The organism is Paenibacillus sp. JJ-100 (assembly GCF_948329825.1).
Lineage (GTDB): Bacteria > Bacillota > Bacilli > Paenibacillales > Paenibacillaceae > Paenibacillus.
Genome location: NZ_CAOJCM010000003.1, coordinates 576715 through 665225 on the forward strand (window position 1 = coordinate 576715; position 88511 = coordinate 665225).

71 protein-coding genes (1 of these 71 running past the window's edge) are annotated in these 88511 nt (G+C 44.1%); 63 read left to right on the forward strand and 8 right to left on the reverse strand.

Annotated elements, in window-relative coordinates:
• From PQG66_RS15590 to PQG66_RS25330, 12 genes are all read left to right on the forward strand, one after another.
• Window positions 1–87, forward strand: the 3' portion of a protein-coding gene (locus PQG66_RS15590) for a hypothetical protein (RefSeq protein WP_272038640.1). The gene continues 255 nt to the left of window position 1, outside the view; the window shows 87 of its 342 coding nt (coding positions 256–342); its start codon lies off the left edge, out of view; it ends in the stop codon at window positions 85–87.
• 514 nt (window positions 88–601) lie between these two features.
• Complete coding sequence (locus PQG66_RS15595; protein ID WP_272038641.1) at window positions 602–3592, forward strand: S-layer homology domain-containing protein; 2991 nt, start codon at window positions 602–604, stop codon at window positions 3590–3592.
• Between the two features lie 138 nt (window positions 3593–3730).
• Complete coding sequence (locus tag PQG66_RS15600; RefSeq protein WP_272038642.1) at window positions 3731–6322, forward strand: hypothetical protein; 2592 nt, start codon at window positions 3731–3733, stop codon at window positions 6320–6322.
• A gap of 81 nt (window positions 6323–6403) precedes the next feature.
• Window positions 6404–7000: a hypothetical protein gene (locus PQG66_RS15605; RefSeq protein ID WP_272038643.1), complete on the forward strand. Its 597-nt coding sequence runs from the start codon at window positions 6404–6406 to the stop codon at window positions 6998–7000.
• Window positions 7001–7146: 146 nt separating this feature from the next.
• Complete coding sequence (locus PQG66_RS15610; RefSeq protein WP_272038644.1) at window positions 7147–7422, forward strand: alpha/beta-type small acid-soluble spore protein; 276 nt, start codon at window positions 7147–7149, stop codon at window positions 7420–7422.
• A 260-nt stretch (window positions 7423–7682) separates the two neighbouring features.
• Window positions 7683–8885 carry a methionine adenosyltransferase gene (gene metK, locus PQG66_RS15615; protein WP_272038645.1) on the forward strand — a complete coding sequence of 401 codons (1203 nt, stop codon included), beginning with the start codon at window positions 7683–7685 and terminating at the stop codon, window positions 8883–8885.
• Window positions 8886–9058: 173 nt separating this feature from the next.
• Complete coding sequence (locus PQG66_RS15620; RefSeq protein WP_272038646.1) at window positions 9059–12883, forward strand: Ig-like domain-containing protein; 3825 nt, start codon at window positions 9059–9061, stop codon at window positions 12881–12883.
• A gap of 284 nt (window positions 12884–13167) precedes the next feature.
• Window positions 13168–15891 carry a stalk domain-containing protein gene (locus tag PQG66_RS15625; RefSeq protein WP_272038647.1) on the forward strand — a complete coding sequence of 908 codons (2724 nt, stop codon included), beginning with the start codon at window positions 13168–13170 and terminating at the stop codon, window positions 15889–15891.
• Between the two features lie 47 nt (window positions 15892–15938).
• Complete coding sequence (locus tag PQG66_RS15630; protein ID WP_272038648.1) at window positions 15939–17099, forward strand: sensor histidine kinase; 1161 nt, start codon at window positions 15939–15941, stop codon at window positions 17097–17099.
• A gap of 4 nt (window positions 17100–17103) precedes the next feature.
• Window positions 17104–17826, forward strand: a complete 723-nt coding sequence (locus PQG66_RS15635; RefSeq protein ID WP_272038649.1) for a response regulator transcription factor — start codon at window positions 17104–17106, stop codon at window positions 17824–17826.
• Window positions 17827–18045: 219 nt separating this feature from the next.
• A complete protein-coding gene (locus tag PQG66_RS15640; protein WP_272038650.1) occupies window positions 18046–18438 on the forward strand; it encodes a hypothetical protein in 393 nt (130 codons plus the stop codon).
• A gap of 1339 nt (window positions 18439–19777) precedes the next feature.
• A complete protein-coding gene (locus PQG66_RS25330) occupies window positions 19778–21031 on the forward strand; it encodes a helicase-related protein (RefSeq protein ID WP_334220784.1) in 1254 nt (417 codons plus the stop codon).
• Between the two features lie 455 nt (window positions 21032–21486).
• Here PQG66_RS25330 and PQG66_RS15650 read toward each other — a convergent pair whose 3' ends face one another.
• Window positions 21487–21675 (reverse strand): hypothetical protein, encoded by a 189-nt coding sequence (locus PQG66_RS15650; RefSeq protein ID WP_272038652.1) that lies wholly within the window; start codon window positions 21673–21675, stop codon window positions 21487–21489.
• Window positions 21676–21686: 11 nt separating this feature from the next.
• On the opposite strand from PQG66_RS15650, the gene PQG66_RS15655 reads away from it, so the two are divergent.
• The 29 genes from PQG66_RS15655 to PQG66_RS15795 all read left to right on the forward strand — a co-directional run bounded on the left by PQG66_RS15655 (window position 21687) and on the right by PQG66_RS15795 (window position 51763).
• Window positions 21687–22172 carry a ComF family protein gene (locus tag PQG66_RS15655; protein ID WP_272038653.1) on the forward strand — a complete coding sequence of 162 codons (486 nt, stop codon included), beginning with the start codon at window positions 21687–21689 and terminating at the stop codon, window positions 22170–22172.
• A 212-nt stretch (window positions 22173–22384) separates the two neighbouring features.
• Entirely contained in the window at window positions 22385–22792 is a 408-nt protein-coding gene (locus tag PQG66_RS15660; protein WP_272038654.1) for a TIGR03826 family flagellar region protein, read from the forward strand.
• 114 nt (window positions 22793–22906) lie between these two features.
• A complete protein-coding gene (flgM, locus tag PQG66_RS15665; RefSeq protein ID WP_272038655.1) occupies window positions 22907–23200 on the forward strand; it encodes a flagellar biosynthesis anti-sigma factor FlgM in 294 nt (97 codons plus the stop codon).
• Window positions 23200–23700 carry a flagellar protein FlgN gene (locus tag PQG66_RS15670; protein WP_272038656.1) on the forward strand — a complete coding sequence of 167 codons (501 nt, stop codon included), beginning with the start codon at window positions 23200–23202 and terminating at the stop codon, window positions 23698–23700. Before flgM ends, PQG66_RS15670 begins: the two co-directional genes overlap by 1 nt.
• A gap of 16 nt (window positions 23701–23716) precedes the next feature.
• On the forward strand, window positions 23717–25291 hold the full coding sequence (gene flgK, locus PQG66_RS15675; protein ID WP_272038657.1) for a flagellar hook-associated protein FlgK: 1575 nt from the start codon (window positions 23717–23719) through the stop codon (window positions 25289–25291).
• A gap of 12 nt (window positions 25292–25303) precedes the next feature.
• Complete coding sequence (gene flgL, locus PQG66_RS15680) at window positions 25304–26197, forward strand: flagellar hook-associated protein FlgL (RefSeq protein ID WP_272038658.1); 894 nt, start codon at window positions 25304–25306, stop codon at window positions 26195–26197.
• A gap of 9 nt (window positions 26198–26206) precedes the next feature.
• Window positions 26207–26779 carry a DUF6470 family protein gene (locus PQG66_RS15685; RefSeq protein ID WP_272038659.1) on the forward strand — a complete coding sequence of 191 codons (573 nt, stop codon included), beginning with the start codon at window positions 26207–26209 and terminating at the stop codon, window positions 26777–26779.
• 94 nt (window positions 26780–26873) lie between these two features.
• Window positions 26874–27311: a flagellar assembly protein FliW gene (gene fliW / locus PQG66_RS15690; protein ID WP_272038660.1), complete on the forward strand. Its 438-nt coding sequence runs from the start codon at window positions 26874–26876 to the stop codon at window positions 27309–27311.
• A 1-nt stretch (window position 27312) separates the two neighbouring features.
• On the forward strand, window positions 27313–27552 hold the full coding sequence (gene csrA, locus PQG66_RS15695; RefSeq protein ID WP_272038661.1) for a carbon storage regulator CsrA: 240 nt from the start codon (window positions 27313–27315) through the stop codon (window positions 27550–27552).
• Between the two features lie 168 nt (window positions 27553–27720).
• Complete coding sequence (locus tag PQG66_RS15700; RefSeq protein ID WP_272038662.1) at window positions 27721–28539, forward strand: flagellin N-terminal helical domain-containing protein; 819 nt, start codon at window positions 27721–27723, stop codon at window positions 28537–28539.
• Between the two features lie 74 nt (window positions 28540–28613).
• Entirely contained in the window at window positions 28614–28946 is a 333-nt protein-coding gene (locus PQG66_RS15705; protein WP_272038663.1) for a flagellar protein FlaG, read from the forward strand.
• 18 nt (window positions 28947–28964) lie between these two features.
• Window positions 28965–30464, forward strand: coding sequence for a flagellar filament capping protein FliD (fliD, locus tag PQG66_RS15710; RefSeq protein WP_272038664.1), 1500 nt, complete (start codon window positions 28965–28967; stop codon window positions 30462–30464).
• A gap of 58 nt (window positions 30465–30522) precedes the next feature.
• Complete coding sequence (locus PQG66_RS15715; protein ID WP_272038665.1) at window positions 30523–30909, forward strand: flagellar export chaperone FliS; 387 nt, start codon at window positions 30523–30525, stop codon at window positions 30907–30909.
• Window positions 30893–31231: a hypothetical protein gene (locus PQG66_RS15720; RefSeq protein ID WP_272038666.1), complete on the forward strand. Its 339-nt coding sequence runs from the start codon at window positions 30893–30895 to the stop codon at window positions 31229–31231. The genes PQG66_RS15715 and PQG66_RS15720 overlap by 17 nt, the downstream gene beginning before the upstream one ends.
• Before the next feature lie 14 nt (window positions 31232–31245).
• The gene (locus PQG66_RS15725) at window positions 31246–34419 is read left to right on the forward strand and encodes an IPT/TIG domain-containing protein (protein WP_272038667.1); all 3174 of its coding nucleotides are present in this window, start codon (window positions 31246–31248) and stop codon (window positions 34417–34419) included.
• A gap of 76 nt (window positions 34420–34495) precedes the next feature.
• Window positions 34496–35581, forward strand: a complete 1086-nt coding sequence (locus PQG66_RS15730) for a glycosyltransferase family 2 protein (protein ID WP_272038668.1) — start codon at window positions 34496–34498, stop codon at window positions 35579–35581.
• Between the two features lie 21 nt (window positions 35582–35602).
• Entirely contained in the window at window positions 35603–37498 is a 1896-nt protein-coding gene (locus PQG66_RS15735) for a glycosyltransferase (RefSeq protein WP_272038669.1), read from the forward strand.
• A 62-nt stretch (window positions 37499–37560) separates the two neighbouring features.
• A complete protein-coding gene (rfbF, locus tag PQG66_RS15740) occupies window positions 37561–38349 on the forward strand; it encodes a glucose-1-phosphate cytidylyltransferase (protein ID WP_272038670.1) in 789 nt (262 codons plus the stop codon).
• A 39-nt stretch (window positions 38350–38388) separates the two neighbouring features.
• On the forward strand, window positions 38389–39051 hold the full coding sequence (locus PQG66_RS15745) for a hypothetical protein (RefSeq protein WP_272038671.1): 663 nt from the start codon (window positions 38389–38391) through the stop codon (window positions 39049–39051).
• Between the two features lie 20 nt (window positions 39052–39071).
• Entirely contained in the window at window positions 39072–39995 is a 924-nt protein-coding gene (locus PQG66_RS15750) for an NAD-dependent epimerase/dehydratase family protein (protein WP_272038672.1), read from the forward strand.
• Window positions 39985–41052: a class I SAM-dependent methyltransferase gene (locus tag PQG66_RS15755; RefSeq protein ID WP_272038673.1), complete on the forward strand. Its 1068-nt coding sequence runs from the start codon at window positions 39985–39987 to the stop codon at window positions 41050–41052. Before PQG66_RS15750 ends, PQG66_RS15755 begins: the two co-directional genes overlap by 11 nt.
• Window positions 41053–41107: 55 nt before the next feature.
• Window positions 41108–41635, forward strand: a complete 528-nt coding sequence (gene rfbC, locus PQG66_RS15760; RefSeq protein WP_272038674.1) for a dTDP-4-dehydrorhamnose 3,5-epimerase — start codon at window positions 41108–41110, stop codon at window positions 41633–41635.
• 14 nt (window positions 41636–41649) lie between these two features.
• Entirely contained in the window at window positions 41650–43461 is a 1812-nt protein-coding gene (locus PQG66_RS15765; RefSeq protein ID WP_272038675.1) for a glycosyltransferase family 2 protein, read from the forward strand.
• A 33-nt stretch (window positions 43462–43494) separates the two neighbouring features.
• Window positions 43495–44580: a CDP-glucose 4,6-dehydratase gene (gene rfbG / locus PQG66_RS15770; protein ID WP_272038676.1), complete on the forward strand. Its 1086-nt coding sequence runs from the start codon at window positions 43495–43497 to the stop codon at window positions 44578–44580.
• A gap of 244 nt (window positions 44581–44824) precedes the next feature.
• Complete coding sequence (locus PQG66_RS15775) at window positions 44825–45022, forward strand: cold shock domain-containing protein (protein ID WP_024631599.1); 198 nt, start codon at window positions 44825–44827, stop codon at window positions 45020–45022.
• Window positions 45023–45440: 418 nt separating this feature from the next.
• On the forward strand, window positions 45441–46004 hold the full coding sequence (hpf, locus tag PQG66_RS15780; RefSeq protein ID WP_272038677.1) for a ribosome hibernation-promoting factor, HPF/YfiA family: 564 nt from the start codon (window positions 45441–45443) through the stop codon (window positions 46002–46004).
• An 817-nt stretch (window positions 46005–46821) separates the two neighbouring features.
• Window positions 46822–49326, forward strand: a complete 2505-nt coding sequence (gene secA, locus PQG66_RS15785; protein WP_272038678.1) for a preprotein translocase subunit SecA — start codon at window positions 46822–46824, stop codon at window positions 49324–49326.
• 288 nt (window positions 49327–49614) lie between these two features.
• Window positions 49615–50728, forward strand: a protein-coding gene (gene prfB / locus PQG66_RS15790; RefSeq protein ID WP_272038679.1) for a peptide chain release factor 2 whose coding sequence is annotated in 2 segments (ribosomal slippage) — window positions 49615–49686 and window positions 49688–50728 — 1113 coding nt in all. Because the reading frame shifts where the segments join, the coding sequence is not laid out codon by codon here.
• A gap of 126 nt (window positions 50729–50854) precedes the next feature.
• Window positions 50855–51763: a YitT family protein gene (locus PQG66_RS15795; RefSeq protein WP_272038680.1), complete on the forward strand. Its 909-nt coding sequence runs from the start codon at window positions 50855–50857 to the stop codon at window positions 51761–51763.
• A gap of 221 nt (window positions 51764–51984) precedes the next feature.
• Here the strand turns inward: PQG66_RS15795 and cls are convergent, their stop codons facing one another.
• Window positions 51985–53433 (reverse strand): cardiolipin synthase, encoded by a 1449-nt coding sequence (gene cls, locus PQG66_RS15800; RefSeq protein WP_272038681.1) that lies wholly within the window; start codon window positions 53431–53433, stop codon window positions 51985–51987.
• A gap of 397 nt (window positions 53434–53830) precedes the next feature.
• Here cls and argC point away from each other — a divergent pair, with 397 nt between their 5' ends.
• The 7 genes from argC (at window position 53831) to argH (ending at window position 62817) form a co-directional block, all read left to right on the forward strand.
• Window positions 53831–54880 (forward strand): N-acetyl-gamma-glutamyl-phosphate reductase, encoded by a 1050-nt coding sequence (gene argC / locus PQG66_RS15805; RefSeq protein ID WP_272038682.1) that lies wholly within the window; start codon window positions 53831–53833, stop codon window positions 54878–54880.
• 146 nt (window positions 54881–55026) lie between these two features.
• On the forward strand, window positions 55027–56265 hold the full coding sequence (gene argJ, locus PQG66_RS15810; protein ID WP_442955104.1) for a bifunctional ornithine acetyltransferase/N-acetylglutamate synthase: 1239 nt from the start codon (window positions 55027–55029) through the stop codon (window positions 56263–56265).
• 346 nt (window positions 56266–56611) lie between these two features.
• The gene (gene argB, locus PQG66_RS15815; protein ID WP_272038683.1) at window positions 56612–57451 is read left to right on the forward strand and encodes an acetylglutamate kinase; all 840 of its coding nucleotides are present in this window, start codon (window positions 56612–56614) and stop codon (window positions 57449–57451) included.
• A 62-nt stretch (window positions 57452–57513) separates the two neighbouring features.
• A complete protein-coding gene (locus tag PQG66_RS15820) occupies window positions 57514–58767 on the forward strand; it encodes an aspartate aminotransferase family protein (protein WP_272038684.1) in 1254 nt (417 codons plus the stop codon).
• Between the two features lie 224 nt (window positions 58768–58991).
• Entirely contained in the window at window positions 58992–59957 is a 966-nt protein-coding gene (gene argF, locus PQG66_RS15825) for an ornithine carbamoyltransferase (protein ID WP_272038685.1), read from the forward strand.
• Between the two features lie 110 nt (window positions 59958–60067).
• Window positions 60068–61303: an argininosuccinate synthase gene (locus tag PQG66_RS15830; RefSeq protein WP_272038686.1), complete on the forward strand. Its 1236-nt coding sequence runs from the start codon at window positions 60068–60070 to the stop codon at window positions 61301–61303.
• Between the two features lie 110 nt (window positions 61304–61413).
• Complete coding sequence (gene argH / locus PQG66_RS15835) at window positions 61414–62817, forward strand: argininosuccinate lyase (RefSeq protein WP_272038687.1); 1404 nt, start codon at window positions 61414–61416, stop codon at window positions 62815–62817.
• 121 nt (window positions 62818–62938) lie between these two features.
• Here the strand turns inward: argH and PQG66_RS15840 are convergent, their stop codons facing one another.
• On the reverse strand, window positions 62939–63727 hold the full coding sequence (locus PQG66_RS15840) for an alpha/beta hydrolase (RefSeq protein WP_272038688.1): 789 nt from the start codon (window positions 63725–63727) through the stop codon (window positions 62939–62941).
• 253 nt (window positions 63728–63980) lie between these two features.
• Here PQG66_RS15840 and PQG66_RS15845 point away from each other — a divergent pair, with 253 nt between their 5' ends.
• From PQG66_RS15845 to PQG66_RS15855, 3 genes are all read left to right on the forward strand, one after another.
• Window positions 63981–64604: a YhbD family protein gene (locus PQG66_RS15845; RefSeq protein ID WP_272038689.1), complete on the forward strand. Its 624-nt coding sequence runs from the start codon at window positions 63981–63983 to the stop codon at window positions 64602–64604.
• 14 nt (window positions 64605–64618) lie between these two features.
• Window positions 64619–65446 (forward strand): polymer-forming cytoskeletal protein, encoded by an 828-nt coding sequence (locus PQG66_RS15850; protein WP_272038690.1) that lies wholly within the window; start codon window positions 64619–64621, stop codon window positions 65444–65446.
• Window positions 65447–65642: 196 nt separating this feature from the next.
• Window positions 65643–67205 (forward strand): MDR family MFS transporter, encoded by a 1563-nt coding sequence (locus tag PQG66_RS15855; RefSeq protein WP_272038691.1) that lies wholly within the window; start codon window positions 65643–65645, stop codon window positions 67203–67205.
• 179 nt (window positions 67206–67384) lie between these two features.
• On the opposite strand, the gene PQG66_RS15860 is transcribed toward PQG66_RS15855, so the two are convergent.
• Window positions 67385–68818 carry a VanW family protein gene (locus tag PQG66_RS15860; protein ID WP_272038692.1) on the reverse strand — a complete coding sequence of 478 codons (1434 nt, stop codon included), beginning with the start codon at window positions 68816–68818 and terminating at the stop codon, window positions 67385–67387.
• 254 nt (window positions 68819–69072) lie between these two features.
• On the opposite strand from PQG66_RS15860, the gene ftsE reads away from it, so the two are divergent.
• The 5 genes from ftsE (at window position 69073) to PQG66_RS15885 (ending at window position 75107) form a co-directional block, all read left to right on the forward strand.
• Window positions 69073–69759: a cell division ATP-binding protein FtsE gene (gene ftsE, locus PQG66_RS15865; protein WP_056693908.1), complete on the forward strand. Its 687-nt coding sequence runs from the start codon at window positions 69073–69075 to the stop codon at window positions 69757–69759.
• Window positions 69749–70666, forward strand: a complete 918-nt coding sequence (gene ftsX / locus PQG66_RS15870; RefSeq protein ID WP_272038693.1) for a permease-like cell division protein FtsX — start codon at window positions 69749–69751, stop codon at window positions 70664–70666. Before ftsE ends, ftsX begins: the two co-directional genes overlap by 11 nt.
• A gap of 144 nt (window positions 70667–70810) precedes the next feature.
• Window positions 70811–72091: a murein hydrolase activator EnvC family protein gene (locus tag PQG66_RS15875; RefSeq protein WP_272038694.1), complete on the forward strand. Its 1281-nt coding sequence runs from the start codon at window positions 70811–70813 to the stop codon at window positions 72089–72091.
• A gap of 150 nt (window positions 72092–72241) precedes the next feature.
• Window positions 72242–73714 (forward strand): S41 family peptidase, encoded by a 1473-nt coding sequence (locus PQG66_RS15880; RefSeq protein ID WP_272038745.1) that lies wholly within the window; start codon window positions 72242–72244, stop codon window positions 73712–73714.
• 64 nt (window positions 73715–73778) lie between these two features.
• On the forward strand, window positions 73779–75107 hold the full coding sequence (locus PQG66_RS15885; protein WP_272038695.1) for a PDZ domain-containing protein: 1329 nt from the start codon (window positions 73779–73781) through the stop codon (window positions 75105–75107).
• A gap of 57 nt (window positions 75108–75164) precedes the next feature.
• Here PQG66_RS15885 and PQG66_RS15890 read toward each other — a convergent pair whose 3' ends face one another.
• Both PQG66_RS15890 and PQG66_RS15895 read right to left on the reverse strand, forming a co-directional pair.
• Window positions 75165–75854 carry a response regulator transcription factor gene (locus PQG66_RS15890; protein ID WP_272038696.1) on the reverse strand — a complete coding sequence of 230 codons (690 nt, stop codon included), beginning with the start codon at window positions 75852–75854 and terminating at the stop codon, window positions 75165–75167.
• Between the two features lie 21 nt (window positions 75855–75875).
• Window positions 75876–77093: a sensor histidine kinase gene (locus PQG66_RS15895; RefSeq protein ID WP_272038697.1), complete on the reverse strand. Its 1218-nt coding sequence runs from the start codon at window positions 77091–77093 to the stop codon at window positions 75876–75878.
• Window positions 77094–77313: 220 nt separating this feature from the next.
• On the opposite strand from PQG66_RS15895, the gene PQG66_RS15900 reads away from it, so the two are divergent.
• The 3 genes from PQG66_RS15900 to PQG66_RS15910 are packed head-to-tail and all read left to right on the forward strand — an operon-like array spanning window position 77314 to window position 80574.
• Window positions 77314–78249, forward strand: coding sequence for an ABC transporter ATP-binding protein (locus PQG66_RS15900; protein WP_272038698.1), 936 nt, complete (start codon window positions 77314–77316; stop codon window positions 78247–78249).
• An 11-nt stretch (window positions 78250–78260) separates the two neighbouring features.
• Entirely contained in the window at window positions 78261–79448 is a 1188-nt protein-coding gene (locus PQG66_RS15905; RefSeq protein ID WP_272038699.1) for an ABC transporter permease, read from the forward strand.
• Window positions 79441–80574 carry an ABC transporter permease gene (locus PQG66_RS15910; RefSeq protein WP_272038700.1) on the forward strand — a complete coding sequence of 378 codons (1134 nt, stop codon included), beginning with the start codon at window positions 79441–79443 and terminating at the stop codon, window positions 80572–80574. Before PQG66_RS15905 ends, PQG66_RS15910 begins: the two co-directional genes overlap by 8 nt.
• A 166-nt stretch (window positions 80575–80740) precedes the next feature.
• Here the strand turns inward: PQG66_RS15910 and PQG66_RS15915 are convergent, their stop codons facing one another.
• Both PQG66_RS15915 and PQG66_RS15920 read right to left on the reverse strand, forming a co-directional pair.
• Window positions 80741–81580, reverse strand: a complete 840-nt coding sequence (locus PQG66_RS15915; protein ID WP_272038701.1) for a flagellar motor protein MotB — start codon at window positions 81578–81580, stop codon at window positions 80741–80743.
• On the reverse strand, window positions 81564–82364 hold the full coding sequence (locus tag PQG66_RS15920) for a flagellar motor protein (RefSeq protein ID WP_272038702.1): 801 nt from the start codon (window positions 82362–82364) through the stop codon (window positions 81564–81566). Before PQG66_RS15920 ends, PQG66_RS15915 begins: the two co-directional genes overlap by 17 nt.
• A 169-nt stretch (window positions 82365–82533) precedes the next feature.
• Between PQG66_RS15920 and uvrB the strand changes: the two genes are divergently transcribed.
• The 4 genes from uvrB (at window position 82534) to PQG66_RS15940 (ending at window position 88309) form a co-directional block, all read left to right on the forward strand.
• A complete protein-coding gene (gene uvrB, locus PQG66_RS15925; protein WP_272038703.1) occupies window positions 82534–84525 on the forward strand; it encodes an excinuclease ABC subunit UvrB in 1992 nt (663 codons plus the stop codon).
• A 213-nt stretch (window positions 84526–84738) separates the two neighbouring features.
• On the forward strand, window positions 84739–87597 hold the full coding sequence (uvrA, locus tag PQG66_RS15930) for an excinuclease ABC subunit UvrA (protein WP_272038704.1): 2859 nt from the start codon (window positions 84739–84741) through the stop codon (window positions 87595–87597).
• A 228-nt stretch (window positions 87598–87825) separates the two neighbouring features.
• A complete protein-coding gene (locus PQG66_RS15935; protein ID WP_272038705.1) occupies window positions 87826–87954 on the forward strand; it encodes a hypothetical protein in 129 nt (42 codons plus the stop codon).
• A 145-nt stretch (window positions 87955–88099) separates the two neighbouring features.
• Complete coding sequence (locus PQG66_RS15940) at window positions 88100–88309, forward strand: hypothetical protein (RefSeq protein WP_272038706.1); 210 nt, start codon at window positions 88100–88102, stop codon at window positions 88307–88309.
• Window positions 88310–88511 lie beyond the last annotated feature (202 nt).

Consider the following 88511-nt stretch of genomic DNA (forward strand, 5'->3'; position numbering starts at 1 on the left):
TTGGCGATTGATGATATGTATCTGAAATTGAATTCTGATCCGAATATGCGTGCACAGATTATCGAACTTGCGATGAAAATTCGCTAGGACAAGTATAAGCGCAATGAAAAGCATCCTCCTAAAAGGGGTGCTTTTTATTTTTATTTTAGAAGATTTTGTCGCTTCATGTGCCTCGAGTGAGGGTATTAATAAAAGTTGAAACACAATTCAAATCCAAACTTGATTCTTGAAAAATGCTGTTATATCAAGTCTTAGATATGCCTTTAATGGTATCAGAACCCGCAATGTATCAACACAAAAATAAATTCAAAACTTTTTTTGCGTAATGCGCAACTTTTTGAAATCTACTGCGTTTAAGATGTAGAGTCAAAAACATTGGGGAACTTACCAAGAATGACCTCGTGAAGAATCTTGTCTATTTATTAGAAAAAATTGCTTTACGACTTGAGAGACCCATTGTATAATACGTAGGTAGGATTAGGAAACTACTCTATTTACGTGTGATCCGATTTTTTCAGACGGTTACAAGTTTCTGTGATATGCTCACAGACATCATTTATATTAACTTGCTCAGAACTCTGGAAAGGGGGTGCAACAATATATGAGGAACACGAGCGACCCTATTAAAGAAAATTCAAATGTTATGAACACCCAAGGAGGAGAAAAAAAGGTTATGAAGAAAATTTTATCCGTAGCATTGTCTACAGCAATGGCATTCTCAATGTTTGCTTCTGTAGCATTCGGTGACACTGCAGTTTCACCACAACAACAGTTTGATGCATTGAAAGCTAAAGGTATCTTCAACGGCTATCCAGATGGAACAGCTGGTCTGAACAAAGAGATGACTCGCGGCGAGTTCGCTAAAGTTATCACTAAATTGTTGGGTCTTAAAGAAATCACTGGTGTGTTTTCTTACAAAGACAAAAACTACAATGCTAAAAACTGGGCTGCTCCTTACATCGAAGCAGTAACTGCTGCGGGCATTATGGAAGGTAAAAACGTTGAAAAGAAAATTTTCGACTTCAACGGTAAAGTTACAGTAGCTGAAATGGCTACAATCCTGACTCGTGCACTTGAACTGGAAATCCCTGCTGAAACTAACAACAGTGCTCCAGCATGGGCTAAAGGTTATGTGCAAGCAGCAATCAACGCTGGTTTGGTTGACGCTAACACTAACTTCACAGCTAACGCTTCCCGTGAATTGCTTGTAGGCGCTGCTTACGCAATTGACCAAGAGCAAAGCTTGAAAGTTTCTTCTTACGAAGTAACTGAAGCTGGTAAAGTTGTTACTTTCAAAATGAGCGATGGCGAGTCCGTTAAAGTGACTTTGGATAAAGCTCTGGAAGCTAACAAAGAAACTGAAGTTAAATTCACTTACAAAGAGAAAAACTTCACTGAAAAAGTTACTTATAAAACAACTGTAGCTCAAGCTGTAGCTTCTGTATCTGCTACAAACTTGAAAGAAATCACAGTTAAGTTTGATGGTACTGTAGATCCTAACTCTGCTGAAAGCACTAATAACTATGTTGTTAGCGGATTGACTTTCAAAAGCGCTACATTGTCCGATGACAAAACTACTGTAACTTTGTTGGTAGCTGAAGGTAACACTTCTTTGACTAACCAAAGATCTACTACTCTTCAAATCAACAATGTTAAAAACGCTGATGCAACAAAAACTTTCACACAAAAAGTAGAGTTTACTCCACTTGATGTTGCAGTTCCAGAAGTAAAAGAAGTTCAAGCTTTGGGAACAAAAGCTTTCAAAGTAGTTTTCAGTGAGCCAGTTAAACCTGAAACTGTTAACGCTACTTCTTTCCGTGTGGATAACAACGTAATTGCAGCTTCTGTAAAATACGCTTATCCTAACGTTGCAATCGTAACTACTGATCTGACTGCTGGTGAGCACACATTGCGTGTGAGCGGCGTACAAGATTACTCCGGTCTGGCAATCGTTCCAGTGGAAAGCAAATTTACAGCAACTGAAGATACAGCTGCTCCTAAAGTAGTTGGCGTTAAATCCAACGACTTGAAAGAAATCACTGTAGAATTTGATGAGACTGTGAAAAGTGTAGCAAGTGCATATGCTAACACTTCAGGCAACACTGCACAATCCATTGAAATCAATGACACTAAAGTTACTTTGAAATTCAACAATCCGTTGAATGTATCTGAGAACACAGTTTACTTGACTGCAGTATCTGACTACAGCAATAACTCTGCTAACGTTGATACAAAAGTAACTCCAACATTGGATACAGTTCGTCCTACAGTTGTTGATACTAAGTTCAAAATGGAAAACGGTAACTACATTGCTGAAATTCAATTCAGCAAATCTTTGAAAGTGTCTTCTGCACAAGACGCTGAGAACTATGTTCTTAAAGATGCAGAAGGTAAAGTGGTAACTGAGTCTGGACTGACTTCTAAAGGTCACCCAGTAATTACACCAGTTTATACTGAAAACACTAAAACTGTTAAAGTTAACCTGGGAAGTAGCTTGAAATCTGATGCTACTTATACATTGACAGTATCCGGTGTTGTTGATACTGCAACTATCGGTAATGTATTGTTGCCTTACACTGCGACATTGAACGCTAACACTGCTCAAAACGGTAGTGTGACACGTGTATGGTCCGATGTGACTAACGGTGTTCGTTACGTTTACGTTCAATTCAACAAAACTTTGGCTACTTCCGGTGACGGTAATGCTCTGGATGCAGCTAAATATATGATTACAAATGTTGATAACAATGGTGCTCCAACTGGAACTCCATATCAAATTGCTAAAGAAAACAATGACATCACATTGATTTCTACAAACACTGTTAGAATCGCTGTTACAAATGACGTTGCGATCACTGACTGGACTAAAGCTAAAGTTTCTGCAAGCTACATCAAAGATTCCGAAGGTAAATACTTCAATACTGGTAATTACACTGTAGGATCTAACGTTGGTTCTTCCGAAGTAATTGCGACAACTGACGATGTATATGCTACAAGCCGTAACGAAGTAAAAGTTAAATTCAACACTGCGTTGTCTAACGTTAACTTGGGAGACTTCAAACTGAACGGAACTATTAGCCCAACAAGCTACACATTGGCTGATTCTAACAAAACTCTTGTTCTGAAGTTCGCTGACAACACAATCGCTAATGATGTTAACGGTTATACTTTGACTGCTACTAACCCTAGCACTCAAGATAGCTTCGGTAACAAATTGAGAGCATTTACTGCAACTGTAAAAGACGGTATTGCTCCAACAGTAACTTTGAAAGATATCGTTAGAACTGGTAACACTGTTACATTTACAGTATATGCTTCTGAAAATCTTGAACTAGATAACAACTACGGTCCTGCTTACATCCAAGGATTGTTCAGTGTTGATGCAGGTAGCGGCGTAACTGCAACAATTGCTGGTGCTACTCTCGACCAAGATAAGAGAACTATCACTGTTACTGCAACTGTAGCTGGTAACACAGCTGGTAAAGTAGCTACTGTTAAATTCGACGGTGCTAAAAACAAAGCAGCAAAAGCTATTAACGATGAAAACGGCAACGCACTGGGTGAGTTCTCATTCGGTAAAGAGCTGCAATAAGCATTTTTCCAAAACAGCCTTGCATCTTTTTGATGCAGGGCTGTTTTTTTATGTATGGGTGGTTTCTTCTTACAAAGCTTCGAAAAGTAACCTCTTTGAAACTTTCTGGATATATTACTCGTCTATAATATATATATCATGGAAATCTATGTATGGAGGTCTCGAGTGAAGAATAAATGGACGAGATTCATTATAGTTGGTACTTTGTTGGGAATGACACAAGTGGTTTGGGGGAATCATCTAGACACTGCTCAAGCTGCAACTTCAAAACCCTCATCACAAATTAAGACAACACTGAAAACCTTATCTAACTTACCTGTTGTAAAATTAACAAGCAAAAGCAGTGTGAAATTAACAGATGTGAATCTGTTAAAACAGGATGAAGGCAAGTTGCTGACCTATACCTTAACATATACTAACAATGATCAGAGAAGTTTGCAGTTGGTTGATTATTGGACGAAGGTACGCAGTAAGGGCGGAACAGTGTATACATCCAAGTTATTGGCGCAGGATGCGGAGAAAAAAAGTGTTGCTGGGGGCTCCTCACTTTCAGTTACCTATGTTACAACCGTAGGGAAAAATGTGGAGTTAAGTAGTCTTAATTTTGAAATTGTGAAGTGGGATTTTAGTAAAGCTAATTATGAGAGTATTTTAGGGAAAATTAACATTCCGGCTTCATATAATGTAGCTACCCCTGTAAATAAGCCTAAAAAGGTTCGTATTAATGGTGTTCCTGTTAACGTGAAAGTTCAAAGTCTTCAGACATTCTCTGCTTCTGACAAGTCAGATTATGCGAGCATCAAGATTAATTTGCATAACGTTGGCTACAAAGGTTTGGAGAATGCCGGAGTGAAGTGGGTACTTGTTACAAAGGGCGGAAGCAGTTATCCTCTGAATATAAATGCCAACGATTCAACATACAGCTTACAACCTCAGGAATCTAAAAGCATTAATTATATAACAACGGTACCTAAGAAGGTGAAGTTGGATGGGGCTGAACTTATTATGGTCCAGGAAAATGAGACAGAGAAATCCGTTATTCCTTTGGCGACCATGCAGTTACCGAAATCATCTTCGATGAAGAACACGGAGATCAAGGCAGGAAAAGTTCATACCATTACACTTGATGACAACAAGGGTAAAATGGCAACAAACGTAGAAGAAGTTAGTGTAAGTCAAACCCATGGTGTTAATTATTATTCTGTTAACTTTAAGATCAAGAATGTTGGTTCACGAGAGGTAACGGTGCCGAAGTACGAATTTTCGGTACAAAACAACAAAGGTAAAGATTTTCCGCTTGTCACGAAAGCTCTGGATACTCTCAAACTCAAGCCCGATGAGGAGCGTTTGATTCGTTTGACGTTTAGTCTTCCATATGATGAAGCCGAAGGAACCATGAAATTGGTAATGAATACACCAAAAGTGGAAGGCGCCGAAGATAAAGAGATTAAATTCTCATATCCGGCGGGAACCTATATTTTGCCTAAAGCTAGTTCGATGCAACAGTCTGTAGGTGCGGAAAGTACGCTTCAACTTCAGAATGGAAAATTAAGTGTCACTTGGGAAACCATTCAGCGCTTGCCTTGGGATAATGCGGATGTATTATCTGCAAGAGTAACTTTGCGTAACATCTCGACGAATACGATTAAACTTCCGGAGCTCAAGGGGATGTTATCTGTAGATTCCGCTGATATTCCAGATACGCAGCTTCTTATGAGCGAAAGCTCGGCGTTGCTTGGACCAGGTATGTCTGTTGATCTACATTTGTTAACCACTCTACCAACTAGCCTGGATGTAGCTCAATTACAGGTGGCTCTAAATGAAGTCGTGGGAGAAAGTTCCTCTGAGTTAATCCGACTTACTCATATTGGACAATTACCGGCTATCCCTCGAGTTAAGCTAGGGGATAACTATGCGATTAATAATTCTGGCCGCAAATCTGAGGTGAAAGTAAAACGTACCCTCGTGTATCCTGGAACTTCATCGGATATTGTATATACAGAGCTTGAAGTTAAAAACGCAGAAGATCGTCAAATTGATCTAGCAAAATTGACCGGATATTACGAAACCAAAACAGGCGAGTATTACAAGACAACGGTCAAGCAAATTGACTATCCGGCTGGACCTGGTAACTCTGCCCTCGTTACGATGTGGTCCAAGATTCCTAGAAGCATTGTGGTATCTGACATGTCATTACTCGTAGGGCAAACGGTTGGAGGTCAGAGTACGGAGAAAGAAACAACAACGTCGGGTAAAGGCTATGTTGATGCCGTATCATTTGAGTTGAAGCCTGATCAGGAATCTCCACTGGATAAGATCAAGAATTTTAATATATATCCTTACACAGTTGAAACGAAAGACTTCAAAGCTGTGCTAAGTGGCGGTTCTACAGTAAATGTATCCTGGAAATATGATGTATCAAGAAATAATGACTTGAATCTACCAGAAAATGAGCACAAGTTGATTTTGCAGATCATTGAGCCAACAGGTAAAGTATTCAATAAAGAGATTGTGTTAGATAAAGATTTAAAAGAAGGAAACAACCAAACCCTCAGTTGGACTTTAGATGATATCGTGTTTAACGATAGACGCAGTGGAGCATATACAGTTGCTTTATATGACGAATTCCAAGGACAAAGAATCAAAATTGCAACACAAGCTATGGGATTTGTACCCGCTGTAGGAAATCTACCAGAAAGTGTTCCGAATCCCCCTGAAGAATCGTTGTAGAATCTATCTATTAAAGTTATCATAAGAAGTAGGTAACTAAGGATTAGGTACTTCTAAGAGTTAAGGGGGAATAGAACACAAATGAAACCGTATAAGAAAGTATCTCTGGCCGCGCTGACAATCGGTGTTGGTGTATGGATAGGGTCAGTATACAATGATACAGCAATTGGTGCAGGAACCATCCAACCTGGAACAGCAGATGATCCAGTCGTGACGAAGAGTTATGTGGATCAGCAAATTCAGCAGGCTTTGGGCGGCAAGCTTCCATCAGGAAACAGTAATACCGGCAATGGTACAAACAGTTCCTCTGTGAATACAACAAGTCCTTCAACAGGCAATGGATCAACAGCAACGGGCAATGCCGGGGCAAACACAGAACTGCCACCGCTGGCAACGGGTGCTACTAATAATGTGGAGATTGTCACCGTTAAGCCCGGGCAGCAGCTGCTCGGTAAATCTGGCGCAGAGTTCATTGTACGTAGCGGCAAAGCCGTGATCGTCAGTGAGGGTAAGAATGGTGTAGCCGATCTGACGGACGGGGTTGACCTTACGAATGGACAGGCAGCGCCGAGCAATCATTTGCTCTCTTTTCCAAGAGATGGACGGGGCATTACGGTTCTGGATGGTAACAAATACAGTCTCACCGTGATGGTGCGTGGTGGATATACGTTGAAATAGGTTGTGCAATGGAATGAGTAATTATTCATTTATTATCTTTTTGATGTTCAGATTAACCAGTTTTAACAAACATTAATACGGCTAGCCGGATATGTTCCTGCTCACTCTATACATGTGGACAACCAATAAACGGAGGTGCAGGAACGATGGCTAGAAATAATCGAAAAGTCGTACCGGAAAGTCGTCAAATGCTGGATCAGATGAAGTATGAAATTGCTGCCGAATTTGGTCTGAATGTAGGTTACGGTAGCCGTGGAGGTCTGACAGGTGCAGATACCGAATTCGGATCTGAACTTGGCGAGATAAGTGATCACTCTTATGGACAGTATAAAGGGTGGGGACATCTCACTTCCCGGGAAAATGGATCGGTGGGTGGAGAGATTACCAGACGTCTCATTCGCCAGGCAGAAAACCAATTGTAGCACTCATACGTTAGATGCTCTTGAATTGACACCACTTGACAAATACGATAAGATGGCACTTGAGGTATGCAACCTTTTCCACTAGGGAAAGGTTGATTTTTTGTTGAGGCAATTACCTGAAAAATCCTTGTCTTTCGTCGTTAATGCGGAGCAGTATCCTTCATTTTACTGTAAAGCTTCTTCGAGGGTAAAGTGAACGAATCGCCGTTATGTTTTGTTCGGGCAATCGCCATACTATAGTTATGGGAGGTTGAAACTTCATGTCTGTTAAAGGCCGACATCTTTTTACATCGGAGTCTGTAACTGAAGGACATCCGGATAAAATCTGCGATCAGATCTCGGACGCTGTATTGGATGCTTTTCTTGCGAACGATCCAAACGCCCGCGTAGCGTGCGAAGTTTCGGTAGCAACAGGTCTTGTACTTGTTATTGGTGAGATCAGCTCCGCGTCTGAATATGTGGACATTCCTGCTATCGTTCGAAATACGGTGAAGGAAATCGGGTACACACGTGCCAAATACGGTTTCGATTATAATACATGTGCGGTTCTGACATCGCTCAACGAGCAGTCCGCTGATATTGCACAAGGTGTGAACGCTGCACTTGAGCATCGTGATCCAGAGCAAATGGCACGTGAAACAGAGAACATTGGTGCAGGTGACCAAGGTCTGATGTTTGGTTTTGCTACGAATGAAACACCAGAATTTATGCCATTGCCAATCGCTTTGTCTCATCGTATCGCTCGCCGTTTGGCTGAGGTGCGTAAGAATGGTACACTTGATTACCTGCGTCCAGATGGGAAAACACAAGTGACCATCGAATACGACGGTGACAAGGCAGTTCGTGTCGATACAATCGTGGTGTCTACACAGCATGCCGAAGAGACGACATTGGAACAGATTCAAAAAGACATCAAAGAGCATGTTATCCTGCCTGTCGTTCCATCTGAGCTGCTGGATGAACAGACCAAATATTTCATCAACCCGACCGGCCGTTTTGTTATTGGCGGACCTCAAGGGGATGCAGGGCTCACAGGACGCAAAATCATCGTAGATACATATGGTGGTTATGCTCGTCACGGTGGCGGTGCGTTCTCAGGTAAAGATCCGACAAAAGTAGACCGCTCTGCAGCTTACGCGGCTCGTTATGTAGCGAAGAACCTGATTGCTGCGGGTCTGGCTGACAAAGTGGAAATCCAGTTGGCCTACGCAATTGGTGTAGCGAATCCGGTATCTATTAATGTGGATACATACGGAACAGGCAAAGTCAGCGAAGAGAAGTTGGTGGAGCTTGTGCGTAATAACTTCGATCTTCGTCCGGCTGGCATTATTCGTATGCTGGATCTGCGCCGACCGATTTATAAACAAACGGCTGCTTACGGTCATTTTGGTCGTACAGACCTTGATGTTCCTTGGGAACAAGTGGACAAAGCAGAATTGCTGAAATCACAGGCAGGTCTATAATATTTTTCGAAAAACAATAAAACTCTTGGTTCCGTTCAGGAATCAAGGGTTTTTCTTATTTACTTTATGGAATATATGCCCAAATGACTAACAGATATTCCTTCAGATACCGAAATACATAATGAGGTCTGTATATCAGGCACAAGAAGTTATCGGAATAAGGGGGAACGTAAGTGAAGATCAGAGAAATAGCCCGTAAGAGCATGTTGGGAATATTGATTATACTTTTGACTGCTCAAGGCTGGTTAACCGGCTGGAATGGCGAGCAGTCACGCTCCTATGCAGCGAATGAATTATCTGCCTTAGGTATTAAGGATACCGTACCGGCAGTGAAAGCGATGAACGTAGATAGTTCAGCTCCACTTATGATTGATTTTGAAAAACCGGTCAAGAAGGCAGATTCTACTGAGAGCATGATTATAGTGAAACGGTTGAATGATAATACTGTTGTGGATTTTGTTCCCGTCTCCAGTGGTCAAGTCGCTATTGATCCGCAGCTACCTATTAATAATCCTCCTACACCAGGCGGTGGTGCAGGCACAGGTACAAGTACTACTCCTGTCAGTGGATATCGTGTAAACATTACGCTTAACAAGGTTCTTCCAGGAGCTACATATTACGTTGAAATCGACAATACATCATTTGTATACAGTGATGATAATACGGTTTTTAAAGGGTTGACTAATAAAGAGTGGACGTTCAGCACACAAGGTTTGGGCTCTACGACAATGGTCAGCAAGGTTCCTGAAAATGCTACGATTATGAAACCATCAACGAACATCGTGATGACGTTTAACAAGCCTGTAACAGCAGGCCAAGGCACGATGATCATCTATCAAGACCGAGTTGGCGGAACGGTATTTGAACAGATTCCGATTGATGCTGGGGCACCTCGCGTGGCGGGTCTAGGGACAAGTACAATTACCATTGATCCGGCCAAGGATTGGAACAGTAACACTACATATTATGTGGTTATGCCTGAAGGTTACCTGCGGGATATGAATCAGAACGATATCAGTGGCATCAGCGGGAATGTTTGGGGATTCAACATTATTTCTGATCCTACTGCACTTACAGTCTCCTCACTCTCCCCTGCAAATGGAACAACCAATGCTTCTGTATCTGGGAGTTTGAGTGTAACCTTTAGCAAAGAATTGGACCCAGCTTATTTTAAGGAGCCTGTTCTCAAGAAATCAAATGGTACGATCGTTTCTACGAGAACATCTTTTAGTGCAAACAGCAGACAGCTTACGATTACTCCGACAAGCGAGTTGGAGAGTAACATGGAATATATCGTAGACTTGCCAGCTAATGCGTATCGAGATCGAGACGGCAATGTTTTTACAGGATTGAACGGTTCGACATCATGGAAGTTCAGAACGATTAGTAAAGATACCACTGCTCCAGTGTTGAAAAATGCAAAAATGCATAGTAATAATACGATTCGTTTGACTTACGATAAGTGGTTGTCTAGCATTAATCCACATAGCAGCACATATGCCGTAACGGTAAATGGAGAGAAGCGAAATGTCAGTTATACCTACATTTCGGGTGATAGTGTATATGTTGTCCTAGATACAGGTGTAGCTGTAGGACAGATTGTACGTATTGGTTATACACCGGGGACAAGCAACCGGGTGACAGATCAGTCAAACAATGCAGCCGCACCGTTTGGTGCACGTGACGTAGACAACGGTTTGGACTCTGTTATGTCCAAGCCACGGGAGGGCAATGTGTACTATAGCACGATCACATTGTATTATCCTGAAACGGTATACGTTGCTTCAAGTGAGGCGATAAGCCAGTTCAATGTAACCGCAGATGAAGCTAGCGTAGGCGTGAGTAGTATATCTGCGAACAGCAGCTCGGTTGTAACTCTAAATTTGAGCCGTTCGATTACGGATGGCGAGGTTGTTCGTGTCTCATATACTCCAGGCTCATGGCCTGTGAAAGACAGCCGTGGACAGGCTCTTGCCGGATTCAGTGGTTTCTATGTCCGGAATACAATTGACACCAAACCACCTGAATTCAAGTCTGCAGAGGTGAGCGGAAACAAGTTATGGATGCAGTATAATGAGCCGCTTCATTCAAGCAATAAGCCTCAAAATAGTCAGTACTCCGTTCTTGTTGACGGTAAGCCTGTGTTTGTAACTCAATCTGAAATTGACGATAATCTCGTGACATTAACACTTGCTTCAGCGGTCAGAGATACACAGAACGTAACGTTATCTTATGTTCCTGGTACATTGCGGTTGACCGATCTTAATAGCAACCCTGCGGGATATCTTAACATGACGCCAGTAGCGTATACCTATGGCAATGGCAAAATCCTGTCTGCTGTAATCCAGGGAGATACGATCCAGATTCAATTTCGGGAGGCGATCCAACCTGAGACAGCATTAACACTAGCTCAGTTTAGTGTAATGCTTAGTAATGGTAATACGAGGTTATTGTCAGCATCTGCTTCTGGATCTGTGGTGACCTTGAAATTGGATCAGTCATTGAGTATGGGGATGGGTAATGTGAGTCCTACAGGCACGATTAGTTACACGCCTGGACCTGTGCCAATACGAGATGCATCAAACACAGTCGTGCCAGCGTTTGGACCACTTACTTTGCAGCAGACGAATACCAGTTTGCCTGTGAACAATCAGACAGGAGGACGTCCGTCTTGGCTAAATGAATTGGATGCATCGAATTACGGCTATTCACTTCTTGTCATGAACAACAGCACAGCATCTTCGGCTTCTGCAGTGTCACACTACAATCGCTCGACTCGTCAATTTAATGTCGATGGAGCGAAGCTTAGACAGGCTTTTGAATATGCATCTACATCTGGTAAGCTAAATCAACCTGTCGTGTTTGAAGTTCCTGCCAGTGAACCTTCGGCATATGTTGGATTTCCACTGACAGCACTGACAGAAGTAGCTGCGAATTACCGTAGTGGTACCATTGGAGTGAGATACGGGGACCGTCTATGGACCGTAGAACTATTTAAGCTTGATTTGGCTTCTATGAGTCGAAATGTGGGTGCATTTGCAAATTCAACAGGATTAACTCCAATGAATGAAAGTAATCTATCCCAAGCGATTGTACCTTCGTTGTACGTGCAATTAGAAACTGTGCCGTTGTCTGACTCGGGTACGATGGAAGGCTTGATCGCCAGAGCAGGTGCTCAGAAGCTAGCGAATTATACAAACGTTTACGTATTTGCAAGTAAAGGTCCTTCAGAACAACAAATTGAACAGCAACTCAAGAGTGAACTGTCTATGCAGGTCTCGGCCAATACTCCAAGAGAGACTTCAAGCATGGTTTCACAAGATCTGACAACGTTCCAACTGTCCTATGTACCAAGTTCTTTCAAGAGTACACCAGGTGGAGTGATCATCCAAGGAAGGTTGAATGGGAATCAATCAGTTGTCCCTCTAACTCATGGAGTCAGTTATCAGGATACCGCATCGCATTGGGCAAATGATGTCATTAAAGAATTGTCCGCGAAGTGGATTATCGGCACGCCAAACGGTTCCTACTATCGTCCTGATGAGAATATCTCTCGTGCGGAGTTTGCCGAATTGGTAGCTAGAGGGCTCGGTTTAAAAGCAGAGACACAAGCGGTCAGCCGCTTCCGGGATGTTCGGGGTGGAAGTATCACAAGTGCTTATATTGCTGCAGCAGCCGAAGCTGGAATTATTACGGGGAATACAGACGGAACGTTTAAGCCTGATCGAGCGATCACACGCGAACAAATGGCCATTATGATGATTCGTGCCATGAATTACGGCGGACAAACGTTATCCCTGCAATCCTCGGCCAATACAACGCTATCCAAGTTTAAAGATCATAAAAAGATTCAATCGAAGGATTCTGTAGCTAAAGCGGTACAAGCCGGAATCATTCAAGGAATGACGAGTAATACCTTTGCACCACAGGGCAATGCAACCCGTGCACAAGCAGCCGTGATGCTAAAGCGGGTTTTGGATAAGCTAGGTTATCTATAAGAGACGTTATTCAGATGTATTGCGGCACTCAGACTGGCGCTTCAAGAATATATATTTCTTGGAGCGTCTCTTTTTTTTTGCATACTCAATGAATATAGAAATATAACTTTCTATCTGTTGAAAGAGCGAATTTAGCGCTTATTCTTGGCTTTGGGCGTAACTTTTTTCACAAAAAACAGTCTATTAATAGAAGAGTATACTAGAGATCGATATATCTACTGCTACTTGGTAGTATAGGTGCGATGTCTAAGATTGATATACAAGATGGGAGAGACGTTTCGAACATGCTGGGGAAACAAAGGAAACAGCTGGAAGACGTTAAGAACGGCACGGCCAAGAAATGGGCAATTGTAACACTGGCAGGGGTGATATGGATTGCGCCAGTAATGAGTGCAGGTGGACAAATGTGGTCGGGTACTTCCTGGCAATCTGTAGCAGCTGCAGCGTCAACGAATACAACCAAGCTGAGTGAAGAAATTTTAACTTCAGGCGCGAAGCTGATGAAATACAGATATACGACGACACGTTCAGGGTCGAAGGTGAACGTGCTCGCAGATGTTGTACAGGTGGATCTGCAAAATCCGCACGTGAAACTGGACGTGATGACGGGTAAAGGCAATAAATTAAACAGCAAACAAAGCACTAGCGGTATGGCGAAAGAGAACGGTGCAGTTGCAGCGGTGAATGGGGATTACTTTAATGTGTCTGGGGAACTGTCACCGATTGGAGGCCAAGTCTCTAACGGTGTATTGGTATCCACGCCGTCCGAACTAAAGGGCATGTATGCTCTCACTGTAACGAAAGATGGCAAGCCTATGATTGACGAATATTCGTTTAATGGGACAGTGAAAGCAGAGGATGGTTCAACGTTTGCTCTGCGTGGGATGAATAAGGAGGACTATACGGTTGAAACGGGTTCTGGTCCGTACAGTCATGCCAACTCTATGTATATTTATACATCTGCTTGGACTTCACCGAAACGTCCGAACGATCCTTCTACCACACCGACGGAGGTACTCGTACAGAATGGCGTGATTACACAAATATCGGATAAAAAAGCACTAAATATGACTGTGCCAGAAGATGGCTACATCCTGCGTGCACATGGGACAGCGGCAACTTGGATCATGAGCCATCTGTCTGTTGGACAGACAGTGGAAGCAGATTACAAGCTGGTCGCCAAAACGACGGGACAGGCTGTTGACCCGAAAAGTCTGCAGATGATGATTGGGGGACATACCATTCTGGTGAATGGAGGTAAAGCAGCGTCCTTTTCGCGTAACATTGCTTCTTCCGGCATCGGAGGTGTTCGTGCCCGAACAGCAGTAGGATATTCTCAGGATGGACGTTATGTGTACATTATTGCAGCGGAGAAGAACAGTAACAGCAGTGGGATGTCGCTGACCGAGTTGCAGTCGTTCATGGCAAGTGTAGGGGTATGGAAAGGTATGAATCTGGACGGTGGCGGATCAACCACGATGGTTACGCGCCCGCTAGCGGAACAGTCGGCAAGTCTGACATTTAATACCGAGTATGGCACGGAACAACGTCAGGTCGTCAATGCACTCGGTGTGTTCTCGACAGCTCCTGAAGGCAAACTGAAAGGGTTTAAGGTAAGCGGTAGCCAAACGTTGCTTGCAGGTCAGGAAGGCAAATATTCAGCTAAAGGATATGACACCTACTACAACCCGATTGCTACGGGAAATATTCCTTTGACCTGGAAGTCAAGCAATAACGGAATTGTCAGTGTTACTAACGGAACGGTTAAAGGTGTGAAACCAGGTACAGCAACATTGACGGCGACGAGTAATGGAGCTTCCTCTTCGATTAAAGTTACGGTCCTTGGCGGTAGTAGTCTCGCCTCTTTGACTGCAGGTTCCGGCCTGGGTTCACTCCAGGCGGGTACAACTGTGTCGATTCCGGTAACTGCAACAACGAAAGATGGACAAAGTGTGACCGTACCAGCAGATTCTCTAACATGGGAATTTATCGGATTCAAAGGGAAAGTGAAAGGTGACCAGTTGACAGTATCATCTGTCGATGAAGGAGCGAAGGTTGGTTATGCAATCGGCCGTTACGACGGTTTTAGCACCGTTGTTGTACTTTCTGCGGCAGCAAGCGAAACCATCTGGGAGAATTTTGAGAATGTGAACTATCCGATTAACTTCACGACGAATGCAGCAGGCGTAACAGGCTCTGCGGCAGTTGTAGCAGGTTCGGGTGAAAAAGCTGGTTCCAAGGTACTGGAACTCAGTTATGATATGACCGGGGGAACTGGTAAAATGTACGCCTATGCTCAACTGAACGGTTCAACGGGCAAAGACGTATCTGCGGCTGCAACCTCAATGTCTATGGATGTGATGGGTGACAAAAGCTTGAACTGGCTGCGGGGAGAATTCACGGATGCCAAAGGTAAAACGGTATATGCAGATCTTGCCAAAGCTATTGACTGGAGCGGATGGAAGAAGATAAATGTGGATCTGAATGGTCTGAACATCGCTTATCCGGCCAAACTGAAGCGTGTGTATGTAGTTAACGTGGAAGAGGGACAAGATGAGCGTGCGATGACGGGGAAGGTTGCTTTTGACAACATCGCCTTCACAATGCCTTCCAAATCCAGTGAAGTTGGGTTGCCTACAGGTACAGCTTCACTCGTGCTTGGGAAAAAGTCGATAACAGTAAATGGTAAGAGTAAGACGATTGATGCAGCACCGGTCATTAAAAATGGAACAACGTATATTCCCATCAAACATGTACTGGATGTCTTTGGCGGACAGGCGAAGTGGGACAGCAAAAATCAGAGAATTACCGTGATTCGCGGTAGCAAGCTGATCGATCTGGTGGTAGGTCAGAAAGAATTTGTTCTGAATGGTAAAAGACAGAGCGCAACAGTTGCACCTTACGTAAGTGGGGGTAGGACTTTAGTCCCTATAAGACTCGTTTCCGAGCAACTTGGGCTGACTGTAAAATGGGAACAGAACACGAAGACCGTTACCATCTCATCGTGATATGGTATGATATATACCGGAAACGATAGAAATGGAGTCGAACAAACGTGGATTTACAAGCCGATGCCATAGACCGCGTCATAAAAAACGCCATACAAGTCATGGAAAACAGCAAATATCAAATGTTCGAAATCATGGACTCCACTCGGGAAGAGCTGAAGACGCTCAACGAGGAGTTGAAGTCGGTGCTGAAGGAAGCGGCGGAAACGATCGAGAAAGTAGATCAATTGGAACTGAATTACCGCCGTTCCCGAATCCGGCTCACAGAAGTGAGCCGCGACTTTGTCCGTTATTCGGAGCATGATATCAAACAGGCATATGAGAAAGCGACACAACTGCAACTGGATCTTATGATTTATCGGGAGAAGGAAATGTATTTGAAGGCCCGCCGGGATGATCTGCAGAAACGTGCCAAAAATGTGGAGGCTTCTGTCGAGCGTGCTGAGACTATTGGTTCGCAGATGGGCGTTGTGCTAGAATATTTGTCAGGTGAACTAGGTCAGGTGACTCGGATTATCGAGTCTGCCAAGAATCGACAAATGATTGGTTTGAAAATAATTTTGGCCCAGGAGGAAGAGCGAAAACGCATTGCCCGCGAGATTCACGATGGGCCTGCGCAGATGCTTGCCAATCTAGTGCTTAGGACGGAAATTGTAGAAAGAATGCTCGTGAAGCAGGATTTCAAGATGGTCCAAGCCGAAATAGTAGACTTGAAAGGGCAGGTTCGTTCAAGTCTTGAAGAAATGAGAAAAGTTATTTTCAATCTGCGTCCTATGGCACTAGATGATCTGGGATTGATTCCAACGCTTCGGAAGTATGTGCAGGATTTTGAAGTAAAAACAAAAATCCGGTCGCTTTTTGAAACTAGGGGCAAAGAACATCGTCTCTCTTCTGCAATGGAGGCTGCGATCTATCGTCTCGTGCAGGAAGGTCTGTCTAATGCTGCCAAGCATGCTTATCCCACGTATGTTGTAGTAGAAATTACATACCAGGCTCAGCTCGTCAAAATTGTGGTTCAGGACAATGGGCTTGGGTTCAAACCGGAGCTTCTTGCGAAGAAAAGCAAGGATCATAATCACTTCGGTCTGATCGGGATGAGAGAACGGGTTGAGCTGTTAGAAGGAAGAATGGAGATTGAATCCGCAGAGAATCAGGGAACCAAAATAGTTATTCATATCCCGACAAACGTGGATAAGGGAAAGGAGTAGTAGGATGGAAAACCGTGATACTGGAAAAACATCAATAAAAGTCCTTCTAGCTGATGATCATCAGCTATTCCGAGAAGGGTTGAAACGCATTTTAAATATGGAGGACGATATTGAGGTCATCGGGGAATGTGGCGATGGGATTCAGGTTCTCGAATTCTGTAACCAGGATAAACCGGATATCGTACTGATGGACATTAACATGCCAGTAGAGAATGGCGTAGAAGCTACGGAGAAACTGCGCGAGCTGTTTCCCGATGTGAAAGTTATTATTTTGTCTATCCATGATGATGAAAGCTATGTATTTGAAACGCTACGTAAAGGCGCAAACGGATATTTGCTGAAGGATATGGAAGCTGAGTCTCTGATTAACGCGATTCGTTCTGTCCATGAGGGGCATGCATTTATCCATCCAAAAGTAACAGGCAAATTGATCATGCAGCTTCGTCGTATGACGTATCTTAACGAGACAGGCGCGATGAGTGAGAGTGCTTCGAAGGAAGCTGGCGTCAAATTTGTAGCCGGCGATAATAACCCGCTGACACGACGTGAAGCCGAGGTATTGCGTTTGATGGCTGAGGGTAAAAGCAACAAGATGATCGGTGAATTTTTGTTCATCAGTGAAAAAACAGTTAAAAACCATGTCAGCAGTATCCTGCAGAAGATGGAAGTGGATGACCGTACACAGGCTGTTATCAATTCCATCAAATACGGCTGGGTTACGCTATAGTAGCGATTCGTATTTACTCGCATCCTTTCCGCATATATGGATTGGTTTGCGGGTTGATATCCTTTATCACTGTAAATAATAAAAGTGCGGAGTTGTGTTGAAACATTGGCTTAAGTAGGGGCCAGCTGGTTGTAACCCTTCGGAATACGCAGCATATACTGCTGTATACAGGGATGTTCGCCATGGGTGAGCATGACCTTCCGAGGAGGTGCAGTTGCCATGGTTGCTCATTTGACTATGATTCTGCTTATATACTTCCTGGCGGCAATGGCCGTTCATGTTATGCACCAGCGCCATACTTCCCGCCCGGAGTCCAGAGGCTTCGAGCAGATTCTGCTCATTCCTTCTAATCAGGCAGGACGGATTGAGGGTATAATTCGAGCACTTTATTTGGAGTTATTATATCGTGGTAAGAGCTTTACATTAACAGTGGTCACCGAACACCAAGAGTCAGAAACGATTACGATTATCGAAAAGATGATGCAAAGGCAAGGCTTGGAGCTGTCTTATCTGAGAACGACGCCGGCAGAACTTGATCATGCCGTGCAGACGAATAACAGCTATCGCCTGATTGATCTGCGCAAGTCCAGTGATGAGAAAGATTACAGCTGAATGCTGTAGTCTTTTTTTGTAATTGTAGCCAAATTTGCCTTTAAGTTGCATATGGGTTTTATTGCAATCCACAGTTAGAGACTAAGTTTCTCGCTTAGGATGATGCTGGTGCAAGCATTTTGAACTCAGGAATCTTAACTTAGAATTATAGACTGAGGAAACTGGAAAAAGTTCCGCTGATTTGAAGGATAAATTCAAAGTGTTTAAGAGAGTAGGCAAGTAAGCTATCTGAGAGTAACTTAAAAATGAGTAGCGGACAGATTGTCTATACATTCTTCAAAGGATAATTATAGTGTTGATATAAAGATTAATATTGGTTCAAGGAACTCGGGATGACGATGTGTCTAAGGATTTATAGATAATCCGTTTTGGAGAAAAAGAAGATTTATGAAGAATTAATCTTGTTGTGAAGTGAAATCATGGGTATACTTTGGGTAGTACAATAGTTGTGAATCAAAGAATGGACATGAAGCACATGCTCCGGTGAAAACGCCGGTTAGCATGTGCTTTTTTTGCATTTCTGAATAGGAACAGGGCAGGAGGGATTCAGTTGCAGGTTGCGTTGTATGTTTGCCGGATCGGTGCGGCGTGGAGGATGGAGATTTCTCTCGACATTCAAGTAGATGTAGTGTGGTGGCTAGAACACGTAAGCGGACAGCGTGTGAGCCAGTGGCTGGTATTAAGTATGCAGCTTCCTTTGAGTCAAGCTTCGTGGTTAGTGGATCAGTTCTTGTCAGTTCGTGCTATGAATCAGTGGCGAATTGAGGAATGGCAGAGATATTTCGGTACTAAGCTAGATTTCTATAATGAGGCGTCGGGTGAGACAGAGGCAAGGAACGAACAGGAGGGTGTCAAGCGTTGGGGTGAAAGTGAGATGGGGAGAGGAAACGGGCAAAAGGGGATAAGGACAGATAATCTGACAGAGAAAGAAAATGAGAAAAGACTAGAGAAACGGACAGAGAAGAGGGCTGGTGGGAAATTAGAGAAAAAAATCAAGATTGAGCATGAGACTGTTGCTGCACAGGCAGTTACGATTGGCGGGATGCCCCAAGCGTATCCCGCCGAGCATTGGGCTCAGCTGGAGCAGTGCGCAGCTCTGCTGGCTGAGCGAATGCGCGGCCGCCAACTACTGGCGGCCGAGGTCGAGGCGCTGCTGGCGGCGGAGCCTGCCATGCCGCCAGGGGGCTGGCGCGCGGCTGCGCAGCTCGCGTGCTTGCGAGGGCGGCTGCAGATCACAGCCGCCCTCGAAGGGCCTGCCACGCGCCATCGGCTCGCGTGGCTTGGCCGCGCGCGAAGCGCGCCCCGCTGCCACCGCTGTGGCAGCGAAGCCAGGCAGCGCGTGCCCTGCGCTGCCTGCGGGCTAGCGGCGTGCGCCTACTGCGAGGCATGCCTCGCGCTAGGGCGCAGCCGTGCTTGTGCGCTGCTGCTACGCAGTGCAGCGCAAGGGGCCGTGCCCGCACGCGGCGAAGCACTGCGTGGCACGGCCCTGGTCCCCACCGGAAGCGGGCTCGCCCGGTGGGGACTAAGCGCAGCGCAGAGCGCGGCAGCCGCCGCGGCTCTCGCGTTTTTGGCCCGGCCGCACGCAGGCGGTGGGCCGGGGCGATTCTTGCTCTGGGCCGTGACCGGGGCCGGCAAGACCGAAATGATATTTCCGCTGATCCAGCACACACTTGATCACGGAGGACGAGCACTTGTCGCTACACCGCGCAGGGATGTTGTACTTGAACTTGCTCCGCGCCTAGCGAAAGCCTTCCCGGATACCTCTCTTGCTACGCTTTATGGGGGCAGTGACGAGCGCTGGAAATACGCTCAGCTCACCTTAGCGACCACACACCAGCTCATGCGTTTTTACCAAGGATTCGATCTGGTGATTATCGATGAAATTGATGCCTTTCCATACCATAACGATCCCATGCTGGCTCACGCCGCTGCATCGTGCTGCAAGCCGAACGGCCATTTTATTTATTTGTCCGCTACACCGCCAGCACGTTTACAGCGAGAAGCTGCGCAAGGCAAGCTTGCTCATGCGAGAGTGCCTGTTCGCTTCCATCGGTATCCGCTGCCTGTACCACGTTTGATCAAGATGCCTACCGTGGCACAGTGTATTAGACGCAAGCAGCTTCCGGCCCCCATCGTGAGAAGGATTCAAGAATCATTACAGCGCAATGCCCAGGTGTTTGTGTTTGTCACACGCATCGCTCAGATTGAAGCCTTTGTTGATTTGATGCGCCGGACTTTCCCAGAGATCACCGTTGAGGGAACCTCATCACAGGACACGGAGCGAGCAGCCAAAGTCATTGCGTTTCGTGAACGCTCCATTCGCCTACTTGTGACCACCACCATTTTGGAGCGCGGGGTGACGATCCCGCGTAGCGATGTGTTTATTTTGGATGCAGACAACGGACTTTTTGATGAGGCATCACTGGTACAGATGGCGGGTAGGGCTGGACGTTCTATAGACGATCCGGCAGGCAGAGTTGTTTTTGCATCATCTCGCCGGACACGTTCTCAGGTGAAGGCTGTTGCACAGATCAGGAAAATGAATACCATCGCTCGTCGCAAAGGCTACCTTCATCGGTCATCCCAATCATAAATGTCATCTGCTCTACCATCATATTCTATATTAAGCAGAACAGGAGGTTTACACACCCATGTTTAACTGGCTTAGTAACATGGCCAATCATGTACAGCACATGACCCGGTACCTTCACCAACTGCTGGGCCCACCGGGGGCGAATTGTCTGACGTGTGGCACCCGAGCGGTCTTATCCACACTGTATCCCGGTATATGTTCACGTTGTGTAGAACAGATACCATGGATTCGTTCCATCCGCTGCCTGCGCTGTGGTCGGGGTGTCGGGTGTCCGGACTGTGCTCGTACACATATGCAAAACCGTTCTTATCTCTGCAATCGTAGCGCCGTACAGTATAACGCTTTAATGAAGGAATGGATTGGAATGTACAAATTCAGGGGACATGAACGCTACGCGCCGCTCTTAACCGCGCTTCTGATTCGAGCCTTTCAAGCAATGATTGAAGAAATGAATGCTACTTTGGCAAAAGAAACCCAAGCTCTCGTGGCTCATTCCGCCACCCCTGCTCATAAGTCGGTGGATGGCTTCGTCCACCCACCTCATCTGCACACGTCAGCCAGCGCATACGCCTGCCTACCAGTCCCGAGTGCGTCACTGCACGCACTCGATGCCCATACCACTGTGGATGCGCACGTTCACTCATCCACCCAGCCCATGGATAACCATACGCCCGCTATTTCGCGGTTTCATTACCGAGCAGCGACCCATCGTCCTTCGTCGCTATCAGGTCCAAAGAAGCCGCAGTGGCGGCCTGACGCGATCACTTATGTTCCGGTTAGTGGTGAGCGTCTGGCCGAGCGCGGCTTCAATCAGGCCGAGCGGCTGGCAGCAGGACTTGCCACCGCTTGCCGTCTACCTATCGTTGATCTGTTGCAGCGCCAGATCAATACGACGAAACAAAGCTTTAAATCACGTAGTGAACGGATTGAAACGATGAAAAATGCTTTTTCCATCCAATCAGATGGCCTGTACATCATCGAAGAGCTATACAGGGGTATTGAACCTATACAGATATTGTTGATTGATGATATCTATACAACAGGCAGTACCTTGGACGCTTGTGGACAGGTTATCTTGGAAGTGGCACGTTCTATCAGCATTTCGGTAGAAATCTATACGCTGACGTTGGCTAGATCATAATTAAAATCACATTCCACAATGAGTTATTTTATAAAAGTTTATGAAACAACGTTATTAGACGCTAGAGCTTTAAAATAGTTATATTCTGATATGATTAATGTTGCGCATTGACGCAGATTTTCTTGTAACATAGTATATATAAAAAAGTGGACTTCAAAAGACGATATAAAGTAAAGTGAAATTAGTAGAAGCTTGAGAGGGGCGTTATAGCGATGAATTTGGGTAATTGTCCTCGCTGTGGTAAGTTATATGCTGTGAATTTTCGAAATGTATGTTCGAACTGCATGAAGGAAATCGAATTAGAATACCAGACCTGCGTAGATTATTTACGGGAACATAAGGGTACAAATATACAGGAATTATCTGATGTAACGGAAGTCTCTATTAAACAGATCACCAAATTCATTCGGGAGGGACGTATCTCGATTGAGAATGCCCCGAATATGATGTATCCTTGCGAAGTGTGTGGAACGCTGATCCGGGAAGGCCATATGTGTGATTCGTGCCGAAGTAGATTAACGAAAGATTTAGCAGGTGCGGCTCGTGAAGTAGGACAGAAGGAGAATGATCAATTAGGAGGACGCGCCTATAATGCCGTCGACAAACTCCGAGATTTCTAGTTACCAAGCCTTAAAAACGGTTAAAGCTATAACAAATGTTTTAGACCCTACCGATAAACTTATTAAAGATTATCGGTTTTTTACTTAATCTTCAAGGAAGGTGGAATGATCGTTATGAAAATTAACGAAACCGGACGGATCGGAGCCATCAACTCATACCAGCGGAATGTTGAATCCGGAAATCAGGCAGAATTGAAAAAAAACCGCCGTAAGGATGAGGTATCTATATCTCCGGAGGCGATCAAAATGCTCCAAGAGCAAGAACGTACACAAGATCCAGAGCGTATACAACGCATTCAGGAACTGAAAAGTCAAGTAAGTGCAGGGACTTATCAAGTGGATAGCAGTAAGCTTGCTGATAAATTGTTACCTTATTTTAAGTCATCTAATTCGTCAGGAGATGTTTAATGAGCCTCTTACAGGTAACTCAAGCAATGGAACAATTGGTAGAGCTACATGAGCAGCTGATTAATGTAGGTGAAGAGAAAAAACAGGCCATTATGTCCAACAATATTAGTGTCATCACTCAATGCGTGTCTAAAGAAATGCAGTTGGTCAAAAAAGTGGCTATTGCGGATGAAGGACGCATAAATGGAGTTTATAGTTTTCTACAAGAGAAAGGTATACGCTCTCAACTGAATCTGACGATTACTGAGATAACACGTCTTATCTTCGATCTCGAAGAAAAAAACCAGTTGGTTGCTCTGCAGACGAAGTTACATGATCGTTTAATACAATTGAAAGAACTCAATGCGGTTAACAAAGATTTGATTGAACAGTCACTTACCTTTATTGATTACTCCATGAACTTGATTGTCAATCAGCCTGAAGATCATATGATCTATCATGACCCATCCAAGCAGAAGCTGGATATGCCCAATCGGAATTACTTCGATACGAGAGCTTAGAAGGTGAGGAAAATAGATGAGATCCACATTTCATAATTTGGAAATCGGTAAAAGAGGGATCGTAGCTCAGCAGACGGCTCTTAGTACAACGGGACATAACGTTACCAACGCTAACACTGAGGGTTATTCAAGACAAGTTGCGAAACTAACAGCTTCAATACCTATTGAATATCCAGGTTTGAATAAATCCATGAATCCGAGTCAACTGGGCACAGGAGCTGAGGTAGAAAGCATTCAGCGTGTCCGTGATCTACTTATGGATATCGAATATCGTAATCAGAACTCTTCTCTGTCAACCTGGCAGACTAGACAAGAGAATCTCAGCAAAATTGAGGGCATTATTAATGAACCCTCCGAAGAAAGTATCGCTACTACAATATCAGAGTTTTGGAATTCTTGGCAGTTGCTTAGTAAAAATCCGAGTAGTACAGATCTTTCTGCTCGCACGGTTGTTCAGCAAAAAGCGATTGCACTTACGGAAACCTTTAATCACATGGCCTCGCAACTGAGTACATTAAGTACGAATTTGACGGACCGGGTCAATTCACAGATTGCGGAAGCTAATAATTATATTGGCCAAGTATCTGTACTAACACAATCCATCAAGCGTATTGAGGGTATGGGTGACAATGCTAATGATTTGAGAGATAAGCGTGATTTGCTGGTGGATCAATTATCCAAACTGGGGAATATTCAGGTAACAGAGACAAATGATACGTATCAACTAAGTTTTGGTGGAGTTCAAGTTGTTAATGACTTGCAATCAGCGCCTTTTGACTTAGCTAACGTGGGTGGATTGACACAGGGAGCTATCTTAGGAAATATTATTTCCCGGGATACCCACGTGGCTGAGTACACAAGGCAATTGGATCTGATGGCTAATACGTTGGCTAAGGGGAAAGTTGAAATTACTTTACCGGCAGGCTCCATATTGCCACCAGGTGTAACCATTCCCAATGCTGTAATGGATCCCACGAATCCTCGAAAGCTGGCACAAGATGCAGCATATACCGTTGAAGGATTAAATGGTTTGCATAAGCTTGGATATACACTGGGTACACCTGTAAGTACGGGGCAGGATTTCTTCGTAACTTCTGATGGCACAGGCACAATTACAGCGGCTAACATTCGTGTTAACTCCGCTATCATCAAAGATGCTGCGAATATTGCTGCTGCCATGCGTACGGAAAATGTATTGAACCCGGATGGTACTACAACAGAGAAAGTACTTCAAGGGAATGGGGACTTGGCACTTTTGATCGCAGGACTCTCCGAGAAAAAATTCAGCTTTAACCCTTTGAATAATAACGGTGCCATATCCGATCAGGCTACTTTTGGTGGATACCTGCAATCCGTAGTTGCCCAGTTGGGTACTGAAGCTGATTTGGCTAATAAGATGGTCGAGAACGGAACATTGCTCACCAATCACGCAAGTAACTTGCGCTTATCGGTAAGCAGTGTGTCCATGGATGAAGAAATGTCCAATCTTATTAAATTCCAACAAGCATACAATGCTTCTGCTCGTGTTATTACTACGGTAGATGAGATGCTTGATAAATTAATTAACGGCACAGGTGTTGTCGGAAGATAGGAGATGAATTAGATGCGGATCACCCAATCCATGATGAGTAGCGGGATGATGCATAACCTGCAAAACAACTATAAAAGAATGGATAAATATCAGGAACAGCTATTAACTCAGAAACAGTTGAACCGCCCTTCAGACAATCCTGTGGGCGTATCGAGTGCCCTTAACTATCGTCAAGAGGTATCATTCACGGTACAGTTTGCCGAGAACGTAGAAGATGCTGATTCCTGGATGAAGTTTACGGACTCTGTATTGACGGAAACCACGAGTATTGTGCAACGTTTATCCGAGTTAGCTGTACAGGCGGGTACGGACACTGTGCCAGAAGACGCCCGAATCAACGTCATGCAAGAGGTTGATCAATTGTATGATCAATTGGTTTCACTCGGGAATTCTCAATTCAAAAATAAGTACATCTTTAACGGACAGCGTACGGATCAAAAGCCCTACCCTGAAGACCCTGCAAACACTACATACCAGCTAGATACGGGAGTAGTGAGCTATCAAATCGGAGCAGGTATTACTATTCCTGTTAATATGATTGGAGACTCGGTATTTGGTCAGTTTGGGGCTGCGGATGGGTTATTCAAGGTAGTTGATGATTTTAAGAAGGCTTTGACCACCGATGATACCAATGGAATTCAAAATTCCATTCAGGCGTTGCAAAACTCGCTGCAAAACATTACAACTGCTCAGGCAGAAATTGGTGGTAAGCAAAATAGGCTTGATTTTAGCATGAGTCGCTTGGAAGGTTTACAGATTAGTTATCTTGAACTGCAATCCCAAGTAGAAGATACCGATATGGCAAAAGCCATTACCGAGTTAAAAACAGCCGAAAGTGTTTATCAATCATCACTGGATACGATTGCCCGAATCATTCGCCCGAGTTTACTTGATTTCTTGAGATAGGGTGATTATATGGAATTCCCACGTATTTTGATTCAACAAGGTTTCAGTAAAATTGGTTTGGATAAAGTGGAAGGTCAGTGGGATATAAGACAACCCAAAGCAGAACTGGGCATGCACCAGCAACAAGGCGATTTGGTTATCAAATATACACCTGGTAGCTTAGATGTCGATCAGAGTAAAGCATGGTCTGCACTTGCACTGGGTAAATCGATTGAGATGATTGATCGTATAGCCCAGAATGCAATGAATTCATCGATGCAAAATATTGCCGAGATTGCCCAGGCTGGCGATCGTATGATGGATATTACGAACAAAGGCAGTGCTTTTGCTGATCTGGCATATCAAAACTTTAACAAAGACAGGCCAATGGAAATACGAGGACCGGCGGGATACGATAATGTAGATATCACTTATACGCCAGGAACTACAGATATTCAATATACTCGAAAAGGGGTTACGTTTAATCCTGAGTACAACAAGCCGATCATTGAATATACTCCGGGAAGTGTAAGTGCTTATGTAACACAAAAAAATTTCATACAATTTAGTACAACCGGTACGCATACAGATAAGGTTGTATAAATCGAATGGCAAGGTAGCTATAATGAACATGATATGTTTAATATAGCTATTTTTTTTGAATATACACTTTTGAAAGATATTTAGGAGGTAGGTTATGAAAGTCCATTCCGTTAGATTTGGAGAAATAGAGGTAGCAGAAGACTCAGTTATTGAATTTGTAAGTGCCATTTTAGGTTTTCAAGAGGAGACCCGATATGTGCTGATCCCGCAGATAGAAGAAAGCCCATTTCAATATATTCAATCGATTACAGATCCAAATCTAACCTTTGTATTAGCTGACCCTTTTCTATTCTGTGCTGAATATGAGTTTAACATTGATGAACGCTGGCAAAAAAAGTTGAATTTGCATAGTCAAGAGGATGTTGATATCAGAGTGATTACAACGGTGCGTTCGTCAACAGACATCTCTATTAACTTGAAGGCGCCCATAGTCATCAATAAAAAAAGCAAGAAAGCCATGCAGATCGTTTTGGAAAATATGGATTACTCAACACGCTATTCGTTGTTAAATGAGCAGCGGGAGGCTAAATAATATGCTGATACTCTCCAGAAACAAAGGACAGAAAATCATAGTCAATGACGATATTGTTATATCTATTTTAGACGTATCGGGAGATCAAGTTCGTATAGGGATTGAAGCCCCATCACATATCAGTATATACAGGGAAGAAATTTACAAAGCGATCCAACAACAAAATGAGATGGCAGCATCACCGTTAAACGACCAAGTGGATCAACTTCTTCAGCAAATTCCGATCTCCAAGAAAAGGTGAAAATTTTTAAAAAATATTTAGATAAACTATAAACATTGTGTGGGATTGTCCGATATATATATTATGGGACGCATTCAAGAGTTTGACGGCCGTAAACGAATGAATGCACCAAATCATGGGTGAAGCAAGGATGCTAATCACCAACACATTCCAAGGAGGAATTTTATCATGCGTATTAACCATAACATCGCTTCTTACAACACACAGCGTCAACTGACTGCTAACAACAATGCACAATCCAAATCCCTGGAGAAATTGTCTTCTGGTTACAGAATCAACCGTGCAGCTGACGATGCTGCAGGTCTGGCAATCTCTGAAAAAATGCGTAACCAAATCCGTGGTCTGGAGCAAGCAAACAAAAACGCTCTCGACGGCATCTCTTTGATCCAAACAGCTGAGGGTGCATTGAACGAAACTCACGCTATGCTGCAACGTATGGGCGAACTTTACACTCAAGCAGCGAACGAAGTGTTGACTTCTGAGGATTCTGCAAAAATTCAGACAGAAATCAGTCAATTGTCGGCTCAAATTGATTCGATTGCTACTCAAACTAAATTTAACACTAAAGGCCTCTTGAATGGTACAGTAGCTGATGTAACATTCCAAGTTGGAGCGAACAAAGGTGACACTATTACTCTGACACTTCAAGCTGCTGATGGTGCATCTCTGGGTATTGATACTTTGACTGCTTTGGATGGTACTAATGGTGTTGCAGCAACCAACCTTGAGTTGGTTCAAAGCGCAATCAATGTGGTTTCTGCTATGCGTTCTGATTTGGGTGCTGTCCAAAACCGTTTGGAGCACACTATCAACAACTTGGGAACGACTGCCGAGAACTTGCAAGCAGCTGAATCTCGTATCCGTGATGTAGATATGGCGAAAGAAATGAGCGAATCTACCAAAACAAATATTCTTCAACAAGCTGCTACTGCAATGTTGGCTCAAGCGAACCAACAACCGCAAGGCGTTCTGCAGTTGCTTCGTTAATCAGTTATTTAACGCAGGAGCCGGCCGGATTTTCCGGTCGGTTTTTTCTATATTTGAACAAGGGGTTGTAATGAATGCGTGTAGAATCATCCGCTGAATTCCCTCTTCGATCTAATGATACGACTATAGTGAATCAAGCTAATGGAGTAAATCCTGTCCAACCGGACAAAGATGAATCCGTTAGTAAACAGCAACTGGATAAGTTAATCGAGGATGGAAATAAAGTTCTACAAAGAATGGACACCCAATTGCGATGGTCTGTGAATAAAGAAAGTAATCAAATGATAGTGAAAGTCATGGATACTCAGACGAACGAAGTATTACGGGAAATACCTCCAGAGAAGTATCTTGAATTAGTCCAAAATTTGTGTGAGCAGGTTGGTTTGTTTTTGGACGAAAGAAAATGAGTCTAAGGGGGGACACAGGTGAGCAATATTAAATTAAGCGGTATGGTTTCTGGATTAGATACAGATACGATTATTAAGCAGTTAATGCAGGTAGAACGGGCCCCGCTTGATAAACTTACCCAACAAAAACAAAAGATCGCTTGGAAACGTGATGAGTACCGTGAGATGAATACGATGTTAACATCTATTCGAAGTTTGGCTGACAAAATGAGATTCTCTACGACGTTTAATAAACAAAGCGCTACAAGCAGTAATACAAGTGTTGTGACTGCGAATGCTTCCTCAACAGCGACAAGTGGGAGCTATGCGATACAGGTAGATAGGCTTGCATCAAGCGCACTAGTTACAGGTGCTACTGTTTCAGTGGACAGCACTAAGTCTTTAGTAACAGCTAATGGCACTATTACTATTGAAGGAGCCAATGGTAAAAGTGTGGATGTTAATATGACTGCTGGAACGACCACTTATGATTCTATTATTAAACAAGTTAATGCTGCTAACGTAGGAGTAACACTGAGCTTCGACAGTATTAATAAAAGGTTTGTGGCGAGCACTTCGGCTACTGGTGAAAGTGCAACAATACTAATCACGGGCAATGGGGCAACAGAACTGGGATTTGCAACAATGGCAAATCCACAAAAGGGTTCAGATGCTTCTGTTCAGGTCAATGGGCAACTGATGACATTTGCCAACAATGCATTTGAGTTAAATGGTGTTCGTTTTGATTTAAAAGGAGTATCAACTAATGCGACTTCAGTAACTGTTGCAAAAGATACAGGGAATATTGTAGATCAGATTAAAAGTTTTGTTGACCAATATAATACCCTAGTTGATAAAGTTAACGAAAAAACCAAAGCAGTTCCAATTCGTAGTTATCTCCCGTTAACCGATGAACAAAAAGAAAACATGAGCGAAAAACAAGTGGAACTTTGGGAAACTAAGGCGAAAACAGGACTATTATATCGGGATGATATTTTAACAGATGCTCTGTCTTCGTTGAGAAGTGCATTAATGAATAAAGTGGATGGTTTAGCTACCATAAGTAATGGTGTGAAAACAGGAATTGATACAATATCCGATATAGGTATAACTTTCAAAAAATATGTGCCAGGCCTAACGGGAGAGTTAGGTAAGCTGGATCTGGATGAAACTAAGCTTAAGGACGCTATTGCAAGTAATCCAGATGGTGTTATGAACCTTTTCACTAAAACATCAACTCTAGACCCCAAAGACAAAAATTATCAAAAAGAAAGTGGTATCGCTGAAAGGTTATACAGCACCCTTAATACGCAGATTAACAAAGTTATGAAACGTATTGGTACTGGAAGGATTTCCGATGCAGCAGATGGTAGTCAATTGGGGGAGCAGATTCGTGGATTAAACAGCAGAATGGATGTTCTCAAGATGAGAATGAAAGTTGCAGAAGACCGCTATTACAAACAATTTACTGCAATGGAATTGGCTTTGCAAAAGCTAAATAGTAAAGGTTCTTGGCTCACTTCCCAATTAGGTCAATAATATGTTGCTGGGAGCTATATTCTTATATTCAACTTTAGTATAAAAGGAGAGATTTTCAATGATAGCATCAAATTATCAACAGCAGTATCTTAAAACCAAGGTGGAAACAGCAAGTCCTGGTGATCTGACCCTCCTTTTATACGAAGAGTTGTATCGGAAATTGAATATGGCCAAATCGCACTTGCAGAAAGAACAGCATATTGAGATGTCTGAGCGAATTGATGGAGCAAGAGCGATCTTGTATGAGTTGCTAGGTACTCTTAACTTTGACTACGCGATTGCTAATGATTTGCGTGATTTGTACCAGTTTTATCTTGGAAAGCTGAATGAGTTTGTGATAAAAAAACAGCCTGATCTGTTAGATCCTGTTATTGAATTTGCAAAGGGTTTTGCGGAGACATGGAAGCAAGCTGTGCAAATTTCAAGAAGTGGAAAAGGGAATTAATATGGAGCGCTACCATACAATGGAGCTTTTGAAAGAAATGTATGAAGAGATCGTGGAGAGTCAGGATGCCAAGCGGTATTTATTGAAGGAGGAGGAGATAGACCTCCTCTTTGATAAGCTGCAATCTATGGTTGACACACCGTATAATTCGAGGGAACTTGTCTTGTTAAGTGAGCTCTCCGTATTAAATAACTCCATCCAATCCCTAATGAAAAAAGGCATGAATCGTATTCAAAAGAATCACGAAATGTCACCAGTTATCTCCAAAAGTTATGAACAGGTATCATATAGTGAGTCTTACTTTTTTGACAAAAAAAACTAACCAGGAGGAAACGTATGAATAGAATTAAAAAAATGCTTGTGATTACATTAATATTTTTATTGGGAATCAGTTCTTTCCCGTTCTCTTCACAAGCATCGACTAACTATGTATCGGCAACAAAAACAGCTAATCCTTCAAGTATTTTAGTAGGTGGGGAAACGGAGGTTACACTGAATATTCAGGGAAGCCCTCCTGTTAACGTAGTAAAGCCTAATGATGTTATTTTGGTCATCGATAAATCAGGCAGTATGGGAACAGAAAAGATGAACAATGCTAAGGCGGCAGCCAAAGGATTTATCGATCTTATGGATTTGTCCAAGCACCAAGTGGGGATCGTTGATTATCAAAGTGGTCCAGGGAACGGTATGGCCCTAACAAATAATGCGCAGTCGGCCAAAAGTTATATTGATACGATTTTCTCGGGAGGTGGTACAGGTACCGCTTCTGCGATTGATAAAGCAAGAGAACTATTGGAGAATCATCGACCGGAAGCACAGCCAGTTATCGTACTTCTAACAGATGGAGACGCTACGCAAGCTGGAGATGGCCTTAACGCTTACCAGTACACACTTAAAAAGGCCGAAGAAGCCAAAAATGCCGGTATCGTCTTTTATACAATCGCATTGCTTGACCAAGGAGTTAATCCAGAAACCAGTGGTCCGAACAAACTTATGAAGGACATGGCGACTACATCCCATCACCATCATTTTGTTCTTGGATCAACCGGTCTTTCTGAAATCTATGCTGCAATTGTAAAAGAGATTGGGTTAGCAAGTGCTTATGATGTGGTGGTTACTGATATAGTTCCTGATAATTTTGAAATTGTTCCAGATTCTTATAATAATAATATACCAAAACCAGTTGTTTCTGGGAATACCCTAACGTGGAATTTTTTAGAATTGAAAAAAGATACCCTCTCTTTCACGTATAAAATCCGCCAAAAAGATGGTGGTACAAATGGTACGTTCCCTGTTACCAAAACGGGATCTTCCATAAAATATAAGGACTACACTGGAGCGAATAAAACACAAAACATGCCATCGGCTAACGTTGAAGTGAAGTATTTACCACCAGTAATTACTTCCGTGACGCCTGAGAAGGGTGCACTTGCTGGGGGAGAAGCAGTAACTATTAAAGGTGAGAACTTCTTGCCCGGCGCTAAAGTATTTTTATTTGGACAATTTGTTGCTGGAGCTACTGTAGTTAACGATAAAGAGATTACTTTAACTACACCTTTTGGTAAACAAGGAGAAGTAGAAGTTAAAGTTGTAAACCCGGACAAACAATCAGCAACAAGTGTATTTAGTTACTATGTGGACCCTGAAGTTACAAGTATGTCACCGAACAATGGACCAGTGGATGGTGGAACTTCAGTTAAAATTTACGGTAAATATTTTATGCCTGGGATTACAGTCAAGTTTGGAGATCAAACTTCTTCTGTGACTTACTATAATGAAGGCTATTTAATTGCGAGAACTCCTGCAACTCAGCAATGGGGTACAGTTGATGTGACACTGGAAAATCCAGATGGAACTTCACTTGTTATTAAAGATGGTTTCACATACGATGAACCACCTAAAATAACTCTAACGGGGATAACACCAGCTGAAGGTCCAACAACTGGGAATCAAGACGTAACTCTGACGGGAACAGAATTTAAAACAGGTATGAAAGTGTATTTCGACTCTGTTGAGGTGCCTGTGAGCAATCTCAGATCCACAGCAACACAGAGTGTAATTATTAAGACACCTGCTTGGAATCAACCAGAGACAGTTGATGTCAAAGTTGTAAGTGCTGATGGAAAGGAAGCGGTACTTTCTAAAGCGTACACTTATATAGCTCCACCTCCTCCCCCAGCACCAGTTATTGATACAGTTTCACCTAACACAACACGTGTTGATCAAAGTATTTTGACTTACATTGATGGAGCAAATTTTGTTCAGGGAGCAAAAGTTGATATCGGTAGTACAAGTGGTATTGAAGCAACGGTACTTTCAGACAAACGTTTGCGAGTACGAACACCTTTAGCTAATGAGGCTGCTTCGGTAGATGTAAGGGTAACAAACCCTGATGGACAATCTGCAGTTAAGACTCAGGCTTTTACATTTGAACCGAAGCCAGAAGAACCAGCTCCAACGATTACGAATGTTACACCAGGTAACAGTGCTATGACAGGAGGGATTCTTGTCTATATTGATGGTTCGAACTTTCAATCAGGTGTTAAGTTGGATTGGATTGAGAGTTACCAAACTACCTCCTTGGATGTCCAGTTTTTAAGCAAAGAAAGAATTAGAATTCGTGTTCCAGCAACCACAGTTCATGGTCCTGTCGATATTAAAGTTACTAATCCAGATGGCAAGGAAGCATTAAAAACAGCTGCATTCACTTATGATGCACCGCCTGTATTTCCTGACCCTGTGCTGACTTCAATTACTCCTAACTCTGGTAATAAATCAGGGGGAGGAATTGTCGATATTTTAGGTGATGAATTTCAAACAGGTTTGAAAGTAACTATAGGCTCTCAAGAAGCACCCTTGTATACGTACGTAGACAAAACCCGTGTACGTGTCAGAGTGCCGGCATCTTTGGTTGCAGAATCGGTTGATGTTATAGTAACGAATCCGGATGGGAAGTCAGTTGTACTACCTAAAGGATACACGTACGAAGAAGCTAAACCTGAAATTACAGGTTTATCTCCGTCCAATGCTCCTTTGGCAGGTGGAACATTAGTGTACATTGACGGAAAATATTTTGAAAGTGGACTTACTATCACTTTTAATGGTTCAACAATCAACTATGATTATTTGAGTAATTCAAGACTGCGTTTTAGAACGCCACAGGGTATCACACCAGGGGCAGTCGATGTTACCGTTACTAACCCTTCTGGGACATCAACTACAACTCAATTTACTTATGATGCTCCGCCTCCTGTCCCTGCGCCTGTTTTAAGATCCCTCTCTCCTGCGAGTGGACCCGTTAGCGGAGGAACCTTGTTATATTTAGATGGTTCGAACTATCAAGTTGGGTCAACGATAAATATTGGTGGAGTGATTTATGATGCAACATTCCTATCTAATACAAGATTAAGAGTTCGTATGCCGAAAGCTGATGCTCCTGGTATGGTAGCTATCAAAGTTATTAATCCAGATGGTCAGGAAAGTGGTACACTTAACTTTGAGTATAAATAATAATAAAGTTAAAATTGGGGAGGAGTCCTTTGGACTCCTTCTTCTTTAATTTCTAAACTAAAGGAGTGGTTACTGTATGCAATTGCCGATCAGTGTATGTATCTTATCCCTGAATGAAGAGGGGGAAATAGGTGACTGTGTTTCCTCAATATCAAGGTGGGTGAGTGAAGTTCTCGTTTTGGATACAGGATCATCTGACAGAACGATAGAAGAAGCGACGTTAGCAGGAGCCGATGTTCATCAAATACATTGGAAGGATGATTTTAGTTATGCACGTAATAAGCTTATCGATCTAGCCAGCTCACCTTATATATTGATGATGGATGCAGACGAGAGGTATGAAGGTGATGGAAGGGACTTGTCAGAATACATTAATACTTCTGTATTACCTGGAAGAGTCAAGATAGTAAATCAATTAGATGGAGAAGAACAGTCAGAAACTTATGTTACAAGGATTTTTGCGAATAATGGAAATTTCAAATACAAGGGTACAGTTCATGAGCAGTTAACGGATGATGGTAAGGCAGTAATCGGAGTTGATACAAACATTCCCTTTTTACACTACGGCTATTTAAGAGAAAAAATTGAAAGTAAAAAGAAAATGGATCGGAATCTCAATTTGCTACTCAACGAATTAGAGCAAAACCCAGAAGACCCTTATATATTATATCAAATAGCAAAAACGCTTTATGTCTCCAAAGATTATTCCCAAGCTTCAATTTATTACAAAAAATCACTGTCTCATATTGATAATGAAAAGTTTGAATATAAATACACACCAAACTTGTTGTTACAGTATCTATACTGCCTACTATATGAAAAGAAATGGGGGCTGTTGCAAAGTATTTTATTAAGAAGTATTGAAAAATACCCTGACTTTACCGATCTATATTATATATATGCATCATGGATTATAGAAGAAAGGAAAGTTGAACTGTTTAATATGTTGCCTGATTTATACGAGAAATGTATAGAAATTGGTGAAGCGGACCCAACAAGGTATGAAACGACAAAGGGTGTAGGAAGCTTCAAAGCTTTATATAATTTAGGACTGTATTATGAAATGGTCGGCAATAAAGAGAAATCCATAAATTGCTATAAATTAAGTAGTGAAATGGACTATTCTGTTGCATCAAAGAGACTTAATATTTTATTAAAATAATATGAGACGAGGAATATATTTATGAAGCATCAAACGATATCCTTATGTATGATTGTCAAGGATGAAGAAAGAACGTTAGAGAGGTGTCTGAACAGTGTTAAGGGGATTGTTGACGAAATAATTATAATAGATACAGGATCGACTGATAATACAGTGGATATTTGTAAGAAGTTCACGACGAAAATCTTTAATTTTGAGTGGAATAGTAATTTCTCAGATGCAAGAAATTATGCTATGAAGCATGCAACATCAGACTATATCTTGTCACTAGATGCTGATGAATATTTAACAGAGCCAAGCAAGCGACTGCTGTTAGAGCCTCTATCTTCTGGTTACTATTTTTTGAGAATTAGAAATATGGTTCGTTCCGGAATTGTTGATACACACTCATTTGTCAGACTGTTTAGAAGAGATGTTGGTTACGTCTATGAGGGAGCTATTCATGAACAAATTAACTATACTCAATTCACAGAGATACAAGGTAGTGACCTTCCTGTCTATATAAATCACGATGGTTATAATAAGGCCATCATTCAGAGCAAAGATAAATTGAACAGAAATATGAAGATTATTGAAGAGGAGTTGAAAATCAACCCAACAGGTTTTGGGTATTTCAACCTGGGAACCCAATATAAGGCTTTAGGGAAAATGGAAAGCGCTATTGAAGCATTTAAAAAATCTTATTCTCTAAGTCCACAAACTTCTTATGCACCTAAGATGATGCTGTTTCTCATGCAATGTTTGTACAATTTAAAGAGGTATGACGAGGCTTTAAAAGTTGCAAAAGACGCAGTTTTATTGTATCCCGAATACACAGATCTTGTATTTGACATTGGTGTGATTTATAAAGAGATGAATTATTGGAAAGACGCAGAAGAATATTTCCTGAAATGCCTAGAGATAGGGGAAGTTACGAATTACCTCTATTCTTCTTTGGAAGGTGTAGGTTCGTACCTAGCGCATGCAAATTTGGCTGAAATCTATATTCAGTTAGATCAACCAGAGCTGGCCCATCAACACATTATAACTAGTTTAACTCAAAATAAGGTTCACTTAGCTTCTTTGAGAATCTTTCTTGAACTTTTTATAAATGCCACTTCAGATGATTTGTTACAGCAACTAAAAGGGATATATACATTGGATTCTGCTGAAGAAGTAAAACTATTGATGCAAGTAATATACCATTTAAGACACCCGCTGTTTACAATACTTGCACAGTATATAAGACAAGATATTGGTGATGAATTAAAAGCATGGATTTCACAAATGAAAGGTGACTTTCAAATAGCACAAAAGTTATGGGCTGAATGTGGGGAAATCACAAATGGAAGCCAGCGCGATTTACTTTTAGTAGCAATCGTTAATGAAGACCTTACGTTTTTCAAACAATTTGATCACGAATTTAACCTCCGATCCAAAGATAAATCTATATTTATCCAAATGATTAACAGAGAAACGATTACAAATATGGACCTAAGTAAAGATATTAAGAAATACATTGAAGATCTCTGCTATGATGTGTTAATGCAACGAAGGTATGATGTAGTTGAGTATCTTATGACTAAGGTGCAAGTTCCAATGATACGCTATCAATTGGCAAAGATGCTTTTTAAGTTCGAATTTTACGAATTAGCATTGGAATGTATTATGGAACCTGAGAAATCAACAGACAAAAATCAGGTGTATCTTTTAGTTGGAGATATTCTTAAAAAGTTAGAGATGTATGGAGATGCCTATCAATACTATAGTCAAGTTAGGTCGAATGAAAATAACTTTGAAGTACTTTATAAAATTTACGACCTGGCAGTTCTAGTTGAAGATAAGGCTACTCAAGAAAAATATATTAAAGCGATGTCCAATATAACTCCGATTAGTGAATGGATCATAAAATTGAAATCACCCCAAACGTCTTTATAAGGAAGTAACTACAAACTAAGACTCATGTGTGTAAGCTGCTTATAAAAAGGAGAGTAATAATAATGAAAGTAGTTATATTGGCTGGAGGTAGAGGTACTAGGATAAGTGAAGAATCCCACTTGAAGCCTAAGCCGATGATTGAAGTTGGTGATGCGCCAATACTGTGGCATATTATGAAAACTTATTCTTCGTTTGGTTATCATGAGTTTATTATCTGTCTTGGTTATAAGGGGTATGTCATCAAAGAATACTTTGCCAACTATTACCGTCATATGTCAGAAGCGATTACGTATGATTTCTCTCTGGGACAAGATAACACGATGAAAGTTCACAGGAATTCAGTAGAACCATGGAAAGTCACTTTGGTAGACACTGGGTTAAATACAATGACGGGTAGTAGGATTAAGAGAATTGAACAATATGTAGGAAATAATTCTTTCATGTTAACGTATGGAGATGGATTGGCTGATATTAATATTGAATCGTTAGTAGAAAACCATAAAAAAAGCGGGAAGTTAGCAACGATCACAGGTGTACAGCCGGATGGGAGGTTTGGTCGTCTGGAGCTGGAAGGAAACACTGTAAACGGATTCACTGAAAAAGTAAAAGGAGACGGTGGTTGGATTAATGGAGGCTTTATGGTCTGTGAGCCAGAAGTTTTTAACTATATTGAAGGTACAGATGATGTGATTTTAGAAAAGGAACCTCTGCAAAACTTGGCTCATAATGGTCAACTTAATGTTTACAAACATCAAGGTTTCTGGCAACCTATGGATACATTACGTGAAAAAATTATGTTAGACGAGCTTTGGAATGGCCATGCCGCCCCATGGAAAGTTTGGTCTGATTAAAATGAATTAGACTATGGAGGGAATATGTTCGAAATTTCATTGAGCAAATATGAATTACAAAAATATGTTCAGCATCAACTAAACAATTTCTATCCAGATAACAGATTTTTAAATGAAGATAAATTTAAAAATTCTATAGATGAAGCACTTGAACGTGCACAGTACTGTTTTCAACATATTTCTCTTTCAGCATATCATCGAGATGGGACAACGTATTTCAACCATTTACACGCAGATCAGTACACCATTTTTTTGTGGTTCCTATCTAATAGTATTTGGAATAAATTTGAGGATAGTGAACTTTCCGCTAAATTATTTAATTTAAATAAGACCTTAAATGGGTTTCTTTGCATGTATGATGCGAAGTTACCCGATATTTTTTTAGTTGTACACGGAAACGGTATTGTTTTAGGGAAAGCAACGTATAGTGATTTTTTAGTATGTTATCAAGGCTCCACTGTAGGTGCCATTGATGGTAAATATCCAAAGTTAGGTAAAGGTGTTGCTTTAGCTCCTGACTCGTCAATAATTGGAAATTGCTCTGTTGGAAACTTGGTCACTATAGGTAATCAATCGCTACTTAGAAACACTAGTATTGATGATCGGTCGTTATACTATCGTCATACTAAGACGGGTGAACATATAGTTCAACCGACTGAAACTCCTTGGGCACAAACGTTCTTTAATGTACCTATTTTATGACATGGAGATGAATTTGAAGAGTGAAAACAATTCTGATTAGTGGTGCAAATGGCTATATTGGTCTTCATATGTCTGCTTTACTAAAAAAAATGAACTTTAAAGTAATTACAGCTACAAGGGATACGGGGGGAGATATAAAGATGGATTATACTGAACCCGCCGAAATAGTAAATATGGAACTTAATAACGTAGATGCTATGATCCATTTTGTTTCGCCCAATGAAAATTTATATTCAGAGGCTCCTCATAAAGCTCTTGCTGAAAATGCTGCTGGTGTCCACGCAGCATTAGTTTTTTGTGAGAAGAATAAAATACCTTCTTTTATATATGTATCAAGTTTCCACGTCTTTGGGAATTCAGAAGGGGAGCTTAACGAAGAAACCCCTATTTCTCCGAGAAATAATTATGGTCTTGCACATTGTACCGCTGAAGAAACTGTGAAGCTTTTTGATAGAACAAACCGGGTAAAAACATGGATTGTTCGTCCCTCCAATGTTTTTGGTATTCCTCAGGACTTAAATAAATTTAAGCGTTGGAATTTAATTCCCTTTTCATTTTGTAAACAAGCTGTTGAAGAAAAACAAATTATTCTTCTTACTAGCGGTAGACAATATCGCAATTTTGTAGGGGTTTCTGATCTGTGTCAGAAAATCTTATGGATTGTGGAGAAAGAGCCTATAAATCGTATTATACATGCTTACGGAACTAGCACTTTAAGCGTTCTAAAGTATGCTGAACTAGTAAAACATATAGCCGAAGAAAAGTTTGGGGTTTCTGTAGATATTATTAAGTCGGAACGTAATGATGAAGTCGTCAACTTTGACTTTACAAGTTTATATAAATCACCTGAGTTATCTCCAAAAGACAGATTAGAGGAATTTGTAACTCTTATGTTGGATCGTTTGCTGGACAGTAAGAAAGAGGAGGAAACATATGAATTGTAATGTATGTGGCGAAAAATGTGTATGGCAAGAAGAGTTCAAGTCTGCTCCCCATAGCGTAATGCAGGGATATGATTCAAATCAACTCATGTTACATGATTTAGAGATTTACAGTTGTACTCATTGTGGACACGCACAAATTCCCAAATATATAAACGATGAGTACTACGACGAATATGCCATGGGAGCCTTCTGGGGTGAAAGTTTCAAAAAAGCTCGAACAGCACAAATGGAGCGCTTAATTAAAATCGCACCTTCATTAAATAAATTTCTTGATATTGGATGTGGTATGGGGCATTATCTGGATCTTGCATCCCCATATTTTGCAGAAATTCATGGTATAGAACCATCTAAATTTGTAATGTCAATAGCCTCAGATAAAGGATATTTTATAAAAAATGATTATTTCCATGAAGGAGTGTATCCTAATACGAGGTTTGATGTGATCACAATTATTGAAGTGTTGGAACATTTGGAAAATCCGTTGGGATTTATAAAAGATGCGGCTAATTTGCTTAATGAGAATGGAATTCTTTTAGTAGAGGTACCAAATGGTCAACGTATTTTCGAAAAGCGGCTGTATAATAATCTTTGCACCGATCATATTCAATACTTTTCTATAAGCAGTCTTACAATTCTAGCCCGTCGTGCTGGATTAAGTATTGTTTGTGCACAAGAATCTTCTGATCCTAATTTACTGGAGATTTTTATGAGGAAGGTTTCGGCTGTAGATGAGACTTTTACTAATAAAAGGAAGAAATCCTTGGATAAAATACGTACTAGAATTTCATTAAATAAAAAAGTAGGAGCATGGGGAGCTGGAGCTGAATCCAGTTGTTTTCTAGCAATGTTAGACGGGAATATTGATATTAGCTGTATATTTGACAATGATGAGAAAAAACAAGGACATTACATTGGGGCAATTCCAATCTTAAAACCTGAGAATGATGTGATTTCTGAATATGAACAGATTATTTTGTTTGCTAATTCACATAAATCTCAAATAGAAGACCAACTTTCAAAAATGGGTTTTAGTGGTGAGTTAGTTACTTTTGAATAGATAGTTCAAACGCAGTAAAGCAGGGAGCGAGCATATGATAATCCTACCAACAACTTTGAATCAAGCTAAATTAATTAAGATCGAACCTATCGAGGATCATAGGGGGTATTTCGCAAGAAGTTTTTGTGAAAATGAGTTAAATGCACATGGAATTGATTTTAGTGTCAAACAAGCTAATATAGCATTCAATAAAAGTGCTGGAACATTAAGAGGAATGCATTTTCAATTACCACCTTATGCTGAAGACAAAATAGTGACTTGTACTAGTGGTGCATTATATGACGTTATTATAGATTTAAATAGAGAAAGTTCTACTTTTGGACAATGGTATGGTGTTAATCTTACATCTGAGAATTGTTTATCCCTGTACGTACCCAAAGGATTTGCGCATGGCTATTTAACCTTGTTGAACGACACATCAATTCATTACATGGTTACAGAAAAATACACTCCTACTCACGAATCAGGGGTTAGATGGGATGACCCTGCATTTAGTATTGATTGGCCGGAAACGGTTAGTAAGATCATCTCTGACAAAGATAACAAATGGACAAACTTCAGTCTTGAAACGGACGGAGTTTAAGGGGGAAGAGAGTTTTGGATAACTCGGCAGCTGAGAAATTACTTCAAATTTTACAAACAGGAAATGAAGGTATAGAGTATCTTGAAAGACATATAGTAGATAATACCCTTGATTTAGTAGATTGGGAATTACTGCAGGATTATTTTGAATTATTGCGTGCGGTAGAAGAGTCTGTGGCTTCCACGTCAAAACCTAATCGTGTTAGCGATATAAACGTTAATATGTTTTTTTATATTGATGAAATGATAGATAACATTAATAATTCTGATTTAAATAGTTTTTGTTATAATTTCCGATTTCACTTTAGTTCGTTATACAGAATTTTGGAGTTTGAAATAGCCTATATTATAGAGGAATATGTCACAAAGAGTGATTATCCTCACTTTTATCCGGATACCCTCAAAGTTGACCATGATAAGGTATCTTTGTTAAGCGGAAATTTCAAATATACGGTGAGCATTGTTTTATTGGCGTATAACAATCTTCAGTATACAAAGGATTGTTTGGACAGTATTTTGTGTCACACTGGAGATGTGAATTATGAACTAATTCTTGTTGATAATGGTTCTACAGATGGCACGAAAGAATATTTTGAATCTATTCCAGGAGCGAAAGTTATCCATTTGAAACAAAATATTCATCTAGTTAAAGGTTTCAATATTGGTTTAATGGCAGCAGAAGGAAAATATTGCGCGGCAGTATGTAATGATTTTATTTTCACATCTAGGTGGCTTGAGAATTTAATCGAGTGTATCGAATCAGATCCTCTAATCGGATTTGCTTCACCTGGTGCAACGTTTATTTCCAACATGCAAAAAATACCAATTCCTTTTATTTCAAAAGAAGATTTTCAAGAAAAAGCAAAACAGTTCAATCATAGTGATCCTTCTAAATGGGAAGAGCGGGTTGTTCTGCTTCCAAATGTGTTGTTCAGTCCTAAAGCGCTACTTGAACAAATTGGATATTATGATACTAGATTCTATCGTGGTGAGTTTCTAGATGATGATATCAGCTTTAAAATCAGACGTGCTGGATATAAATTAGTATATTGCGGGGATACAGTGGTTCATCATTATGGAAGTCTAACAACCGCGGTTGATCATCAGTCAAACTCTATTGAAGAAGGCAGACGAACATTCAGAGAAAAGTACCAGTTAGATGCTTGGGATGATGCCCGAATGGATCCTGCGTATTTGAGTATTAAATCAAGTACCCTATCAAATGTTAACTCAATACTGGGTATTGATGTAAAGTGCGGTGCAACTTTACTTCAAATCAAGAATCGGGTTTGGGCTGAAAATGGAAATAAATCAATATTGACTGTTTTTAATTCGGAAGATAAATATAAAAAAGATCTTCAAACAATAGCTGATAAAGTAATAGGGTTTAAAGGCTATAATGAAATTCCAGAACAATTAATTAACAAAGTTGATCTGGTTTATATTGAAAAACCACTCGATTTATACTCGGATGAGTTGCATGATATTTTCAAATGCCTATCTAAAATTATGAACCCTAATGGGAAGGTTGTTTTTACAACAAATAACAAAGTAAGTATTGAGTCACTATATAATTTGCTAAATGGATCGATATCGATTCATAACAATAAAATATACATCGCCAGCGCTGTTTGTGAAGAGGCGAAGTACCACAATTTCGATCTCATTTCCATTGGGAATTATTCAATTTCCCGTAGTTTGGAAAGCGAAAAAATTATTGAGAATTTGTCTCAATCCTTGTCTAATGGCGCTTCGAGTGAAGTTAAATACATCAGTTCCCTACTAAGTTGCTCACATCGACTTTATCAAATGCAATTAAGATATTAGGCTAAATAAACTGAAAGTGAGACATTTTATATTATGGAGATGCTTATAGATCGAAATTTCTGGAGAGGGAAGCGTGTTTTTGTAACAGGCCATACAGGTTTCAAGGGTAGCTGGCTTTCTTTATGGCTACATAATTTAGGGGCGCATGTTAGCGGTTATTCACTAAATATACCTTCTGATCCTTCCTTGTTCAAACTAGCTAAATTAAATGATATTTTCCAAAATTCTATTATGAATGGTGATATCACGGACTTTGATTTTCTGATGGAATCTATGAAATGTGCTGATCCTGAAATTGTTATTCATATGGCTGCTCAGCCTTTGGTTAGAAAGTCATACGATAATCCGATAGAAACCTATGCAACAAATATTATGGGGACGGCCCATGTTATGGAAGCCGTCAAACATGTTTCATCTGTACAAGTGGTTTTAAATGTCACAACGGATAAATGTTATGATAACCAAGAGTGGCCATGGGGATACCGTGAAACGGATAGTTTAGGAGGGCATGATCCATACTCAAGCAGTAAGGCATGCTCAGAGTTAATTACATCCTCTTACCGTTCTTCCTTTTTTAAGTCACGGGGAATTAAAGTGGCTACTGCTCGTGCTGGGAACGTAATTGGAGGAGGAGACTGGGCCGTAGATCGTTTAATTCCAGATTTAATTAGGGCTTTGAACGGGAATTATGAATTTAAGACTAGGAATCCTCAAGCAACACGCCCGTGGCAGCATGTGCTGGAACCTTTATATGGGTACCTGCTATTATGTCAGAGGGCATATAATGAAGGTGAGCATTTTTCTCAGGCCTGGAATTTTGGTCCTAACGTTACTGACATTAAAACTGTTGACTGGATAATTCAACAGGTTCTTAATCAGTGGCCCTATAAACATCTGGGATATAAGGTGGATACCAATGGAAAAGATGACAAGCATGAAGCAAATGTACTAAAGCTTGATTGTTCGAAAGCTAATATAGAACTCGGTTGGATACAAAGGTTTTCAGTGGAAGAGGCGATTAGTGCTACTGTTAAATGGTACGTGGGTTATCTAAATGGTGAAGATATGAGACTATTATGTGAAAAGCAAATATCTGAGTACGAAGATAGAGCGACATAGCAATAGTACAGGAGAATTTTCTATTAGATTAATAGTATTTGTTTTTATTGGCTTAAAGTAGATGGGTATGATTATCAAGCGACAGGATGCAACATATTCCTCAATCAATCTACAAAAAATACCAATAAAACATTTTCTTTACCAATTGACAATGGATAACTTTAGGTGATATCATCTGAAATGTGGGCTAGGGTCTTCTTGGCCAGAGCTTCACTTCATTTGATGACGAAGGGAATGTTAGTGCATGCAAGGTAAAGTAAAATGGTTCAACGCAGAAAAAGGTTACGGTTTCATTGAGACTGAAGATGGCGGCGACGTATTCGTACACTTCTCCGCAATTCAATCCGAAGGATTCAAAACTTTGGAAGAAGGTCAATCCGTAGAATTCGACATTGTTGAAGGCGCGCGTGGACCTCAAGCCGCTAACGTAATCAAATTATAATCATCCGGACAATCCGACCTACATATATGGTTAGATGGTTACCAAATTGAATTATCGCTAGCATCAGACTCCGGTGATCCGGGGTCTTTTTTTGCGTTCATAGCATTCTGAAATGGGAGGGAGGGACGCCATCGATCAACACCACAGAAGAAGGAACAATAGGGCTCGTCGCAAGGATCATTTTACATAAAAGATTGAGTAATCTCGAAAACGGTTAAATACATCATCAAGCACCGGATTTCACTCCAAATAAATTTTCAATTTTGATCGAAAATGGCGAAATACCACGAAATATGGCGTTAAATCGACATTAGCTGATGTGGATGAAAGAGATGTCATTATTCGGTCACCCGGAGTTTTTACATGGCGCTTACATTCGTGTTATAATGAAGTTGCAAAGATAAAGGAGGAGTGCCCTATGAATTTAAGTATTCGAGGTCAACAAATCGAGGTTACTGAAGCTTTGAAAGATTATGTCGACAAAAAGTTGAGTAGACTCGAGAAGTATTTTGATGCACCCCTTAACTCTGACGGTGCTGTTACATTGAGCACGACAAGAGGCTTGCATACAGTTGAGGTGACGATTCCTTTGAAAGGCTTTGTGCTTCGTGCTGAAGATGAGAGCGACGATATGTATGCCTCCATCGATGCCGTTGTGGACAAGCTGGAACGTCAAATTCGCAAACACAAAACGAAAATTAACCGTAAATTCCGTCAGGAAGGCGGCCTGAAGACTCTCTTCGTGGAAGATCCGTCAGGCACTGTGGCTACAGCCGAACTGGACGCAGATACGGATGACGATGATTTTGAAGTGGTACGTACGAAGCGCTTTATGTTGAAACCAATGGATGTCGAAGAGGCAATTCTCCAGATGAACATGGTTGGTCATAACTTCTATGTATTCTCCAACATCGAGAATGAGGAAGTGAGCGTTGTTTACAAACGGAACGATGGCAAATACGGCTTGATTGAGCAAGGTTAAGACTAGTTAAGACATCGCTTCAGTTGAATAGAACATTCTAATTTGTTGAATATAAGCAGGAGCATATGCTTCCTGAAGTTAACCTACCAAGAGCTTCCATCCTTAAAGGGATGGGGCTCTTTTGTGCGTTAGAGGCTGCGGTGCTCTCTTATTCCAATCAAAAAACCTGCATGTAATAAATTAGTGAAACTATTCTAGGTTCTGCTACGTCTAATAGAATAGGAGTTCAGAGGGTTTACATTCAATGAAAGATTGTGGTTGATAAATTGATATAAAATGGTTTTGTATCTGTAAGAATGCAGGAATATTTAAGGATAGATAGAATATGAAATATAATCCATAATTTCCACAAATAAAGAACTTTACATTGCGACATTTGGGGAAAAGGAACAATCACCGTGCCGCTTCCGCTAACGACTATGATTTTTTGTACTTCTACTCGGTTTATTCAAGGGTTAAAGTTCAAAGAAGTCTGCTGCGGCGTGTTGCGGCGACCATTACAAACTGTTACAATTTATGCAAAGAGAATCATTGTCCTGATGAAGAATTGTCAACGAATGATCGCTAATCATAATCAATGACAGGCACAGCACCATGAACATGATTCAATAGGCTCGAACGACGTGAGATTTTTATTAAAACCCGTTCGGGGGAATACCGGATCAGCTTCATGAGTAACCATGGCAAGCCTGGAGTTGATTCATCTCATATGATTTTTGTTTGTCACCCCCGGGGGCAAGTGGATCAACAATCCACTCGATGCTGCCGCATGTCGGCAGCAGGGGGTCTATTCTGTTTTGCACGAAAGGGGTATACCATGTTAGGACTTGTCAAAAAGATCTTCGGAGACATGAACGAGCGTGATGTGAAACGTCTGATGAAGACGGTCGATGTGATCAATAAACTGGAACCAGAATTTCAGGCGTTGTCCGATGAGCAGTTAAAAGGTAAAACGGAGGAATTCCGTGCTCGGATCGAAAAGGGAGAAACGACGGATGAGCTTCTTCCTGAAGCATTTGCAACGGTACGCGAGGCATCACGCCGTGTATTAGGCAAACGTCATTATGATGTACAGATGCTTGGCGGAATTGCGCTGCACGAGGGCCGCATTGCTGAGATGAAAACGGGTGAAGGTAAAACACTGGTAGGTACACTGCCAGTATATTTGAATGCATTGATGTCCAAGGGTGTACACGTGGTCACTGTCAATGACTATTTGGCTCAACGGGATAGCGAAGAAATGGGACAAATCTATGAATTTTTGGGCATGACAGTTGGGGTTAACCTCAGCGGTATGGATCATGCGTTGAAGCAGCATGCATATGCATGTGATATTACGTACGGAACGAACAACGAATTCGGGTTTGACTACCTGCGTGACAACATGGTGCTATACAAAGAGCAAATGGTACAGCGTCCATTGTTCTTCTGTATCATTGACGAAGTGGACTCTATCCTTGTGGATGAGGCGCGTACACCATTGATCATTTCCGGACAAGCTCAGAAATCGACGGATCTCTATTATGCAGCGGATCGTTTTGTGAAGCGTCTTGTGCCAGAAGAAGATTTTACTGTCGATATCAAAGTGAAATCTGTAGCACTGACTGACGCCGGCGCAGCCAAAGCAGAGAAAGCCTTCGGTATCGAGAACTTGTATGATCATGCAAACGTGACGTTGAACCATCACATTGTGCAGGCTCTGAAAGCCAACGTAATTATGCGCCGTGATGTGGACTATGTCGTTACAGATGAAGAAGTTATGATCGTTGATGAATTTACTGGACGTCTGATGGCTGGACGTCGCTACAGCGATGGATTGCACCAGGCGATCGAAGCCAAAGAAGGCATCGAGGTTCAGAATGAAAGCATGACACTCGCAACGATCACATTCCAGAACTACTTCCGGATGTACCGCAAACTTGCGGGGATGACAGGTACAGCGAAAACAGAGGAAGAAGAGTTCAAGAAAATTTATGGACTTGAAGTTCTACAGATTCCAACCAACCGTCCTAATAAACGGAATGACATGGCGGACGTGGTATACAAGAGCATTGATGGCAAGTTCAAAGCCGTTGTAGAAGAAATCGTAGAACGCCACAGCAAAAACCAACCGGTTCTTGTAGGTACGGTCTCCATCGAGAACTCTGAACGTCTGTCGGACATGCTGAAACGCCGTGGCATCAGACACCAGGTCCTGAACGCGAAGTTCCATGCGGAAGAAGCTGAAATTATCTCCGGAGCTGGTCAAGCGGGTGCAGTAACGATTGCAACGAACATGGCCGGTCGGGGTACAGATATTATTTTGGGTGAAGGTGTTGCTGAAGTTGGCGGCCTCCACATTATCGGTACAGAGCGTCATGAATCACGCCGAATCGACAACCAGTTGCGTGGTCGTGCAGGACGTCAAGGTGACCCGGGTTCTACACAGTTCTACCTGTCTCTGGGTGATGAATTGATGAGACGTTTCGGTGCAGACAACGTGTTGAATATGATGGAGCGTCTTGGTTTTGAAGAAGATCAGCCGATCGAGAGCAGAATGATCACACGTGCCGTAGAATCTGCACAGAAGCGGGTTGAGGGTAATAACTTTGACGTGCGTAAAGTGGTTCTCCAGTACGATGATGTAATGAACCAGCAACGTGAAATTATCTATAAGCAGCGCCGCGAAGTGCTAGAGTCGGATAACATTAAACAGATCGTTATGGATATGATCAAGCCATCCATCGAACGTATTGTTGAAGCACACTGCAGTGACGATATTCCAGAAAATTGGGAACTGCAAGAAGTTGCGGACTTCATGAACAGCAAATTGCTGGATGAAGGTTCTATTACCAAAGATGATCTGTGGGGCAAAGAAGCAGAAGAAATCATCGAGTATCTGTTCGAGAAAGTACAGAACAAGTACAACGCTCGTGAAGAGCGCATTGGTGAAGAGATGGTTCGTGAGTTCGAGAAGGTTGTTGTACTTCGTGCAGTAGACAGCAAGTGGATGGATCACATTGATGCAATGGATCAATTGCGTCAAGGTATCCACCTCCGTGCATACGGCGGTACAGACCCACTTCGTGAATACCAATTCGAAGGTTTCGAGATGTTCCATCAGATGATCGCTTCCATCCAAGAGGAAGTTGCGACATATGTGATGAAAGCACAGATCGAGAGCAACCAGGAACGTCAGGCCGTGGTAGACGAGAGTCAGATCTCGACAAGCGGTGAACCTACGGAGAAACGTCCAGTGAGAGTTTCTGACCAAATCGGCCGTAATGATCCTTGTCCTTGCGGAAGCGGCAAGAAGTTCAAACATTGCCACGGTCAAGAGTAGTCCTTGTCTCATTTTTCTCATCGAAGTGCGATAGGTAAGATAGCTTAGTCTAATGTATATCGTTTAACTTAAATGGCTCCTTGCGGCCGGGTGTTCAATAAGATAAAGTGAAGAATGCATAACCGATCACTGGTGCATATGAATCATCATATGACGCTGAGTGAAGGCTGACGCCCCTGCTGGTAACAGTATGCGGTAGGCTTGCGGTATAATGGTTCTGAGACTTGATCTTATGGATTGAACTTCCCGGTTGCGGGGGGCTTATCTTAATGAAAAGAGGAATTGCACATGATTGATCCAAACGTGAAGCATGACCTGCGTGAAATAGGTAAGAAATTAACAAACCTTAGGGGGTCTCTTTGACTTAGATCTCAAGCAAGAGATGATTGAGAACTTTGAAGAGAAAATGTCCGCTCCCGACTTCTGGGATGACAACGAGAAGGCCCAAGCTGTTATTGCTGAGATGAATGCGGTAAAGGGTTCGGTAGATCAATATGCCAAGTTGCAACAGGATTATGACGATGCATTGATGATGGCTGAGCTGGCAGATGAAGAAGGCGACGAAGAACTGGCTGCGGAGATTGGCAACAGTGTCGCTGCGATTGTGAGCAAGCTCGAAGCATTCGAGCTGCAGCTTCTCCTGAATCAACCGTACGACAAAATGAACGCCATTCTGGAGCTTCATCCGGGTGCTGGCGGCACCGAGTCGCAGGACTGGGGATCAATGTTGCTACGGATGTACACACGCTGGGCTGAGAAACATGGCTTCAAGGTTGAGGTGCTGGATTATCTTCCTGGTGATGAGGCGGGAATCAAAAGTGTGACATTGTCCATTAAGGGACATAACGCATATGGTTATCTGAAAGCAGAGAAGGGTGTTCACCGTCTGGTACGTATCTCTCCTTTTGACTCATCGGGCCGTAGACACACTTCCTTCGTATCTTGTGATGTGGTGCCGGAGATCGACGATACCGTTGAGATCGACATTCGTACGGAAGACCTCAAGATTGATACGTATCGTGCGAGTGGTGCGGGTGGACAACATATCAACACCACGGACTCAGCCGTACGGATTACACATATCCCGACCGGAGTCGTGGTAACCTGTCAGAATGAACGTTCACAGATCAAAAACCGTGAGCGGGCAATGACGATGCTTCGTTCGAAATTGTATGAGCGCAAAATTGAAGAGCAACGAAAAGAACTGGACGAAATCCGAGGGGATCAGTCGGATATTGCGTGGGGAAGCCAGATTCGCTCCTATGTATTCCATCCCTATAGTATGGTAAAGGATCACCGTACAAATGTAGAGACAGGGAATACAGGAGCGGTTATGGACGGCGACCTCGATGCATTCATCGACGGTTATTTGCGTAGCCAAATTAAAGTGGATAACGATTAATTCAAGTTCCTGTATAGACCCATGCGCACAGGCGTATGCTGGTGTATACAGGGGCTTTTTTTTGAGTGTTTTTATGAAATGTAGAGGAAATTACCGATCTGTTATACAAAAGGAGAGCGCGACAGCATGCAAGAGCAACAGCATTTATACCCTCAACGCAAAAAAAGAATATCCACTTTCATCCCCCTGAACGGGCCTTGGCGAAATATCTTTGATACCCTGCTGATCATCGTAGGCTCGTTTTTGATTGCCGTAGCCTTTAATTTATTTTTATTGCCCAATCAAATCGCCTCTGGTGGTGTGTCCGGTATATCTATCCTTGGAGATGAGTGGTTCGGCTGGGAGCCTGCTTATACTCAATGGGCGATTAACATCCCGCTGCTCATTGCAGGTTTCCTCCTCATCGATAAACAGTATGGCGTTCGTTCCGTTCTCGGCAGCATCATACTTCCATTCTTTGTGTATTTGACGAGTCATTGGGAGTTTCCTACTACCAACCCGCTACTTGGATCGTTGTATGGAGGTATTGGAGTTGGTCTGGGAATCGGGATTGTATATCGGGGCAGAGGATCAACCGGAGGCACGAGCATTTTAGCACGCATTGTTCAGAAGTACAGCGGACTCAGTTACTCTCTATGTGTTGTCATCATGGATGCGATCGTCATTATTATGGCGGCTTTTGTATTGTCGCTGGAACAGTCCCTGTATGCGCTCATCGGGTTATACGTGACAGGTAAAGTCATTGATGCTGTGGAGATGGGACTGGGCTATTCGAAGGTGGCGTACATTATCTCCAACCAGACGGAACCGATTACCAAAGTCATTCTGGCTGATTTAGACCGGGGGCTGACCAAGCTGGAGGCTAGAGGTGGATATACGGATGACCAGCGGACAGTGCTGATGGTAGTGGTTGGGCAAAATGAAGTGACGAGACTGAAAGCGTTGATCCGGTCTGTAGACCCGGGGGCTTTTGTCATCATTAGTAATGCGCACGAAGTGCTTGGAGAAGGATTTAAGCGCGGCGAGCATGTATAAGAGCATAAGGAAGCAGTTAAAAAGCGTTAAAAATACATTGAAAATGCATTAAAGAAAAGCATTAAAGAAATGCATTAAAAAAAGCAAATACTCTCTTCATCCAGATGGTGGATAAGGAGTAATTGCTTTTTCTTTTTGTGCCCATAGAAGAATACAGAGTAATTCCGGAATAGCAAAGCGAGAAGCTCCTATATTGCTCCTATATCAACCGCTGCTTAAGCTTACAGAATCGGAGATAGCAGGCGCGAGATCGCTTCCTTGAAACGAATGATGAGACTACGGCCTTGATATTCCTTCAGCGTCAGCTCCCGCGATACATGCAGGTCGTGCTCAAAAGTCTGGACAAGTGCCGTTGCAATCGTTTCATCATACATAAAGGCATTAACCTCGAAGTTCAGCCTGAAACTACGATAGTCGATATTGGCAGTTCCGACGGAAGCAACGAGACTGTCGATAATCAATGTTTTTGCGTGAATGAAACCATTATCATAGACATACACTTTGGCCCCTACTTTTAACAACTCCCCAATATAAGACAGTGTAGCCCAATAAACAAAGGCATGGTCAGGTTTGTTAGGAATCATGATCCGTACATCAATACCTGACAGGCACGCAAGACGTATGGCTTCGAATACACTGGCATCCGGAATAAAATAAGGCGTTTGAATGAGAACGGAATGTTTGGCACCGTTAATCATCTTCAGGTAGCTGTTTTTGATATGCTCAATCTCGGCGTCAGGTCCGCTGGACACAATCTGCATAGCCGTTTTGCCCGTTCCTTCTATATTAGGGAAATGAGCAGGGACGTACGGCGTATCATGTTGTTTGGAAGCTTCGTTCCAGTCGAGCATGAAACGTGTCTGTAGCGCATGAACGGCAGTACCCTTGATACGAAGATGAGTGTCGCGCCAATAGCCGAATTTTGAATTCAGTCCAAGATATTCATCACCCACGTTGAAACCGCCAGTATAACCAAGGTTACCATCAATGATCACGATTTTCCGGTGATTGCGGTAGTTCAATCGCAGATTGATCAGGCTGAATTTGGATGGGAAAAAGACTTCAACAAGTCCGCCCGCTTCGCGCAATTCTTTGAAAAATCGATTTCTTACACGCCGTGATCCAAGCGCATCATAGAGTAGACGAACCTTCACGCCTTCTCGTGCTTTGCGGATCAACGCATCCCGAATTCTTTTACCCAGCGTATCCGCTCGATAAATGTAATATTGCACGTGCACATGATCCTTTGCCGCTGCAATGTCATCCAGAAGCTGCTGGAATTTGTCTCTTCCATCCGTAATGATCTCAACGGTATTGTCCTCTGTCAGGAGTGCACCGTTTTGCTTGAGGTTCATGTAGATCATGTCCTGACTGCTTTCCGTTGCCTTGTTGGAAAAAGGAGTACGATTATCTTGCAGCTGAGCAAGCTGTGCCTCGATTCGTTCCTCCAAGCCAAGCTTTTTACGGTCTTTCCATTGAAAGAGACGATATCGGGTCAGATTCTGCCCCGTCAAAAGATAAAGGATGAACCCGAAGACCGGAATAAAGTTTAATACCAACAGCCAAGCCCATGAAGAACTGGCATCCTTGCGTTCAAAAAAAACGACTGCGGCAGCAAAAATAATATTCAGGCCCAGGAGCACAACTAGTAGTATGGATTCGATATGCACGTTAGTCCTCCATGTTTCATAATCATAATGACCTTCAGAGTGCGGTCCAAATACACCTTGAAGGAAAAGGTATACATCGGAACAAGACTCTATATGTAATGTATCCTACTAGTATGTATTCTAACAGAAGAAGGTCTGTTCGTCCCTAAGGGAAAGAGATTCGTTCGGATTTGTTGGAAATCCGTGTTAAATTTCAGGATAGATGGTTGTATTTATATAACCAGAGTCGTATAATAATACACAAATATGCATATAAGCGACGGAATTGTCTGCTCAAGCTTTAACGACATGTGGAAGGTTGCTCGTCATTGAAGTTCTAATGCGAATTTCTCTCTATCATTCAGAGAGTTTTGAGCAAGGCACAAGTAGCGCATACAACAGGATTGGGGGAGCGAGAGTGAATAACAAATTAAGAGTAGCAATCGTTGGTTCCACCGGCTACGGCGGGGTGGAACTGATTCGTTTTTTTCAGAATCATCCGCAAGTCGAAATTACATCGGTAATCTCTTCATCCAGTAGCGGGGAGTCCATCGCCGATGGTTTTCCGCATTTGACGGGCGTTATTCACAGGCCGCTTGACGGTGTTGATCCTGCAGAGATTGCAAGTCGTGCAGATCTCGTATTCACCGCGACCCCGTCTGGCGTAAGCGCGAAGCTCGTTCCGAGCCTGCTGGAAGCTGGTCTGAAAGTGATTGACCTGTCTGGTGATTTCCGTTTGAAAGACGGATCGGTATATGAGCAGTGGTACAAACATCCGGCCCCGCCAGCAGATGTGTTAGAGAAGGCTGTATACGGCATGCCTGAGGTGTACGGAGATGAAGTGAAGGACAAAGATTTCATATCCAATCCTGGATGTTATCCGACAGCGACACTGTTGGGTCTGATTCCTGCGGTACAGGCGGGATGGATTGATCCTTCCACAATTATTATCGATGCCAAATCAGGCGTATCCGGTGCAGGGCGTGGAACGAGTCTGACGAATCATTATGCAGAAATGAACGAAAATTTCAAAGCTTACAAGTTGAATAAACATCAGCATATTCCTGAGATCGAGCAAGTTCTCGGCAATATTACGGGAAGCCCGGTAACAGTAACTTTTACAACACAGCTTGTGCCCATGACACGCGGCATTATGAGTACGATGTATGCCAAGCTGACGGGTGAGCATAGTGATCAGGAGATTGTGGACTTATACCGTAAATATTATGAAAATAGACCTTTTGTACGTGTGCGTGAACCGGGCATTTGGCCATCGACGAAGGAAGTGTCTGGATCGAACTATTGTGACATCGGATTTTCGGTAGACCCGCGCACAGGGCGCTTAACGATCATTTCGGTTATTGACAATCTGGTGAAGGGTGCATCTGGGCAAGCAATTCAAAATATGAACCTGATGATGGGATGGGAGGAGAACCTCGGGCTGAACATGACACCGGTATATCCATAAGTATGACGAATGAGGGTCGCAGGGGGAAGCGTGAATAAGCGAGCTTGAGTCAAGTCATTAGGGATAGTTACGAATTATGGGTGAACAAATTCAGTTGAAGCAGGCGATTCATCAGCATATGGCTGAACGCATACGGGGGATATGATATGGGAGCAAAAGTGGAGCAACAAGCTTTTACCGTAGTTGAGAACGGAACAATTGTTACGCCGGGTGGGTTCACGGTTGGTGGACTGCACTGTGGTTTGAAAAAAACGTCACGCAACGACATCGGAGCGATTCGCTGTGATATTCCTGCAACTGCAGCAGCGGTCTACACGACCAACGTGTTTCAGGCTGCACCGCTCAAAGTTACAAGGGAGAGTCTGAGCAATGGACGTTTGCAGGCTGTGATTGTTAATAGCGGTAATGCCAATGCATGTACAGGGCAACAGGGTGAAGAGGATGCGTATGCGATGCGTGCGGCAGCTGCCCGTGAGCTTGGCGTGCTTGAAGAAGATGTGGCGGTTGCTTCCACAGGAGTCATTGGTGAACTGCTGAAGATGGATGCGGTGCATTCGGGTATCAAGGCACTTCCGGAGCAACTGGGCAAGGGAACAGACGAAGCAGAGCAATTTTCACAGGCGATTCTAACGACTGATTTGGTGAAAAAGGAAGCTTGCGTCTCCGTCGTTGTCGGCGGCAAGACGGTAACGATTGCGGGAGCGGCCAAAGGCTCGGGGATGATTCATCCGAATATGGCCACCATGCTGGCGTTTATGACCTCAGATGCGGTCATTGGAGCAGAAGCGTTGCAACGCTTGCTGCGCCAGGCAACCAATCATACTTTTAACATGATCACTGTAGATGGGGATACGAGCACGAATGATATGCTTGTAGCGATGTCCAGTGGCTATGCAGGTAATGAAGAGTTGACGATAGATCACCCGGATTGGGATGCGTTTGCTGCTGGATTCACGTATGTGTGCCAGGTACTTGCCAAAGCGATTGCTCGCGATGGTGAAGGAGCAACCAAGCTGGTTGAAGTCGAAGTGACGGGTGCAGTTAGTGATGAGTCTGCACAGGCTGTTGCCAAAACGGTGATCGGCTCAAGCCTGGTCAAATCCGCGATGTTTGGTGCTGACGCGAACTGGGGCCGGATCATTGCTGCGGTAGGCCGTGCGGGTCAGCCGGTGAACCCGGATACAGTGGATATTCGTCTCGGAGACATCCCGGTGCTTGCCCAGTCTCGTCCGGTTGTATTTGACGAAGAAGCGGCACTGGCATACTTGCAGACGGACACCGTGCGCATTGTAGTAGATCTGCATCATGGCGAAGGCAACGCTATAGCCTGGGGATGCGACCTGACGTATGACTATGTACGTATTAACGCCGCATATCGCACGTGAAAAAGATGTTATGCCATTATTATATTGTTCTAATCCATGCGTACTGAACTTGCAGCTTAATCTCTATAAAGCTGCGTACCATCATCGATGTAAAAATTATGTATAAGAATTAAACTTTAAAATATAAAAATAGACGAATGTAGTGGAAGAGGCGGAATCGATTCTGTAGAAGCGGAGCGTTCGCATTTGTCTCCGGGTTATCCCTTTGGAAAAGGGAATCAAACAAACCTGGAGACAACGGCGATCGAAAGAACGATCCGAATCTGGAACGGCTTTGATCGTCTAGCGATAAGTGTTTTAAGTGTTAAGTCTTGTATCATTGTCTGAACGAAAGGGGTCTAGTCTCATGAATTCAACTTTACCTACTAAAAGTACTGCAACGGAAGCAGGTACGGAGAAACAGATGTTTGTGATGAAATGTGGTGGCAGTACGCTGGCCGCATTGCCTGAGTCCTTTTTTTCAGACCTGCGTGACTTGCAGTCTTCCGGAAACAGCCCAGTCATCGTTCATGGCGGCGGACCAGCCATTTCCGAGAATCTGGCGAAGCTGGGCATTGAAACCGAATTCGTCGACGGACTGCGTAAGACAACAGAGCCTGTGCTGGACGTAGTCGAGATGGTTCTGGCTGGAAGTATTAACAAGCAGATTGTTCGGCTCATCCAGGGTGCAGGAGGTCGGGCCTTGGGCGTTTCGGGTGTGGATGGTGGCCTGATTCAGGCAAAACCTGTATCAAATCATGCCCAGATCGGCTGGGTAGGTCATGTGACCAGTGTCCAAGCTGAGATCATACAAGGTATCGTTAACATGGGTTACATGCCTGTCATCGCACCTGTTGGTGTGGATGCGAGTGGGCAACGTTACAATATTAATGCAGATACGGCGGCAGGAGCAGTGGCTTCACATCTTGGAGTAAAACGTATGATTGTCGTGACCGACGTACCAGGCATTATGAGGACTATTGGAGGCCAGAAAAAAGTGCTGCCTTCTGTATCCATTCAAGAGATCGAGGATATGATTCAAACCGGTGAAATCTACGGCGGTATGATTCCGAAAGTGCGCGCAGCCATTGCGTGCATCCACGGCGAAGTACGCGAAGTAATTATCGTGGATGGCAGCGAGCCGCAGATTCTGAGCCGTGTGCTTGGCGGAGAGACGGTTGGTACGCGAATTGTGCGAATGCAGTAGAGTCAACACGAAACTCAGACTTTTGGCTTTTATTTATATAATCGACAAGGAGTGATACGGTCATGGCAAAAGGTAACGAACAGCCAGGTTCTGGCACAGCCGTAGTGGGCGCAGCAAGTACAGGTGTAGCGGCCGAGACGGGAAGCTCTCTTTTTCAAACATATGCACGGTATCCGATCAGCCTAGTCAAAGGAAAAGGTAGCTGGTTATGGGATGATCAGGGGAATCGCTATCTCGATTTCATGTGCGGACTTGCAGTAACGAGCCTGGGCCATGCACCGGAGAAGGTCGGAGCGAAGCTGAAAGCTCAGATTGATGAGCTGTGGCATGTGTCTAACCTCTTTCAGATTCCGGGACAGGAAAAGGCAGCAGCTTTGCTGACAGCCAATACCTGTGCGGACGCCGTCTTTTTCTGCAACAGTGGTGCTGAAGCTAATGAGGCAGCCATTAAGGTGGCGCGTCGTTATCAACAAAAGGTAAAGGGTTCGGATCGGTACGAAGTGATTACATTCGCCCAATCGTTCCACGGACGGACACTGGCAACGTTGACGGCAACGGGCCAGGATAAAGTCAAAGAAGGTTTCTTGCCGCTGCCCGCTGGATTTGTCACTGTACCGTTGCATGATATCCCTGCACTCGAAGGTGCGATTGGACCGAAAACCGCAGCGATAATGCTAGAGATGGTTCAAGCCGAAGGCGGAGTCTATCCGGTAGAACCTGAATTCGTCAAACATGTGCGGAAACTGTGTGATGAGCATGGACTGCTAATGATTGTAGACGAAGTGCAGACAGGTATGGGCCGTACAGGCAAGTTGTTTGCTCACGAGCATTACGGTGTTGAACCGGATGTATTCACTGTAGCTAAAGGGATTGGCAGTGGCTTTCCTGTTGGTGCAATGCTAGGTAAAGGTTTCCTGCGTGATGCATTCACACCAGGCAGTCATGCTACGACGTTTGGCGGCACGCCGCTTGCTTCCTCCGTCGTTATCGCAACCATTGAGACGATGCTAGAAGATCGGTTGCCAGAGCGCGCAGCGGAGATGGGTGATTATCTGATGACGTCTCTACGTACTCGTCTGGCTGGCAATCCATTTGTCAAAGAAGTCCGCGGGATGGGCTTGCTGGTGGGGATCGAGTGTGCAGAGCCGATCGGTGATATTGTGTTGGCAGGACAGAAGCGCGGCATCTTGTTCGTGTCGGCTGGACCTAACGTTATTCGCTTGCTTCCTAACCTCTATGTTAGTAAAGAAGAGATTGACGAGGCTGTGTCCTTGGTAGCTACATTAATTGAAGAGCATGTTGCGGCGAAAGCCTGATATATAAAAATGAATTTGCTGATCCGTGGGCCATAGCGGCCCTCGGAACGAAGCGAAGAAAAGTTAAAGAGTCCCTGTAGCCGTGCGGCAACCTATTCGCAGAAGAAAGATTTGATGAATATCAGCACGAACATCTAATTAGAAGAGAATGTTCTAACCCATGTGTATTGCGTGGCTTCTGTCCATGCGGGTGCAGGGAACGGGAATTGAGGAGGAAATAAAATATGGCAGTCCAGCACACAGATAAGGTTCAAAAGATAGACCTGAGAGGCCGGGATTTCATCGAATTCACCGACTATACAGCTGAGGAAATACGTTACCTGCTCGATCTTGCCATTGAGATTAAAGGCAAGCAAAAAAGCGGTGTACCGTTTCAGCCCCTGAAAGGCAAAACGATCGGACTTATTTTTGAAAAATCATCAACACGTACACGTGTATCCTTTGAAGTTGGCATGTTCCAGCTGGGCGGACACGCGCTGTTCCTTAGCAAGAACGACATTCAGCTGGGACGGGGAGAGACGACACATGATACAGCGAAAGTGTTGTCCCGTTACCTGGACGGCATCATGATTCGCACGTTTGGACACCATAATGTGATTGAATTGGCAGAACATGCTGATGTTCCCGTCATTAACGGTCTGAGCGATGCAGCGCATCCGTGTCAGGTGCTTGCAGATTTCCAAACGGTGCTTGAGCATAAAGGCAAGCTGGCAGGGCTGAAAATGGCTTACGTCGGGGACGGCAACAACATGGCACACTCTCTCATGCTGGGCGCAGCCAAAATGGGTATGCACGTTGCTGTGGCTACGCCGGAAGGCTATGAGCCGGACAGTGATGTGGTTGAGCAGGCTCGTGCCATTGCACAGGAGAGCGGTTCAGAAGTGCTTGTGACATACAGTGCACAAGAAGCGGTGAAGGATGCTGATATCGTGTATACCGATGTATGGGCGAGTATGGGCTTTGAAGAAGAGCAGAAGATCCGTGAGCAGGCATTTGCGGCTTATCAAGTGGATGAGGAACTGATGAAAGGTGCCAAGCCGGACTACATGTTCTTGCACTGCCTGCCAGCACACCGCGGTGAAGAAGTGAGCGCAGGTGTCATCGACGGCCCGAACTCGCTGATCTTTGATCAGGCAGAGAACCGTCTGCATGCACAAAAGGCGCTGATGGCCGCTCTGATGAGCGAATAGACGCAGTTTGTGGTTACGGGTTGATTTTAAACGCTAATTTGGCGATGATAGGATGAAATAAAGTATAGTGTTTGAATGATTGCAATTGATCTTGGGGAGGACCATACGACATGGCTAAGGAAAAAATCGTACTCGCCTATTCGGGCGGGTTGGACACATCTGTAATTTTGAAATGGCTGAAAGAAACCTATGATGCAGAGATCATTGCTTTTACCGCAGATATCGGTCAGAAGGATGAGCTTGATGGTCTGGAAGAAAAAGCACTCGCTACAGGCGCTTCCAAAGTATATATCGATGATCTGCGCGATGAGTTCGCAAAAGATTTCATCTATCCCATGTTCCAAGCAGGTGCCCTCTATGAAGGCCAATATCTGCTGGGCACAAGTATTGCGCGTCCGCTTATTGCTAAACGGATGGTAGATATTGCTCGCGCAGAAGGGGCGATCGCGATCGCTCACGGCGCTACGGGTAAAGGGAATGACCAGGTTCGCTTTGAGCTGAACGCAGCTGCGCTCACACCGGATATCCAAGTGATTGCACCTTGGCGTCTGGAAGAGTTCCGTAACCAGTTCCCTGGACGTGCCGAGATGATTGCTTATGCTGAGAAACACGGTATTCCGGTTACCGCTTCTGCGGCAAAACCTTATTCTACAGACCGCAACCTGCTGCATATCAGCTATGAGAGCGGTGTGCTTGAAGATCCATGGTTTGATCCGAGCACGGACGAGAACAAAGATATGTTCTTGCTGAGCAATGCACCTGAAGATGCACCGGATCAAGCAGAGTATGTTGAACTGGAGTTTGAGCAAGGTAACTGTGTTGCTTTGAACGGCGAGCGTCTGAGCCCGCTGCAAGTGATGGAGCAACTGAATGAATTGGGCGGTAAGCACGGAATTGGTCGTGTCGATATGGTGGAGAACCGTTTTGTCGGCATGAAGAGCCGTGGCGTATACGAAACACCAGGTGGAACGATCTTGTTCACTGCACATCGCAAAATGGAATCCATCACGATGGATCGTGAAGTGATGAACCTGCGTGACAGCTTGATCACACGCTACAGCACACTCGTATACAACGGTTTCTGGTTTGCGCCGGAACGTCTGGCGCTTCAAGCGTTGGTAACCGAGAGTCAGAAGAACGTCACGGGTACGGTGCGTGTGAAATTGTACAAAGGCAACGTTATTGGCGCAGGAGTAAAAAGCCCTGTCAGCTTGTACAACCCGGATATTGCTACGATGGAAGCTGACCCATCGGAGGCGTATGATCAAGGGGATGCAACAGGCTTTATCCGCCTGAACGCCCTGCGTTTGAAGGTACACTCCGGCGTGGAACAGAACAAGAAATAAATGAAGAGCGTGATGCTTGTCACGCTGCATGATAATCACTGACAAGGCGGGCCGTTCTTGCATATTTTGGCAGGGACGGCTTTGTCCATGAGCGAAAGGGGATACTCACTGTGAGCAAGCTGTGGGGAGGACGTTTTACGAAGCAAACCAACCATTTGGTTGAGGAATATACGGCATCCATTAACTTTGACAAAGCTTTGGCGGAAGAAGACATCCAAGGAAGCTTGGCCCACGTAACCATGCTGGGCAAATGCGGTATTTTGCCGGCAGAAGATGTGGAAACCATCAAAGAAGGTCTGATTACCGTTTTGCATAAAATTCGTGCAGGTGAAGTAGAATTCTCCGTATCAGACGAAGACATTCACATGAACATTGAGAAAAATCTGATTGAGACGATCGGTCCTGTGGGTGGTAAATTGCATACAGGTCGCAGCCGGAATGACCAAGTGGCAACGGATATGCACTTATATCTGCGTGAGCGTGTCGTTGGTTTCGTGGGCATGTTGCATGCACTGCAAGAAGCACTGATCGGACAGGCAAAAGACAATCTGGATACGATTGTACCGGGTTACACGCACCTGCAACGTGCACAGCCGATTCTGTTCGCACATCATTTGATGGCCTACGTGTCGATGTTCCAACGCGATGCGGAGCGTCTGATGGATAGCTACAAACGGATTAACGTACTGCCGCTGGGTGCAGGGGCGCTTGCAGGCACAACGTTCCCGATTGACCGTCACTTTGTAGCAGAACAGCTTGGTTTTGATGGAGTATACGAGAACAGTCTGGATGCGGTAAGTGACCGCGACTTCATCGTAGAGTTCCTGGCAGCAGCTTCTCTGATCATGACTCACTTGTCCCGTCTAAGTGAAGAGCTGGTATTGTGGAGCAGTACAGAGTTTAGTTTTGTGGAGCTGGATGATGCGTTCTGCACAGGCAGCAGCATTATGCCGCAAAAGAAAAATCCGGATGTGCCTGAGCTTGTTCGTGGTAAAACAGGACGGGTATACGGCAATCTGATTGGATTGCTGACTGTGCTGAAGTCTCTCCCCCTGGCCTACAACAAGGACATGCAGGAAGATAAAGAGGGCATGTTTGACACAGTAGCGACACTGGAGGGGGCATTACAGTTGTTTGCTCCGATGATTGCTACGATGAAGGTGAACAAAGATCGCATGCGTCAAGCGGTGAACCAAGACTTCTCTAACGCAACGGATATTGCTGATTTCCTCGTAGGCGAGGGTCTACCTTTCCGTCAAGCTCACGAGGTGATTGGTAAAACGGTATTGTACTGCATCCAGAACGGCAAATATTTGCTCGATCTGACAATCGATGAATTCAAGCAATTCTCACCGCTGTTCGATGAGCGGATCTATGATGTACTGCAGCCGGAAGCGGTAGTCAACGCTCGCAATGTATACGGCGGCACAGCATCTGGTCAAGTGGCAGAGGCGATTGCTCGCAGTGAGAAGTTACTTACACAGACAGAACAATGGATTGAAAACCGCGGTTAAGGATGTTCATAGAATGACCGTGTAATAGTGACCATACAAAAGCAGGCTGAAATGAAATGTACCTCTGGATGATCTGTAGTAACAGAGGGGCAGTTCAGTTCAAGCCTGCTTTTTATCTTTTTTAGTTTTGTTTTGGCAGAGGTAACCACTTTAATACATCTTGAATCTTGTTGTCCCAATAACCCCACTCATGTTCACCAGGTTCTTCCTCATACGTTAATTGGAAGTCTGTTTCAGCACAAGCTTTACGGAACGTTTGATTATCTTCATACAGGAAGTCTTCTGTCCCACAGCACTGATAGAGAAGAGGGCGCGGACCAGAAAATCGTTTATGATCTTTGATCAAATGAATCAGATCATTATCTGACCCTGCAAATTGAGGACCAAAGATGCGTAACAACTCGGTCTGTGGCAAGGCGGAAGGAACGTCGTTGTTCATATGAGCGGCCATATCGAGAGCGCCAGATAGACTTGCGGCAGCTGCATACTGATCGGGTTTGAGGAGAGCCAGCTTGAACGCACCATATCCACCCATCGAGAGGCCAGCAACGAAATTATCTTCACGTTTAGGAGATAGCGGGAAAAAGGAGCGAGCAAGTGTAGGTAATTCCTCACTGATGAATGTCCAGTAACGCCCGCCTTCTGCCATATCCGTGTAGAAGCTGCGATGTACTTGGGGCATTACAACAGCAATGCCGAGGGAAGCCACGTAACGTTCAATTGATGTGCGGCGGAGCCAGATGGAATCATCGTCAGACATGCCGTGAAGCAAGTACAGCGTAGGGTGTAAACCAGAACCTGTGACATTTTCCATCCCGATTTGATTATGAGTCTGCTGCGGAAGAATCACATGCATACTTGTACTTAATCCGAGTGTGTCCGAGTAGAAATCACATTTAATGAGTGCCATGTCGAAAAGTAACCCCTTTCATAAATGGAAGTTCAAAATAATGTTCATTTGCAGCAAGGAGATCAGAGAATAAAATAAAGTATTTATGGTTGCAACTCAAGGGTATACCCAAAATGGAGCAAATGCAATGATAGGGTACACTTATGCACTATACAAATAAGAGGGATAAATTTTTCTGGATTTGAACTTTCTTCCATCTTTACAACGTAACAATGTTTTGTTACACTACATTTAATGAAAAGGGGGTCCTGAAATGACGGATGATTTGATCTCCAAAAAAGAGTTGCTTGATTTGACAGGCATTTCATATGGTCAATTGTATCGTTGGAAACGAAAAAATCTGATTCCGGAGGAGTGGTTTATACGTAAGTCCTCCTTTACAGGACAGGAAACGTTTTTTCCAAAACACCAAATTTTACAACGAATCGATAAGATCCTGCACATGAAAGATGGTTTGTCATTGGATGAACTGGCAGACGTGTTCTCCCCAACTCTGGGTGACATTGAGATGTCGGATCAGCAACTGCTAGATCGCAACATTGTTTCACTGTCTTCGCTTGACCTGTTAAATGAGGCTGGGCGACAGCAATCCTTATATGGTCTAGAACAAATTATGATGCTCTATGTACTTGAGAGACTGCTTCTGAGCGGCGATATCACTCAACAGGAAGGGTTACTGCTGGTGGATGTGATGTCCGAACACTACTACCGATTCCGAGACCGCGCCAGTGAACTGCTGCTTATTCGTAAAATGGGCGTACCAACATTTATGCTGGTGAACTCAGGGGCAGAGCTTTATTTTGATCCAGGTGTGAAAGTGGTGCTCCGCATTCCGCTGGCAACGTTCATGGAAGAATTGAAACTTAAATTGGGCTGAGGGGGATTATGCGAATGGAAGAACGTCATTTGAGAAACGATCTGAATGTTACAGGGTCTCGTAAAACTGAAGGAGGGGAATACCACCGGGTTAATATTGATGGGATGGCTAAACTGGATGGCGATCTGGATTGTTCCTTTCTGAGCGTTAATGGCACGCTGAAAATCTATGGTTCCCTCTTCTCTGACAGTACAACGGTGAACGGAATGGCCAAAGTAGAAGGAGAGCTGCGTACCCAATCTCTAGATGTCAATGGAACCCTTGGAGTCCTCGGAGCAGCTCGTGCCGAGAATACGAATGTTAACGGCATGTGTACCATTAACGGTCCACTAGTTAGCTCTCGCTTCCGTGTCGATGGTATGGCGACGGTAAAAGGGGACTTGTCATCACCGGAATTCACAGTAAACGGAAAGTGTAATGTGCACGGTAGAGTGGACGGAGAACGCATCGATATTGGTGGCATGGTAACGATTGATGGAGATGTGCAGGGCGAGACGGTGAATGTTCAGGGGAATATTAAAGTGGGCGGATTGCTTAACGCAGACAGTGTGGACATTCGTTTATATACCTCCTCTTCAGCGAGAGAAGTAGGCGGGGAGCGCATTGATATTCGGCGTAGAGAACGAAGCGGATTCTGGAAAGCACTCGGCTTGGGCGGTGCACCATCTTTCAAGGCTCAATTAATTGAGGGAGATGAAATCGTGTTGGAAGACACCGAAGCCGATACGGTTCGAGGTACTAGAGTTCATATTGGACGGGGATGTAATATCCGGTTTGTGGAATACTCCGGAGAACTATCCGTTGATCCGGAAGCGAAAGTGGGTCATAGCGTACGAATCTAGCCAAGATTGATCTTCGTACGCTTTACGAGTGGCTTCGAGTGGTAGAATTCGTAAGTATGTGTCCCTCCAAGGTAGAGGGAGAAGGTAGGGACCTTTGCTATAAAGCAATCAGTCCATGGGCTGATTGCTTGTTGAAGCTTTTCGGATATACTAATGCAGTCATATGAATAGAACGGGAATGGAGAGATTGATAACAATGACTGCACGTCATAACAAGATTGGGTTTGTGCTCGCAGGTCTACTGCTCAGCATTTTAATGGCTTCGATGGATAATACCATCGTGGCTACGGCGATGGGGGATATCGTCGGCAAGCTGGGAGGACTCGACAAGTTTGTCTGGGTCACCTCCGCATATATGGTAGCCGAGATGGCAGGTATGCCGATCTTTGGGAAACTGTCCGATATGTATGGACGGAAAAAGTTTTTTGTCTTTGGAATTATCGTATTTATGCTTGGCTCGGCATTGTGTGGAACCGCGACATCCATCGTGGAATTAACGATGTACAGAGCGATTCAAGGGATTGGTGCAGGAGCACTGATACCGATTGCTTTTACGATCATGTTCGATGTGGTCGCACCGGAATCCCGGGGCAAGCTTGGTGGATTGTTTGGAGCAGTCTTCGGTCTTTCAAGTGTATTCGGACCGCTACTCGGGGCTTACATTACAGAGTATGCCACTTGGGAATGGGTCTTTTACATCAACCTGCCGCTGGGATTGATTGCATTTCTGTTTATCGCATTTTTCTATAAAGAATCCCATCAACATCAATCGCAGCAGATTGACTGGCTCGGTGCAGTTACGCTGATTGGTGCAGTAGTCTGTCTGATCTTTGCTCTGGAGCTGGGTGGTAAAACATATGCTTGGGACTCCACACAGATATTGGGGTTGTTTACCGGATTTGTTGTGCTGACACTGCTCTTTCTGTATGCTGAGACGAAGGCCAAAGAGCCCATTATTACCTTCAGCATGTTCCGCAAGCGGGTATACTGGTCAAGCAACGTAATCGGGATGTTCAGTGGTGCCGCTTTTATTACGGCTTCTGTGTATATTCCGATTTTCATCCAGGGTGTACTCGGCGGTAAAGCAACCAATTCGGGTCTAGTCCTACTGCCAATGATGCTCGGTTCTGTAGTAACGGCTTCCTTAGGTGGTGTACTCATGACCAAGATTAAGTACCGCAGCATTATGATTCCGACTTTAGCTTTGTTAGGTCTAGGTCTGGGCTTGCTGACTACACTGGATGAGAGTTCATCCCTGTGGACGATTCGGGTATATATGGTCATGATTGGTCTGGGCGTTGGCGCGTCCTTCTCCGTGCTCAGTAATGCGGCTATGAATGCATTTGAACCCCAACGACGCGGCGCAGCCAGCTCTACGTTGAACTTCCTGCGATCTCTGGGGATGACGATGGGCATCACGATCTTTGGGATCATCCAGAGCCAAGTGTTTACGCGAAAAATGACCGACAGCATGGCTAGTGCTGCTGGAGAAGTAGGTGCATCAGCTGGAGCGCCTGCTGGTGGTATGCCTGCGGGCATGAATCTCTCAGACCCGCATGCGTTGTTATCACCGGAACTTCGCCAAGGCATTCCACCACAGGTGCTGGACGCAATTACTCATGCGTTGTCATCTTCCATTGTGCAGCTGTTCGCTTGGGCTGTTATTCCGGCAGTCCTCGCATTGATCGCTTCCTTCTTCATGGGGAACGAGAAAATGGTTGTGGGAGAGGAGCAGCAAGAGTACACTGCGGGGCATTAAAGTTGAAGAAGAAATCAACACATATATGGAAGGAAGCTTGCACATATAAAAAAATAAGAAACATGTCTCAATCCCGTGCCTGGGTATGAGACATGTTTTTTTATTTCGTACATATCATTCCTATCATTCGTATGGCCGTAAAACTTATGTTCAAGTTGAACGTCCATTTACACTTCGATTTAAGGTAAATTTCCCTCACGAATGCCATCCTCCACGACAGAGGGTTGTTCCGGATCGGGCATGCTCATGTGACCTGAACGTGCAATGAGACGGCTCTGGGCCTTGTAGATATCGCGTGAGATTGTTTTGGATTCAACCACCTTGCCATCCACTTTTTTGATACGAACGGTCTCGACAATATAACCGGGCTGTCCATTCTGAAGGACTTGTTGGACCCCGTCAGGAAGCATATTGCTGGATACATATTTTACAGGTGCACTCAGCGTCTCGATCGTACGAGACTCCACCGCATAACTGACATTCTCCGGGAATGTTCCGAAAAACTTCACGACCAGACGATGGTTCTCCACCTTCGCTTGTATCAATAAAGACTTCTCGGTGCTGTTTCGAAAGCGAAAGTTGATCGCGCCGGAGGCAAAGGTAGCATCCAGTCCTTTCGGCAAATACTTCACTGGCACTGAATGATTACGCCGCTCAATAATATCCAGACCGGTCAGAAGGGCAGCGTTATAAACGGTGCTAGATACCTGACAGATCCCTCCTCCGATCCCCGGTGTCAACCGTCCATTAACAATGACAGGTGCTTCACGGAAGCCATATTCCTTCTCCGCTTTCCGAATCACTTTTTCATAGTCGAACACACCGCCAGGAGGTAAAATCATTCCGTGAATAGCCTGGGCCGCCGAGCTGACATTATGTATCCGGCCTTCGCTGCTGTTTCCCAGTCCTGTGGAGAATTGAATAATTTTGCGGTCGATGCCCTCCTTCTTTAATGAATCAATGGTTACATCCGGTTTTAAAGTGTACACAGGCAAGAGGATACGGATTGGATCATGTTGTTCTCCATCTTTCACGTCATTCAGATCCCATTGCATCTTGTTTTGTATAAGGGTATGGAGTGTTTTCCAATCAATTCGGCGCACGCTTTTCTCCGGAATGTATTGTACTTTGTCGTTAGGGGTGATCCGGCGGACGGCTTCCGTTGGCACACCGAAGGTTTCTTTTTCCCAGGCAGGGCTAAGTCGTTGTTGTAAGGTTTGTTCGCTATAGGTCATATCCAAAAGGAAGCTCTGGGGAAACTGATACCTTGCATAAGCTCGCTCCCACAGATTTCCCTCATCCAGCTGTTTGATGGCTGCCTCGAAGAGGTGTGCATTATAACTCAGCCCTAGATCGGTTGCGGTAATTGTCATCGTGATCGGCTCAGGTTCAGCTACCTCAAGGGTGACGGGCCAGACCTCCAATTGTTCAATACGCTTGTGTAGTTCTGCCAGCACTTCCTTCCGATGTTTGCCATCAAGTACCCAGCCACTGATCTGCACGCCCTTGGGCAACGTTGGCTGATTCACGTACATATAGAGCAGTCCATAGGATGCGGAGCCGATCAAGAGTAGAGAGAACAGGACGATGACCGTTACATGTATTTTTTTCATAAGCAAACGCTCCTTTTGGCTTCGGTTGTTCCGAAATTCGTAACATGTTCTATCTATATGATCCAAGTGTGAAAAACTTTCGGGTACTCAATAGGTAACAAATTTGTTACAATAAACTTCAAATGAATTCATGCTTCACTATGAAAAGAGAGTCGAGGCTGATTTTTTCCTGATGAAATTCAGGTTCTTTTAAAGGAAATGCCGGGATTGTGTCGAAATCATAATGGCTAACTATGCGAGCAGGAAGTGATGATGTGATAGAAATGCAGGACGTGTGGAAGACCTATGCCAATGGTACCCACGCATTACAAGGGGTGTCGGTGAAGATCGACCGCAATGAATTTGTCTATATCGTTGGTCCATCCGGTGCAGGCAAATCAACATTTATGAAACTAATGTACAGAGAAGAAGTTCCAACCAAAGGGCAGATATCCATCAACGGATTTAATATTGGCAAGTTGAAACCACGTAAAATTCCTTACGTGCGCCGTAACATCGGCGTGGTATTTCAGGATTTCCGACTGTTGCCAAAGATGACGGCATTTGAGAATGTGGCATTTGCAATGGAAGTCATTGAAGCGCCGAAACGTCATATCAAAAAACGAGTTATGGAAGTGCTTGATCTGGTAGGTTTGCGGAGCAAAGCCAATCGGGAGCCTTCACAGCTATCCGGCGGAGAACAGCAGCGGATTGCTATCGCTCGGGCGATTGTGAACAATCCTTCCGTCATTATTGCGGACGAGCCTACAGGGAATTTGGACCCGGAGACGTCATGGGGCATTATGCAACTTCTGGACGAGATTAATTTCCGAGGTACAACGATTGTTATGGCTACACACAACAAGGATATTGTAAATACGATGCGCAAACGGGTTATCGCCATTGAACGCGGACAGATTGTACGGGATCAGATGAGAGGGGAATACGGTTATGAATTTTAGTACTCTCTTGCGGCATCTGCGGGAGGGCTTCAAAAACGTATTCCGCAATGGCTGGATGTCGGTGGCATCAGTCATGTCGATTATCGTATCTCTGTTTATTCTTGGCGTGTTTATGCTTCTCGTACTGAATGTGAACTCTATGGCCAACCAGGTAGACAGCCAAGTGGAGATCAGTGCGTTCTTGGAGCTGAATGTGGATGAGAAGCTGCGTAATGAAATTGGAGAAGAAATTAGTGCAATGCCTGAAGTCAGCGAGATTCGGGTGGTTCCCAAGGATGTAGGACTGAAGGAGTTCCGCGAACGTTTGGGAGAAAATGCCGATAATGTTCTAGGTGGTTTCGATGTGGATAATAATCCACTGCCAGATACCATTGAAGTCAAAGTCATTGAACCGGAAACGGTCAACTTTGTAGCGCAGAAGATTGAAGAGCTGAACGAGAAGCATCCGGAGAAGCCGATCATGAAAGTGAACTACGGCAAGGAAACGGTAGATGTTTTGTTCAAATTTACGAAGCTTGTTCGTAATATCGGATTTATTTTTGTCGGGGGACTAGGTCTCATGTCGATGTTTCTGATCTCGAATACGATTCGCGTAACGATTCTGGCTCGTCGCCGGGAGATTGGAATCATGAAACTGGTGGGAGCAACCAACACCTTTATTCGCTGGCCTTTCTTTATTGAAGGGGCGCTCATTGGACTGATTGGTTCCGTCATTACGGTCGGGGTTCTGTTCTTCGGATACAGCCGCCTGATGGCAACCGTTGGTCAGGATGTGTTCATGCAGATGCTTAATCTGATTCCGCTCAGCGAGATTTGGCCGCTCATGGGAACGTTATTGATTGGGCTTGGTGTGCTTGTAGGTATTTTGGGCAGTACGCTATCGATTCGCAAGTCACTTAAAGTATAACGAACAGGTTCATAAATGAACGCTGTTTGACGATATGTAGGAGAGACACAACTGTTATTTTGATGAAGAAAGCAAAGGAACATGCTGTTCGACCACCTGTGTAGGTTGCTTTCTTGTGAATTCATAGGATGGGGGATCATCATTTTGAAAAAAACCGCTTCGCTACTGGCCTTTGTGTTACTGGCTGGTATGACGTTTCAACCTTCTGACGGATATGCTAAGAACAGCATCAGTGACATTGACCAGCAGATTCAGCAACTGGAGAGTAAGGCGGCTTCTGCCAAACAGGAGCAAAAGAAAGCTGCGGCTAATAAAAAGGAAGCACAGCATTATAAGAACAAAACCAATGCTTATCTGAAGGTTGTCTTAGAGCAGATTAACGTCGTAAGTGATGAGCTGGCGAGTGTATCCTTGCAGATCGAAACCACGGAAGAAGATCTTCGTACAACCAAGAAAGACCTGCAAGCGGCAGAAGACCGCATCGTTGCAAGAGAGAAGTTGTTGGAGTCACGTGTACGTCTGATGTACACGGATGGAGCAGTATCTTATCTAGATGTCCTGTTGTCTTCCACAAGCTTTACCGATTTTCTAACTCGTGCGGATTCTCTCAAGACGATTGTTAATCAAGACCAACATCTGTTAGATGAACATAAGGCGGACAAGCAGCTTGTTGTGAAGAAAAAGGCAGATTTGGACCGCCAGTATGCGGAAGCCAAAAGTCTTTATGCCCAGAAGAAGCAGCGTAAGTCGCAATTGAACGAGAAAGAGAAGGAAAAGCAAGTGCTTCTGGCCTCATATGATGCTAAGATTGAACAATCTGAAGAACTTACAGCAGAACAGGAAGCTGTGTTAATTCAGATTGCAAGCAAGCGCTCAGCTCTATTGCAGGAGAAAAATAAATTGCGCGAGCAACAGGCAGCAGCAGCAGCCAAAGCGCGTGCTGAAGCTGAAGCACGAGCCAAAGCAGCAGCCAAGAAGCCAACGCGTGTCAGCTCAACCGGCAGCAGTGAAGTAACTTACTCGTCGGGCAATGGTATTTTTGCAAGACCTGTCTCCGGAGGACGTATATCTTCATCATTCGGTCCACGGGTTCACCCGATTACAGGGGAAGTAGGTAAGATGCATAACGGTGTCGATTTTGCTGTTCCTGTAGGTACGTCTGTTCATGCGGCTTCGGGCGGAATTGTCATTATGGCTGAATGGTATAGTGGTTATGGTTATACAGTTATTGTAGATCACGGCGGAGGTTTGTGGACACTGTACGGTCACCTGCGTGAAAATGGATTTAAGGTCAGCAAGGGAGATACGGTGAACAAGGGAGATACCATTGCTGAATCAGGCAACTCAGGTAACTCGACTGGACCTCACTTGCACTTTGAAGTACGAGATAATGGTAGCGCCGTGAATCCGATGAACTATCTATAAGAAGTAGACAACAGGTATTAATCGGATAAACTTCGAATGGAAATATCATAATCCGTACAAGCTAGACATATACTAAGCTGGCATGTTCAGGCAATGATTCGGAGCAGTCTGATTCGGATGAGCTTCATAACTAAAGGCGGTGACAAACAGATGATGAAAAAAAGATCGGCACTGCTGCTCGTTGTACTGGGGCTGCTTGGCGGAAGCCTGTTAACGCTGGTGTTGATGACTTACCCCGGCATAACAAGTCAAACTTCACCAGGTGAGGGACTGCTGGCAAGTATAACAGGCAGTTCACAGCAGAAAAATGAATTGAAAAAGATCGAAACTGCAATGGATTTGATCTCGAAAAACTATTATAAAGATGTCGACCGCACCAAACTGATTGATGGGGCGATCAACGGTATGATGGAATCTCTTGGTGATCCATACTCCAACTATATGGGACAGGAAACTGCTGCCCAGTTTGAGGAGTCGATCGAAGGATCATTTACAGGAATCGGTGCCGAGGTTTCGTCGCAAGATGGTAATGTCGTTGTCGTTTCCCCGATCAAAGGCTCACCTGCAGAAAAGGCGGGTATTCGTGCCAAGGACATTATTATGTCGGTTAATGGCGAATCTCTTCAAGGACTTGAGCTAAATAAAGCTGTGAACAAAATCAGAGGTCCGAAGGGAAGTTCAGCCAAAGTACAGGTGAAGCGTGCTGGGTCCACAGAGCTAATAGAATTCACGATTATCCGTGATGACATTGATCTGGAAACGGTCTATGCTCATATGGAAGACGGCGGGATTGGTGTCATTAATATCACCCAATTCTCTCTGAATACAGGCGAACGCTTCAAGGAAGAGTTGGCTAAGCTAGAGAAGCAAAATATGAAAGGCCTGATCATCGATGTACGGAATGACCCGGGCGGTGTACTGCAAGTTGTTATTGATATTGCAGAACAATTCGTACCGAAAGGTAAAGTCATCGTTCAGGTGGAAGATAAAAATGGCAAGAAGGAACAAAGTAAATCCAATGGTTCTTCCAAACCTTATCCAATTACGGTGCTGATGAATAAGGGGAGTGCAAGTGCATCCGAGATTTTGGCGGGAGCTCTGCAGCAGTCCGCAGGTGCTACGCTTGTAGGTGAGAACTCATTTGGTAAAGGAACTGTGCAGACCAGCTATGATAAACAAATGGGCGATGGTAGCTTGCTGAAGATTACGATTGCCAAGTGGCTGACACCAAATGGTGATTGGATTCACGAAAAAGGGATAAAACCGGATATTGCAGTGGATCAGCCAGAGTATTTCTCGGTAGCACCAATAAATAAAGAGAAGCTGCCGCTCAAGTATGACAGCAACAACATGGATGTGAAAAGTGCACAGACGATGCTGAGAGGACTTGACTTCAAACCGGATCGTGTGGATGGATATTACGATCAGAAGACGGAAGAAGCGGTCAAGGCGTTCCAGAAGGAGAAAGGCATTAAGGTTACAGGTCAGATCGATGAGAAAACGGCCGAATCACTGGAAGCAGCTCTGATCGAACGAATTGCTAATCCTCAATATGATGCACAGCTGAAGCGCGCGATCGAAAATGTCTCGAAGGATATTTCGTCCGCTGTGTCGAAGCCATAAAGAAGGCTGATTTTCAGCCTTCTTTTTTTCTGAACCGGCTGAAGGAGAGGAGTGGAACACTACAATGGAATGGGTTTGGCCGTGGTTAACTACTTTAGGGGAAGCATTGTTACAGTTGTTTATTCAGCCGTTTTATTATATGGCAGTTATTTTAATCGCTTTAATCTATCATCGCCAGTTGCTCCAGGAACGTAGACTCTTCCTCGTTCGTATGCAAAGCTCAATTACTCAGACGATACGAGCTGTTCTTGGAGGGATTTTAATTGGTATCATGGTGTCCATCGTGTCACTATTTCTCGGCACTTATGCGACCATGGGCGCTGTGATTAGCATATGGATTGCAGCATTGGTTTTATCTCTGATTCGTATCCGATATTTATGCTTTGCCTATGCGGCAGGAACACTGGGTATCGTTCAATTTGCGTTGAATGTGGCTTCAAGCTGGCAGCCCACAGGCGTGCTTGGGCAGGTTGTGGAGACGATTCGTGGACTGGACATGCCTGCGTTACTGGTTCTAGCTGCGCTCCTTCACTTTGGAGAAGCTATACTCGTTCGCATGCAAGGTGTGTCGATGGCTTCCCCGTTACTTATAGGAGGAAAAAGAGGGAAACTGGTAGGGGGATATCAGATACAACTTTTTTGGGCTATACCGCTACTGATTCTTGTTCCGACAACCGGAGGTGTGGCTGGATTAGCGTGGACTCCACTATTTAACGCAGGTCAGAGTTATACACTTGTTGCTCTTCCCCTCTTACTTGGATTCAGCGAGAGCACACAGAGTATGATGCCAGGACGCAAGATCCAGCTTTCATCCAAGCGTCTTCTGCTGTACAGTTTGGCATTACTCGTGTTCAGTTTGCTTGCCGTGTGGTGGTCACCGCTGATGGTGATTGCAGCAATCATTGCTTTTGCTGGACATGAGCTCTTGGTAGGGTACAGTGCATTGGAAGAGCAACAGCTTAGTCCAGCTTTTGTTCACCCTCAACATGGACTGAAGGTATTAAGCGTGATCCCTGGAAGTCCAGCGGCAGAACTCGGAATTGAGGCTGGTGAAACGCTGTATAAAGTGAATGGCGTGCTCGTACATAGTCCTGAGGAGCTGCACAAGGCACTGCGCATGAATCCCGCCTTTTGCAAGCTGGAGGTGCGGAATCATCAGGGAGAGAGCAAATTCATGCAGCGTGCGATCTATGAAGGTGAGCACCATCAGCTCGGCGTTATTCTGGCACCGGATAACCAGGAGGCGTGGGCAGTCCAGTTGCGGCCGGTTACCATTTTCCATATCATAACCCTCCGATTGTTCACTCATCGGAAAGAGCGGCGAATGGACGAGGCTCCGCTTGCCTTGCCAGCGCCTCCCGTAGTCAGCGAGAAAGGATCAGTCGAAATGTAACGAAAAAAGGTATTTCCAACCGCCTTTAGACGGTAAGGAAATACCTTTTTGTATACTCTATTGTTTGAGCATGTAAATGGCAATTTGTGTGCGGTCACGTAAGTTGAGCTTGCCCAGAATTTCTGTCACATAGTTTTTGACGGTGCCTTCGCTAAGAAATAACTTGGCGGCAATTTCCTTATTGGACAACCCTTCGGCTATGGATTGCGCAACAGATAGCTCCGCCCGGGTAAGCCCATGTGTTCTACTAGGCACATGGGAAGGTGCAGGGGCAGGAGTCTGGAGTAGACCCGTAAGTTTGCGCGCAATATCCGGGTGAATTAGCATATCCCCGTTATGTACAGTTTTGATGCCCTGAACGATGCGTGGAGGCGGTACATTCTTGAGCAGATAACCGCTCGCTCCGTTCTGTAAGGCTTGGATAATGTATTCATCATCGTCAAAGGTCGTCAGCATTAGGACTTGAATCTCAGGAAAACGGGATTTGATCAGATGAGTACCTTCGACTCCATCACATTCAGGCATACGAATATCCATTAAGACGACATCCGCCATGGTCCCCGATTCAAGTAATTCGAGTGCTTCCTGACCACTGGAAGCCATGCCTGTAATTTCAATGTGTGCATCAAGACAAAGTACAACCTTCAGACTTTCGCGTATAAAATAATCATCGTCGACAAGCAATACCTGGATAAGCGAAGACTGTTCAGGCGATGCTTTCGGACTTGCCCCGTTCGTTCCTGGCATGAGTTTATTCCCTCCCTTAATTTAAAGTGAATTTATTTTGTCTGAGACAGGGATACGCGTAATAACGGTATATGGATGATCGGACTGAATTTCGATCGTGCCTCCAATGAACTGTGTACGCTCACGAATACCCTCGTGGCCAAGACCTGTTTTACTGCCAGCAATAGGAAGGGGGTGAGTGCTGCCGTCATTACTAATGATCATACAGACCTCCTGCCGATCAAAGACTAGTTGTAATGTAATGGAAGAGGCGTTTCCATGTCTTAGTGCATTGGTTATCGCTTCTTTGGCGTTTTTGTACAACACAATCTGGGTGCTTGGGTATAGTGTACGTACCGGACCATGGGTTGAATAAATTGTTTTTACACCTGTATCTCGGCCAACTTCCTCCAGCAGAAGGTCTAGAGCGTAGGCGTTGGACGCATGAGTGACTGGTTGTAATCTATGTAGTGTATTACGCATATCTTCCATGCTTACCGCCAGCTGATCTCGGATCTGTTCTACCATCTCGATTCCCTGTTCGGAATTTAAAGGTAGCGTGAGCAGTGCTGCTTCTGACATGATTTTGGTGCGGATCAGACGATGTCCGATGTCATCATGAAGCTGCCTGGATATACGGGTACGTTCTTCTGCCTGAGCAGCATCCTCCAATTGTCTTGCAAATGACAGTAATTGTGCACGTGCTTCCTGGAGCTCATAGTGTTTATGTCTTAACTCGTCATACACATGCTCCAGTTGCCCACGACTCGCTGCTGTGTTGGCGCCTTGCCAGGAAAGGGTGGCTGTCAGCAGCAATAGCAAATTGACAGCAATCCAAACCAACATGGATTCGGAGAGCCAGGTCATGGTGACAGCCTGGATTCCAGTTATATCCTCAGACATCCAGGGCGGGGGTGTATAATGCCAATGAAGTGCGAGGTTGCCAGCAACCATCTGGATACCTAACATCATCCATCGTCTAGCTCCGGAGAGCCGATACATATAAACATAGAGAACAGACAAACAGACGAACAACATAAAGGGGCCGTACAGAGCAAGTAACCAGCTGCTCCACCATATTTCTGCGAGGAATAACAGCGATTGCATTGCAACGGAGCGTGTGAAACCGTTCATTACAGCGAGTCCTGCGGCAATGAGAATACATAGCGTATATAGCGCTTCGCCTTTTGGGGGAAGCACCAAACCGTACAGCACTGCGGGCACAAAGAGTAAACCGTATTGCAGGAACCGCATTGGCATATGTAGATGACATCCTTTGTATAGAGTATGAAGACGAACAAGATTGAAATGTCTGAAACATGCATTCTTGATTATAACATAACCGGGTTTGGGGTCAGGAGATGACTTAAGTCACCTTCGGGTTATGACTTTGTGTACCTTCGAAAAAGATCGTTGTTCGTTACAATATAAATACGATATGAAGACAAGATAAGAGTTCAAACGGAGAGGACGTATATTCATGAATATATTGGAAGTGGATCACGTTGTGAAACGCTACGGTAGCAAATTATCAGTAGACCATCTCAATCTGAGTGTAAACAAAGGTGAAATTTTTGGTCTGCTTGGTCCGAATGGAGCAGGTAAAAGTACGACAATCAGTATGATTGCAGGGCTTTTGAAAATGGATCAGGGTGAGATCAGGCTGGATGGCATATCGGTTAAAGATCAACCACTGGAGGTAAAACGCAAGATCGGGTTGGTTCCGCAGGATTTGGCATTATACGAAACGATGAGTGCGGCGGATAATGTTACTTTTTTTGCCCGGCTATATGGGTTGCGAGGTAAACTACTCAAAGAAAGAGTAAAGGAATCTCTTGAATTCGTGGGCTTGCAGGATAAGGCGAAGGAGGCCCCATCTACCTTCTCCGGCGGAATGAAACGCAGATTAAACATCGCGTGTGCTCTCAGCCATCGACCAGATCTGATCATTATGGATGAACCAACCGTAGGTATTGATCCACAGTCCCGTAATCATATTCTTGAATCCGTTCGAACTCTTAACGAGATGGGTTCAACCATTATATATACCAGTCACTATATGGAAGAAGTTGCGGCTATCAGCAATCGTGTAGCTATTATGGATCAAGGGAGAATTATTGCCTGTGGAACCGAAGCTGAGCTTAGAGAACGTGTTGCATCCGAGGAAAAGATCGTACTCACTGCTTCAGGCATCCATGATGGTGTGGTGGAAGAATTGAAGCTTCATCCCCGCGTTCGAGCAGTTGAAGTCACTGAAGAAACATTGACCATTATGCTGCCTTCAGCACAACTTGCATTGCAAGATATGCTCTTTATTTGTACTAAGCATGATATGTCCATTCAGTCTCTACGGGTCGAAGAACCGGACTTGGAGACGCTCTTCCTCAATTTAACCGGACGCACGCTTCGAGACTAGGAGGGAATGAGATGAACATATGGCATATCTGTATCTTTGAATTAAGACGTATTTTGAAAATTCGTTCTGTGGTCATAAATCTGTTTGTTTTGCCCTTATTATTGATCTTTATCTTGGGGACAGCACTATCGAGCGCCATGGGAACAGGGAAAGAAAGCATACCTGATGTAGTCCATGTAGGGATTGTACAATCGGCTGAAGCGACCTCGTCTCCTGTTGGTGAAGCACTGAACGTATTCGTGGCTGCACCGGAAGTGGCAAAAATGCTGAAAGTTCAGCAGATCAGTTCCCAGGAAGAGGCAGTGAATGCGTTAAAACAAGGAGAAATTAACTTTGCAGTTATTCTTACCTCAGATACGGTGAAGCAGTGGATGGCAGGAGAAGAGGCCAAGCTGCAATGGATCCTTGGGAAGGACAGTACACTGAATGTGGTGGGGCAAACCTTGTTCACTCGCTTCACGGATGAGTTAAATCGACAAGCTGCCATGGTAAAAGTCCTTGGATCCGAAGCCATGGGGACTGCCGCTGCTCAAGTTGATACTAAATCGGCAGGACAGTCTAATGTCACGGTCACTAGCCCTGGGCAATCCGATCAATCCTATAGTGCCTCACAATATTACGCGGCAGCGATGCTGGCTATGTTTATGCTGTACTCAGGCATGACAACGATTAACAGCCTGTTTACTGAGAAAGATAAACGAACGCTGGCTCGTCTTCAGGCTGCTCCTGTAGGCAACGGAGTTATCTTTGCTGGTAAAATCGCAGGTAACAGCCTGCTTGCTTTTATGCAGGCAATCATTATTGTTCTCATGACACATGTATTATTTGGTGTGGACTGGGGTGGTCATCCATGGTTAATCGTATTGGTCTGTGTACTTATTACGCTGGCATCCATGACTTTAGGTGTTATTGTGGCATTCATTAGTAAAAGTGCTGCTTCAGCTACTGCCCTGATGCAGAGCATCATCATTGTGATGACATTTATTAGCGGCGGATTTACGCCGATTGCTGTAGATTTTGTACAACGTATTAGCGAATTCACAGTAAATCATTGGGCTCTTCAAAGTTTCCTTAGCATGATGTTGGGTTCTTCCTTAGATGAAATAACACACAATATGTGGATGCTGGGAGCTGTGTGTGCAGTGCTTGCTGCCGCTGCGGCAGTGATATACAGAAAGGTTGGATACCGCTATGAATAGTCTGCATATTGCTTGGCTGATGATTAGGAGAACGCTTGGGAGTAAACGCGGATTTATTACGTATCTGCTGCTTCCGTGTCTTGTTGTAACGGGAGCGGTTGCCCTTTTTGGAAGTGAGCAGGCAAGCCGTGCTGTGATACCTTATGTGAATATGGATCAGGGCACTGCGGGGTCATGGATGGTGCAAGAACTTGGCCGAATGAAAGAATACAGCTTCAAACCTGTGAACAGTGAGGCAGAGGTCAAGTCAGATGTAGTCAAGCAAAAAGGAAACATGGGGATCGTTATTCCCGCGGATTATACGCAATCACTGTTACAAGGGAAGCAGACCCATATTCAGCTGATTGAAATGCGTGTTAGTGAAAGTTCATATATCTTGCGGGCAGCCGTTGAAGGAATAGATGATGGACTGAAACAGTCTGCGTATGCAGCAACTACAGAAGAGAAGTTTGAACAGCTTCTGGAGGAGGTTGGCAGACATACCCTATCAGGGGAAGCGCTGAACCTACAACTGTATCCTAAACCAGGGCTAAATAACGTTACAGGGTTTACCATCATGTTTATGATGGGCCTGTTGACCAGTGCTGTGGCCGTGATTATGGAAGATCGTAAGCAGCGTACGATGGCTCGAATGTATACAGCTCCTGTTAAGTCGTATGAGATTGCACTCGGTAATTTTCTGGGCAGTCTGGCGATCGGGATCATTCAGATTGTACTAGTGCTCGGCATTAGCAGATGGGTGCTGCATTATGATGCCGGAATTCCGTTCGGTACTCATTTTCTGATTCTTGGCGCATTCATGCTCGTTTCCATGGGGCTGGCGAGTACGGTTAGCGGTCTAATTCGAGAAACGAAAAATGCCAGTATGTTGAACTCCCTCATTATTGTACCGACTTGTATGATTGGAGGCTGCTTCTGGCCACTATCGATCATGCCGGAGTATATGCAGAAGCTGGCCAACTTCGTACCGCAGAAATGGACGATTCAGGCCGTTGAGACGATCTCTGCTGGAGGCACGTTGGCAGATATTACTCTGCCGCTACTGATTCTGACTACTATGGCTGTTATTCTACTAGCTGTCGGCTCTGCGATCCTTCGTCCAGATCAGCCAGGAATGGATGCGTAGTATCTGGGAACATAATTTGAATGAAGATAAAGGTTACTTAGCATGGAATAAATAGAACAGAATAAACACGCCTGCCGAATAAATGCGGCAGGCGTGTTTGTTGTTTTATTCTTTTGCAGAAGTATAATCAGAAGCTTGCTAACAAATTACGTTGTTTTACGCTCGACTAGGGTTGCAACTGACGAAGCACCGTAATCTCAACCCGGCGATTTTTCTGTCTTCCTGCTGGAGTTTGATTGTCCCCGGTTGGACGGGTATCTGCGTAACCTGCATATTGGAAGTGATCTGGATCGAGTTTCTCCTGATCTAGGAAAAAGCGTAATACAGACAATGCTCGTTCGCCAGATAACTCCCAGTTATCCTTGTACATGGAATTAGCTCCGATTGGCACATTATCCGTATGTCCTTCGATACTGACCACCATTTGAAGATTACGAAACAAACTTGCCAGTTTGTTCATTGTCGGGGAAGCTTCCTTTTTCAAAGCAGCTTGTCCTTGGTCGAACAGGAATCGGTCACTTAGTGTAATGGAGATGCCTTGAGGCTTGTCCGCAACAAAAATCTGATCTTCCAGTTTATTCTCCTCAATATATTGGGTAATCACATTGAACAGATTTTGCAGCTCCTGCTCCTGCGTCCTGAACTGATGTTCACGTTCTGTAAGCGGACGATTGCTTTCATCCGCGGGATCTGTTGCTGGTGTGGATTCAGGGTCTTGCATATCTCCTGATCCCGTCTGACCATCGGAGGGAGGTGTCTTGGTAATCACTTGACCAGGTTTATTATTAAGTCCATCTCCAAGCTCCAGAATAGAGCTGGATTCATTGAATGTGTTCTGAAGGGATTGGGTAACGATGTCATATTTACCCGAATCCAGATTGCTCATGGCGTACATGATGACAAAAAATATCAACAGCAGGGTAATGAGATCGGCATAGGTAATCATCCAGCGATCCCGATGGTCCGCAGTTTCGCGTTTGGCACGCCGTTTACTGCGCCGACTCATCCAATCCCTCCTTTGCCAGTGGCGAATATACCGCCTGACGATGCGAAAGTGTAAAAGATTCTAGCCGTTTACGGACGAGCTGCGGATTTTCGCCGTTTTGAATGGCAAGAATGCCTTCGAGTATCATCTCCATGGCTTGAACTTCGTCAGCACCTCTGGATTTAATCTTGGACGCAATGGGCAAAAAGATCAGATTGGCACTGGCAACTCCATACAGAGTGGCAGTAAAGGCAACAGCAATAGCCGGTCCAAGTCCAGTGGGATCGGTTAAGCTGCCCAGCACTTGAATAAGTCCCATTACGGTTCCGATGATCCCCATGGTTGGGGCATAACCGCCGGCAGATTCGAATATTTTGGCATAACCCTCATGTTTCTGTTCCACAGAATCAATCTCCATCTCCAGAATCTGCCGAATGACATCAGGGTCTGTACCATCAACAATCATTTGAATGCCATCTTGTAAAAATGGATGAGGATAATCCACTACTCTGCGTTCCAGAGCTAGCACACCGGATCTGCGAGCAATAGACGACATCTCAATCAGATCCTCAACCGACTGCTTAGAATCATGATGATGACGTCCAAATGCCATTCGTAGAGCAGCAGGAATCGTGCGTAGACGATGACCAGGGAAGCTGGCAACAACAGCAGCTATTGTACCGCCAAATACGATTAGAGCAGCCGTTTTTTGTAGTAGGCCAGACAATTGACCGCCTTCCCATAAAAAACCACTGATAATGGCAGCAATTCCGGCTATTATACCGATGAGTGTTGCAATATCCATAAATTAACCCACTCCTATCTTCATTTCACGTTTGCAACACTAAAACGAACAAGGTATAATTGAACGGGAACAAATATTCCTATTACTATAAGTTTTCCCAACAGGAAATTCGGGGAACTTCGACAATATATAGTGACTATTATTTTAGACGATAGGGTGAGATACGGCAATGAGCGATATTATAATGAGCGACAAAACGTTCGAAATCGAGTCAGAGTTTTCTCCCCAGGGTGATCAGCCTGCAGCCATAGCAGAATTGGTAAAGGGTGTTCAGGAAGGGAAGAGATACCAGACGCTTCTGGGTGCAACAGGTACGGGGAAGACGTTCACCATTGCACAGACCATAGCCAAGCTGCAGCGGCCGACGTTGATTATTGCGCACAATAAGACACTGGCAGCCCAGCTGGCGAGTGAATTCAAAGAGTTCTTTCCGAATAACATGGTAGAGTATTTTGTCAGCTATTACGACTACTATCAACCGGAAGCCTATATTCCTTCATCTGATACGTATATCGAGAAGGATTCGAGTATTAATGAAGAGATTGATAAATTGAGACACGCAGCGACCAGTTCGTTGTTTGAACGTCGCGATGTCATTATTGTAGCCAGTGTTTCTTGCATATACGGTTTGGGTTCGCCGCATGACTATTCCAGCATGCTTTTGTCACTGCGGGTGGGTATGGAAAAGCCACGCAATCAGATTTTGTCTCGTCTTGTAGAGATACAGTATCAGCGGAATGATATTAACTTTGTTCGTGGTACGTTTCGTGTCCGCGGCGATGTGATCGAGATTTTCCCAGCCTCCAAGGGGGAACATGCGATTCGGGTTGAATTGTTCGGGGACGAGATCGAGAAAATTACCGAAATTGACGTTTTGACCGGAGAACTGATTGGTGAACGCGAGCATATTGCTATTTTCCCGGCATCTCACTTCGTAACACAAGAAGAGACGATGCGTGTGGCACTAGTGAATATTGAGCGTGAATTGGAAGAACGTCTTGAAGTATTGCGTGAACAAGGCAAACTGCTGGAAGCACAGCGGCTGGAGCAACGTACACGTTATGATATTGAAATGATGAAGGAAGTTGGATTTTGTTCGGGGATTGAGAACTATTCCGGACCGCTGACCTTCCGTGAACGCGGGGATACACCGTATACGCTACTTGATTATTTTCCTGATGATATGTTGATCGTGGTGGATGAGTCCCATGTGACACTGCCGCAGATTCGTGCGATGTATAACGGTGACCAAGCGAGGAAGACTGTGTTGGTGGATCACGGTTTCCGTCTTCCTTCTGCGCTGGATAATCGACCGCTCAAGTTCGAAGAGTTCGAAGAAAAGATGAACCAGATTATCTATGTATCGGCAACGCCGGGACCTTACGAGATTGAGCATACCGATACGATGGTGCAGCAGATTATTCGTCCGACGGGTTTGCTTGATCCTGTCATTGAACTCCGTCCAACGAAAGGACAGATTGATGATCTGATTGCAGAGATTAACGATAGAATTGCCAAAGACGAGCGGGTATTGATCACGACGTTAACGAAGAAAATGTCGGAAGACCTGACGGATTATCTGAAGGAGATTGGTATTAAGGTAAGATATCTGCACTCCGAGATCAAAACGCTCGAACGGATGGCGATCTTGCGTGATCTGAGGCTGGGTACCTTCCATGTATTGATTGGGATCAACTTGCTAAGAGAAGGTCTTGATCTGCCTGAGGTTTCATTGGTAGCTATTCTCGATGCTGATAAGGAAGGGTTCCTTCGTTCCGAGCGTTCGCTTATTCAGACGATAGGGCGTGCTGCGAGAAACAGCGATGGTAAAGTTATTTTGTATGGAGACAAAGTGACAGAATCTATGGATAAGGCGATGAAAGAGACGGAACGACGTCGCAGCATCCAGATGGCTTATAACGAGAAGCATGGAATAACACCTCAGACGATTCGCAAAAAAGTACGTGATGTGATTGAGGCAACGAAGGTTGCTGAATCCAAAAATGAGTATCTGACTGGCGCTGCCGAGAAGATGTCGAAGAAAGAGCGTCAGTCGCTCATTCAGCGTCTGGAGGCAGAGATGAAGGATGCAGCCAAAAACTTGCAGTTTGAACGTGCCGCTGAGCTTCGTGATGCACTGCTGGAGCTGCGAGCAGAATAGATGTAGATCGATATAGGAAGCTTCCTTGATTGAACATTTTGTGATAAGAGAACGGCCAGTTGGCCGTTCTCTTATTGGGTGAAAATGAGTAAAAAAATGCCTCGGTTAACCCGATAATAAGACATGTTGAAATGACAAATTAAGGTCTATACTGATAGAAACGATAAATTTGGTTAAAAGGTTTATAGATAAGCAATGAGAGGATGAATACTATTGGCGAGCGAGAACATTGTCATCAAAGGTGCGCGAGCGCATAACCTGAAAAACATTGATATCACCATCCCACGTGACCGCTTTGTCGTATTGACCGGTTTGAGCGGATCAGGCAAGTCCTCGCTGGCTTTTGATACGATCTATGCCGAAGGACAGCGACGTTATGTGGAATCATTGTCAGCCTATGCACGTCAGTTTTTGGGCCAGATGGAAAAACCGGATGTGGATTCCATTGAGGGCTTGTCACCTGCGATCTCGATCGATCAGAAAACAACAAGCCGTAACCCACGTTCCACGGTAGGAACAGTTACTGAAATCTACGACTATCTGCGTCTCCTGTTTGCGCGCATTGGTCATCCACATTGTCCGGATCACGGGATCGAGATTACATCCCAAACGGTGGAGCAAATGGTGGACCGTATCATGCAGTACCCTGAACGTACCCGATTGCAGATTCTGGCTCCAATTGTTGCCGGACGCAAAGGGGAGCACAAGAGCGTATTTGCCGATGTGTCGAAGCAAGGTTTTGTCCGTGTACGGGTCAATGGTGAACTTCGTGACTTGTCCGAGGATATCCAGCTGGAGAAAAACAAAAAACATACCATTGATGTTGTCGTTGACCGGATCGTTGTGAAGGATGATGTCCAGGCACGTCTGGCAGATTCTATAGAAACGGCACTTAACCTTTCTGGTGGACAACTGCTCGTGGATATTATCGGTGAAGAAGAACTGCGCTTCAGTTCGAACTTTGCATGCCCAGTCTGCGGATTCAGCATTGATGAGCTGGCACCTCGGATGTTCTCGTTTAACAGCCCTTTTGGTGCTTGTCCGGATTGTGACGGTTTGGGTGTCAAAATGATTGTAGACCCGGATCTACTTGTGCCAGATCGCAGTAAATCTATTGAAGAAGGTGCGTTTGATGCCTGGACAGGAGGAACGTCAACGTATTATCCGCAGTTTCTTCGGTCGGTATGCGAACATTTTAACATCCCACAGGATGTCCCAGTAGAAGATCTGCCTGCCGATCAGATGAACAAGTTATTGCACGGGACAGGATCTGAAAAAATTCGTTTTCGTTATGAAAATGACTTTGGACAACGCAAAGAAGCGTTAGTTACGTTTGAAGGAATCGTTAATAATCTGGAGCGTCGTTATCGGGAAACGGCATCCGAAGGTATCCGGGAGTTCATTGAAGGATACATGAGTGCCAAGCCTTGTGGTACATGCAAAGGACAACGTCTGAAACGAGAAAGCCTTGCTGTAACCATTAATGATCACAACATGGCTTATGTGACCAGTCTGTCGATCGGCGAAGCGGGACGTTTCTTTGAGTCACTACAGCTGACGGAGAAGGAGCAGACCATTGCCAAACTGATCCTGAAAGAAATTAATAGCCGCTTGGGTTTCCTTGTTAATGTCGGTTTGGACTACTTGACGTTAAGCCGTGCTGCCGGCACGCTTTCGGGTGGGGAAGCACAGCGGATCAGACTGGCGACTCAGATTGGTTCCAGCCTGATGGGCGTACTCTACATTCTGGACGAGCCAAGTATCGGTCTGCACCAGCGGGATAATGATCGTTTGATCTCTACGCTGGCACATATGCGGGATATTGGAAACACTCTGATCGTTGTTGAACATGACGAAGATACAATGATGGCAGCAGATTATATTATCGATATTGGCCCTGGCGCAGGTATTCACGGCGGTACAGTCATGTCACAAGGTACACCGGAAGAGATTATGAATGATGAGAAATCGCTAACGGGTCAGTACCTCAGTGGCAAGAAGTTTATCCCTGTTCGTACAGAACGCCGAAGTGTAGGCGACCGCTGGCTGGAAGTGCGCGGAGCCAAAGAAAATAACTTGAAGAATCTGAATGTGAAGATTCCGGTAGGTGTATTTACTGCTGTAACGGGAGTATCAGGTTCGGGTAAATCTACACTGATTAACGAGATTCTCTACAAAACATTGGCGCGTGATCTGAACCGTGCACGAGTACGTCCAGGACAGCATAAGGAGATTCGTGGACTTGAGCATATCGATAAAGTTATCGATATTGACCAGTCACCGATCGGACGTACACCACGCTCGAATCCCGCTACGTATACAGGTGTTTTTGATGATATTCGTGATCTGTTCGCACAGACGAATGAAGCCAAAGTGCGTGGATACAAAAAAGGACGGTTCAGCTTTAATATTAAAGGTGGACGTTGTGAGGCTTGCCGGGGAGATGGCATTATCAAAATCGAAATGCACTTCCTGCCAGATGTCTATGTGCCATGTGAAGTTTGCAAAGGAAAACGATATAACCGTGAAACGCTAGAAGTGAAATACAAAAACAAAAATATTGCGGATGTACTCGAAATGACAGTAGAGGATGCTACTCAATTTTTTGAGAATATTCCGAAAATTCATCGCAAAATGCAAACATTAATGGATGTAGGCCTCGGATACATTAATCTGGGTCAACCGGCAACAACGCTGTCCGGTGGTGAAGCACAGCGTGTGAAGCTTGCTTCCGAGCTGTACCGACGGAGTACGGGCAAAACGATCTATATTCTGGATGAACCAACAACAGGTCTGCATGTTGATGATATTGACAGGTTGTTAACGGTGTTGCATCGTCTTGTAGACTCTGGTGAGTCTGTGCTTGTTATTGAGCACAATCTGGACGTCATCAAAACAGCGGATTATATCGTTGACCTCGGTCCAGAAGGCGGAAGTGGGGGCGGTACAATCGTCGCTACAGGAACACCTGAAGATATTATCCAAGTGGAGGAATCATATACTGGGAAATATCTGAAACCTGTACTGGAGCGCGATACAGAGCGGAGCAGAGCTCTACAGCTCACAGAATAGGCAGACCTGTAGCGGGCTACTGCCTAACAGTCCTTTTCAATCCCTCGCTACGTACCTCTCTATCATAATAGAGATTAACATGATGCCAGATGAAGCATGAAATATGAAATATGAAACATGAAACATGTAGATATGCTGGGTGTATATAAACCTTCTTCACTCGAGAAATAGGCTGTGAACGAAATTCACACTTGTTCTTTAGGAAGAAGGTTTTTTATATACGGGTTCATGGCAGGGATATCAACGTCAAGTCAAGTACGGATTGTTAGTGATGGTGACCGCGATCTGCTATCTGTGCTCCAGATACTCGCTGAATATGGTTTTCCCATGAAAGTGTTTACATATCAGATGGGGTAAGCTTTAGTAAGCAAAACAGGAACACTGGATTTTTTTCATTTTTTGGATGATAGGGCTTGCATTACTAACAGGGTACAGATAACATAGAGGAAGAGTTTAGGGTATGCGTTAGTTGTTCAACTATGGTGAGGAGGTCTGTCTATCCATGCTGCTTGCAGAGGCTGCCACGGCGAGTACATCCAATTTTAATGCATTTGATATTTTTGTCATCCTGTTCACAATCCTGATATTTATCGGACTGGTTCGACTTCTTCGGGCACCGAAGAAAAATCTGTTTGCTATTGGGTTTACCATTGTCAGTCTGCTTGTATTTTTGATGACAGACTACGCGATGATCACGGGCTGGTTTAGTTAACAGAATCACACGCTAGTAGATGTAAATAGAAACACAACACATCGTAAGATACATCCATAGAGATACATCACGTATCAACATAATCAGGACCACCCGTCCAACGGGTGGTTTGCTCTTGGGGTATAACCCCCTGTTGCCAAACTGCGCCTAAAGACGCTAGCCTGACAGCAGGGCTGTTCAGGCTCAGTGTTATTTGTCTCTT

Coding starts and splice junctions, on each gene's coding strand:
- PQG66_RS15595 (WP_272038641.1), top strand. CDS start 602: ATGAGGAACACGAGCGACCCTATTAAAGAAAATTCAAATGTTATGAAC.
- PQG66_RS15600 (WP_272038642.1), top strand. CDS start 3,731: ATGGAAATCTATGTATGGAGGTCTCGAGTGAAGAATAAATGGACGAGA.
- PQG66_RS15605 (WP_272038643.1), top strand. CDS start 6,404: ATGAAACCGTATAAGAAAGTATCTCTGGCCGCGCTGACAATCGGTGTT.
- PQG66_RS15610 (WP_272038644.1), top strand. CDS start 7,147: ATGGCTAGAAATAATCGAAAAGTCGTACCGGAAAGTCGTCAAATGCTG.
- metK (WP_272038645.1), top strand. CDS start 7,683: ATGTCTGTTAAAGGCCGACATCTTTTTACATCGGAGTCTGTAACTGAA.
- PQG66_RS15625 (WP_272038647.1), top strand. CDS start 13,168: ATGCTGGGGAAACAAAGGAAACAGCTGGAAGACGTTAAGAACGGCACG.
- PQG66_RS15635 (WP_272038649.1), top strand. CDS start 17,104: ATGGAAAACCGTGATACTGGAAAAACATCAATAAAAGTCCTTCTAGCT.
- PQG66_RS15640 (WP_272038650.1), top strand. CDS start 18,046: ATGGTTGCTCATTTGACTATGATTCTGCTTATATACTTCCTGGCGGCA.
- PQG66_RS15650 (WP_272038652.1), bottom strand. CDS start 21,675: ATGAGTGAACGTGCGCATCCACAGTGGTATGGGCATCGAGTGCGTGCA.
- PQG66_RS15655 (WP_272038653.1), top strand. CDS start 21,687: ATGGATAACCATACGCCCGCTATTTCGCGGTTTCATTACCGAGCAGCG.
- PQG66_RS15660 (WP_272038654.1), top strand. CDS start 22,385: ATGAATTTGGGTAATTGTCCTCGCTGTGGTAAGTTATATGCTGTGAAT.
- flgM (WP_272038655.1), top strand. CDS start 22,907: ATGAAAATTAACGAAACCGGACGGATCGGAGCCATCAACTCATACCAG.
- PQG66_RS15670 (WP_272038656.1), top strand. CDS start 23,200: ATGAGCCTCTTACAGGTAACTCAAGCAATGGAACAATTGGTAGAGCTA.
- flgK (WP_272038657.1), top strand. CDS start 23,717: ATGAGATCCACATTTCATAATTTGGAAATCGGTAAAAGAGGGATCGTA.
- flgL (WP_272038658.1), top strand. CDS start 25,304: ATGCGGATCACCCAATCCATGATGAGTAGCGGGATGATGCATAACCTG.
- PQG66_RS15685 (WP_272038659.1), top strand. CDS start 26,207: ATGGAATTCCCACGTATTTTGATTCAACAAGGTTTCAGTAAAATTGGT.
- fliW (WP_272038660.1), top strand. CDS start 26,874: ATGAAAGTCCATTCCGTTAGATTTGGAGAAATAGAGGTAGCAGAAGAC.
- csrA (WP_272038661.1), top strand. CDS start 27,313: ATGCTGATACTCTCCAGAAACAAAGGACAGAAAATCATAGTCAATGAC.
- PQG66_RS15700 (WP_272038662.1), top strand. CDS start 27,721: ATGCGTATTAACCATAACATCGCTTCTTACAACACACAGCGTCAACTG.
- PQG66_RS15705 (WP_272038663.1), top strand. CDS start 28,614: ATGCGTGTAGAATCATCCGCTGAATTCCCTCTTCGATCTAATGATACG.
- PQG66_RS15715 (WP_272038665.1), top strand. CDS start 30,523: ATGATAGCATCAAATTATCAACAGCAGTATCTTAAAACCAAGGTGGAA.
- PQG66_RS15725 (WP_272038667.1), top strand. CDS start 31,246: ATGAATAGAATTAAAAAAATGCTTGTGATTACATTAATATTTTTATTG.
- PQG66_RS15730 (WP_272038668.1), top strand. CDS start 34,496: ATGCAATTGCCGATCAGTGTATGTATCTTATCCCTGAATGAAGAGGGG.
- PQG66_RS15735 (WP_272038669.1), top strand. CDS start 35,603: ATGAAGCATCAAACGATATCCTTATGTATGATTGTCAAGGATGAAGAA.
- rfbF (WP_272038670.1), top strand. CDS start 37,561: ATGAAAGTAGTTATATTGGCTGGAGGTAGAGGTACTAGGATAAGTGAA.
- PQG66_RS15755 (WP_272038673.1), top strand. CDS start 39,985: ATGAATTGTAATGTATGTGGCGAAAAATGTGTATGGCAAGAAGAGTTC.
- rfbG (WP_272038676.1), top strand. CDS start 43,495: ATGGAGATGCTTATAGATCGAAATTTCTGGAGAGGGAAGCGTGTTTTT.
- PQG66_RS15775 (WP_024631599.1), top strand. CDS start 44,825: ATGCAAGGTAAAGTAAAATGGTTCAACGCAGAAAAAGGTTACGGTTTC.
- hpf (WP_272038677.1), top strand. CDS start 45,441: ATGAATTTAAGTATTCGAGGTCAACAAATCGAGGTTACTGAAGCTTTG.
- secA (WP_272038678.1), top strand. CDS start 46,822: ATGTTAGGACTTGTCAAAAAGATCTTCGGAGACATGAACGAGCGTGAT.
- PQG66_RS15795 (WP_272038680.1), top strand. CDS start 50,855: ATGCAAGAGCAACAGCATTTATACCCTCAACGCAAAAAAAGAATATCC.
- argJ (WP_442955104.1), top strand. CDS start 55,027: ATGGGAGCAAAAGTGGAGCAACAAGCTTTTACCGTAGTTGAGAACGGA.
- argB (WP_272038683.1), top strand. CDS start 56,612: ATGAATTCAACTTTACCTACTAAAAGTACTGCAACGGAAGCAGGTACG.
- PQG66_RS15820 (WP_272038684.1), top strand. CDS start 57,514: ATGGCAAAAGGTAACGAACAGCCAGGTTCTGGCACAGCCGTAGTGGGC.
- argF (WP_272038685.1), top strand. CDS start 58,992: ATGGCAGTCCAGCACACAGATAAGGTTCAAAAGATAGACCTGAGAGGC.
- PQG66_RS15830 (WP_272038686.1), top strand. CDS start 60,068: ATGGCTAAGGAAAAAATCGTACTCGCCTATTCGGGCGGGTTGGACACA.
- PQG66_RS15840 (WP_272038688.1), bottom strand. CDS start 63,727: ATGGCACTCATTAAATGTGATTTCTACTCGGACACACTCGGATTAAGT.
- PQG66_RS15845 (WP_272038689.1), top strand. CDS start 63,981: ATGACGGATGATTTGATCTCCAAAAAAGAGTTGCTTGATTTGACAGGC.
- PQG66_RS15850 (WP_272038690.1), top strand. CDS start 64,619: ATGGAAGAACGTCATTTGAGAAACGATCTGAATGTTACAGGGTCTCGT.
- PQG66_RS15855 (WP_272038691.1), top strand. CDS start 65,643: ATGACTGCACGTCATAACAAGATTGGGTTTGTGCTCGCAGGTCTACTG.
- PQG66_RS15860 (WP_272038692.1), bottom strand. CDS start 68,818: ATGAAAAAAATACATGTAACGGTCATCGTCCTGTTCTCTCTACTCTTG.
- ftsX (WP_272038693.1), top strand. CDS start 69,749: ATGAATTTTAGTACTCTCTTGCGGCATCTGCGGGAGGGCTTCAAAAAC.
- PQG66_RS15880 (WP_272038745.1), top strand. CDS start 72,242: ATGATGAAAAAAAGATCGGCACTGCTGCTCGTTGTACTGGGGCTGCTT.
- PQG66_RS15885 (WP_272038695.1), top strand. CDS start 73,779: ATGGAATGGGTTTGGCCGTGGTTAACTACTTTAGGGGAAGCATTGTTA.
- PQG66_RS15890 (WP_272038696.1), bottom strand. CDS start 75,854: ATGCCAGGAACGAACGGGGCAAGTCCGAAAGCATCGCCTGAACAGTCT.
- PQG66_RS15895 (WP_272038697.1), bottom strand. CDS start 77,093: ATGCCAATGCGGTTCCTGCAATACGGTTTACTCTTTGTGCCCGCAGTG.
- PQG66_RS15900 (WP_272038698.1), top strand. CDS start 77,314: ATGAATATATTGGAAGTGGATCACGTTGTGAAACGCTACGGTAGCAAA.
- PQG66_RS15905 (WP_272038699.1), top strand. CDS start 78,261: ATGAACATATGGCATATCTGTATCTTTGAATTAAGACGTATTTTGAAA.
- PQG66_RS15910 (WP_272038700.1), top strand. CDS start 79,441: ATGAATAGTCTGCATATTGCTTGGCTGATGATTAGGAGAACGCTTGGG.
- PQG66_RS15915 (WP_272038701.1), bottom strand. CDS start 81,580: ATGAGTCGGCGCAGTAAACGGCGTGCCAAACGCGAAACTGCGGACCAT.
- PQG66_RS15920 (WP_272038702.1), bottom strand. CDS start 82,364: ATGGATATTGCAACACTCATCGGTATAATAGCCGGAATTGCTGCCATT.
- uvrB (WP_272038703.1), top strand. CDS start 82,534: ATGAGCGATATTATAATGAGCGACAAAACGTTCGAAATCGAGTCAGAG.
- PQG66_RS15935 (WP_272038705.1), top strand. CDS start 87,826: ATGGCAGGGATATCAACGTCAAGTCAAGTACGGATTGTTAGTGATGGT.
- PQG66_RS15940 (WP_272038706.1), top strand. CDS start 88,100: ATGCTGCTTGCAGAGGCTGCCACGGCGAGTACATCCAATTTTAATGCA.